This window comes from Luteibacter sahnii (assembly GCF_034063545.1).
In the GTDB taxonomy this organism is placed as follows: Bacteria; Pseudomonadota; Gammaproteobacteria; order Xanthomonadales; family Rhodanobacteraceae; genus Luteibacter; species Luteibacter sahnii.
In genome coordinates this window covers 1-89,776 of sequence record NZ_JAQLOK010000010.1, presented here as the reverse complement: position 1 = coordinate 89,776, position 89,776 = coordinate 1, and the positions used below count along the sequence as shown (strand labels likewise).

Here is an 89,776-nt window from a genome sequence, read left to right as displayed (position 1 = left end):
AGCGGTAGTTCAGTCGGTTAGAATGCTGGCCTGTCACGCCGGAGGTCGCGGGTTCGAGTCCCGTCCGCTCCGCCATTGCTTCTCGAGAAAAAGAATCCGCCTCTGGGGCGGATTTTTTTTGCGTCGCCGCCGGAGGCGAATCAGGACTCGACGCGTTCCAGCGTACCGATGGAATGGCCCTGCTCCGCCAGGAATTCGAGCCATCGGCTCAGGAAGCCGTTCATCCGCAGGCGATGCTGGAAGACCGTGTGCGCCGGCGGGAACGGCCCCAACACCTGCCACAGCTTGCGGCCCGGGTGGCAGTGCATGGCCTCGGCCATGTGGGCGTCGGTGTACATGCGCAGCTGGGCCGAGGGCGATGGCTGGCCGGTGGTCTCGTCGACGAACGCGTAGGTCAGTTCGAGTTCGAGCGTGTAGGGGTGTTTCTCCTGGACGTCGAGCTGCACCTTCAGGCCATCGTCCACGTCGGAGAGGTAACGCCCGGGCGCCAGCCGCTGCGGCGCGAACAGGCGCGCCAGGCGGTGGTAATTCTCCGAGTAGAGTCCCATGAGGAACTCGAAGCGTCCCGGGATAAGCGCGGTGGGGCGTTCGATGACGGAGGTCATGGCGCGGGGTGGGTCTCCTGGTCGGTCAGTACATGTGTCGCTCGATGCCGAGGTACTCGAAGATCTTGCTCGAGATTTCCTCGATCGAGGTGTGCGTGGTGTTGAGGACGGGGATGTTCTCCCGGCGCATCAGCCGGTCGGCCTGTTCGAGCTCCCACCGGCACTGCTTGAGCGTGGCATAACGACTGCCGGGGCGGCGCTGCTCGCGGATCTGGGCCAGCCGGACCGGGTCGATCGTCAAGCCGAACAGGCGGCTGCGGAACGGTCTCAGCCGCGGCGGCAACTCCAGCTTGTCCAGGTCGTCGTCCGTGAGCGGGTAATTGGCGGCGCACACGCCGTAATGCAAGGCCATGTAAAGGCAGGTCGGGGTCTTGCCCGAGCGCGAGACCCCGACGAGCACCACGTCGGACTGGTTGTAGTCCACGTCCAGGCCGTCATCGTGGGCCAGCGCGTAGTTGGTGGCTTCGATGCGGGCTTCGTAGCGCTCGAAGTCGACCATGCCGTGGGAGCGGTTCACCGCGCCCGACTGCTTCACCCCGAGTTCGATTTCCAGCGGCTCGATGAAGGGCGCGAACACGTCGAGCATCAGCGCCCCGCTTCCGGCCACGATGTCGCACAGGGCGCGGGAGGTCATCGTGTTGACGACGATGGGCCGCTGGCCGTCCTGGGCGTATTTGGTCTTGATCCGCAGGCAGGCCGCCTCGGCCTTGGCCGGGTTGTCGATGAACGGCAGGCGGTGGGTATCGAACTGCACCCCATCGAACTGGGTCAGCATGCTGTTGCCGATCGTCTCCGCGGTGATGCCGGTGGAGTCGGAGATGAAGAACACGGTTCGACGCATGAAGCGATTCCTTGGCGAAGGGTCCGGCATGACTCCCACCTTAAGACCAATACGCCCTTCTCACCAGCTACCCCGCATCATGACGGGCCGTTTGTGCATTGCCGCTTGTATGTCGGCAATACCACTACGACAATGCGCCGATTTTTCCAGCGCGGCCCGCCGCCCAACCGATGTGAGGATCTTCCTTTGAGCGACCTGGTACTTTGGCTCGACGCGCTACGCATGACCGACCTTGGCAAGGTGGGCGGCAAGAACGCCTCCCTGGGCGAAATGATCGGCAACCTGGCCAAACTCGGCGTTTCGGTCCCCGGCGGTTTCGCCACCACGGCGGATGCCTTCCAGACCTACCTCGAGAAAAGCGGCCTGGCCAAGCGCATCCAGGCGCGCCTGGCCACGCTCGACGTGGATGACGTGGACGAACTCACCCGCGGCGGCAAGGAAATCCGCGGCTGGATCGTCGACACCGCCCTGCCCGCCGACCTGGAACAGGCCATCCGCGAGGCCTACGCCAAGCTCTGCAAGGACGCCGGCGCCGGCGACATCGCCGTGGCCGTGCGCTCCTCCGCCACCGCCGAGGATCTCCCGGACGCCTCGTTCGCCGGCCAGCAGGAAACCTTCCTCAACGTGGTCGGCATCGACGACGTGCTGCACAAGGTGAAGGAGGTCTTCGCCTCCCTCTATAACGACCGCGCCATCGCCTACCGCGTGCACCAGGGGTTCAAGCACGAGGACGTCTTCCTCTCCGCCGGCGTGCAGCTCATGGTGCGCTCGGACGTGGGCGCGTCCGGCGTGCTGTTCACCCTCGACACCGAATCGGGTTTCCGCGACGTGGTCTTCGTCACCGGTTCGTACGGCCTGGGCGAAATGGTGGTCCAGGGCGCCGTCAATCCCGACGAGTTCTACGTGTTCAAGCCGACGCTGAAGGACGGCAAGCCAGCCGTGCTGCGTCGCAGCCTCGGCGCCAAGCAGCAGCGCATGGTCTATTCGAGCCAGCCCGGTGAACGCGTGCGCATCGAGGAGACTCCGGTCGACGATCGCCACCGCTTCTGCATCACCGATGCCGACGTGGAAGAACTCGCGCGCCAGGCGCTGATCATCGAGACGCACTACGGGCGTCCGATGGACGTCGAATGGGCGAAGGACGGCCACACCGGCAAGCTCTACATCGTGCAGGCCCGCCCGGAGACGGTGAAATCGCGCTCGCACGCCACCACCCTCGAGCGATTCCAGCTCAACGAGAAGGGCAAGGTGCTCACCGAGGGTCGCGCCATCGGCCAGAAGATCGGCTCGGGCAACGCCCGCGTGATCCGCTCGCTGGCCGACATGAACAAAGTGCAGCCGGGCGACGTCCTCGTCGCCGACATGACCGATCCCGATTGGGAGCCGGTGATGAAGCGCGCCGCGGCCATCGTCACCAACCGCGGCGGCCGTACCTGCCACGCGGCGATCATCGCCCGGGAACTGGGCGTGCCCGCCGTCGTCGGTTGCGGCAACGCGCTGGACACGATCCCCGATGGCGCGGAGGTCACGGTATCGTGCGCCGAAGGCGACACCGGCACGATCTACGAAGGCATGCTGAAGTTCGACCGCATCACCGCAGACCTCGGCGCGATGCCGGAGGCGCCGCTGAAGATCATGATGAACGTGGCCAACCCTGAGCGTGCGTTCGATTTCGGCATGCTGCCGAACGCCGGCATCGGCCTGGCCCGCCTGGAAATGATCATCGCCAGCCACATCGGCGTGCATCCGAAGGCTCTGCTCGAGTACGCCCGGCAGGACGCCGAGACAAAGGCCCGCATCGACGCGCGCATCGCCGGTTACAAGGACCCCGTATCGTTTTACGTCGATCGCCTCGGCGAAGGCATCGCCACCATCGCCGCCTCGGTGTATCCAAAGCCGGTGATCGTGCGTCTGTCCGACTTCAAGTCGAACGAGTACGCCGGCCTGCTTGGCGGCTCGCGTTATGAGCCGCACGAAGAAAACCCGATGATCGGCTACCGCGGCGCCAGCCGTTACGTGTCGCCGGATTTCGCCGAGTCGTTCGCGCTGGAATGCCAGGCGGTCAAGCACGTGCGCGAGACCATGGGCCTGTCCAACGTGTGGGTGATGATCCCGTTCGTGCGCACGCTCGACGAGGGCCGCAAGGTGATCGAGGTGCTGCGCAAGAATGGTCTCGTGCAGGGCGAACACGACCTCAAGGTCATCATGATGTGCGAGGTGCCGTCCAACGCGCTGCTGGCCGACGAATTCCTCGACATCTTCGACGGCTTCTCGATCGGCTCCAACGATCTCACCCAGCTCACGCTGGGCCTGGATCGCGATTCGAGCATCGTGGCCAACCTCTTCGACGAGCGCGACCCGGCGGTGAAGAAACTGCTCGCCCTCGCCATCAAGACGGCGCGCGAGAAAGGCAAGTACGTGGGCATCTGCGGCCAGGGCCCGTCCGATCACCCGGACCTGGCTGAATGGCTGATGGAACAGGGCATCGAGTCGGTATCGCTCAACCCCGATACCGTGGTCGATACCTGGCTGCGGCTGGCGAAGAAGAAGCAGGCGTCCTGAGGATCCTGCGGCGGCCCGTGCGCGGCCCCGTCGAGGGTCGCGCACGGGCCGCGTTGTTACCGGTGGACGGCGACGCCCGCGTTTCGATAGGCCGCCATCGCGGCATCGCTGGTGTCGGCAGACACGACCAGGTGCGTGATGGCCCCGATCGACGCGGTATGGTGCGTCGCCGAGGCGACGAGCTTGTCCGGCGTGGCGATCGCCACCGTCTCGCCGCTGGCCTCAATGATGACCTGTTTGAAGACCGTTTCTTCCGCATCGACTGTCCACAGGCCGCTGGCCGCGTCGATGGCGCACACGCCGGGAAAACACAGGTCAGCCCGGATGTCCTGCGCCTGGCGCACCGTGCGTGAGCCGATGGCACCGCCAATGTGGGGGTCGAGGCGGCCACCAAGCATAAGCACGTCGAAGCCGGGTCGACCCAGCACGGCCATGGCCACGTCAGGCGCGTTGGTCACCACGGTCAACCCGCGACGCTCGGGCAAGGCATGCGCCAGCGCGGTGTTGGTCGATCCCGCGTCGATGAACAGGATCTGCTTCTCACCCACCAGCGAAGCGGCCACCCCGGCCAGCGCGCGCTTGAGTTCGGCGCGTTCGTGGTGACGCTCGCCCAGCGGCGCCACCGGCTGCGCCAGCAAGGCGCCTCCATAGACGCGACGGCACAGTCCCTGGGCAGCCAGGTCACGCAGGTCGCGGCGAATCGAATCGTCGGACACCCGAAACGCCTGGGCGAGATCGGTGGCCACCACGCGACCGTCGCGTCGCAACCGGTCCAGTATCCACTGCTGCCGCTCACGCGGCAGACTGCCGTCGACCGCGTTCATGCCGGCAGGAAACCCAGCGCCACCAGCTCGGCGCGCAACTGTGCGGGCGACTGGAAATGGATGCCATGGATGCCCAGGCGCTCGGCGGCCTCGACGTTGACCGCGTTGTCGTCGATGAAGACGGCGGTGGCCGGATCGATGTCGTAGCGTTCCAGGAGCGTCTGATAAAGCTTCGGATCGGGCTTGATCGTGCCCTCCTCGCCCGATACCACGATGCCGTCGAACCAGCCGAAGAACGGATACCGCTCACGGGCGAACGGAAACGTCTCGTGCGACCAGTTGGTAAGGCCGTACAGCGGATGCCCCGCCTGCTTGAGGTCGTGCAGGATCACGATGCTGTCGTCGATCGGCCCCTTGAGGGTTTCCGGCCAGCGATCGTGATAGGCGGCGATCAGTTCGGCGTGTTGCGGATACTCCGCCGTGAGCAGGCTCACCGCTTCGCGCCAGGGCCGCCCCGCGTCCTGCTGGAGGTTCCAGGCGTTGGTGGTCACTTCGGCGAGAAACCGCTCCATCCCCTCTTCGTCGTCGCCGAACAGCTTGCGATAGAGATGTCGGGGATTCCAGTCGACGAGCACGCCGCCGAAATCGAAAATAATGACCTCGCGATGGGTATGCATCTGCGGTACTCCGGTCAGCGGCGCGCGATCGACGCGCAAAGGGAAACGATCACCAGCAGGCCGGCCACGCCGGTCAGGGCCAGCGGCAGGCTGCTCAGGCGGGCGGCGAAACCGATGCCGGCGGGACCGGCGAGCATGCCGGCGTAGCCCAGCGCGGTGACGATGGCGATGCCGACGCCCGGCGACGCCCCACCGAGGCGGCCCGCGGCGCTGAACAGCACCGGCACGATGTTGGACGCGCCGATGCCGACGAGCACGAAGCCGAACAAGGCGGCCGGCCCCCAAGGGAGGGTCGTGGCCGCGAGGAAGCCGGCGGCGGCGATGAGGCTGCCCGCGCGCACGATGGCGACCGGCCCCACGCGTGCGGTGATCCGGTCACCCATCAGGCGACACACCGCCATCGCCACCGAGAACGCCGCGTAGCCCAGGCCGGCCGAGGAGGCATCGAAACCGCGAGAGAAACGCAGGAACACCGCGCTCCAGTCGAGCATCGACCCTTCGGCCAGGAACACCACCATGCAGAGGAACCCGAGCAGGAACACCGCACCGCCCGGCATGCGGAACGGCGCGCGCGTATCGGCGTGGGCCTCATCGTGGCGCACGAGGAAGTGCCGCCACTGGGTCAGCACGATGGCCAGCAGCGCCAGCGAAACAGCAACGGCGCTGCCCGTGAGCGGCGCGCCGGCTTTCAGCAAGGCGGCCATGCCGGCGGACCCCACGAGGCCACCCACGCTGAAGAGCCCATGGAAGCCGGACATCATCGGCCGGGCCTCGCGCTTTTCGACGTCCACCGCGTGCGCGTTCATCGCCACGTCGACGAGTCCCAGGGCCGCGCCGAAGAACAGCAGCGCCACGCCCAGCCACCCGGCGCTCGGCGCCAGGGTGAGCAACGGGAGCGCGAGGCAGACCAGCAACCCGGACACGCCGATCACGTCACGGTTGCCGAAGCGGTGGGTCAGGAAGCCTGCCAGGGGCATGGCGCCCGCCGCGCCGCAGCCCATGCACAGCAACACCAGGCCGAGCATGCCGTCGTCCAGGTCAAGCCGGGCCTTGGCGTACGGCACCATGGGTGCCCAACTCGCCATGCCGATGCCGGAAAGAAGAAAGATCAGACGGGTGGCGCGTACAGGATTCATGAGCAGGCCATCACGTAATCAGGCATCAATGTAATCAAACATGCAACAACGTGCAAACGCAATGCACGTTTGCGTGACATCTCACGCCGCGCTTGCAAGCGCGTACGCGCCTGTGTACAAATGTACGCATGCCGAATCCACCGCTTACCGAGCGCCAGCAGCGCACCCTGACCTTCCTGCGGGACTACCTGCAGGCCCAGGGATTGCCGCCCACTTTGCGCGAGATCGCCGACGCCCTGGGCTTTCCCAGCCACAGCTCGGCCCAGGCCTGCGTGGAATCCCTAGTGCGCAAGGGCATGCTCGAGCGTTCGCCCCAGCACCGCGGCCTGCGTCTCTCCGGCGACCACGGGCGGGTCACGCGCGCCGCGGCCCTCGCCGCCCTGCCGCTGATCGGTCGCGTCGCCGCCGGCTCGCCCATCCTCGCCGAAGAAAACATCGAAGCCCAGCTCGAGGTCGAACCGGCGCTGTTCCATCCGCGTGCCGATTACCTCCTGCGCGTCGTGGGCCTGAGCATGCGCGATGCCGGCATCCTCGACGGCGACTTGCTCGCCGTCCACCGCACCCATACCGCGACCGACGGCCAGATCGTCGTGGCGCGTCTCGACGACGAGGTGACGGTCAAACGCCTGAAGCACGAGCGCGACCGCCTCCTGCTGCTTCCCGAAAACCCCGACTTCGATCCCATCGAGGTCGATCCACGCCGGCACGAGTTCGCCATCGAAGGGCGTTACGTCGGCATCATCCGCAGGGCCTGACCATGAACGCCATCGCCACGCCGTCCCTTGCCCAGGTGCTGGACCATCCCGGTATCTGGCGCCGCTCCGCCGACCGCCAGCCGCGTATGCGCGCGCTGTCCACGGGCTGGACCTCGCTCGACGCGAAGCTCCCGGGCGGTGGCTGGCCCCAGGGTGCGCTCAGCGAAATCCTCTTCGAACACCAGGGCCTGGGTGAACTCGACCTGGTCATGCCCGCCCTCGCCGCCCTCACCCAGGAACACCGCCGGGTCATCTTCGTCGCGCCGCCGCATGTGCCCTATGCCCCCGCGCTGGCCGCGGCGGGCGTCGACCTGCGCTTCCTGCACGAGATCCAGGCCGGCGCCAGCGAGGCCGCCTGGAGCATGGAGCAATGCCTTCGCTCGGGATGCTGCGGCGCCGTGGTGGGCTGGCTGGCTCCCGACATCGATTACCGCAGCCTGCGTCGGCTGCAGTTGGCCGCCGAAAGCGGCGACGCCTGCGCCCTGATTTTCCGCGATGCGTCCTATGCCGGGCAGAACAGTCCGGCCGCCCTGCGCATCAAGGTCAGCAACAGCGACGAAGCCACCTACGTGGATGTGCTCAAGTCGCGTGGCCTGCTGACCACCACCGCTCCGCTGCTGCGCATGCGGGCCTGAGGTTTGTCCGGCATGGCGATGTCCCTCATCCATCGTCATGCCGGGCACCTCGTTTCCGCCGCCTGGTCGCAGCCATGCTTTGGGCCTGTCTCCGTTTCCCCGGCCTGGCGTTCTCCGCCGCCTTCGCCGCGGCACCGGAGGCAGGCCCCTCCGCCTTGGTCGACCAGCAGGCTCGCCAGCGCCTGATCGCCCTGCCGAACGCGGAGGCCGCTATCCAAGGCGTGCGTCGCGGGCAAAGCCTGGCCGCCGCGCGGGCTCTTTGCCCGGCCCTGGTCGTTCGCCTTCGCGATCGCGATGCTGAAGCGAGCCTGCTCGCCGAACTGGCCGCGTGGTGTTACCAGTTCAGCGGGCACGTCAGTCTCGTACCGCCCCAGGCCATCCTCATGGAAGTCGGCGCGAGCCTGCGGCTTTTCGACGGCTGGCCCCGACTCGTGGAGCAGCTTCGGGAGGGGCTCTCGGCCCAGGGCCACACCCACACGATCGCGGCCACCCCGTTTCCCGCCGCCGCCTGGGTATTCGCCGCCAGCGCAGACGGGTTGGCGTTGCATGACATCGATGGCGTGCGTCGTCTGCTCGGCAGCTTGCCGCTCACCCAGAGCGGCCTGCCCACTGCGGCGATCAAGGGGCTTCAAGCCATGGGGTTCCGTCGGCTCGATGAGGTGTTTCACCTGCCTCGACCGGAACTCACCCGACGCATCGGCAGGCAGGCCCTGGGCTGGCTCGACCGTCTGCGCGGCGAAGCACCCACGGCCCTTCCCGCCTGGCAACCGCCCGCCGACTTCCGTCAGCGGATCGAATTCGACGCCGAACTCGACGGCAGCCAACCCCTGCTGTTCCCGCTACGCCGCCTGACGCGCGCGCTGGCCAACCAACTCGCCGCCCGCGACGGCGGAGTGCAACGGTTCACGCTCACGCTGGAACACGCCCGCGGGGAAAGCACCCGTGTCGTCGTGGCCATGGCGGCGCCGCAACGCGATGCCGAACGGCTTTTCGAACTGGCCCGTACACGACTGGAACGCACCACGCTGGACTCGCCCGCGCGCGCGCTCGAACTGCACGCCGACGAGTTGCCGACCTTCCGTCCGCCCGTCCGCGACCTCTTCGAACCCATCAAGGGCGATGGCCTGGACTGGGCCACGCTGGACGAACGCCTCCGCGCCCGGCTCGGCGATGCGGCGCTGAAGCAGATCGAGCAGGTCGCCGACCATCGGCCGGAACGCGCCTGGCGCTATGCCGCGCCCCATGCCCCCGTGTCGCCACCGATGCAGCGCCGGCCACTGTGGCTGCTGCGCCGGCCGGAACCCCTGGGCACCGATCCGGTCTTGCTGGCCGGTCCCGAACGCATCGAAAGCGGCTGGTGGGACGACGGGGACGTGCGGCGCGATTACTACATCGTCCGCACACCCCAGGGCCAACAGGCCTGGGCCTATCGCCCCGCCGGCTCGCGCGACGGCGAATGGATGCTTCACGGCTGGTTTGCCTGAGGCAGGATGCGCATGGCATGGACCCTGCCGCAACAGGCGGCCAACGACGACGACCCGACGCCACCGCCCTACGCCGAGTTGCATGCGCTCAGCGATTTCAGCTTCCAGCGTGGCGCATCCAGCGCGCGCGAACTCTTCACCCGCGCGCGGGAGCTCGGTTACACGGCGCTGGCGATCACCGACGAATGCTCCCTGTCCGGTATCGTGCGTGCCCTCGAAGCCGCTCGCGACGCCGCCCTCCCCCTGATCGTCGGCAGCGAGTTCCGGCTCGACGACGGCACGGTGCTCGTGCTGCTGGTCGAAAACCAGCCAGGCTATGCCGAACTCTGCCGCCTCATCACGCTAGGTCGCCGTCGCGCGGCCAAGGGCACCTACACCCTCACCCGCGCCGATATGGCCTCGTTGGGCGACGGTCTTTGCGTGCTCTGGGCACCCGGTCCACTGGCGGCGGCCGCGGCGTCGGTGCACGAGGAGCGCGCGGCCTGGGTCGGCGCGCACTTCGCCGGACGCGCCTGGCTGGCCGTCGAACTGCATCGCGGACAGGATGACGAACGCGACCTGGCCCGGCTGCGTGACCTCGGCCAAAGACACGTCCTGCCCTGCGTCGCCACCGGCGACGTGCACATGCACGTGCGTGCGAGGCGTCGCCTCCAGGATGTCATGACCGCCATCCGCCTCAACACGACCATCGGCGAGGCGGGCCGGGCCTTGTTTCCCAACGGCGAGCGCCACCTGCGTACACGGCAGGCGCTCGCCCACGTCTACCCGCACGACCTCATCGAGCAGACGCTGGTGGTCGCGGCCCGCTGCACCGGCTTCGACATCAGCCGGAACAACTACGTCTATCCGCGCGAACTCGTCCCCGACGGGCTGACGCAGAGCGAACACCTGCGTCACCTGACGTACGAAGGCGCCGAGCGTCGCTGGCCCGAACCGGCCCAGCGCGAAAAACATGTCGCCCGTATCGAGAAAGAACTCGCGCTGATCGCGGCGAAAGCCTATGAAGCGTTCTTCCTGACCGTCGAAGACATCGTGCGCTTCGCTCGCGGCAAGGGCATCCTCTGCCAGGGGCGCGGGTCGGCGGCCAATTCCATCGTCTGTTTCTGTCTGGGCATCACCGAGGCGAATCCCGAACAGATTTCCACCCTGTTCGAGCGATTCATCTCGTCCGAACGCAACGAACCACCGGACATCGACGTCGACTTCGAACACGAACGCCGTGAAGAAGTGCTGCAATACGTGTTCGACAAATACGGCCGCGATCGCGCCGCCCTCGCCGCCACGGTCATCAGCTACCGCCCGAAAAGCGCGGCGCGCGACGTGGGTCGCGCGCTGGGCCTGTCCGAAGACCAGCTCGACCAGCTCAGCCGCGCCTACTCGCACGCGCACGGCGAGGTTCCTATCCGTCAGCGGCTGGAAGAGCGCGGCTTCGATACCGAAAGCGACACCCTGCGCCTGCTCATGCGTCTCGTGTACGAACTGCAGGGCATGCCCCGTCACCTGTCCCAGCATGTCGGCGGCTTCGTCATTTCCGACACGCCGTTGCACCATCTCGTACCCGTCGAGAACGCCTCGATGGATGGCCGCACGGTGATTCAGTGGGACAAGGACGACCTGGAAACCATGAAGCTCCTCAAGGTCGATTGCCTCGCCCTGGGCATGCTCACCTGCATGCGCAAGGCGTTCGACCTGTTACGCGAACACGCAGGCCTCGACTACCGCTGCATCGCCGACATCGACCACGACGACAAACCGACCTACGCGATGATCCAGAGGGCCGACACCGTCGGCGTCTTCCAGATCGAATCGCGTGCGCAGATGTCGATGCTTCCGCGCCTGAAACCGGCGACGTACTACGACCTGGTGGTGCAGGTCGCCATCGTGCGCCCCGGTCCCATCCAGGGCGGCATGGTGCATCCGTACCTCGAAAGGCGTCGGATGGATCCCAAGGACATCGTCTACGAAAAGGAGGTCGAATCGGTGCTGGGACGCACGCTCGGCGTACCGATCTTCCAGGAACAGGTCATGGCGCTTCTCCAGAAGGTGGCCGATTTCAGCGCGGACCGGGCCGATGAATTGCGTCGGTCCATGGCCGCCTGGAAGCGTCGCGGCGGGCTGGACCATTTCGAGCCGGATATCCGCTCAGCCATGACCGGCCACGGCTATTCGCCCGAATTCATCCAGCAGATCCTCGACCAGATCAAAGGTTTCGGCAGCTACGGTTTTCCCGAGTCCCACGCCGCGGGTTTCGCGCTCATCGCCTATGCCTCCTCGTGGCTGAAATGCCACCACCCCGAGGTATTCACCTGTGCCTTGCTCAATAGCCAGCCCATGGGTTTCTACGCGCCGGCGCAACTGGTCGCCGATCTGCGCCAGCACGGCGGCGAGGTGCGCCCTCCCGACGTCACCGCCAGCCATTGGGACTGCACGCTCGAACCCACCGCCGACGGTCGTCACGCCCTGCGCCTGGGTCTTCGGCTGATACAGGGACTCTCCGAAACCCTGGCCATCCGCATCGTCCAGGCACGCGAACACGACGCCTTCCGCGACCTCGCCGATCTGGCCGCGCGCACCGGCATGAACCGCTTCGAGCGCGAACGCCTCGCCGATGCGGGCGCGCTGCGCGCGCTGAGTGGCCATCGGCACCGCGCGCGATGGGAAAGCTCCGGCATCGAGCGCACCCTGCCCCTGTTCGGCACGGTAGGCGAGCGACGCACCAGCCTGCGTTCCCCCAGCGTGGCCGACGACGTCATGGCGGATTACGCGACCCATGGCCTTTCGCTCACCGCGCATCCGCTCTCGCTCATTCGCAAGAATTTGCTGTCGCGCCGCGTGCGGCCCGCCTCGGCATTGCACGCCATGCGTGACGGCACATGGGTGCGCCATGCCGGCCTGGTCACGGTGCGTCAACGCCCCCAGACCGCCAGTGGCATCACCTTCGTTTCGCTGGAAGACGAAACCGGTCACGTCAACGTCGTCGTGCGTCCCAAGGTGGCCCAGGCCTGCCGCCACGCCTTGCTCGATGCCGTGCTGCTCGCGGTGGACGGACGCTGGCAGTCGATCGACGGCGTGCATCATCTGGTGGCCGCGAAACTTTTCGACTTCAGCGACCTGCTTCCCTCGTTGAGCTCCGTGTCGCGCGATTTCCACTGACGCGGTTCCGGCAAGACTAATTTTCTCCTGAACGAATTTCACGCGACGAAAGCTTTGTCAGTATTCCGTTCATGTGAAAAGCGATAGCGTTTGCACCAACACGCAGCTCCGGATCATCCGGTAACGCGATGCCTCGCGCCGAGCATCGCCACGACCCCCAGGCGCTTTCGATCCAAGGAGATCTCCGCCATGCGTAAGACGAAACTGCTCCTCACGATGCTGGTTGGCTGCACCGTCCTCAGCGGCGCCGCGTTCGCGCAGGACGCCTCGCAGAAGGCCGATCCCACGCCCGCGTCCACCGCCGGCTCGATGACCCACACCAGCGAAGCCAAGAAGGGCACCGAAAACGGTTCGATGACCTCCACCCACAAGAAGCATCACAAGGCCAAGAAGACCGGCGCCGCCAGCACCGAGCCGGCGAAGTCGTCCAGCGCGGGCATGTAATCGCCCCCGCTGAAACAAAAAACCGGCGCTTCGGCGCCGGTTTTTTTTTGTTCTTCCCGGAAGTCCGGGGTCAGGAATAAAACATCTCTTCCCAGATTATCGGGGGGTTATCCCCCGCTATCGAACCGACTGACGATCCGGCGGATGGTTCGACCAGGTGAGTCGTGGGAATGTTGCGGCGGCGCTTAAAGCGGCCGGTCCGCGACGAAATCCGTCGGCACGTGCACGCCGCGACGCGCGATCTTCTCGGTCATGATGGTGTGCCGCATCATCAGGCCCGACACCAGATAGGCCGTGGTACATGCTGCCAGCAAGGGCAGCAACGCGTGTGGCTGCAACGTTGTTTCGAAGACGAACACCGCCGATGTCATGAGGGCGCGCGACGCCCCGGCAAACAAGGCGGCCATGCCGATCAGCGCCGCCATCCGTGGATCCACGTGAAGCCACGCCGCCTGCGCCAGCCACATCCCCGCGACGCCACCGATCGCGCCGCCGATGGTAAACAGCGGTGCCAACGTGCCTCCCGACGTGCCGCTACCCAACGCAATCGACCACGACGCCAGCTTGCTCACGGCCAGCCAGGCCATGGCGGCCAGGCTGAGCTGGCCGGAGATCACGGCGGTGATGTTGTCGTAACCCACACCCAGGGTCCTGGGCGCCACGTAACCGACCGCACCGACCGCCAGTCCGCCCAGCGCGGGCCACCACATCCAGTGGATCGGCAGTTTTTCGAATGCGTCCTCGATGCCGTAGGTCAAACGGGTTACGACCACGCCGGCCACGCCCATGAGCAAACCCAGCGCGGCGTAGACGACCAGGGCCGTGGGCGCGACCGGCGACAACGTGGGCATCGGGAATACCGGCCCGGCGCCTTCGAGCACGAACCGCATGCCGGTGCCCGCTGCCGCGGCGAGTGCCACCGGCAACAGGGAACGGGCGCGGCGTTCGAAGAGGAGGAGCTCGATGCTCAGCAGCACCGCCGACACCGGCGCGCTGAAGACGGCGGCCATACCGGCCGCCGCACCGGCCGCGAGAAGCGTCTTTCGTTCATCGGCGCTCACGGGCATGTACTGACCGAGCAGGGAGCCGACCGCACCGCCCGTGGCGATGATCGGGCCCTCGGCGCCGAACGGCCCACCGGTGCCGATCGCGATGGCCGAGGACAAGGGCTTGAGCCATGTCATGCGCGCGGGAATACGGCTCTCGTTCGTCAACACCTGCTCCATGGCCTCCGGAATGCCGTGCCCTCGAATGGCCCGCGCGCCCCAGCGCGCCATGGCACCGACCACGATGCCACCCGCCGCGGGCACCAGGATCACCCACGCCCCCAGGTGGTGCCCGGCCGGGCTGGTGAACGCCGTATCCAGCCGTCCGTAGAAGACCAGGTTGGTGACGAGTCCGATCAGCACGGTCAGCGCCCTGGCGATGCATCCGACGCCCAGGCCCAGCACGATGGCGATCGCGCACAGGCGCACGACGCGGCGATCCACCACCGGCAGACGCGTCGGCATGTGGGCATCGGCAAGCGACGGGTCCAAGGACGGGGCGAGCGGAATCGCCGCACGGTGGTGCGGTGAATGAAGGGGATCGGTCATGGAGGCTTCGCGGGGAGTAGCGGCGCGACAAAGGCTACAGAGAACGGCGCCGCGTAGCTGGCTGGAAAATGAACGACCGAAAAAACGCCTGGCGAACGCTCACAGGGGGAGCGGCGCCGCGGCTTTCACGGGCGCATACGGCCGACTGAGCGCAGACAACGTCGCCGTGCCGCCGACGACCTCAAGCACGCCCGGCGAACCGAAGGGCAATGTCCACTTGTCGGGCCCGTGGCCGAACACCAGGCCACGCAGCATGGGCACGCCGCACACCCGGCGGAATCGTTCCAGCGCGTGGTCGATGTCGTAGCCGTTGTCGTATTCGCTGACCCGCTGCCCGCCCATGCCACCGACCAATATGGCGCGCTGGCCGTCGAGCACGCCGCTGAGCTTCAACTCGTACAGCATGCGCTCGATCTTGTACGCCTGCTCGCCGGTCTCTTCGATGTAGAGCAGGCCGTCGTGGATGCGTGGGAGGTAGGGCGTGCCGAGGAGACTGCACAATGACGACAGGTTGCCGCCCCAGAGCGTGCCTTCGACGAGGAGGTCGGGCTGGGGTTCCAGGCAGGCCCAGCTCATGTCAATGCGCGGGTCGTCCAGGGTCTGCCAGAACTGCCGCCAGGTGCGTTCGCGCAGGTAGGTTCCGCCGAAATCCTGCACGAGCATCGGGCCGTGCAACGATGCGATGCCCGCCTTCGCGTAGAGCGCGCACTGGATGGCGGTGAAGTCGCCATGGCCGACGAACCGGCATGCCGCGTCATGGAAGCGCGCCGCCAGGCCGGCATAGTCGATATCGCCCAGCAATACGTTCGCTCCGAATCCCCCGCAGATCGCCATGGCCACGTCGGGCAACGGCTGGGCGGGATCGGCCAGCCGGTTGATGTCGTCCAGTCGCTCGGCGTCGGTGCCCGCGAAACGCAGGTGCACGCGCTCGACGACGTCCAGTCCATGCAGGGTGTGGCCGGCCGCCTGAAGTCGCTCGATGCCGCGCAGACAGGCTGCGCGATCGCTGACGTATCCGGAGGGGGCGATGAGCCTGATGTCGAGACGTTTGGGCATGATGGCTGCGGGTGGGCGAAGGCCTACCAATACCGCCATGACCGCGTAAAGGCAACCTGAGGTTGACCCGCGCCTAGGACGCGCCCGGCGGACGCACCCTTTCCGCGAGATCGCGGCGCGCGACGCGCGCCGGCTCCGTTACCAGCCTTCGTAATCACCCGCGGCGGTGAGGTCTTCCGCCGCGACACTACGGGTGAGGGTTTCGCGCGGTTGCTCACCGAAGACGCTGCGGTATTTCTCGGCGAAACGGGACAGATCCCACATACCGCAACTCAGGGCGACCGACTTGACCGAGCGGCGCCCCGCCTCGGCGGTGATGAGGCTGCGATGCGCGGTGCACAGTCGAAGCATGGCCAGATAGCGGTTGGGCGGGATGCCAAGCAGGTCGTCGAAGGCATACCGCAGGCCGCGTTCGCTGGCACCCGCCGCCTGGCAGAGTTCCTGCGAATAGATGTCGCGGCGAAGGTTGGCGCGCATGAAGCGCTCGGCCCGTCGCATCACCTGGTAATGCGCGCGGCGACCACGCGAAGCCACAGGACGCTCTTCCGACGACGACGCCAGCGCGACGCGGATGTGTTCGTCGAGCAGGTCTTCGACCGGACCGAACGCAACGTCGTCGGCTTCCTTGACGCGGTCGCGAATCTGCCGATAAGCGCGCTTGAGGTGTTCGGAGTGGACCGAAAACAGTCGGAGGCGCTGGGCGGCCATGTCGACGTCGGCATGATCGGACGCCATGAAGCGCGTGCGGAACCGCGCGTAGGGCGCGATGACCAGGGTCAACCGGGTGCCACGCTCGAACATGAAGTCGGTCGGCGTCCCCCTGAGCAGGGTGACCGCCATGTCCGACTCCACGCTCACGCCCTGGCACCAGCTGCGCTCGCCGGCTTCGTGCAGGTAAACGAGCATGCAGGCGTCGTCCGGCACGGTGAGCGAACCGCGCACGTCGAAGTCGATGTGCGCGCTCAGGTAGGTGACACCATCGTGCGTCTTCGTCGCGATCGCGGCCCGCGGGCGCGCCGGACTCAGGGTGAGCAGGTCGATCTCGCAGACGCCCAACGTAGCGCCCAGCGTGACGAGGTCGTAGTCCTCAAGTCCCGAGTTGTCGGTGGGCAGGTTCATGGACGCCCCCCCGTGGCGGATGCGCCGCCGTGCGTGACCGTGTGTGCTTCCTGGTCGTCACGTCGGGCCGTACCCTGATGATCGCCTGTCCAGAACCGAACGCCCCAACTTTCCATACATAACCCCCGCAACGTCCCCGAGCCGTCCTGCCGGCGTCAACTGACTGTTCCTGTAAGCGCCCGATCCGCAAGATTCTGATGCGTCGCGCCAGTGCGTATAACTAACGGTCCCAGCGAGGAAAAGCCAGCGTTTTTTGAATATGCCGAATTCGCATATAGCGTGAATGACCACGGGTGCCTGTTTGGCAAAGACGCTGCTTGGCTATCCATTTTCGACGGATAATCCATGACCCGACATCGATACGGCGATTCATAACGCGCATTAGATCGAGATAATGCACGTGACGAAACACGGGGCCGCCCCCAAGTTCAGCGGATGGCTGCCCAGGCGCTTCCAGCTACACTTCCAGGTCGATCCACACCAAGGGAACGCCCGCCGATGCGACGTCTCGCGCTCGCCAGCCTCGCCGCCCTCACCCTGGCCGCCTGCCAATCCCACGACGACGGCAAGGCCCAGACGGCCACCTCGCCCGCGCCCGCCCGGGCCATCACCTCGCCACCCCCGCCGCTTCCGGCCGTGGCCAACGAGCCGCATACCTTCACGCCAGAGATCACCGCCGCCGACTTCGCCGCCCATCTTAGGGTGCTCTCGTCGGACGAATACGACGGTCGCAAGCCGGGCACGCTCGGAGAGCGCCTTACTACGAATTACCTCATCGAACAGTTCAAGCAGATGGGGCTGGAGCCCGGGAACAAGGGCGAGTGGGTACAGAGCGTGCCTGCCGTTTCCACCGAACTCACCGGTCAGGGTGACTTGAAGCTCGATGTCGCCGAAGGCGGCGGCCAGGAGGCCTTCGCGTTTGGCAAGGACATGGTCGTCGGCACGTTACGGGCGGAGTCCGAGGTAACGCTGAAAGACTCGGACATGGTTTTCGCCGGCTACGGCGTCGACGCGCCCGAGGCCCAATGGAACGATTTCGATGGCTTGGACGTGAAAGGCAAGACCCTGGTCGTGCTGGTCAACGACCCAGGCTGGAACGGCAACGACGCCAGCCTGTTCAAGGGCCGCGAGATGACCTACTACGGCCGCTGGACCTACAAGTTCGAGGAAGCCGCGCGCCAGGGCGCCGCGGCCGTCTTCATCGTGCACCAGACCCAGCCGGCCGGTTACGGCTGGAACGTGGTCGAGAGCAGTTGGACCATGCCCCGGCTCGCGCTTCCCCAGAGCGAAGATCCCTCGCCACGGGTACCGGTGGCCGGCTGGCTGACGCATGAAGCGGCGGAACGGTTGTTTGCGAAAGCGGGCAAATCGTTCGACGACCTGGAGAAACAGGCAGGCGTACGGGGATTCAAGGCCGTGCCGCTCGACGCCAAGGCCAGCATCACGTTGCACAGCACGATCAGCCACTCGCTCAGCAACAACGTCATCGCGATGGTCAAGGGCAGCGAGCAACCCGACGAGGCGGTGGTCTACACCGCCCACTGGGACCATCTGGGCCACGATCCCTCGCTCAAGGGCCACGCCATCTACAACGGCGCTATCGATAACGGCACCGGCGTCGCCGCCTTGCTGGAGATCGCCGGCAAGTTCGCCCAGGAAAAGCCTAAACGTTCGGTGGTGTTTGCCGCGGTGACGATGGAGGAAGCCGGCCTGCTCGGCTCGCAGTATTACGTGGCCCATCCGCCCTTCCCGCTCGCCAGGACGGTCGCCGACATCAACATGGATGCCCTGCCGATCACGGCGCCCACCCGCGACATGAGCGTCACCGGCACCGGCCAGAACGACCTGGAGGACACGCTCGCCACCGTGCTCAAGGAGGACGGGCGCGTGGTGAGCGGCGACGACTCACCCGAGAAGGGCCACTATTTCCGCTCCGATCACTTCAACTTCGCCAAGGCCGGCGTACCGGCGCTCGCAGCGGGCGGCGGCGTGGACATGGTCGACGGCGGCAAGGCCGCCGGCGAGGCGGCCGCACAGGACTACGTGAAAAACCGCTATCACCAAGTCACCGATGTCTATGACCTGCGGTGGGATTTCACCGGCGTGATGCAGAACGTCGTGGCGTTCTACAAGCTCGGCGAAACGTTGGCCGACAGCGACACCTGGCCGGCGTGGAAGCCGGGCAGCGAGTTCAAGGCCGCCCGTGACGCTTCGCTCGCCGCCGACGCGAAGCACAAAAAGTGACGGACCGCCGCGCCGTGGATGCACGGCGCGGCACCTACTCAGTAGTTCACCTGCAACTGCACGCGCAGCAACCGGCCGTCGATGCGACGATACGGGGCCGCGCCGACGTCCGTTCGGCGCATGTTGGCGAACGCCACGGCCAGCTCCACGGCGTTCGACGGCTGCCATTCGACGCCAGCCTCGAATTCGTCGACACGCATGGCCGGTGCATTGGTGTCGAACTTCGACCCGCCCCGATACGTCTGCCACTTCGCGTAGGGAATGACGATGCCCTGCTCGCCCTCGAAGCGGTACATCAGCTGGGCGTAGCCGCCACGGAGCGAGCGCGTGCGAACGAGGCGGCGGCCCACGTCGAGCTGCGGCCCCTTGCCCACCGTCCACTCCGCCTGGAAACCGAACGGTTGCGGGTAATAGACCACGTGCGCCGCCACGCGCCGGTCCGTCGAACCCGCCTCGGAGGCGTCCACGCCTGGCGTGAAGGTGCGGCCGCCGAGGGTGACCGACGCCGTGGACACCTTGAAACGCCCCGTGTAAGCGTCCGCCCCGACTTCCAGGTATTGCCCGTTCGCGAGCTTGAACGGATACGAAAAGTGCACGACCGAATGCAACTGGTCGTTGCGATCGGGTCGGTTGGCGCCCTGCCCGTTGTAGACGCCGATGCCGACCATGCCGTAATCGCCCGAGCCCTTGAGCCCGGACTTCTGCAGGTAGGCGAAGCGCTCCTTGACGTCCTTGGGCGACCAGTAAAGGAAGACACCCAGGTCGCGCTCGTCGCGCACGGCCGAATTCAGGGCATCGGCGCGGTCCAGCGCGATGCGGTTCTGGCTCGATTGGAGGTCTTCCCAACCGAACGGAATCTTCGACTGGCCCGCCCGGATGCGCCAGGTCTTTCCGGCGTCCAGCCACACGTCGGCGTAAGCGTCACGCAACTGGGCGAAGTTGCCCGTGGTCGAGCCTGACGGCGTGCTGGCGAGATCGGGCTGGATATAGATCGACATCCGGTCGGTGACGTCGCCGCTGATGACCACCCGGGCGCGGCGGATGCCGAACCCCTGGTCCCGCCCGATATACCGGTCGCCCGGCGATTTGAGGTCTTTCGCATCGCCACCGAGTTCGTGGTTGTAGCGCATCTGCACGTAGCCGCGGATACCGATGCGGTCGTACCAGTGCCTGACCGATGGCGTCGAGACCGTCGTGGTGGCCGCGACGGCGCGCTCAGAGGTGACCGGCGCCGGCGCCACGGCGGGCGCCGGCGCATCGCTGGCCTGTACGAACCGGCCAAGCCGCTGACGCCCAGGCCCCGGCTCGGCGTAGATCTGGCGCGTGGCCGTGTCCACGTAAAGCTCGATGGCGGCCTGGGGGGCACCTTCGGCGGCGGCCGCTCCGCACATCGTCCAGAAGGCGGCGGCCAGGGGAACGTGTTTCATGGAACCGTGCTCCGAAAGAATTGAGAAAATACTCAAACGTCGGCGATAAGTCGGCTTAAATGCAGCAACGTGTCGCCATATGTTTTCGACGCCGGCACGGTATCCACGATCGGTTGCAGTTCCATGACAGGGTCCGTGACGGCGCCAGGCCAGCCGAAACGCGACGGCAGCCCTTTCGTCATCCGCTCGTCACAAGGGATAATGCGCCCCGTGCGCGCGTCGCCTGGGGACGGTTCTCCGTGAACGGCGACGCAGCTCTCTCCCATCCCAGCTGTTCAGGCGGAATCCAAAACATGCCCTTCGCAAGCTCGCGCGGCACGCCGCGACGTCTCGTCATTGCCCTGTCCATCGCCACGGCCCTGCTCGGCGGCACGGCCATCGCCCAGGACGCAACGTCCGATACGCCGTCGTCGGCGCCCGGCAAGACCGCCACGCTTCAGACGGTGACCGTCACGGCCGAAAAGCGCACCGAAGACCTTCAGAAGGTGCCGATCTCCATGACCGTCGTCACGAGCGAAAAGCTCGAGGCCTTCGGCCAGGCAGGCGACGGCGTGCTCCAGCTCGCCTCGCGCGCGCCGAGCGTCTACGCGGAGACCTCCTACGGGCGTGAGTTCCCGCGCTTCTACATCCGCGGCCTGGGCAACAGCGACTTCGATCTCAACGCGTCGCAGCCGGTGTCGATGGTCTACGACGACATCGTGCAGGAGAACCCGATTCTCAAAGGCTTCCCCCTGTTCGACCTCGAACAGGTCGAAGTGCTGCGCGGTCCGCAGGGCACGCTGTTCGGCCGTAATTCGCCGGCCGGCGTGATCAAGTTCGAATCGCGCAAGCCCACACAGGACACCGAAGGCTACGCCCGCGTCTCCTACGGATCCTACGGCACCGCCAACGCCGAAGCCGCCCTGGGCGGCAAGCTCGGCGGCAACTGGGCGGGCCGCGTGTCCGCCCTCGCCCAGCACCGCGACGGCTGGATCGATAACGAATTCACCGGCAAGAACGATGCCCTCGGCGGCTATAACGATCGCGCCGTGCGCCTGCAGGCGCTGTACAAGGCGTCCGACGACTTCGACGCGCTCATCAACGTGCACGGTCGCTGGCTCGACGGCAGCGCCATGGTAAACCGTGCCAACGCCATTACCCTGGGCAGCGACCAGTTCGTGCCGGGCTTCCAGCGCGACAAAGTCGCCCAGGATGGCCGCAACGACCAACACCTGTTCACCTGGGGCAGCAACCTGCACCTTAACTGGCATTTCGGCGACCTCCACTTCGCCTCGATCACCGGCCTGGAACGCGCCACTACCTACAGCCTCGGCGACGTCGACGGCGGCTATGACGCGTCGCTGACGCCGGCCACCCCGGGCCTGGGCAATCGCTACGTCACGCCGTTCTACTCCGAGACGGCCGACGCCCTGCCGAAGGATCGCCAGATCACGCAGGAATTCCGCCTGTCCAATGACAATGCCGATCGCCTGAAATGGCAGGTGGGCACGTATTACTTCGACGAAGACATCGCCATCGCGAACTTCTCGTACGACACGCTCAACAACCACGCCCTCAACGGCTGGGTCGACCAGAGCCAGCGTACGAAGGCCTGGGCGCTCTTCGGTTCGGCCGACTACAACTTCACCGATACCTTCGACGTGCGCGCCGGTGCCCGCTGGTCGCACGACAAGCGTGACTTCAAGGCGCAGCGCTTCCTCGGCTTCACCGGTCCGGCGGGCCCGCTCACCTCCGACCCGACCGACTCGCGCTGGAGCGGCGACCTGACCGCCACCTGGCAGTTCTCCGATCGCGCCAACGTCTACGCCCGCGTGGCCAATGGCTTCCGCGCGCCAAGCGTGCAGGGTCGTATCAACTTCGCCAATGCGATCTCCACGGCGAAGCCGGAAACGATCACCTCGTACGAACTGGGCCTGAAGTCGACGTCGGACAACAACAAGCTGCGCTTCAACGCCGACGTCTACAAGTACACCATGCACAACCAGCAGCTGACGGCGGTGGGCGGTGCCACCAACGTCACGCAGCTGATCAACGCGAAGAAGACCGAGGGCTACGGTGCCGAGTTCGATCTCGAAGCCTATGTCACGCCGAACTTCTACATGACCGCCGGCGGCAGCTACAACCACACCGAACTGAAGGACCGCAACCTCGCCGTGGCCCCCTGCGGTGGCGGCTGCACCGTGCTCGATCCGCTCAACGACGTCGGCAACGCGCTGATCGACGGCAACACGCTGCCCAACGCGCCGAAATGGATCGGCACCTGGACCGCGCGTTACGGCATCCCGTACGGCGAAAGCGGCGAGTTCTTCGTCTACACCGACTGGAACTACCGTAGCGAGGTCAACTTCTTCCTGTACGACTCGGCCGAGTTCCGCAGCAAGCCGTTCCTCGAAGGTGGCCTGCGAGTGGGCTACAACTGGGACTTCGGCAAGCGCGAAGTGGCGCTCTACGGTCGCAATATCACCAACAAGCAGGTCATCACCGGCGGCATCGACTTCAACAACCGCACCGCGTTCGTGAACGACCCGCGCATCATCGGCGTGGAGTTCCGCGCGGAGCTGTAAGCACGCGTCACGCCAGACCGCGATACCCCAAACCGGCCCCGCAAGGGGCCGGTTTTTTTCGGGCCCGCGCGTCGGGCTTCCTGACGCTCGCTCGCTCGCTCGCGCGGCAGCGGTCGCCGGATCGCCGACGCGATCGGCCCACCCCTCGAATAGCCGGGCTACCCGGCCGTCGGCACGGCGGCATGTAAACCTTTGGCGAGGGCGGCGCATCCCATGCTTGCCCGGCGCGCTACCCCACTCCGACACCCCAGCACCCGGGATAGGCCATGAGTCACGAGGGAATCCACACGATTCCCCTTGACGACCAAAAATCTGGTGTTATAGTTCACTACAACACCGGTCACCCAGTTCACTACAGGAGAAGCACCATGAAACACCTCAACTACGTCGCCGCCGTCGCCTCCCTCGCCATGACCGTGGTCACCCTCTCGGTGTTCAGCAGCACGAGCACCGCCAGCGCGCCGCTCACGGTCATCAACGGCACGCATGTCACCGACCTGGCGCCGATCGTCGTCTACGCCCACGCCGACGATAGCGTCGCCGCCCTCTGACCCCCACCCCGCACGTCATCGGAGTCGACACCCATGAAAGCGCCGAACCTCATCGCACTGACCGCATCCCTACTGATCGCCGGCACGAGCGTGTTCGCCCTGCGCTCCTTCGATGACCGTGCCGCCGCCCTGTCGGCCGCACCGCACGTCGTCAACGGCATCCGGGTCGTCGACCTGGCCACCGTGACGGTGAGGCCGACCGACGCGGACGTGCGCCAGGCCCTGCCGGCGGGCGAAGCCGTGATCGACTCGGCCGCCGCCGCCCTCAAGCGCAGCGCCGAAGACCGCGCCGCCGCGCTCATCGGCGCACAGCTGAGCATGCCCTACTATTCGTTCGGTACCGCATTGCGCCCATCGGCGAAGGATTGAATACATGTCCATCACCTGGAACGACAGCGTCCCGATCTACCGCCAGCTGCGCGAGCGCGTGGTGGCGATGATCCTGGACGGCGCCTTGAATGAAGGCGATCCGCTGCCGTCGGTCCGCCAGGTCGCGGGGGATTTCCAGATCAACCCGCTGACCGTGTCCAAGGCGTACCAGGAGCTGGTCGACGAACAACTGGTTGAGAAACGGAGGGGTCTTGGCATGTTCGTAATCGACGGAGCGCGCGAAGCGTTGCTCAAGAGTGAAAGGGAGCGCTTCCTGCGCGAGGAATGGCCGGCACTCTACGCCCGCCTCCAGCGCATGGGCCTCGATCTGAAAACCCTGATGCGTGAGGCCGATGGCCCCACAAAGGATCTGTCATGACCTCGGTCGTCACCGCCAAGGGCCTCAGCAAGCGCTACCGGTCGCAGCCCGCGCTCGACGGCGCCTCGTTCACGATCGGGCCCGGGCGCATCGTCGGTCTCATCGGTCCGAACGGCGCAGGCAAGACCACGGCGCTCAAGGCCATTCTCGGCCTCACCACGTTCGACGGCCACCTGGAGGTGCTCGGCCTCGACCCACGCAAGGATCGCAACACCCTGATGGAGCAGGTCTGCTTCATCGCCGACGTGGCGGTGCTGCCGCGCTGGTTGAAAGTGGCCGACGCGGTCGATTTCGTGGCCAACACCCACCCCCGCTTCGACCGTGCGAAGTGCGAGGCCTTCCTGGCACGCACCAAGCTGCAGCCGAAGCAGAAGGTGCGCCAGCTCTCCAAGGGCATGATCGTGCAGTTGCACCTGGCCCTGGTCATGTCCATCGACGCGAAGCTGCTGGTGCTCGACGAACCCACGCTCGGCCTGGACATCCTCTATCGCAAGCAGTTCTACCAGAGCCTGCTGGAAGACTACTTCGACGAGGAAAAAACCATCCTGGTCACGACCCACCAGGTCGAGGAGATCGAGCACATCCTCACCGACCTGATGTTCATCCGCGATGGCCGCATCGTGCTCGACGCCGACATGGATACCATCGGCGAACGCTTCAGCGAAGTACTGGTGGGTCCGGAGCTGGCCAACGCGGCACGCCAGCTCAACCCCCTGGACGAGCGCCAGGTGTTCGGCAAGAGCATTTTCCTTTTCGACAACGTCAGCCGATCCGAGCTGGAACGCCTGGGTGAGGTTCGACGCCCATCGATCGGCGACCTCTTCGTCGCCACCATGAAGGGCACCTACGCATGAAAACCTTCTTCTGGCTGGTCAAGCGCGAGTTCTGGGAGCACAAGGGCGGCTTCGTCACCGCGCCCCTCGTGGCCGGTGCCATCGGCTTCCTGCTCAACGCCATGCTTATCGCGTTCGGCGAGGGCCACTACGCCGGGGCCAATTTCCACACCAACTTCTCGGCGGCGTACGACAGCGCCGACCTCGCCAAGGCGGGTGTGGTCGTCGACGGCCTGCTCTACGGCGTGACGCTGATGATCCTGATCGTCACCGCCATCGTCGTGTTCTTCTACTGCCTGGGCTCGCTCTACGACGATCGCCGCGACCGCAGCGTGCTGTTCTGGAAATCGCTGCCGCTGTCGGACACCACGACGGTGCTGTCGAAGCTGGCCAGCGCGGTGATCTTCGCCCCGGCGATCGCGGTGGTCGTCGGTGTGGTCGTGGGCCTGGCGCTGACGATCATGTTCGTCGGCGTCGCGAGCTTGCATGGCCTGTCGGCATGGCCGCTGCTGATGCAAGCGCACCCGTTCAAGGTCACGCTGAACCTGATTCTGCTGATCCCGCTCTACGCGCTCTGGGCGCTTCCCACCGCCGGCTGGCTGATGCTCTGCTCCGCCTTCGCGCGCAGCAAGCCGTTCCTGTGGGCCATCGCCCTCCCCGTCGGCACCGGTGTGCTCGTGAGCTGGTGGGGGCTGATGATCGGCGACAGTGGGTTCAGCCGCTGGTTCTGGCCGAACGTGGTGGGCCGCATGCTCGGTGGCCTGATACCCGCGGGCTGGGTCAACAGCACCTCGCGGGTGGTCCACTCCAGCGACATCGACCTGGCGCTCCACCACGGCGATCCGGCCGCGGCGATGGACCAGATCGGCCTGGCCTTCCACTACAGCGCGGTGACCAACCCCTCGCTCTACGTCGGCGTGCTGGCCGGGGCCGCGATGATCGCCGGCGCCATCTGGTTCCGGCGGTGGCGGGACGACAGCTGACCGCGCGGCCATCGCACAAACGAAAAACGGCCCCGCGGGGGCCGTTTTTCTTGGTTCTCCACGGAAGTCCGGGGACCCTCCCAGCGATCGACCTTATGGCCCGGTGGGTGGTTTGATTCGGCGAGTCGTGGGGTTGTGGCGACCTTGTAGCGTCCGAACGCGTTGCACTTGGACGGTGTCGCAGGGAGACCTTGGTGTCCACCCTCGCTGCTCGGGCAGTCCTCCGCGTTCGACAGGGATGGCCGCTGACGCGGCCCATGGTCTTGATTGGCCTGCGGCCGCTCCCTTGTGCGGAACTCGCCTCGAGGGTGGACACCAAGGTCTCTTGCGGACGGTGAGGTCGGGTGCTGGGAAAGCGCGGGTCGTTCTATGGCTGATTTGCGTGAGCGCTGCGTGAGCTGTGAAACGGCAGCCCGACGACGGGTATCCGACGTCGCGACGGGCTGACCGGCGCTGCCGGGCGGGGCGACGTGAAGCTCACGGGCTCGCTGCGGTGGCCGCTGGGCCGTACGGGCTCTCACAACACGCCACCTCAGTCATAGGGGGAGTCTTCGGTATCCGCCCTCGAGGCGAGTTCCGCACAAGAAAGCGGCCGAAGGCCACTTAGGGGCACGGGCCGCGCCAGCGGCCCTTCCCTGTCGAACGCGGAGGACTGTCCGAGCAGCGAGGGTGGGCATCGAAGGCTCTGGCCTTACCGTCCGAGCGGACGGCAAGGCCTGCCGCATCCCCGCACTTCCGCGAAGAGCCTTTTTCTTTAGGTTGGTGGGCGCCGATCAGGCCATGTCGCCCAGGATGCGCCGGGCGGTATCTTTCTGGACCTGGGTGCCTTCGGCCATCACCTCGTCGAGCATGAGGCGGGCCCCTTCGGCGTCGCCCATGTCGAGATAGGCGCGGGCCAGGTCGAGCTTGGTGTCCACCGGATCGTCACTGAAGGCCTCCGGTGATGCGTCGAGCGTCAGCGGCTCCTCCTCCGGGAAGTGAGGCTCGTCAAAGCGCGGGGGTTCGTCGAAACGAGGCGCGTCGAGGTGGTGGTCCGTGGCGATCGGCTGCACCGGCGCGTCCGGCACCTCATCGAACGACCAGGTCTGGCGATCTTCCGGCAGCCGGGTCTCTTCGGCGAGCACGTCCTCGAAACTGCGTTCGTGGGTGTCGTGCGTGCCGTGATCGGCAGGCAGGTGGGGCGGCTCGGCGTAGGGTGACGCGGGCGCGTCCACGTCGAACACGTCGGGCGCGTTGGGACGCACCTCATCCTCGGCGCGATGCATCGGGGTGAGGTCGAAGTTGAAGTGATATTCGCTGTGCTTCTGCGGCGTGTGGGCGGGCTGGGTATCGTCGTCCGGACTGGTCACGTAATGGCCCAGGTCGAACTCCTCGAGCGCGGCGGCTTCGTGGGCGGCGAGCGGCGTCGACGCCACGTAGGTATCGGACGCCAACGCGTCGTCATCGACCGCATGCGAGGGCGCGCCGCCGAACAGCGGGTGCGTCGGGTCGAGCTCCTGCCCCATGGCCACCACGTCGCGCCATTCGGGCTGCTCCGGATCGGAGACGTGCGCATACATCGCTTCGGCGGCGGCTTCGAAATGATCGACGTCGCCACGGCCGTAATACAGGCTCACCAGTTCAAGGTGGAGGCCGATGTCGTCCGGATGCTCGGCCAAGGCATCGAGGATCTCGCGCTGATCGGGATCGATGCCATCGAGGTTGTCCAGGCGGAGCTCGTCGCCGAAGCGATCGGCCAGCGAAGGCGTCGCGGCGACCGGCGCCACCGGCGTGGCTTTCTTACGCCGGGCGACCAGCGCCAGCAGAAGCAACAGCACCACCACGCCGCCCGCCCCCCAGGCCCAGGGTTCCATGAACCAGGGAGTTTCCTCGGTGGGAGACGGCGCGACCGGCGGCGCGGCCACCGGTGCCGCCGGCTTCGCCGCCTGGGCAGGCGTCGCGGCCGGTTCGTGCAGAGGGGTCGTCACGACCGTGGCGCCTGGCTTGACGGACGCGGACGTGGCCGGTTGCGGTGCACTGGCCACCGCGGGCGGCGGGATGGCCGCCGACACGGGCCCCGCCGGAGCCGGGGCTGCGGGAGCGGATGGCGTGGTGGACGCGGGCGCCGCCGGTGCCTTGCCCGCCTCGGCCAGCTTGCGCTGAAGCTCGGCGATCTCGGCATCCTTAAGGCTGATGAGGCGGTCGTTCTTCGATTTGATGGCTTCGAGGTCGGCCACGCGGGACTTCAGTTCGTCGCTCTGCTGGCGGAGCGAGGCGACCGATTCCTGCGATGTGGCCAATTCCTGCTTCAGGCCTGCGATCTGGGTGTCGCCGCTGCCGTTCTTCGAGCCGGCACGCGTCGAGGCCGCGTCACCGCCCTCCTTCGCTGGCACGAGTGCAAGGCGATCGCCGCCGGCGGCGGCGCGCGCCTTCCCCTGCGCGGCGCCCGTCGACGCCGCGTCGGCCACCGCGGTCGGCGTGCGGGCCGCACCGGCACGCCAGGCCTCGTTCTGCCGGCGCACTTCGGTAAGGGCGGCCGCGGCCGACTGGGCTTTCACGTCGTCGGCGGACGGAATGCGCAGCACCGCGCCGGTCTTCAACGCATTGATGTTGTCGCGGTAGAACGCGTCGGGGTTGGCCTTCTGCAAAGCCACGAGCATCTGGTTGATGTCGGCACCGTCCGCGTGGTCGCGGGCGATCGCCGATAAGGTTTCGCCCCGTTTCACCGGACCGATCTGGTCGGTGGAGGCCCCGCGCGGGCGCGGCGAGGGCGCCGGCGTCGCATTCGCGCGAGGCGCGGGCGACGCCGTACGCACCGGCGGCGGCACCGGTGTGGCGGGCATCGGACTTTCCGCGCGGGATGGCTGGGTATCGGGCGACACACGTGCCGGCACCTCGGAGGTGCGCGAGGGCCGCGGGCCGGGGGCCACGCTCGCACCGGGCGTGGATGGCGTGCTACCCGGCGGATCGAGCAGCATGGTGACCTCGCGGACCACCGTGTTGCCGCCGCTGCTCACTTCCACGAGAAAATCGAGGTAGGTGTCCCGAATCGGCTCGCTGCTGGTGACGCGCACCATCGGCTGGCCGCCCGCGCCCTTGACCACGGTGAAATTCAGCGCCACCGGCAAGCCGTCACGATTGAGTCCGGCTCGGGAGAAGGCTTCGGGCGACGCGAGCGTGACGTGCACGTCGCCGGCGCGTCCGGTGAGGCCCGTGACGGGGATGTCCGCCACCAGCGGCTGGTCGATGGTCGACCGCACCTGCGCGGGACCGAGGTTCTGCGCCATGGCGTGACTGCCGCCCGCGGCGAGCGCCAGCATGATGGACAGCTTGAGTGTGCGGTTCATTGGTCGCTTCCCCCGAACGTAAATCCGTGCTGACGGCACGCCTTCTTCGGGCGAATCGCCGTAAAGGCGCCACTGTAGTGCACCCCAGCAACAACTAACAATAGCGGCCACGGGCAGTTACGGAACAACGTTGAGGCCAGGCTCACGTCGCCCCGGGGCCCGTAAGCGCCCCCTGTGCATCCCGTCGTCATACGACGGCGTCTACGGCTTTTGCCGGGCATCCAGCTGGCGCTGGAGCTCGGCGATCTTGCGGTCCCGCTCGTCGAGCGACTGACTGGCCGAGGAGGACTCGGCCTCCAGGGCGTCGACGCGCGCTTTGAGCGTCTTGACCTGCTGTCCTTCGGACTGGACCTGCCCGCGCGACGCGTTCAGCTTTGCACGCGTGACCTTGGCGCCCTCGGCGTGCGTCGCCTCCGCCTGCCGCGCCAGCACCGGCGAGGCCAGGGCGAGCAGAAGGCACCCGGCGAAGGCGGCGCGACCGGTCATCAGAGGTAGTCCCGAACGAGGATTTCAGCGATCTGCACGGCGTTGAGCGCGGCACCCTTGCGGATGTTGTCGGCGACCACCCATAGGTCGAGGCCGCGATCGTGGGAGATGTCCTCGCGAATACGGCCCACGAAGACCGGATCTTTACCCGCCGCGTCGCCCACCGGCGTGGGGTAGCCGCCCGGCACGCGATCGTCCATCACCACGACGCCCTCGGCCTGCTCAAGCAGCTCGCGGGCACGTTCGACCGTGATCTTGTCACGCGTTTCGATGTGCACCGCCTCGGCATGGCCGTAGAACACGGGCACGCGCACGGCGGTGGGGTTTACCTGGATCGACGGGTCTTCGAGGATTTTCCGGGTCTCCCAGACCATCTTCATTTCTTCCTTGGTGTAGCCGTTGGCCTGGAAGTCATCGATGTGCGGGATCACGTTGAAGGCGATCTGCTTGGGAAACTTGGCCGTCTCCACCTCCTGGAAGTTGAGCATCTGGGCGGTCTGCCGGCCCAGTTCTTCCAGGCCGCTGCGGCCGGCGCCCGATACCGACTGGTAGGTGGCGACGTTGATCCGTTCGATGCCCGCCTCGTGGTGCAGGGGCGCCAGCGCCACCAGCATCTGCATGGTCGAGCAGTTGGGATTGGCGATGATGCCGCGCACGGTGTAATCGGCGATGGCGTGCGGATTGACCTCCGACACCACCAGGGGGATGTCGTCCTGATAACGGTATTCGGACGTGTTGTCGATCACCACCGCCCCCGCGGCCGCCGCCCGGGGGGCGTGTTCCCGGCTGACCGATCCGCCGGCCGAGAAGAAGGCGATGTCCACGCCGTCGAAGTCGAAGGTGGCGAGGTCTTTGACGACGCAAGGTTTTCCGGCGAAATCGACCGTACCGCCCGCCGAGCGCTCGCTCGCAAGGGGAATCAGTTCGCTCACGGGGAAGTCCCGCTCGGCGAGGATCGACAGGAGGGTTTCGCCGACCGCGCCGGTCGCGCCCACCATGGCCACCTTGTAACTCGTCTTCTTGCTCATCTAAGGCTCGTGTTGGCGTGGGTCGAGGGTCCGCCGGCGTCGGCCAGCACACCCGGGTTGAGAATCGTGGGTGGCCGGCCGGCGTGAGGGCCCTGCCCGAACGCCGCCAGCACATTGTCCACAGCCAGCGACGCCATATCGCGACGTGTGTCGCGACTTGCGCTGGCGATGTGTGGGCTGAGCACCACATTGGGAAGCGCCATCAGCGCGGGATGCACTTGCGGCTCCCCCTCGAAGACGTCCAGTCCCGCGGCGGCGATGGTGCCGTCGGCCAAGGCTCGGGCCAGCGCCGCGTCGTCGACGATGCCGCCCCGGGCGATGTTCGTGAGCGTCGCGGTGGGTTTCATCGCCTTCAACTCGGCCTCGCCGATGACATGCCGGTTGGCCGGCGTGAAGGGCAACACCAGCACCAGATGGTCGGCCCGCGCCAGCAAGGTGGCCTTGTCGACGTAGGAAGCCCCGCATTCGTGCTCGATCGCCGGATCGAGCCGCGAGCGGTTGTGGTAGATCACCGGCGAACGAAAGCCCGCCGCGCGGCGAGCGATGGCCTGTCCGATACGACCCATGCCCAGGATGCCGAGGGTCTTGCCGTGCACGTCGGCGCCCAGCCAGCCTTCGAAACGCGAGCCCTTCCACTGGCCGTCGCGGACCCAGCGCTCGGCCTCGCCCATACGGCGGGCGGCCGCGAGCATCAGCGCCCACGCGTAGTCGGCCACGGTTTCGTTAAGTACGTCGGGCGTGTTGGAAGCCCCCACCCCGGCGGCGGTCAGCGCGTCGAGGTCGAGGTTGTTGTAGCCCACGCCGAGGTTGGCCACGAACCGCAATCGCCGGGCGCCGGCCAGTGCGGCGGCGTCGATGCGTTCGGCCAGGCCCACGATGGCCGCGTCGGCATCGGCCAGGCGCGTGGCGATCTCATCGGACGAATATCGCCGTTCTTCAGTCTCCGCGTGCACATCGAACACGTCGCGCAAACGGTCGACGATGTCGGGAAAGACCGGTCGGGACACCCAGACGCGTGGCTTGCTCATCGGATCAGCCCTGTACGGAACCGGGAACGCGCGGCGGCACCTCGCCCACGTCGCCGCACTGGGCGCGATGGCGCAGGGCCTGGTCCATCAGCACGAGGGCGAGCATCGCCTCGACGATGGGCACGGCACGGATGCCGACACAGGGATCGTGACGACCCTTGGTCACCACGTCGGTTGGCTGGCCGGCGCGGTCGATGCTGCGGCCCGGGACGAGGATGCTCGAGGTGGGTTTGAACGCCACCGAGACCACGACCGGCTGGCCCGTCGCGATGCCCCCGAGGATCCCGCCGGCGTGGTTGGAGAGGAAGCCGCCGGCGGTGATCTCGTCACGATGGGTCGTGCCCTTCTGGGCCACGGCCGCGAAACCGTCGCCGATCTCGACGCCCTTGACCGCGTTGATCGACATCATCGCGCTCGCGATGTCGCCATCGAGCTTGCCGTAGATCGGCTCGCCCCACCCCGCCGGCACATGGTCGGCCTGCACGGTGACGCGTGCGCCGACCGAGTCGCCCGACTTGCGCAGGGCGTCCATGTAGGCCTCGAGGTCAGGGATCTGCTCGGCGCAGGGCCAGAAGAACGGGTTGCCCTCGACGGCGTCGGGGTCGAAGCCGCGTGGCACCTGATCGCCGATTTGCGCGACGTGGCCACGCACCGTCACGCCATGGCGCTGGGCGAGCCATCGCTTCGCGATCACGCCGGCGGCCACGCGCATCGTGGTCTCGCGCGCCGACGAGCGGCCGCCACCGCGCGGATCGCGGATGCCGTATTTCTGCCAGTAGGTGTAGTCGGCGTGGCCCGGGCGGAACGTGTCGAGGATGTTGCCGTAATCCTTTGAGCGGGCGTCGGTATTGCGGATCAGCAGCGCGATGGGCGTGCCCGTGGTCACGCCCTCGTAGACACCCGAGAGGATCTCGATCTCATCGGTCTCGCGGCGCTGCGAGGTGTGCCGTGAGCGACCGGTGGCGCGGCGCTCGAGATCGGTGCGGAACAGGTCGGCGCTCAGCGCCAGGCCGGGAGGACAACCGTCCACCACGCACCCGATCGCCGGGCCATGGCTTTCGCCGAACGTGGTGACGGAAAGGAGCTTGCCGAACGTATTGGAGGACACGGTACTTCCGTAGCGGGTATCAGGTTCTGGCGGCCCGGACGGCCGAGATCTCGGCGGCGTGGGCCACGAGGTCGCGGCGTTCCAGAGCGAAGATGCCCATCTGGCCCACCTTGAACTCCAGCCAGACGAACGGCACGCGCGGCAGGAGGTTGACCAGCGCGTGTTCGCTGTCGCCGACCTCGACGATCAGGAGGCCGTCGTCGGACAGGTGCCCCGCCGCCTCGTCGAGGATGCGCAAGGTGATATCCAGTCCATCATCGCCGGATGTCAGGCCGAGGACCGGTTCATGGCTGTATTCGGCCGGCATCGCCGCGTATTCGTCATGGGTGACGTAGGGCGGGTTGGACACGATCAGGTCGTAGACCTCACCCTTGACGCCTTCAAAGAGGTCGGACCGGATCGCCCGGACGCGATCTTCCACATGCTGGAAGACGATGTTTTCGTTGGCCAGCGACAAGGCATCGTCGCTCACGTCGATCAGGTCGACCTGCCAATCGGGGTTGTATTCGGCCATGGCGATGCCGATGCAGCCCGAGCCCGTGCACAGGTCGAGCGCGCGGACGACGTGCCGATCGTCCAGCCAGGGGGTGAAGCGGCCCTCGATCAATTCGGCGATGGGCGAGCGCGGCACGAGGGCGCGACGGTCGCTCTTGAACTTCAGGCCGGCGAACCAGGTTTCACCCACGAGGTAGGCCACCGGCACGCGTTCGGCGATGCGTTTCTCGATGAGCCCCAGGACATGCGCCTTCTCGTCCGCCACGAGGCGGCCGGCACCGTAGGCCGGCGGCAGGTCGGGGGGAAGGTGCAGCGCCGCCAGCACCAGGTGCGTGGCCTCGTCGATCGGATTGTCGTGGCTGTGCCCGAAGGTCAGGCCGGCGGCCGAAAAGCGACTGGCGCCGTAGCGGATGAAATCGATGATGGAAGAGAGTTCGCTGGTCACGTGGTGGCGGCTTTCTGAGGCTGACAGGGGAGTATAGCCGTCCGGGAGCCGGGTTTGCCCTACGCGCCCGGACCCGGATCGCTCGTGGCCGCCCGGCCATCTTCGTGATGGCCGGCGAACCGGCGCAGGTAACGCGGTGACGCGGACAGGATGACCGACACGTCGTACCAGCCCGCACTGCGGCCGAGGTCGACCCGGATCGTCCGGGCGTCCCGCCCGGGCACGGTCGCCTGCCACCGGTCTACGTCGGTGCTCCCGATATGGCATGCCAACGCCATGTTATCGGCCCTGAAGGCGCCCGTCGGGCGGATACCGACGACGACTGGCTACCGGTGGACTCGTGCGCCACACGTTTGCAAACATATCCAAAAATGCGACCCCCATGGCGCTGGGCGCGGCGACGCGCGAGGCGGCCATTCCCTCATCGACCCTCTTAAGGACGACGACGATGCGTAGCCTGATCAGGCTTGGCGCGTTCGCGCTTGCCGCCGCCGTATTCACGCCGTCCGCCGCGTCGGACGATCGTGCTCCGCAGCAGGCGTTTCCCTCTGAGATCCCCGCGCAGTTCCAGGCGAGCGACGCGGGCTTCGACTATGTCCGCCGCACGGTCGAGATACCCATGCGCGACGGGGTCACGCTGCACACGGTGATCGTCGTGCCCAGGAACGCCCATCGTACGGGCATCCTCCTCACGCGCACGCCCTATGGCGCGGACGGCATGGGCCATCGCAACGACAGCCCGCATCTGGCCATGATGCTGCGCGGCTACGACAACCCGGCCGACCTCATCGCGCAGGACGGCTATATCCGCGTCATTCAGGACATACGCGGCAAGCACGGCTCCGGCGGCGATTTCGTGATGAACCGCCCTCCGATCGGTCACGGCAACCCCACCGACATCGACGAGTCGACCGATATCTACGACACCATCGACTGGCTCGTGAAGCATGTGCCCGAGTCGAACGGCAAGGTCGGCATCATCGGCATCTCGTACGACGGGTTCGAAGCGATGATCGCCACGATCCGGCCGCATCCCGCGCTGAAAGTCGCCGTGCCGGTCAACCCGATGATCGATGGCTGGATGGGCGACGACTGGTTCCATCGCGGTGCCTTCCGCCAGCAGATGATTCCCTACATCTATGACATGGTGAGCTCGCGCGGCAGCGACATCCCCTGGGTGACCGGCTACCGCGACGACTACGATGCCTACCTCAAGGGCGGCTCCGCGGGCGACATCGGTCGTGCACATGGCATGGAGGCCCTGGGCTTCTGGCAAAAGCTGGTCGCGCATCCCGCCTACGACCGGTTCTGGTCCGACCAGGCACTCGACCGTATCGTGGCCACCCAACCCATGACGGTACCCACCCTGCTCGTGCACAGCCTTTGGGACCAGGAAGACAACTACGGGGACATGGCCGTCTACCGTGCGCTCGCACCGCGCGACCCGGCGCACCGTAAGCTCTGGCTCGTGCTCGGCCCGTGGCGTCATGCGAAAACGTGGGAAAGCGCCAGCCGCATCGGCGCCATCGACCTGGGCAGCGACACCGGCAAGACGTTCCGCCAGGACATCCTTCGCCCGTTCCTGGCGCACTACCTGAAGGACGATGCACCCAAGGCGGATATCGCACCGGTCAACGCCTTCGTGACCGGCGCGAATATCTGGCGCCGCCTCGATCACTGGCCGTCGTCGTGTGCCCATGGTTGCGATCCGGTGATGCAACGCTGGTATGTGCAGGCCAACGGCGGGTTAGGCCCGAAGGCGCCATCCTCGGGCGAAGACGATTACGTGTCCGATCCGGCCAAGCCGGTGCCCTACCGGGTACGCCCGATCCAGTCGTGGTCGCACGGGGTCGCCGACCGGGATGACACCTGGCCGGAATGGCTGGTGGACGACCAGCGACAGTTCGCGACGCGTACCGACGTGCTGACCTACGTGTCACCCGTGCTGGAACAGCCGTTGGGCGTGGCGGGCGAGCCACTTGTCCACCTGCTCGCGGCGACCACCGGCACCGACAGCGACTGGGTGGTAAAACTCATCGACGTCTACCCCGACGAGGTCGACGCCGAACCGGCGATGGGCGGCTATGCGTTGCCCGTCGCCATGGAGATCTTTCGCGGCCGCTATCGCGAGGGCTACGACACGCCCAGGCCGTTGATCGCGGACAAGCCGCTGGATTATCGATTCCCCCTGCCCACGGTCAACCATGTGTTCGCGCCGGGGCACCGGGTGATGGTGCAGATCCAGTCGAGCTGGTTTCCCCTTTACGACCGCAACCCGCAGACGTTCGTGCCAAACATTTTCAACGCGACGCCCGGCGATTACCGCAAGGCGACGCAACGTATCGTGCGAAACGGCGGGGATGGCACATGGATCGAGCTTCCAGTCACGCACTGAGGCAAACGTAAGGACGTCGTGCCGACCACGCGGCACGACGTCCCAACCACGGCGCGGGCGATACCCGCCGCGTCATGCCATCAGCGACCGCCCCCCGCGGCGCCCGTCGCATCATTCAGCAGGATGTTGTCCAGGCGCATGGTGCCCACGGTGTCGGCACTGCGGGCGACGACGTAGATCGAGCCGATGCTTGCGCCAGAAGGCGCCTCGTAATCGAAATGGCCCGTCGTCGCGCCCAGGTCGATCGAACCCGCGGAGATGCCATCGAGGTTGATGAAGACGCTGGCGGACACTCCCGGCGTCTTCGCGTAGTCGAATGCCACTCGCGTCGTGCGCTTGTACGGGCTGTGGAACGACATGGCGCGCAGCGGACCAGGCGCCACCTCGAAGGCCACGTGACGGCCAGCGACCGGGCAAGCGTCTTCGCCCTGGCCGTCTTCGACGGTAAACGTCTTGCCGACCGCCTCGCCAATGATGATCTTTCCGGGCACGTACAGCGAACGGTAGGTGCCGGTCGCCACATCGTCGAAGGTATAGGCGCCAGACAGCGGCGGTTCGCAGGCGACCGCCGCGTGGCTGGTCATGGCAGCGACGAGAACGAAAACAAGCTTTTTCATGAAGACTCCTTTGTGGGTACTCGCGTCACCCGCTTGGCGACGCGGCCCCACGGTGAACGCGCCCTACCGGCCGCTCAAGGCGTCCGTGTCGCAAGCGCATCCCAGGCGATCGGCCACCAAGCAAAAAAGCCTTGCACGACATGGTGTATCTCTGTCGATCCGGGATCGTCTGTCGACAAACTATCCAAGGCAGATGTGCGCTTCACCTATAGGCATCCGTCGCCGCACGACAGCACGGATAAGACGTTACTCAATCATCGGCGCAAGCCGCGCGCTCATGGCGATCCGACGGCACGGGCGCGCGCAAGGGGAGCCGATCGCGTGGTCGGCACGATATCCGCCGACATGAAGTGACGACGCGTGGCATACGCGGCCTCGAGGTAGCTGCTTCCCGTACCCCGTTGCGTCGTTGAGGGGTCGCGGACACGGTCCACTCCTACCCTCGCGTCGCAAGCAATCGATCGCCCTTGCATCAGCGGGTTACGTAGCGATTGCCCATAACGCTTCGCGATCACGATTGCGATCGGTCTGGCGTCGGTGCAGCGTCGAACGGGGAGCACCGGAACGCCCCCGAACGCATGCCATTCCAGGGAGAGACAGATGAAACGGATATATCTTGGCGCAGCCTTGCTGCTGCTATCTGCGTGCGCAACGCAGCGCGTACCCGACCACACGGCCGCATCACCCGCCCTGTCGCCTGCCGACATCGCACCGCGGGACGCGGCTGCCGTGCAGGGATCGCCGCCGGCACCGGTATCGACAGCATCGGCACGGTCGCTCGTCGGCGACGGCGTCGTGGCCCAGATCAGACAGTGGTACAACGACCTACGCGATGACTGCGGCAGCGCGACGGCTCCCGCCTTCGTCTGCACGGGCGTCATGCTTCGCGCCACGGAAACCAACGCGGCGTTCCTGCCATGGAATCCCAACCCATCGTCCACCGGCGTGTCGTTTTCCTGGATACGCAAGGACACCAACTTCAGTAACCTTGTCTATACCTACGGCAACGGGTTCATTTTCTATCCCAAGGCCCTGGGCATCGCCGGCTCCCCTGTCATCGACGTGCGCTGCGCGTTTCCCCATGACGGCGGCACGAACGATCGACCGACGCTTTCCGGATGCGGCCCATCCACGCCTTATCCCCAGGCCAGTGCGCCGTGCGACGGACAATCCATACGCACGGCTAGCGCATGGATCGCGCATTTCAACAAACAAGCCAACAAATACACCGGACAATGCGGTTGGAGCATGGTTTCGGCGTCTTCGGCCGACCGATTCAAGCAGTTCATCCTCGCCCGGCAGAGCATGAGCGCCTCAACCTGGGCCGTGCAGAACGAATTGCGCATGGCCAAATGGGCGCAGAACGCCGCCGTCCCGATCAGTGCCTTTTTTTACATGCCCAGCAAACAGGGCGCGCTCGCCAACGCCCGCAACGATCAACAGCGCTACAAGAAGACATTCGGCAAGTTCGTGCCCGTCGTCAGCCTGACCCTTCCATCGTCCGCCCAGGGCACGGCCTCGTTCGCCTATAACGAAAGCGACCAGGCGGTGCCCGATCCAGGCGATACGGGAGAGACCGGGTGTTCGGGGCGGCCCGGCGCGGTCACGTTCGATGCGATCAGACCCATCGACGAGGACTGGTTCTATCTCACGCCCGAGCTACCGGAGGTTAAGTCTTATGCCAGCCGAGCAGCTGGCGAACCATACGCGGTAAAGAAAACGACCGACCCGGGCGATTGCCCTCTGAGTGGTAGCTACGTGGAATATCCGGCCGATTTTTTACTCCTGAACACGAGGCCATACGTTGGCGCCACGACCGTGTCATTCGACTACTCAGCGACAACCGACGGCAACGTTCAGATTTATAATGTCAATGTACCCCTGCCGGCGAGTCGTCACCACTTCGAACAGATCGTCGATGGTCGCTTGATCAGAGACATATTGATAACTGGCAGCGGCCGAATCAAGATCGATAACCTCTACATCGGGCCATGACCCGTCCGGCCGCAACACGATGCCGCCCTGTCCAGGGCGGCATCTGCCCGAAACAGCCACATCGGTCTTGACCTATACTCCGCCCGATGAAGCCCAACGTCCTGCTGCAGTACATCCTCCCGCATCGTTTCCTTTCGCGCATCGTCTACCAGGCGACGCGCTGGGCGTGGGCGCCCTGGAAGAATTTTCTCATCCGGGAGATCGTGCAGCGTTACGACGTCGACATGAGCCAGGCGGCCCAGCCCGATCCACTGGCCTACCCGCACTTCAACGCCTTCTTTACCCGTAAGCTCAAGGCCGGCGAACGGACGGCGGCGGACGGCGATCCGGATACCCTGCTCTGCCCCGCCGACGGCCGGATCAGCCAGGCGGGACGTATCCGCGACGGGCGGATCTTCCAGGCCAAGGGCCAGGAATTCACGGCTGCCGAACTGCTTGGCGACGAGGCCGCCGCTGCGCCGTTCCGCAACGGCAGCTTCGTCACCATCTATCTTTCGCCGCGCGACTATCACCGGGTGCATATGCCCCTGGACGGCGACCTGGAAGGCACCACTCACGTACCGGGCCGCATCTTCAGCGTGGCGCCCTTCGCGGTCGAGGCCATCCCACGCCTGTTCGCCCGCAACGAACGCCTTGTCTGCCGGTTTACCGGCGCGCACGGGCCGTTCGTCTCGGTGATGGTGGGCGCGATCCTGGTGTCCAGCGTCGCCACCGTGTGGGACGGCCTAGCCATCCCGCCTTATGCCTCGGACATCATCCGCACCGACTGCCGCGATCGGCACGTCCGCCTGGAGCGGTTCGCGGAAATGGCCCGCTTCAACATGGGTTCCACCGTGATCCTCCTCCTGCCGGAGGGTTATGCGCTGGACGACCTTGCCCCACAGCAGCAGGTGCAGGTAGGTCAACGGCTTGGGCGGTGGGTGCGTTCATCGATGTGACGACCGTCGTCACATTGTGACGAAAACGTCTTACATTCGACGCATCCCCGGCGTATGCTGCGCACATTCGGCATTCCGTTAGGGGACGGGGCGCCGGAGAGCACCGAGAAACACCGTTAGGGGAAGTCGTCCATGCGCCTGGTTACCCATCTCATCGCGTTGAACCGCGAGATTCGTCTACGCCGCCAGCTTGCCGATATCGAGCGCGTCGTGCTGGACCTGCCGGTGCGTACGCACGCCGAACTCCAGCAACTCGTGCGCCGCGAGATGGAACAAGCCGCCGCCTGCGACTTCCCCCACCTCTACGGCACGCCGCCCGAAGAGCGTTACAGCACCTATGGGCATGGCCCGGACATCGGCCTTGCCAAAGCCCGCTCGGAAAACCCGCTGATCGCCACGCGCGGCGTCGCGCTCTGGCTCGCCGCGGTCTACCACGAAACCCTCGACGCCCGCCGCCCCGGCGCGGAAGAACTGCACCGGCAGATCCTTCGCCTGATGCGGCAGATCAAGGAGCTGTCTGTGTCCGATCGCCGCGACGCGCATTCGGACTGGATGCCCTCGCGCGCCGCGATCTGACGGCCGGCCCTCAGCGGCAGACGGGAATCCGCAGCGACTGCCCCACCTGGAGCTGGTGGCCCCTTAGTCCGTTCATTTTCGCGATGTCCTCGACGTCGGCGCAGCTGGTCTTGCGGGCGATGCTGACCAGCGTGTCGCCCCGACGCACCGTGTAGCTACGCGACGCGCTCGACGAGGGGCGCGAGCCGACGCTCGGAGTCGACCCGTTGGCCAGGGCGGCCGAGGTCGCCGCCGGCGGCGGTGGCGCGATGATCTTCACCGCGTTGTGCAGATCGCTGGCGAGGATCGGCCACGGACCGTCCGCACAGGCCGAGGCGTAGGCCTTCTCCAGTTGCCGCGGCACCTCCAGGCGCGTGCCCATCGGCAGACTCACCTGCGGGTCGAGCCGGGGGTTGAGGTTGCGCAGCGTGCGGAACCAGCCATCGCGCATGCCCTCGGACGAGCCCAGGCAAATGGTGAGTTCAGACAACGAGGCAGGCCGTTTGAGCACGATCTGACCCGGCGCGCCGTCGATCTTCGGCCAGGTCAGGTGGTAGCTGTCCGGATGAAGGAACAGCCATGCCGCCGCCAGCACCATCGGAACATAGTCGCGGGTTTCGGCCGACATCTGGCCGTAGATCGCCGGATCGTAGAACCCCGCGCCCGGATTGGAGGCGGCGATGCGGCGCATGCGGCCCTCGCCACCGTTGTAGGCAGCCAGGGTCATCTCAAGATTGTTATTGAAGGCGGCCAACTGCTCGTCGATGTATTCGGCGTTCGCCTGGGCCGCCATGGTCGGATCGAAGCGCTCGTCGAAGCCGTTCTCGCTCGACAGGCCAAAGCGCAGGCCGGTGGCGTACATGAACTGCAAGGGGCCGGACGCGCCCGACCGCGACACGGCATGCACCTTGCCCCCCGATTCCTTGGCCATGATGCCGAACAGCAGCGCTTCGGGAAGATCGGCCTTCTGGTAGGCGGGCCACATCTTGTAGCGCATCATCTGATAGTTGACGTAGGCGTCCATCAGGTTGGGACGCAGTTGGGTCAACCACATCTCCAGCGCCGCCTTCACCGGGCCGTTCATGACCATCATGTCGGCGAACTTCTGCCCCTTCAGCAGGGTGACGCTGCGCTGGGCCTGCGGCAGGGCATTGACCGCCACCGAACCGGCCGCATCGCCCGGCTGCGCGCCCACCTCCGCCCCTTGCTCGGTGTCGTCGGCGTCTTCGCCCTCGATGAAGCTGCCGTCCTTCAGGCGCAGGAGACGATCGAACACGGCGGCGAAGCGTTGCGGATCGCAACCCGGGGTAAGACCGCAGCGTGCCGAGGCGTCCTTGAGCTGGTCGAGGGCCTGCTTGCGCGTCTGTGCCGCCTGGGGGGTGTCACCGCGACGAGCCTGCTCGATCGACGCCTCGTAGCCCTTGCTCGCCTGGTTCATCCGGTCGTACAACGCGTTGACCTGGGGTGTCGCCGCGCCGTGGCGGGTGCCGCCGCCGGATGCGCAACCGGCCAGAATGGCCACAGGCAGGAGAAGGGCACAACGGGAAACGCGGAAAGGCATGGGGGCTCGGCGAGGTCGGACAATGGCCGCCACGTTAATCCTCGCTCCCCCGCAACTCAAGCGTTACGCGACGGGATTTCTCCGTACCGGCGCATCCTTGCGTAAACTTGTTCAGGCCATTCATAAGGAGCCGCCGCATGCCCGGCATACTCATCGGACGCGACGACCACACCGCCGTCGAACTGGACTCGCGTTACGGCAACCGCCACGGCATGATCGCCGGCGCGACCGGCACCGGCAAATCCGTGTCGCTGATGCTTCTGGCCGAAGGGTTCTCGCGCCTGGGGGTGCCCTGCTTTCTCGCCGATGCCAAGGGCGACCTCGCCGGACTGTCGCAGCCGGCGGGCGCTCCGTCGGAAAAACTCCAGGCCCGTCTGGCCCGGCTCGGTCTCACGGGATGGGCCCCCCAGGCCAACCCGGTCGTGTTCTGGGACCTCGAAGGCACGCTCGGCCATCCGGTCCGCAGCACGGTGTCGGAAATGGGCCCGACCTTGCTCGCCCGCGTGCTCGAACTCAACGATACCCAGCAGGGCGTGCTCGAGGTGGTGTTCCGCGTGGCCGACGACGAAGGACTGCTGCTGCTCGACCTCGGCGACCTGCGCGCGATGCTCGGCTTCGTCGCCGAACAGGCCAAGGTCGTATCGTCGCGTTACGGACTGGTCAGCGCCCAGAGCATCGCGGCGATCCAGCGCGCCCTGCTCAGGCTCGAACAGGACGGCGGCGACGCCTTCTTCGGCGAACCCGCCCTGGAACTGACCGACCTCATGCGCCAGGACATGAGCGGCCGCGGCGTCATCAACGTGCTGGCCGCCGAGCGCCTCATCCTCAAGCCGCGGCTGTATGCCACGTTCCTGCTTTGGATGCTTTCCGAACTGTTCGAGCAACTGCCGGAGGTCGGCGACCTGGACATGCCGAAGCTGGTGTTTTTCTTCGACGAGGCGCACCTGCTCTTCGACGACGCGCCGGCGTCGCTTCGCCAGCGCGTGGAACAGGTGGTGCGCCTCATCCGCAGCAAGGGCGTAGGCGTGTATTTCTGCTCGCAGAATCCCGATGACGTGCCTGGCGACGTCCTCGGTCAGCTCGGCAACCGGGTACAGCACGCGTTGCGCGCGTTCACGCCGCGCGACCAGAAGGCCGTGAAGGCGGCGGCCGAAACGTTCGCGCGCAACCCGGCACTGAACGTCGCCGAGGTTATCGGCGCGCTGGGCACCGGCGAGGCGCTGGTCTCGACGCTCGGCGAGGGTGGCGTGCCCTCTCCCGTGCGCAGGGTGCTGGTGTCCACGCCGACATGCCGCATCGGTGCCATCACGCCCGACGAACGAGCGACCGTGCGCTCACGTTCGCCGGTCGGGGGCAAGTACGACACGCCCGTCAACCGCGAATCGGCGGAAGAACGCCTGGCCGCGCGTGCGCGCGACAAACTCGATCCCGCGGCGCCACCGGTGACGCGCGAGGGCAAGAAAGACGCTGGCGGGCCCCCCTGGTCCGACGCGTTGCGCGACGCCGTGCTAGGCACCTCGCGCCGCCAGGGCATGCTCGAAACCGCGGCCAAGTCGATGGTTCGCGCCGCCGGCACACGGGCCGGACAGCAGATCGTGCGCGGGATCCTCGGCAGCCTTTTCGGGGGAAAGCGCTGACGATGGGCGTCATCCTGGCCGACCCGGATACCCCCTTCGCCGAACGTATCCGCACCGGCTTCCGCTACCCGTTGCACGGGTCGGCGCCGGTGACCGTGCTGGCGATAACGCTATTCGAAGCGATCGCGTTCTTTCCCGGCGCGCGACTCATCATCACCGCCATCGGCTGGATCGCCATCTACGCCTACGCGTTCGCCTGCCTGCGCCGCAGCGCGGACGGTTACGCCGAGCCGCCGGAACTCGCACTCGAACCCGGCGACCGTGCGGGCCTGGCCCTGGTGCTGGTGCAGCTCACGGGGACGGCGCTAGGCGTGCTCGCCACGCTGTGGCTGGGGATACCGGGGTTCCTGGTTGCCATCGCCCTGGCGTTCGTGTTGCCGGCGATCACGATGTCGATGGCGTTCGACGGCGTGCTGACCGCGCTCAACCCGCTGACATGGTTCGCCATCATCGGACGGCTCGGCGGGCAGTACGTCGCGCTGTTCGCGGTGGTCGTCGTCACCAGCTTGCTGCAGAGCGGCGCGCAGGCGGCCATGGACGACCACGGACCCCGGTTTTTCGGCATGCTCGCCTATTTCGCGGTCGCCAATTACCTCACGGTCTACAACTTCCACCTGATGGGCGCGCTCATCCATCATCGCCACGCGGACCTGGGCTACCGCCCGGAAGCCGAAGCGCTGCACCACGCGCTGCATACCGACGACGATGCGCTGCTGCTGCGGCAGGTGAACCACCTGGCCGTCGACGATATCCAGGCGGCGACCGGCCTGCTCACCGAACGCCTTCGCGACGGCCTGGCCCCGGCGCCCCTGCACCAGCGGTACCGCGAACTGCTGCGCGCCCAGGGACGCACCGCCGAACTGCTCGTGCACGCGCAGATCTGGATCGCGGAGCTCGTCGTCCAGCGTGAGACGCGACGCGCGCTGGGCGTGGTGAGCGACGCGATGCAGGTCGATCCGTCGTTTCTTCCCGATGCCCCGGACACCTGCGGACCGCTGGCGGACACGGCCGCCCATGGCGGCATGGCGCGCCTGGCCCTCCACCTTGCGACCGGGTACCTGCGCACCTGGCCCCACGACGCGGGCGCCCCGCATTACGGGCTTCTCGCCGTGCGCACGTGGATAGGGCTCGGCGAGCCGGCGCGCGCGGCGGAACTCGCCCGAGCGCTGCGGCGCGACTACGCGGACCATCCCATCATCAACGACCTGGAAACCATGCTCCACCTACTCGACCAGTCTCCGGGAGCCGCCTCGTGAGCCGTTGGCGCCCTCCTTCGCCGTCGTCTACCGCGATCATCACCCGCGACGGCTTCGAACGGCTCAAGGCCGAACTCGACCACCTGTGGCACACCGTCCGGCCCGAGGTGGTGAAGGCCCTCGCGGCCGCCGCCGCCGAGGGCGACCGGTCGGAAAACGCCGAATACATCTATCGCAAGAAGCAGCTCGGCGAGATCGACCGTCGCGCACGTTACCTGAGCAAGCGGATTCCCCAGTTGAAGGTGGTGGAGGCGGCGCCGGCCCAACGCGATGCCGTGTTCTTCGGGGCCACGATGGCACTGGAAAACATCGACACCGGCGACATCGTGCGTTACCGCATCGTGGGCCCGGACGAGACCGACGCCCGGCTGGGATGGATCAGCATCGATTCCCCGCTGGCGCGCGCGGTGCTGAAAAAGAAGGTCGATGACGCGTTCGAAGCGGAACTGCCCGGTGGGCGCACCCGCTTCGCGGTCATCGCGGTGGACTACGCCTGACGCAGGGCTAGGTCGGCGACGTCAGCCGATCCGCGAAGCGGGACAACCCCTCGGCGAACACACCGACCGCGTCGGCGAACGCGCGGGCCTCCATGACGTCGAGCGGCTGCCCGTCGCGCAGGGCGCGCTCCAGGCGTTCGCCGCGCGTGCCCACGTCGGAGACGCCAAAGATATTCACCCCGCCCAGCACGTGATGGACCCAGCCGGCGACCTCGTTGGGCTCGGCCCGCTCCAGCACGTAGGGCACACGTGCCAGGGCCTCCCGCGTGGTCGCCACCCCCGCGCGAATCACGCTGACCACGTTGTCGTCGGAGCCGAAGGCTCGCCGCATGCGCGGCATGTCGATGGTGGGCAGCGGCGCCTCATCGCGGTGCAGCCAGCGCGCCACCGCGGCGTGGAACGCCTCAAGGCGGATCGGCTTGCCGAGCAGGTCGTCCATGCCGGCCGCCAGGCAGACGTCGCGTTGGTCGAGTCGGGCGTCGGCGGTCATCGCGATGATGGGCATCCGGCGGGTGCCATCCGCTTCCCGCCGGCGCACTTCGCGGGCTACCGCGTAGCCGTCCATCCGCGGCATGTGGCAATCCACCAGCAGAAGGTCATAGCGCTGCCGGTCCAGGGCCTCCAACGCGGCGACGCCATCGTCGACCACGTCGCAGTCGTAGCCGCGAAGGCGCAGTTGCACGCGGACGAGTTCCTGGTTGACCGGGTGGTCTTCCGCGAGCAGGATCCGCGCGTCCGCGCGCGGCTCGGCATAGGCGACGGGCACCGTGGGCGTCGGCAGGGCCGCGTCGGGCGCGTCGGTCACTGTCAGTTCGAGGGTGACCGACACCCGCGTACCCCGCCCCGGCTCGCTGTCGATGGCGATGTGTCCGCCCATGCGCTCGACGAGCCGGCGCGAGATCGCCAGCCCCAGGCCGGTGCCGCCGAACCGGCGGGTGGTGGTGGACTCGGCCTGGCTGAACGGCGCGAAGACGTGGCGCAGCTTGGCCGCATGAATGCCGATGCCCGTGTCGCTCACGGCGATCGAGAGCCGCTGCCGCGTGCCCAGGTGTTCGTCGACCTGCACGGCCACGCTCACGCCGCCCTTGGCCGTGAACTTGATCGCGTTGCCAAGCAGGTTGAGCAACACCTGGCGCAGACGCCCGTCGTCGATCAGCAAGGCCGGCGCGACCGCCGGATCGATCCGAGTGTCCAGTTGCAGGCCCTTCACCTGCGCCTGCCCGGCCATGATCGCCACGGCGCCCTCGACGATGGCGCGCAGGTCGGCCGGGCGCGGGTCAAGCGTCAGGTGACCGGCCTCGATCTTCGAGAAATCGAGCACGTCGTCGAGGATGTGCAGCAGCGCCTCGGCGGAGTGCTCGATGGTGGCGACCATGCGTCGTTGTTCGTCGTCCAGTGGCGTGCGCTCGAGCACGTCGAGCAACCCGATCACCCCGTTCATGGGTGTGCGGATTTCATGACTGATGGTGGCCAGGAAATCGCTCTTGGCGCGCGTGGCGGCTTCGGCCTCGTCCCTGGCATGGGCGAGGCCGCGGGAGGCCAACTCCTGCGCGGTGACGTCCACCCAGTAGCCGTTCCAATGCACCGTGCCGTCCGCGGCGGCGAGTACGACCGCGTCGGAACTGAGGTATCGGGTGCGGCCGCCGATCTGGGCCCGCACGGTGACGTGCAGCGGGGTCAGCTCGCGCGCCGAGCGCTCGAACGCGTCGCGCATGCGCGCGCGTTCGTCGGCCGGCACGGGGGCGAGCATCGCCTCGCCGTCGGTCAGCAGTTGGCCGGGCTCGAGTCCAAGGATGCCCATCGGATCGCCGCCGACGCAGGTCATCGTGTAGCGGCCATCGGGGCGGCGCACCGCTTCGTAAACCACCGCGGGCACATGGGCGGTGACGTCGGCGAGGCGACGCTCGGTGCGCTCGCGGCGACGGGTCTCGCGACGCAGGTTGAGGTAGGCGTAGCTGATCGCGATGAGCGAGATCAGCAGCAGAGCCACGAACGGCGCCACGCGCCCGGCGACCTCGCGCCAGGTGGGGCCCACGACGTAATGCGATGCGAACCACGTGTTGCGGATCTCCTGCTGCCGGTGGGTCGACAGGTTCATCAGCACGCGGTTGACCAAGGGCAGCAGCTGCGGCGCGAGCCCCTTGCGCACGCCGATGGCGATGGCTTCGCTCTCGCCCGTGGGAGCGGCGACCTTGAGCCGCCCCAGGTAGTGGCCCCGGATGAGGTAATCGATCGACGCGAGGTTGCCGACGAAGGCGTCACCCTCCCCCGCCGCCAGCCGGCTGAGTCCATCGGACTCGGTGGAGACGCCGACGATGCGCGCGCCGGGGATGCGCTCGAGCAGGCGCCGGATCGGCGCGCGCGAGGTATTGCCGAACACGGTCTTGCCGGCGAGGTCGTCGCTGCCCGCCAGCGTGGGCGCACCTTCGCGGGTGACGATCATGATCGGGAAATCGAGATAAGGCACGCTGGCCTCGAGATCGGGCGCGACCGTGCTCTGCGGGTTGATCGCACCCACGAGGTCGACCTCGTCACGCTTGACGCGTGCGACCGTGCCCGCCCAGTCGTCGCTCGGTACCTGCACTACGCGCACGCCCAGTTCGGCGGCGATCTCGCGGACGTAGTCCAGCGCCAGGCCCTCGGCCTCACCCTGGCCGGTGAAAAGGCTGAAAGGTACGTAGCTGGGGTCGACGCCGAGCCGGAGCGGTGGCAGGTCATGCAGCCAGGCTTTTTCCTTCTCGCTGAGCGGAATGCCGCCGACACGGGGCCGTGGCGCGATCTCGCGCCCTACCCAGCGGGCCCTCAGCCGCCCGTGGTCGGCGGCGGTCAGCTCGCCGAGGGCGTGGTCGATCGCCCGGCCGATCGGCGCCCGTGCGTCTGGGACGGCGAAGGCCAGGGCGCTGATCGGTAGCGCCAGCGGCGCGCCGACGGCGAGCTCGTCGCCCAGCCCGAGGCGGGAAACGAACTCGCGCGCCGAATACGGGTTGTCGAGATACGCGGCAACGTCCCCTGACCGCACCCGTTCGAGGGCATCCACGGTGGAACCGGTCTCAACTAGGGTGGTATCGGGCAGTTCGCGCCGCAACGCCTGCATGTCGAAATACCCCGCGTGGACCGCCAGCCGCTTGCCGCGCAGGTCGCCGGGCCGGTGGATAGGCGGGCCATCGTGACGCTCGGTCAGCGCCGGGAGCGATTCGAAGTAAGTCGCCCCAACACGGATGCCGGGCATCCCCTGCTCCAGGGGTGTGACCGTGGTGGCGACATCGACCTCGCCCCGGGCGAGGGCCTTGAGCAGCGACGGCCAGTCGGGATACGACCGCGTCTGGAGCGTGACGCCGAGCTGCTTCGCGACCTCGTTGAGATAATTCGGACCTAAGCCCTCCAGTTCGCCACCGCGCAGGTCCTCGAACGGGGGGTAGCCCTCACGGTAGGTGCCGACCGTCCAGACGGGATGTTTCTTCAGCCATTCGGTGTCTTCGGCCGACAGCGGCCCCTCCGCCAGGGCCCAGACGAGCCGCGGCAGGGCCAGAAGAATCAACAGCAGCACGGATCGCAGCACGGCAACTTCGTCAGTGGGAGCCCTGGCAGGCATAATCGGTCGGAATCACGACACGCCGCAAACGCAAGGAGAACGCAGGCATGCCACTCAATGTCATTCTGGCAGACGATCACCCGCTCGTTCTCGTCGGGGGAGCCCTGGCGCTAAGGACGGCGCACATCAACCTGGTCGGCGAAGCGAAAAACGCGGAAGAGCTGCTCGAACTGCTGAAGACCACGCCGTGCGACGTGGTAATTACGGATTTTCTCATGCCGAGCGAGCGCGAGGACGACGGCCTCGCCCTCATCGACAACCTCGTCAAGCATCACCCCGACGTCGCCGTGGTGGTGCTGACGATGATCAATCGCCCTGCCGCCCTCAACTCGATGCTGAAAAAGGGCGCCCGGGGCATCGTCGACAAACGTGCATCGATGGACGAACTGGCCCTGGCTGCCAAGGCCGTGCACGAGGGCGAAACCTACCTGAGCGAAACCCTGCTGGACATCCTCAACGACGCGGACGAGAAGTCGGTAGCGATGCCCGGCACGCCGCTGTCCCAGCGCGAGACGGAGGTGGTACGCGCCTTCGTCAGCGGCATGTCGCTGCAACAGATCGCCGACCGTGAAGGCAAATCGGTAAAAACCATCAGCCGGCAGAAGCGCGACGCCATGCGTAAGCTCGGCGTCGACCATGACAGCCTGCTCGGCGACACCGCCCGCGACCTCGGCCTGATCTGAAACCGCCCGCGATGGCGAAGGCGCTTGCCCCCGTCCCCGCGGGATCAACCGCCTCGTAGCGCCGGCGGGTAGACCCGACCCTCGCGCAACGGCTGGAAGCACGGCGCGAGGGTATAAAACGACGCATCGGTGCTGCGCGGATGCCATCCCGGCACCCCCGACACCGGCAGGGGTCGCAACTCCTGCGGATCGTTGAGGATCGCGCCCGACGCGATGGCCTCGGCGCAGACGCCCACCGCGTCGTCGCCACCCAGCACCACCAGGGCCTTGCCGACCAGCAGCTTGTCGGGCGTGAGCGCGTGTAAGAGCAACGCGTGGCCGAACACCTCGACCCGCGCCTCGCCGCTGGACCACGCCTGCCGATGGGTCCAGAACAAGCCAAGCCAGTCATGTCGGTTCCAGGCGTCGAGCATGGCCGTATCGGCCAGGCGCACCACGATGCCCGCTTCGTCGAAATGGGTCAGCGCACACTGCGGGCGCGACCGCTCGCGCGGCCCCATGCGTTGGATCTCGGTCATCTGGCGCGCGTTGAGCGCGCGCTTGAGGGCGTCGTAGCGCATCCAGATCAGGGCGTTGAACAGGTCGTGCCAGTTGGCCGGCCGCGTAGCGATGAGTCCGCGGCAGGCGATGCGTTCTTCGTAGTGGGCGCCGTCGTTGAGCAGGTCACGATCCTGCAGGACGAAGCGCCTGGCCGCCCCTTCAGGCAGCCAGGCGTTGAGCTCGTCCACTCCCGGCCAGGCGTCGCCCTGCAACAACGGGGCGAAAGCCGACCAGTGGGATAACGGGGGCGTCGCCCACACGCGAGCCTCCAGCGCATCGCGAGCGGGTGCCACGTAACGCATGACGTCAGGCCAGACGGCCGTAGAGATCGTGCGCGTCGGCCTCTTCCACCACCACGTCCACGAACTGACCCGGCTTGAGCAGCTGCCCGTCGTCGATGCGCACCGCGCCGTCGATTTCCGGCGCATCCGCGCTCGAACGTCCCCACGCGCCGTCCGCGTCAATCTCGTCGACGAGCACCTTGATGGTCCGGCCGACCTTGCGCTGGAGCTTGGCGGCGGAAATCTCCGCCTGCACCGCCATGAACTGTTCCAGGCGATCTTCCTTGAGTTCTTCGTCGATCTGGCCCGGGAGCTCGTTGGCCTTGGCGCCGTCGACCGGCGAATAGGCGAAGGCGCCGACGCGATCGAGTTCGGCTTCGCGCAGGAAGTCGAGCAGTTCGTTGAACTCCGCGTCGGTTTCGCCCGGGAAGCCGACGATGAAGGTGCTGCGCAACGTGAGGTCGGGCACCTCTCGGCGCCAGTTCTGGATGCGTTCCAGGGTTTTGTCGACGTTGCCGGGACGCTTCATCAGCTTAAGGATGCGCGGGCTGGCGTGCTGGAACGGGATATCGAGATAAGGAAGGATTTTCCCCTGTGCCATCAGCGGCATCACTTCGTCGACGTGCGGATACGGGTAGACGTAGTGCAGGCGCGTCCACGCACCGAGTTCGGCCAGGCCCTCGCACAGTTCGGTCATCCGCGTGCGGTAGGCCTTGCCGCGCCATTCGCGCTCGGCGTAACGGACGTCGACGCCATAGGCGCTGGTGTCCTGCGAGATGACGAGCAATTCCTTGACGCCGCCCTTGACCAGCTTTTCGGCCTCGAGCAGCACCTGGTCGACCGGCCGGCTGACGAGGTCGCCGCGCATCGACGGGATGATGCAGAAGCTGCAGCGGTGGTTGCAGCCTTCGGAAATCTTCAGGTAGGCATAGTGCTTGGGCGTGAGCTTCACGCCGGTGTCGGGCACCAGGTCGAGAAACTTGTTACGCGCGGGCGGCAGCGCCGCGTGTACCGCGCTCATCACCGAGGCGTAATCCTGCGGGCCGGTAATGGCCAGCACGTCCGGGTAGCTTTCGCGGATGAGTTCCTGGCGCTTGCCCAGGCAGCCCGTGACGATGACCTTGCCGTTCTCATGCAGCGCCTCACCGATGGCGTCGAGGGACTCCTGCACCGCCGAATCGATGAAGCCGCAGGTGTTCACCACCACCGCATCAGCCGCGTCATAGCTGGGCACGATCTCGTAACCCTCGACCTTGAGCTGGGTGAGGATGCGTTCGGAATCGACGAGGGCCTTGGGGCAGCCAAGCGAAATGAACCCCACCTTGGGTGCAGAATTCTCGCTAGATGTTGAATTTACTATGTTTTTCACTAAATCACCTGGCTTCGCTTGGGCATGAACGCCTTGGCTAACCCGTTATTCTACTCCGCGGCGGGCTAAGCGTGGAGAAGCCACCATGGGCTGGTCCCGTCGCGAATGGCGGCTTATCTCATTACTCACGGGCGCAATCGCCGCTAGCGCAACGCGTAACTCCGAACTCGCCGAAAATGAGTAGCAGCGACAAGCAATGCGATTGGAATCAGCGAAAATACAGCGAACGATGCATTCATGGCGGCGAACGTTTCGTTCTTAAGGACAGGCGGAAATAAAAACATGATCGCAGCGACCACTGCCGTTGCCACGCGACTCGGGAAGAACGCCCACAGAACCACGATCACGCTGGCGGCGATGAGGAAACCGACATCTAGGAAATGAGCGTCTTCGTTTACGAGATACCAACCGTATCGCATCTTGAGCGACGCGTAGCTTGTCCCTAGCCCAAGGCATGCGAAAGTCCAGAAAAGAGCGATTTTCAAGGGCCTACTCCGTGAGCTGTTGACTGTCGACGATATCGCGCTGGTTCTTTTGCCACGTCTGCTCGACTTGGGGCTCCCAGATACTTTGCAACATCGGATTCTGGTGCCAGTTGTTTCCTTCACCATAACTGCGAAGCGTCGTCGTACCGTCGCTGTTTTTTTCGCCGAAGCGCATGACGTAGCCTTCAGCCAGTTTATGCTCCCCTGCGATCGTGTAATTCACGACAACGTCGGAGTACTTCGCTGGGTCGGGCGATGCGACCACGAACGAGCGCACGAAGTTATCGCCGTTCAAAATGGGGATGTTGCCAACGTTATTTTTTGTGCCACCCGGCGAAGCCGGGCGATCCTGACCCGGAGTGGGGTTGTACATCAATCCGTCACGCGCCTGGGTCAAAGACAACGTACTTGAAGTGCGAACGTCATATGTATGAAATGAGAAATCAGATGGACCGAATCCCACAGCACCCACGTTATTTGGAATGGGCCCGATGGCCGGTGCGGCGCCGTTTTCGGGCCGAATGAATATCTGCCGTTGGCGACCACAGAACGACGACCATCGGGATCAATGTTCACGACGGGGTTGTTGTTAGCGTAGGTATACCTAGCGAACTGCGCGGGGTCGCCCGGTTGCGTTGGCTTCGGATCGGTGCTTAGGAAGCGTCCATTACTAGGGTCGTAGTACCGCGCTTGCATGTAAACTAGCTCGGAATCGGGATCATCGACGTGGCCCGCATAGCCTGGCCCAGGCTGCGGAGAACCCAAGGCCTGCTGACCGAAGGGACGACGATCAGTCGTCGTCAGGACATTTCTCTGTTCGTCGGCTGTAGCCAACACCGTACCCTGCGGATCGGTGTAGTAGTAGGTAACTTTCTCGGCGTGAGCCGCCCCACACGTCAGTGTCCATAAGCTGGCGATCTGCCAACCCACGCGATGAAGTCGCTGCATCCCCCCCCTTTTGCCGTTATTGGCTATCCGCAGTGTGCGTTACAAACCTATCAGCGTCTGTAGGGGAATTCCTACAATCGCGAGACACACGAACAAAAGCGCGTGATCGAGCTTCCGTCGATCCACCGCCTTAAGTAGAGTGCTCGATATGGTCAGAGGTTTTCATAGCACCGTTCCCTCATCGGTAGCCGTATTCTGCCAGCGCGCTTAACTGGCGCATCAATCCGATGCCTCGCACTCGAATCGCGACCAAGAGTAGGATATAGATCAACTACCTTTCGGGCAGCCTAGGCTGACGAAGCCGATCTTCTGGGATTATTCGGCCTAGGACATTGCCGTGGGTAACGGGGGTGCGAAACCGAGCGTTACACGACGGCTTAATTTTACCCTAATTTAATTCTTTCCGCTCACGACATCGCTCGCTAACGGACTGCAAAGGGGCACGTTGCGTGGGACTCAGAGGTGCATGGTTCGCTTTCCGGATAAGCGCGGCGAACATATAGCCCGAACGAAAGAAATCCGGCCTGAGTTCGAGGAAACAGAACGCTGGCGACGAGGCGGTCGAGCACCCCGGCGACTCGATCAAGGGATGAATGAGGACTCCCCGCATTTGACCATGGATCGTATCCGACACCCGCTCAATCAGGGATCAACCGCAGCACGAGACGATGTCGGGTTGTCGGATTTCTTACCGGGTTTGCAACGCAGCGCGTTCTTCTCTATCAGATGCCAGGAGGCGGCCGCCAAGGCCAGCGTCACAGGCACGGTGACGGCCAGCAGTTCGAAATAAGGCGTTTGCCGCCCCATGTAGGCGACACCCATTTGTTGCACGGGCCATGCATAGATATAGACGCCGTAGGAAAGATCGCCGATGGCTGAGATGTCGCGCAGGCCAGGCCACGACTGGCTACCCATCACGATCGTGAGCGGCGGGACCATGAAAGCGAGTCCAAGCGTGGTCTGATCGCCGTGGATGAGCGCGCAACCTATCGTCAGGGTCACCAGGATAGCAAGCGGCTTGAGGCCAATGGGAAACGCTCGCAACAGGCTACCCGCGGCGAAGAACACGCCGAAGTACGCCAGGAAATTCGTTTCTGAGCGCATCTCCGCAAATACCAGATAGCCGAAGCTCGCAACCGCCAACGCGATGGAGGGACGTCGTGTTGCGACGCCGGCCACGAGAAGGCCTGCGTAGCAGTAGACCTCGTAAGGAACCGTCCACAGCGATCCGTTGGTGAGATGCCTGGGGTTGTCGGGAAACCCTGTCATGCCAAACGACGCGATCACCGCAAGGGTCAGCGGCATCGACACGCAGAGCGCCGGCGCCATGCGGAGAACGCGGCGTGCCACGAAGCGAAGCACGTGGGGATCTTTCAGCCAGCTGGACGTGACGAGGTAGCCGCTGATCGAAAAGAAGATGAGCACGCCGAGATGGCCGAACGAATCCTCCCCCACGAAGCGTGGCTCCGGACGCCCGGACAGCGCGAACTGATGACTGACCAGCACCAGGAGGGCGGCGATCATTCTCATCGCGTCGAACTGGTTGGGCTGTCGGCGCGATGTAGGGATGGCGTGGACGATGTCTATCCCCGATGGCTGAAGGGCACGGTCGCTCGAATACGGGCACCGACATCGTAGGCGAGGGTTTCTGACCGTACGCGGCCGCTACGGAGGCCAATGAGTGGCTATACAGGCAATGACCGTCGACGCGGAACGACCCACGTGGCCGGCTTGTGCGCGAACGTCACGAACAGGATAAGCGCGACGTCGAACGGCACTTCGTGACCATCGCCTCTTGAGCTCGCCGAGCATGGACGGCACGAGCGCAAGTTAATGCGATCATTCTCGGCGCCTCACGGCCCAGTGCATCGCCCAGACACCTTGCGCGCCAAGGGGTGAACCGACGGGTCGGAAAAGGCATCATGGTGGTCTGAACGCACGGAACCGCCCGTCTTGCACGGCGGTTTCACGGCGCGACGTTAGCCTTCCCCGATCTTTCCCCTCACGGAGACGCACCATGGGCCAGACTGTGATCCTCGATACCACCCGCCCCAGCGAAAGCATCGATGCCTATCTTGCCGAGCCGACTGGCACGCCCAAGGGCGGCATCGTGGTGATCCAGGAAATCTTCGGCGTGAACGCCCACATCCGCAGCGTGGCCGACCGCTACGCCGCCGAAGGCTACGTGGCCATCGCGCCGTCGCTGTTCGATCCGGTGGAAAAACACGTGGAGCTGGGCTACGACCAGGACGGCATGACCCAGGGCGTGAAGTACATCGCCGAACTGGGCCTGCTACGACCGACCCAGGACGTGGGCATCGCCGCAGCGCTGCTCGCCGACCGTTACGGCGTCAAGGTCGGCACGGTGGGCTATTGCTGGGGCGGCACGGTCGCGCTGCTCGCGGCGCTGCGCCTGGGCCTGCCCTCCTCCAGCTATTACGGCGCGCGCAACGTGCCCTTCCTCACCGAGCCGGCCAAGGCCAACGTGATCTTCCACTTCGGCGAGCGTGACCACAGCATTCCGCCGGAGATGGTCGAAAAGCACCACGCGCTGAAGCCTGAGATGGACACCTGGGTCTACCCGGCCGATCACGGCTTCAACTGCGACGTACGCGGGAGCTACGACGAGCCGAGCGCGAAGCTCGCCTGGGAACGCTCGCTGGCCTTCTTCGCCCGCGAACTGGCGTGACTGCGGCCTTTGAACTCGATCCGCGGCTGGCCGCCGACACCGTGGTCGTCGGCGACCTCCCGCTCTGCCGGGTGCTGCTCATGCGCGACAGCCGATTCGCCTGGCTCGTGCTCGTGCCGCGACAGGCGGGCCGGTCGGAAGTGACCGACCTTGCCGCCCCGGACCGCGCCGCGTTGTGGCGCGAAGTGGATCAAGCGGGCGCGGCCCTGCGCGCGGTGGCGCCGTGCGACAAGCTCAACATCGGCGCCCTGGGCAATATCGTGCGCCAGCTCCATGTGCACGTCGTCGCCCGGGTCGAGGGCGATGCGGCGTGGCCCGGCCCCGTGTGGGGGTCGGGGAAGGCCGAAGGTTATCCGAGCGACCACCTAGAGGCCCGCGTGACCGCCCTGCGGGCGGCCCTCGCCCGGTCTTGAAACCCGTCGCGCGCTGACAACAGGTCAAAAAAAACATCGCCAGCCCTGGGGCTGGCGATGTTGATGGTGCGAGCCGGCTTACTGCTGGCCGTTCTGGACGTCGTAGGCGCCGCTGGACGCCTCCTTGCCCTGCATGCGGTCAGGCAAGCTGCCCTTCTGCGGGGTGTCTTCCAACTGGCGGGCGTCCTTCTCGACGGCGTTCAGGCGAACGAGCTCGCCCTTCTTGTCGTAGTACACGGCAAAGCCGTAATCCAGCGCCATGCGAGCCATGAATCCCAGGTGGGCATCGCGCACCTTGGAATCGTCGCTGGGCAGGAGCAGCACGGTCTTGGGCAGCTTGCCCTGGTCTTTCAGGTAAGCAAAGTGGCTGCCGGTGTCCGCGGCGGACAGCACGGCGCCGTCGACCAAGAACTGACCGCTCTTGTAGGCTTTCAGCGTGTAGTCGAACTGGCCCTGCTCGGTGGCGACGTGGTCGTTCTTCGAGACGCCACGGTGGCAACCGGCCAGCACCAGCATGCTGGCGAGGAGGATCGCCGCGGCGGCGCGGGTCATCAGGGTGGAAGCTCGGATCATGCGGTGTCTCCGTGAATCGGGTAGGGCCTGGAAAAAGCCGAGTCTACCGCGCGCGGATGTCGGGCGCGGCTGCGACGGAAAAGGTGTTCAGGTGCTCGGAAGGGTGACGCCGCGCTGGCCCTGGTATTTGCCGCCACGGTCGGCGTAGGACACGTCGCAGACTTCGTCCGACTCCAGGAACAGCATCTGCGCCACGCCCTCGTTGGCGTAGATTTTCGCGGGCAGCGGCGTGGTGTTGGAGAACTCCAGCGTCACGTGACCCTCCCACTCCGGCTCCAGCGGCGTCACGTTGACGATGATGCCGCAGCGCGCGTAAGTGCTCTTGCCCAGGCAGATGGTGAGCACGGTGCGCGGAATGCGGAAATATTCCACGGTGCGGGCCAGGGCGAACGAATTGGGCGGGATGATGCATACGTCGGATTTCACGTCGACGAAGCTTCGCTCGTCGAACGCCTTCGGGTCGACGATGGTGGAGTTGATGTTGGTGAACACCTTGAACTCGTCGGCGCAGCGCACGTCGTAGCCGTAGCTCGAGGTGCCGTAGGAGACGAGGCGGTGGCCGTCGCGTTCCTTGACCTGGCCGGGGGCGAACGGCTCGATCATGCCGTGCTGCTCGGCCATGCGGCGAATCCACTTGTCGGACTTGATGCTCACTTACGATCTCCCTCGCTGAAGCGGGAAAGGTATCGGAACGCCCTCGAACACGCCACTTCAGGTGTTCTGGATGACGATCTTCGGGAAGGAAATGGCCTTGTTGCGGGCCTCCAGGGACAACCTGGCCGCCGTGGCCCTGGCGATCGCCCGGTAGCGCGCCGTCAGGTCGGCATCGGGCATCGCCGCCACCGTGGGGCGGCCGCCATCGGCCTGCTCGCGGATACGGATGTCCAGCGGCAGGTCGCCAAGGAAGGCGATGCCCGCTTCGGCCGCCATGCGCGCGCCGCCGCCCTGCCCGAAGATGTGCTCCTCGTGGCCGCAGTTCGAGCAGACGTGGGTGGCCATGTTTTCCACCACGCCGAGCACCGGCACCTCCACCTTGCGGAACATGCCCAGCGCCTTGCGGGCGTCGAGCAGGGCGATGTCCTGGGGGGTGGTGACGATGACCGCCCCGGAGACAGGCACTTTCTGCGAGAGGGTCAGCTGGATGTCGCCGGTGCCGGGCGGCAGGTCGATCACCAGGTAGTCGAGCCCGTCCCAGCGGGTGTCGGTGAGCAGTTGCATGAGGGCCTGGGTGACCATTGGGCCACGCCAGATCATCGGGGTGTCGTCGTCGATGAGCACGCCGATCGACATCGCCTGGAGGCCATGGGCTCGCATCGGCTCGATGCTCTTGCCGTCGGGCGAGACCGGCTTGCCGCTGAGGCCGAGCATACGCGGCTGGCTCGGTCCGTAGATGTCGGCGTCGAGGATACCCACGGTGGCGCCTTCGGCGACCAGCGCCAGCGCCAGGTTGACCGACACCGTGGACTTGCCCACCCCGCCCTTGCCCGAGGCGACGGCGATGATGTTCTTCACGCCCGGCAGGGGTGCCAACTGGCCCTGCACCTTGTGAGCGTGCACCCGCCAACCGACCGACACGGCGGCGGCGGCGATGCCGGGCTCGGCCTCCAGGGCCGCCCGCGCCTCCGCCGCCGCCTGCTCGACGTAGCCGGCGGCCGGGTAACCGAGCTGGATGTCCACCGACACGCGGTCGCCGTCCACGCCGACGGCGCGCACCGACGCGCCGAGCGGCTGACCGGAATGGGGATCGGGTACGCGGTCGAGGACACCGCGCACCAGGGTTTCGCTGGCCTGGCTCATGGGGAGGTACTACGGAAAATCGAAGATCGCCCATTATGCCAGCCCCCGCTTCGTACCGCCGGCCGAGGGGCCCTGAACGGCGTGGCGCGATGCAGCTTGACGGTTCGTGCCCGGCTTCGTCAGGCTCCGGCCATACCTGACCGTACGGGGAGACCGCACATCCATGAAGACCCTGATCCGCACCACGCTCGCTCTCGCGCTCACCGTCGGCGCCTTCCCCGCTTTCGCCGCCATGGACACCCCGGTGGGCAAGTGGAAGACCATCGACGACGAGACCCACGAGGTGAAGTCGATCGTGGAGATCACGGACAACGGCGGCGTGCTGGAGGGCAAGGTGCTCCAGGTGCTCAAGTCCGACCACGGCCCGCACCCGACCTGCGAAAAGTGCGACGGCGAACGCAAGGGCAAGCCCATCGAGGGCATGACCATCATGTGGGGTCTGAAGAAGGACGGCGACGAGTGGTCCGGCGGCCAGATCCTCGACCCGTCGAAGGGCAAGATCTACAAGGTCACCCTCAAGCTCGAAGACGGGGGCAAGACGCTCGACGTGCACGGCTACATCGGCTTTTCGCTGATCGGCCGCAGCCAGGAGTGGGTGCGCGCCGAATAACGCGTCACGCGCGCGGGGGCGCGATCGCCCTCCCGCCCACCCGAGCCGTCTGTCGGTGGCCGGTCGTCCTTCGGCGCGGCCGCGCTCCCATGCCATAATCCCCGGTCCCATAGCCGACCGTGTGAATCATGGCCCGCCGCATCCTCGTCACCAACGCCCTCCCCTACGCCAACGGCCCGCTGCATCTGGGCCACATGCTCGGCTACATCGAGGCCGACATCTGGGCTCGGGCGCAGCGCATGCAGGGCAACGAGGTCTGGTACGTGGCCGGGGAAGACGCCCATGGCACGCCGATCATGCTCGCGGCCGAGAAGGCCGGGAAGACGTCCGAGCAGTACATCGACGACATCCGCGCCGGTCACGAGGCGGACTTCACCGACTTCCACTTCAGCTACGACCAGTACCACACCACGCACTCGCCGGAAAACCGCGAACTGGCGACGGCCATCTACCTGCGCCTGCGCGAGGGTGGCTACATCGCCCGCCGCGACATCCAGCAGCTCTATGATCCGGACCGGGACATGTTCCTGCCGGATCGCTACATCAAGGGCACCTGTCCCAACTGCGGCACGCCCGACCAGTACGGCGACAACTGCGAGAACTGCGGCGCCACCTACGCCCCCACCGACCTGCTGCATCCGTATTCGGTGATGTCCGGTGCCACGCCGGTGCTGCGCGATTCAGAGCATTACTTCTTCGAACTGGGCAAGTTCGAATCACTGCTGCGCGACTGGTTCGCAGGCCGCTTCACCGACGGCAAGCCCACGGCGGACGGTAGCGTGGTGGCCAAACTCGCCGAGTGGATCGATGGGGGCCTACGCGACTGGGACATCTCGCGCGACGCCCCGTATTTCGGCTTCCCCATCCCGGACGCGCCAGGCAAATTCTTCTATGTATGGCTCGACGCGCCGGTGGGCTACCTCGCGTCGTTCAGGGCACTGTGCGAGCGAAAGGGCCTGGCGTTCGATGACTTCCTCGGCGTGGACAGCACCGCCGAAATGCACCATTTCATCGGCAAGGACATCATCAACTTCCACGGCCTGTTCTGGCCGGCCATGCTGCACGGCGCAGGCATGCGCGTCCCGACCGCCCTGCACGTCAACGGCTATCTCACGGTAAATGGCGCGAAGATGTCCAAGTCGCGCGGCACGTTCATCCAGGCGCGCACCTACCTCGATGTGGGACTGGACCCCGAGGCGCTGCGCTATTACTTCGCCACGATGCTCGGTCCGACGCCGGTCGACGTCGACCTCGACCTCAAGTCGTTCGAAGAGCGGGTGAACTCGCACCTCGTCGGCAAGTGGGCGAATATCGCCAGCCGCACGGCGGGTTTCCTGCACACGCATTTCGAGGGCCGGCTGTCGGCCTGCTTCGACGACGAGGCAGCGGTGCTGTGGACCGAGCTTCTCGCGCAGTACGAGGGCATCGAAACGCTTTACGAGTCCGATGAATACGCCGAAGTCACCCGCCGCTTCGTGGCCATGGCCGACGCGGTAAACGGCTACATCGCCGCCAAGGCGCCGTGGGTGATCGCCAGGGACGACGCCCGCCGCGATGAATTGCAGCAGGTCTGCACCTTCGCCATCACCGCGTTCCGACTGCTGTCCGGCCTGCTCAAGCCGATTCTCCCCGTCACCGTCGCGGCGGCGGAGGCATTCCTCGGTGCACCGATCACGCACTTCGCCGACGCGCGCCGAGAGCTGTTCGGCCACACCGTCAATGCCTTCTCGCCGCTGTTCGGCCGCCTCGATCCGAAGAAGATCCAGGCCATGGTCGAGGCGTCCAAGGCATCGCTCTCGCCTGCCGAGCAGGCCCGAGAAGCCGCCGCGGCAGACGCCAAACCCTCCAGGAAACCCAAGGAAACTCCCCGCGCCATGACCGAAAACACCGCGCCCATCGCCTCCATCTCCATCGACGACTTCGCCAAGCTCGACCTGCGCGTCGGCAAGGTGCTGGTCTGCGAATTCGTCGAGGGGTCGGACAAGCTCCTCCGCTTCGAACTCGACGCCGGCACTCTCGGGAAGCGCCAGATCTTCTCTGGCATCCGCGCCGCCTACGGTGAGCCGGAGGCCCTGGTTGGCCGCAACGTGGTGTTCATCGCGAACCTCGAGCCGCGCAAGATGCGCTTTGGCGTGTCCGAAGGCATGATCCTCTCCGCCGGCGACGGCGGGTCGGACCTGTTCCTGCTCGACGCCGACCAGGGCGCGGCCGCGGGCGCGACCGTTCGCTGATCGGCGACACCGGCACCACGCCTGCCATGACGTCCACGCTCGCCGATCGCATCGACGACCTGCTCCCACAGACCCAGTGCGAGCAGTGCGGCTTCCATGGCTGCCGCCCCTACGCCGACGCGATCGCCGCTGGCGACGCCGAGATCAACCGCTGCCCTCCCGGAGGCGCGGTCGGCATCGAACGCCTGGCGGCGTTGCTCAACCGCCCGGCGATACCGCTGGACACCACTCGCGGCATCGAAAAGCCCCGCACGCTCGCGCGCATCGTCGAGGCCGACTGCATAGGCTGCACCAAGTGCATCCAGGCCTGTCCGGTCGATGCCATCCTCGGAGCTGCCAAGCTCATGCACACCGTGGTGAGCGATCTGTGCACCGGCTGCGAACTCTGCGTGCCGGCGTGTCCTGTGGATTGCATCGTGCTCGACCCCATGCCTCCCGCCCAGGCAAACGATTGCGCCCACGCCGGTGCCGCCCGTCGTCATTTCCGTCGTCGCGAGGAGCGCCTGGCCGTGGAGCGCGCCGCGCGCGAGCGACAGCTTGCCGCCAGCAAGCGCGAGGTCGGCGCGCCCGCCGCGCGTCATGCCGTGCTCGAAGCCCTCGCCCGGGCCAAGGCAAAGAAGGACAGTCCGTGAAAAAAACCGACGTGGTGGAGATGTTCAGCCGCTTGCGTGAGCTGAATCCGCATCCGAAAACGGAGCTGGAATACACCACGCCATTCGAACTGCTCGCGGCCGTGGCGTTGTCCGCGCAGTCGACCGATGTCGGCGTCAACAAAGCCACTCGCAAGCTGTTTCCGGTGGCAAACACGCCAGAGAAGATCCTCAAGCTTGGGCTCGAAAAGCTCAAGAGCCACATCAGCACGATCGGTCTCTATAACAACAAGGCGAAGAACCTCATCGCCATGAGCCAGATCCTCGTCGATCGCTATGACGGCGAGGTGCCGCAGACCCGCGAGGCCCTGGAAGAACTACCGGGCGTGGGCCGGAAGACGGCCAACGTGGTGCTCAACACGGCCTTCGGCCAACCTACTATCGCGGTGGACACGCATATCTTTCGCGTAGCGAACCGTACCGGACTGGCGCCCGGCCCGGACGTGCGGAAGGTCGAAGACAAGCTCGAAAAGGTCATTCCGAAAGACTTCATCCAAGACGCGCATCACTGGCTGATCCTGCATGGACGCTACGTGTGCAAGGCGCGCAAGCCGGCGTGCCCGGAGTGCGTGATCGCCGACCTCTGTGCCTATAAGCACAAAACCGTGTAGAAGCGCGCCCTGCGTGCGACCGGCGGAGGTGAAGGCCCCCGGGTCGCGCGCAGGGCGCGCTCCTAAAGGTGCCTACGCGGGTTGGCGGGAGCCCTCCACGCGTCGCCCCAGCTCTTGCCAGTCGACGATGAGCTCGCATCCTCGCTTGGACGCATTTCGGCCCCACTCGCGCAGGAGTTCGAGCGAAGCCTGGTCCACATGGTGCAGGCGGTCCATCACCACGCTCAGGCGGGTGTTCGGCGGCACGGCCTCCAAGGTACGCGCCATGCTCGGCACCTTCAGGAACGTGGCGGAGCCTTCCAGGTGAAGCGTGGCGTGGCCCGGCTCGTCGTGGTGCAACACATCCATCTTCAGACGGGACGACAGCAGCGCCAGGCGGAGCAGCGACATCGCGAAACCGACGATGACACCGGTCAGGAGGTCGGTGGCGACGATGGCCACCGTGGTCGCCACGTAGACCGCCGCGGTGCCTTTGCCGTAGGCGGCGAGGTCCTTGATCTGCTTGGGGTTGACCATCTTTACGCCGGTAAACACGAGGATGCCCGCCAGGCACGACACGGGCGTCATGCGCATGAGCCACGGCAGCAGCATCACGAACGCGAGCAGCCATGCGCCATGCATGATCGTGGCCATGCGGGTGGCCGACCCGGCCTGCACGTTGGCGGCGCTGCGTACGATCACGCCGGTCATCGGCAGCGCGCCAAGGAAACCGCAAATCAGGTTACCCACGCCTTGGGCGGTCAATTCGCGGTCGAAGTTCGTCCGCACGCCGTCGTGCATGCGATCCACCGCGGCCGCTGACAGCAGGGTCTCTGCGCTGGCGATGAAGGCGAAGGTGAAGGCCGCGATCAGCAGGGTCGCGTCGAACAGGCCGAAGAGACTGCCCATGCTCGGCAGGCTCACCGCCGAGAACAGGTTGGCCGGCACATCCACGCGCTTGACGTCGAGGGCGCCGAACTGCGCCAGCGCCGTCATCGCCACCACCGCCAACAGCGCGCCGGGGACGAAGCGAAGCCTCGCGGGACGCAGCTTCTCCCAGCCCAACATGATGGCAATGGTGCCCAGTCCGATCATCATCGCCACGGGCGCCTGACCTTCGGCGAAGCCCGTGACCGATTCCCACGCCGCCGCCGGGAGCGCGGCGAAGTTTTCCAGGCCGCGCGCCTTGGGCATCGCATCGAGCAGCACATGGGACTGCGAAGCGACGATGAGGATGCCGATGCCCGACAACATGCCGGCCACCACGGCCGGCGACGTCATGCGAAACCACACTCCCACCCGGCACAGGCCCGCGACGAGCTGGATCAGGCCCGCCAGCAGCACGACGGGGCCGAGCGCGGCGACGCCGTGCTCACGAACCAGCTCGAAGACGAGCACCGCCAGGCCCGCCGCCGGTCCGCTGACCTGCAACGGTGAACCGGCGATGGCACCCACGACCACCCCGCCCACGATGCCGGTGATGAGGCCGGCACTGGGAGGCATGCCCGAGGCGATGGCGATGCCCATGCACAACGGCAGGGCGACGAGAAAAACGACCACCGATCCCAGGAGGTCGCGGCCAAAAAGGCCTTGGGAGAAATAGGCACGCATGACAGCTTCCTCAGGCCGCGCTGGCGACCGTGGGGCGCGCGGCGAAACGCGCGTGCGGAGTGGCGTCCGGAGCCAGGGCGATGTCGGCGCCCAGCGGACGGAAGCGGCCCTCCAGCGGATCGAAGGCGGTGATCTCCGTCTTCGCGATGTCGTAAATCCAGCCATGGATGCGCAGGCTACCGTTGGCCATGGCCGCCGCGACGGCGGGCAGGGTCCGCAGGTGCTCGAGCTGGCCGACCACGTTTTCTTCGGTCAGGTAACGCAGGCCTTCTTCCCCATGGATCGTCGGGCGATTTTCGGCGACGACGTAACGGGCGACATCCGCATGCTTGAGCCACTGCTCCACTGACGGCTTGCCCTTGAGCGCAGCCGGGTTCTGCAGGGCCTTCATGGCACCGCAGTCGGAATGCCCGCAGATCACGATGTGCTGCACCTTCAGCGCGGTCACCGCGTATTCGATGGCGGCGACGACGCCGCTGACGTGCTGCGCATAGGGGGGGACAATGTTGCCGACGTTGCGATAGACGAACAGTTCGCCGGGCTGCGCCGAGAACATCAGCTCGGGCATCACGCGGGAATCGGCGCAGGTGATGAACATGGTGTGCGGTGTCTGCCCCGAGGCGAGGCGGGCGAACAGCTGACGCTGCTCGTCGGTCATGTCACGGCGAAACTGGTCGAAACCCTTGATGAGTCGTTCCATGGTCATGCTCTCTTTGATAGCGAATAGGGGATGGGGTACGGGCATGTCCGCCCGTGGCGTGATCAGCGTGGAGCCGTCACGGTGTGCTCGGAGCAAGCGAGATACGACGCCTGGATGCGTCGCGGGATCAGGCGATTGGAGGGCGCAGGTCGAGATGGACCCGCTTCGCCAGCGCACCCGGCACGAAGCCGGAGGGCCGCGACGGCGCGGCGCGAAGCAACGTCACGATGTGCTGGGGGGGCACGTCGAAGGTGTCGTCGAGGTTGGTGTTGTCCTCGATCGACGGCACGGACGCGGTGGCGGCATCGTCACCGTCGTCGTGATCGGCGACCTGCGTGACAGCCGGGCCGGCATCGTACGCATCGCACGGCATCGCGGAGGCGCCCGCGCAGGTGGCGAACAGCGCGAAGATCACGAGGATCGTGATCGTGAGGCGGCGCTGGACGCTGGCGAGGAAGCGATGCATGCGACGGAACCTACGCAGCGCACGGCGGGGTTGCAAGAGGTGATAGACGATCGGTTCACCTTTCGACGGCATCGCTGCAAGAAAACGTGACGCACCAACGCGTTTCGTGCCGCGATAAGCGGAACATCCGACGCGTTCGTTCAGGCATGGCCGTCCAAACGTCCGTCCGGAATATTGAGACAATTCCTAAAAAGCGCGCCGACGTACCCAAAAGAGCGCACGACCCCTGTCACGTGCGTTCTGCGCAGACGCGTGGCGGCGGCCAAGGGATCGCGGTATCCGTGCCCTCGCCCGGTCAGGCCGGCCGTGGCAGGCGGCAACGCCGCCGGCGAAGGGGCCCGTCGTGCTGCCGTTCAGCCGCCCCACGCTGGTATCCTTGGCGCCATGGATACGACGAGCAACAGTACCGCCACCACCATGGCAGCGCGGTTCCGGGGGTTTCTGCCCGTGATCGTGGACGTGGAAACCGGAGGTTTCGACGCCGAGCGCGATGCCCTTCTCGAGATCGCCGTGGTCTCGATCCGCATGGAGCCCTCGGGCCTGCTCGTGCCCGAACCCCCGGTCTCGGCCAATGTCGAGCCCTTTCCCGGGGCCAACATCGACCCACGCTCCCTCGAGATCACCGGCATCGACCCCGATCATCCCTTCCGGGGCGCCCTGCCCGAGCGCCAGGCGCTCGATCACGTCTTCAACGCCGTGCGGGAGGCCGTGAAGCGCTCGGAGTGCCAGCGCGCCGTGCTCGTGGGCCATAACGCCGCCTTCGACCTCGCTTTCCTCAACGCGGCCGTACGGCGCGTGGGACACAAGCGCAACCCCTTCCATCCGTTCAGCTGCTTCGACACGGCCACCCTGGGTGGCCTGGCCTACGGACAGACTGTGCTGAGCAAGGCGGCGATCGCCGCCGGTGTCCCGTTCGACACCCGGGAAGCCCATTCGGCGATCTACGACGCCGAGCGAACGGCGGAGCTTTTCTGCGAAATCGTCAACCGATGGCGGCGACTGGAGCTGGCGGAGGGCGATATGCGGACCTCCGTCACGGTTTGAGGTATTTCGTAACTTCCTGAATATGACAGCAAAAAGGCGAATGTCATATTCGTGAAACATTCAACACATTTCATTGCAACACGGCAGGGCTGCAATACGCCCCGGGCGGATGCCGCCTGACCATCTTCCATCGAGGATCACCCCGTGTTTACACGCAAACTCCGTATCGCCGCACTGGTGGCCGTTTCGCTGTTCGGTATGGGCGCCGCCCAGGCAACCGACATCACCGGCGCCGGTTCGAGCTTCGTCTACCCCGTGCTGTCGAAGTGGTCGGCGAAGTACAGCGAATCGACCGGTAACAAGATCAACTACCAGTCCGTCGGTTCGGGTGCGGGTATCGCCCAGATCAAGGAAGGCACCATCGACTTCGGCGCGTCCGACGCCCCGATGAGCAGCGAAGACCTGACCAAGTTCGGTCTGGGCCAGTTCCCGAGCGTGGTGGGCGGTATCGTCCCGGTCGTGAACCTGCAGGGCGTCAAGGCCGGCGAACTCAAGCTCACGGGCCCGCTGCTGGCCGACATCTTCCTGGGCAAGATCGCCCGCTGGAACGATCCCGCCATCGCCGCGGCGAACCCGGGCCTCAAGCTGCCGGACGTCAAGGTCACCGTCGTGCATCGCTCGGACGGTTCGGGCACCTCGTTCAACTTCACCAACTACCTTGCCAAGGTGAGCCCGGAGTGGGCCTCGAAGGTGAAGTTCGGCACGGCCGTCGAATGGCCGGCCGGCGTGGGCGGCAAGGGTAACGAAGGCGTCTCGCAGTACGTGCGCCAGATCCCGGGCTCGATCGGCTACGTCGAATACGCCTACGCGAAGAAGAACAGCATCGCCTTCGCGCAGATGCAGAACGCCGCCGGCCAGTGGGTGCAGCCCAGCGCGGAGAGCTTCGGCGCCGCCGCCGACACGGCCGACTGGTCGTCCGCCAAGGACTTCAACGTCATCATGACCAATGCCCCGGGCGCCAAGGCGTGGCCGATCACGGCGACCACCTGGATCATCATGTACAAGAAGTCGAAGAACCCGTCGCACACCAAGGTGGCGTTCGACTTCTTCAAGTACGCCTTCGACAAGGGCCAGGCCGACGCCGCCTCGCTCGACTACGTGGCCCTGCCGACCTCGCTGACCCAGAAGATCCAGGCCTACTGGGGCTCCGATTTCAAGTAATCCGTGACGATCGATGGTCCGGTTGAAACATGACCGGTCCAGAGTATCGATATAGGGGGCCGCCGTTCCCGCGAGGAACGGCGGCCCATGGTTTGCCAAGGCCCGGGAAACAGCGCTCATCATGCATGCCACCGCCAGCAACGCCGCGACGGGCGCCGATCGCGCCGACGAATCGGCCCGCACCGCGACGGACTCGCGCAACGACCTGCTCTTCGGCTGGGCACTCAAAGCCTGCGCTCTGCTCGTCCTGCTCGCCCTCGTGGGCGCCGCGGCCTCCACGCTGTGGCTGGGCATGGATGCGTTCCACACCTTCGGCTGGGGCTTCCTGACCAGCGCCGCCTGGGATCCGAGCAACGATCAATACGGCGCCCTGGTGCCCGTCATGGGCACGATCGGCACCGCCCTGATCGCCCTCGTGGTCGCCGTGCCGATCAGCTTCGGCATCGCCCTTTTCCTCACCGAGATCGCGCCGCAATGGCTGCGCGGCCCCGTCGCGTCGGCGATCGAACTGCTCGCCGGCATCCCCTCCATCATTTATGGCATGTGGGGCCTCTTCATCTTCGCCCCCTTCGTCGCGGCGCACATCAAGCCCTGGCTGATGAACCAGTTCAGCGCCGACCCGCCCGACGGCAAGGTGTCCTGGCTCGTGCAGCACGTGCCGGGCCTCGCCAGGTTCTTCTCCAGCGAATACCCCTTCTTCGGCGCCGGCGTGCTCACCGCCGGCCTGGTGCTGGCGGTGATGATCATCCCGTTCATCTCCTCGGTGATGCGCGAAGTCTTCCAGACCGTCCCCACCCGCCTCAAGGAATCGGCTTACGCGCTGGGATCCAGCACCTGGGAAGTGGTGTGGGACATCGTGGTCCCCTACACCCGCACCGCCGTGATCGGCGGCGTGTTCCTCGGCCTGGGCCGCGCGCTCGGCGAGACCATGGCCGTGGCTTTCGTGCTGGGCAATACCTTCAAGTTTTCCTGGTCGATGCTGGAGACGGGCAGTTCCATCGCCTCGACCATCGCCAACCAGTTCGGCGAAGCCCAGGGCCTGCAGCGCTCGGCGCTGATGGCCCTGGCGTTCCTGCTCTTCGTGGTGACCTTCATCGTGTTGCTCATCGCCCGCCTCATGCTCCGCCGCCTGGCCACCAAGGAGGGTCGCTGATGTCCACGTCGCTCTACACGACGCGCCGGGTGAAGAACATCCTCGCGATGGCCTTCAGCATCCTGGCCACCGCGATCGGCCTGTTCTTCCTGGTGTGGATTCTCTGGGAGACCCTCAGCCAGGGCCTGGCCGGGCTGAAGCCGCAACTGTTCACCAAGATCACCGCCTACCGCGAGGAAGGCGGCCTGGCCAACGCGATGGTCGGCAGCCTGATCCTGAACGTGCTGGGCATCCTCATCGCGACGCCAATCGGCGTCGCGGCGGGCACCTGGTTGGCCGAGTATTCCCGCCGTTCGCGCCTGGGCCCGACTATCCGCTTCCTCAACGACATCCTGTTGTCCGCGCCCTCGATCGTGCTGGGCCTGTTCGTCTACACCATCGTGGTGCTGCCCTCGAAATACCTCACCAACGGCGACGTGACCTTTTCCGGGCTCGCCGGCGGCATCGCCCTTGCCCTGATCGCCCTGCCCGTCATCGTGCGCACCACCGACGAGATGCTGCGCCTGGTGCCCGGCACCCTGCGCGAAGCGGCCCTCTCTCTCGGCGTGCCCCAGTGGAAGCTGACGATGCAGATCCTCGTGCGCTCGGCGCGCTCGGGCATCGTCACGGGCGTGCTGCTCGCCCTGGCCCGCATCAGCGGTGAAACCGCCCCGCTGCTGTTCACGGCTTTCGGCAACAACTTCATGACCTTCAATCCGCTCGACAAGATGCCGAGCCTGCCGCAGATCATCTACGAATACACGAAGGACCCCAGCCCGGACATCAACACCCTGGCCTGGGCCGGCGCCTTCGTGCTGACCATGTTCGTGCTGGCGCTCAGCCTGATCGCCCGCTTCGCCTTCTCGCGCTCCAAGGTGTCCCATGACTAAGATGAACGAAGTCGCCTCCCAGCCGGGCTTCGGCACCTCGCCGCATGCCGCCGCGGCCGACCTCGGTCAGGTGCCGGCCAAGATGACCGTGCGCGACCTGAATTTTTACTACGGCGACTTCCACGCGCTCAAGCACATCGCCATGGACGTGCCGGAGAAGAAGGTCACGGCTATCATCGGCCCGTCGGGCTGCGGCAAGTCGACCCTGCTTCGCATCTTCAACCGCATCTACGCCATCTACCCGAACCTGCGCGCCGAAGGCGAGATCGTGCTCGACGGGGAGAACATCCTCGACCCGAAATACTCGCTCAACCGGCTGCGCAGCAAGGTCGGCATGGTGTTCCAGAAACCCGTGCCGTTTCCCATGACCATCTTCGAAAACGTGGCCTACGGCATCCGTCACCACGAAAAGCTCAACCGCTCGCAGATGGACGAGCGCGTCGAGCAGGCCTTGCGCGGCGCCGCACTGTGGGATGAGGTGAAGGACAAGCTCAAGCAAAGCGCGCTCGGCCTTTCCGGCGGCCAGCAGCAGCGCCTGTGCATCGCCCGTGGCATCGCCCTCAAGCCCGAGGTGCTTCTGCTGGACGAACCCACCTCGGCGCTCGATCCGATCGCCACCAGCCGCATCGAGCAGCTGGTGGAAGAGCTCAAGAAAGATTTCACGATCGTCATCGTGACGCACAACATGCAGCAGGCGGCACGCTGCTCGGACATGACCGCTTTCATGTACATGGGCGAGCTGATCGAATTCGACCGGACCGAGAAGATCTTCACGAAGCCGGACAAGAAGCAGACCGAAGATTACATCACCGGCCGTTTCGGCTGAGTTCCCTATTTGCGAGGCATGCGATGAACAACCCGCACCAGCACATCATCAAGAGCTACGACGACGAGCTCAAGCGACTCACCGGCGAAATCGTCCGCATGGGCGAACTGGCCGTGGCCCAGCTCGAGGCCGCCATCGACGTGGTGGAGCGCCGCGACGAGCGCGCCGCGCAGCGCGTGGTCGACAACGACGACGCCATCGACACGCTCGAGCACGACATCAGCCAGGACGTGGTGCGCTTGCTTGCCCTGCGCGCGCCGATCGCGGGCGACCTGCGCAACGTATTCGCCGCCCTGCGCATCGCGGCCGACATCGAGCGTATCGGCGATTACGCCGCCAACGTAGCGAAGCGCTCGATTCCGCTCAGTCGCGTCGCACCAATCACGGCTGCCGGCGGGCTCGCCAACCTCGCCGAACTGGCGGCCGAACAGCTGCGTCGCGTACTCAAGGCCTACCACGAGCAGGATGCCGAGGCGGCCTACGAGGTGTGGAAATCCGATGCCGAGCTCGACGAGGCGTACACCGTCGTGTTCCGCGCCCTGCTCACCTACATGATGGAAGACCCGCGCAACATCACGCCGTGCACGCACCTGCTGTTCATGGCGAAGAACATCGAGCGCATCGGCGACCACGCGACCAACATCGCGGAAAACGTGTGGTTCGTCGTACACGGCGAACCGCTGGCCGCCCCTCGCGTGAAGCGCGACGACACCTCCAGCGCCGACTTCAACCGGTAAGACGCCCGCCCGACGCTTCGGCGGCTCAGGCCGCCGTGAGCTTCAGGCCGACGATGCCGGCCACGATCAGGCCGACGCATAGCAGCCGCAACGGCTGCGCCGACTCGCCGAACAACACGATGCCAAGCGTCACGGCGCCCACGGCGCCGATACCGGTCCAGACCGCATAGGCCGTGCCCAGCGGGAGTTTCTTCGCCGCGGCGGCGAGCAGCACGATGCTGACCAGCATCGCCACCCCGGTCAGCAGGCTCGGCACGAGCCGGGTAAAACCCTCGGTGTATTTCAGGCCAACGGCCCACGCGACCTCGAACAGGCCGGCGACGAGAAGGATGAGCCAATACATGGTTCGCTCCGCCAGGGCGGGGTCGTCCCCGCGAATGACGTGCGCCACGGGGCCGTCCCCGTGGGCGGACGAGCATTGCGCCCATCCGCCTTTCATCTTACGTAGGGAGGCTGAGCGGGACGTAACCCCGCCGCCCCGGTTCGACTCGACGTGTCAGGGAACGATCTGGGCCGCCCGTCGCGTCTTCACGCCGCGCGCGATGCCGTACACGCTGATGAGGAACCAGGCCATCTCCTGAAGGAACGCGGAGAGGTTGAACATGCCGAAGACCAGCGACAGCAGGATGCCGAAGGCACCCACCAGGTTCATCACCTGGTAGGCGTAACCCTGCCCCGACAACTTGTGCGCCTGGAGTAGAAAAAATGCCACCAGCACCAGCGCCACGCCGATGAGGCCCGCCCAGTCGTGCCAGAACATGTTGCTCATGCCTTACCTCGCTGTCTCAATGCCTCGAACAGAACCACACCGGTGGCGACGGAAACGTTAAGGCTCTCCATGTTGCCCGGCATGGGGATCTTCGCGACGAAATCGCAGGTTTCCCGGGTGAGGTGACGCATGCCGTCGCCCTCGCTGCCCAGCACGAGCGCCACCGGTCCCTTCAGGTCGATGTCGTAAAGCGCGCTGTCCGTGTCGCCGGCCAGGCCGGTAATCCACACGCCGGCGTCCTTCATGGCACGCAGGGCACGCGCCAGGTTGGTCACCGCCAGCATCGGCACGAGATCGGCACCGCCGGCCGATGCGCGGCGCACGGTGGGCGTGATGCCCACCGCGCGATCCTTAGGCACGATCACCGCGGTGACCTTGGCCGCCGCGGCGCTGCGCAGGCACGCGCCGAGGTTGTGCGGGTCGGTCACGCCGTCGAGCACGAGCACCAGCGCCTCGGCACCCGCGGCCTCGAGAAGCGCCGGAAGATCGTTCTCGTTACGCAGCGGGGGCGTTTCGTACCGCGCGATGACGCCCTGGTGTCGCGCTTCGCCGCCGATGCGCTCGAGCTGGTCCTTGCCCACCGACTTCACCTGGATGCCACGCTTGCGCGCCTGCCCGGCGATCTCGTTCACGCGGGCGTTTTTCGAGTTCTGCTCGATGACGACTTCACGGATTCGTTCCGGGTCGTTGGCGAGCGCGCCTTCGACCGGATTGATACCGACGATCCACGTTTCGCTCATGACTTACGACGTGCTCCTGGGTTTGCGTGACGCGGGCTTCTTCGCCGCGGGGGCTTTCTTCGCGGCCGCCTTTTTCATGGCAGGCGCCTTCTTGGCGGCAGCTTTCGCCGGGGCCGACCTCGTCGTCTGAGGCGCGGAGACAGGCCTCTTCGCGACGGCTTTTTTCGCCGCGGGCTTGCGGGCAGGCGCCGCCGGCTCGACGCGGGAACGCGTCGCGCGCCGGGGTGCCGCATCGACCGGCGACGGCGAAGGCCGCGCATCATCGCTAACGGCATCGACGGGCACAACCCCTGCGGCAGGCTTGCGCGTGACACCGAGCTTGCGGGCCATCTTCTTCACGGCCCGGCCGATGGCCTTGCCGGCCTCGGCCATGGCGCCACCCTTCGGCGCTTCCACCGCCACCGGCCTGGGTGCCGGCACAGGCTTGGGCAGCGATTGCAGACGGGCCACGAGACGGAAGTCGATCTTGCGGTCTTCCAGGCTCGCGCGCAGCACCTGCACGCTCACGTAATCCCCCAGGCGGTAGCTTGCGCCGGTGCGCTCGCCGGCCAGCAGGTGTCGGGTGGGGTCGAACTTGTAGTAGTCGTTGGGCAGCTGCGACACGTGCACCAGGCCCGACACCCGCGACGCCGCCAATTCCACGAACAGGCCGAACGAGGTCACGCCGGTGATCGTGCCGGCGAATTCCTCGCCGACATGTTTCTCCATCCATGCGCACTTGAAGCGCTCGTCCACATCGCGCTCGGCCTCCTCGGCGCGGCGTTCGCGCTGCGAGCAATGCACCGCCATCGCGGCCATCTGCGCCTCGCTATAGACGTAATCGGACGGTTTGCCCTTGGTCAGCGCGTAGCGGATCGCACGGTGCACCAGCAGGTCGGGATACCGACGGATCGGTGAGGTGAAATGGGCATAGGCGTCGAGCGCCAGGCCGAAATGGCCCTGGTTCTCGGGGTGGTACACCGCCATGCTCTGCGCGCGCAGCAGCACCGACTGGATCAGCTCCGCTTCGGGGCGATCCTGCACCTTCTTCAGCAGAGCGGAGAAGTCCGCCGGGGTGACCTCGTCGGCCGGCGGCAGCTTCAGCTTGAACTCACGCAGGAACTGCAGCAAGTCGTCGTACTTCTCGGCCGGCGGCGGCGCGTGCACGCGATAGAGCGCGGGAACGCGTCGGCGGGAGAGGAACTTCGCCGCCTGCACGTTGGCCGCGATCATGCACTCTTCGATGAGCTTGTGCGCGTCGTTGCGATCGGACGCGCCCATCGACACCACGTCGCCCGACGGCGCGAGGCGGAACTTGACCTCGGGCGTCTCGAAGTCGATGGCGCCGCGACGCTTGCGCGCCTTGGCCATGGCCTTGTAGAGACGATGGAGGTTTTCCACCTGTGGCAGCACGTCGGCGATCTCGCGGCGCACGTCGGCGTTACGCTCGCCCACCGCCTGCCAGACCTTGTTGTAGGTCAGCCGGGCGTGCGAATACATCACGGCGTCGTAGAACTTCGCCTGCTGCACGTCGCCCTGCTCGTCCACCTCCATGTCGCAGACCATGCACAGGCGATCGACGCGCGGGTTGAGCGAGCAGATGCCGTTGGACAGCGTCTCTGGCAGCATCGGCACGACGAAGCCCGGGAAATAGGTCGACGTGCTGCGCTCGTAGGCCTCGACGTCGAGCGGCGTGCCGATCGGCACGTAGTGCGATACGTCGGCGATGGCGACGATGAGGCGGAAGCCGCCCCCCTTCAGCGGCTCGGCGTACACGGCGTCGTCGAAATCGCGCGCGTCTTCGCCGTCGATGGTGACCAGCGGGAGGTCGCGCAGGTCGACGCGGCCCTTGCGCTCGGCGCCCGTGACCTTGGGCTCCACGTCCTCAGCCTGGCGCACGACCTGAGCCGGCCACTCGTGCGGCAGGTCATGGCTGGCGATCGCCATCTCCACCACCAACGAGGGCTCGAGACGCTGGCCGAGCACCGCACGGATGGTGCCCAGCGGCCCACGGTGCGGCGTCGGCGGATCGGTGATCTCGGCCACCACGATCTCGCCCGACCGGGCCCCGGCGTCGCGACCGGCGGGAATCATGATGTTCTGGTGCAGGCGGCGATCGTCCGGCTCGACCAGGGTTACGCCGTTCTCCACCACGATGCGGCCCACCAGGCGCGGCGAGCGGCGCTCGAGCACCTCGACGATGGCGCCCTGGCGGCGTCCTCGGCGGTCGATGCCGACCACGCTGGCCAGCACGCGGTCGCCGTGCAACACACTGCGCATCTGCGACGGGGAGAGGTAGAGGTCGTCGCCCCCCTCGTCGGGCCGGAGGAAACCGTAGCCTTCGGCGTTGGCGATGACGCGACCGGGGATGAGGTTGAGCTTCTGCGCCGGGGCGTATCCGCCGCGCCGATTACGCAGGAGCTGGCCGTCGCGGATCATCGCGCCAAGGCGCTTGCCCAGGGCGTTGATCTCGTAATCGGTGAACAGGCGAAGCGCCCGGGCGATGTCCTCGGCGGAGACCAGCTCGCCACGCTCTTCCAACAGGGCGAGGATGGCCTCGCGGCTGGGGATGGGTTGATCGTAGCGCTGCGCTTCGCGCTCGGCGTGCGGATCGTTCACCGCCGGCGGCAGCCGGTCGCGGTACTTCGCCAGCGCCTTGCCCGGGCGCGAGGCCTTGGCCTTGCGAGGGCCTTTGGCATCGCCGGAACCTTTCTTTTTCTTTGTCACGTAAAGACCTTGCAGGGGGTCGCCCTTGTTTTCGGCGACCGTTGTGAAAAAACGTTGACAAGCTTACCCGACCTGCCTAATCTACGCGGCTCACGGGGCAGCGACGCTGCATCCGGGACACCTGCCCAGGTGGCGGAATTGGTAGACGCACTAGTTTCAGGTACTAGCGGGTAAAACCGTGGAGGTTCGAGTCCTCTCCTGGGCACCAATTATAAGACAAAGCCCCGCAGCGATGCGGGGCTTTGTTTTTTCCGCGATAGGTACGCCGCATGAACACGCCGCCGCGCGAGTCGACCAACCTCTCCGCCGACGCCCAGGTCTGCCTGTCGCGAGCCGCCCTGGCGCATACCGCGATGGAGCACGCCGCCCAGAACGTCACGCTCGCCGCCGATGCGCTGCGTCGCTACGCGAAGTTCTCCCGGCCCGGGCAACCTTCGGCGCACATTGTCCAACTGCGGCAGAACCAGGCCGCGGCGCGCATGGCGTCGGTGCAGGCTCGGCAGGCGTTCGCGGTCGCCGCCCAAGCGTTTTTCCGCGCGAGCGGTTCAACGCTTCCGCCAGGCGTGACGCTGGAGTCGTTCGTGCGGATGTGGATACATCACGCCAGCTGACGACGGGCCTCCCGCGGGTGGCCACGTGCGCGTATGATCCGCGTCACCGCCATGCGAGGCCCTTGAGGATGACCGCTCGCTTTTCCTACCGTTTGCGGGCCGCGCGCGCAGGCGCATTCCTCGGCATCCTGGCCACCTTTGGCGTGGTTGTGCTCCTGCCGATTGGCCTCGACAGGCTGGTCGGTCTGCACATCGCGAAAGCGTGGGGACTCGGCGACTTGGCGGCCCCGCTGTGCCTCATCGGCGCGTTGCCGGGGGGATGGCTCGCGATGTCGATGGCGCGGAAGAACGCAACACCATCGCCTCGATAGCGTCCGCATGAATGACGACACGCGACTTCTGCTTTGGGAAGCCCTCTCCGAACTCTTCCTCGATACCGAAGTGACTGACACCACCGTGCGCTGTATCGCGCAGGTGGTCGCCCAGTCCGGCGTGCCGGTGCCAGAGGTCGAGGCGGTGCTATGGAATGACGTCTTTCCCGTGCTCTATCCCAATCTGTTGTCCGTCGCGGGTGAGTGGGCGGGCTGGCCGCGGGAATGGCTCAGGGAACACCTCCAGCCCGCTCGGGGTCCTGCCCGGCGCAAGGGGCCGAGGATACTGGTGCGTGACATTGAGGCCCAGTGGAACCGCGTGCTCGCGCAATGCAACACCACGCGATGATGGGACCGAGATCGCCGATCTTGCCATCGGCGATCTCGGGCGCTTACAGACCCGCCCGCAGTACGATCGGTGTCCAGCGCTGTTCGGCCCCGACCGGGCCGTAGCGTCCCGCCCATTCCGCCGGAACGAATCCGGCTTGCGTGCCGAACGGCGCCGGGACGAGTTCGCCCGGCAAGGGGGCCTGGGGGTAGCCCGCCCACGGCTTCAGGGCAGCGGCATGCGGATTGACGGGGATGGTATCGAAACGTGCGGACCCGGCGAAGAAACGCAGGTTGCCGTTCTCCACGTAGAGCCGGTGCGAGCGGTCGCCGTAGCCGCTGTGGATACGATCCGCACGCCATTCCCACGACTGATCGTTCGAAAGCGAGCAGCGCGCCGTGGTCAGGCTGCGCTGGGCGATGTCGGCACGCAGGCATTGACCGTTGCCCCGGTTGACGTAACGCCCTTCGCTATCGAGGCCCCACATCTGTCCGCGGTTGGTCGGATCGCATGACGCCATGCGAACGGTGTCGCCGTCCTGGGCGATACAGCCGCCGACGCCATCGTTGGAACGCAACAGCACCGTGATCTCACGGGTCAGAAACGGGTGGGAAAGATCGAGTTCGTACGACAGCGCGCGGGACACGGGCATCGTGCGATCGGTGTGACGCCACCGCGCGCCCTCCCACCACCAGGTCTTCTCGTTGCGGTCGTAACCCATGTCGATGCGTACGCTTGCGATGCCCTCGTAGTCGCCCGGCAGCCTCCAGCCTGACCAGGCGGCCATGGTGGCGCTGCGCATCATCGGCGTCATGCGCTTTTCGGTCAGCTTCACGCTGTCGGCGTACACGCGCTCCACGAGCGAATGTTTCAGCGACGGCGCTATCGGTGCCTCCCACAACACACGCGTGCCCCGATCGACCGGACGCGCCACCAGCGAGTAGTCGTTGAAACGGAAGCGAAGCTCCTCACGGGTGGTGTAGGCGTAATTGAACGAAAGATTGAAAGGGATCTTCGCGGCCAGCAGGGAATCCGCCTTTCCGTCGGTCGATAGAGAGTCGCCGGACGTGCCGCCGATACCGACGGTCCGCTCTTTGCTTTCGGCATAGTCGAATTCCGTGCGTCCGTCACTCAACGGGAGGTAATCGACCATCAACGGCGTTGCGCCCACCGCCGTGACGGCATGGCTCACGCGATAGGTCCACGGCAGGTAGGCGGCGGTCAGGTTGACGCCTTGCCTGTGCCCCTCGTGGATACCTGCCGCCGTGGGCGTGATCGATGGCCAGGTGTGGACATGGATCTCCTTATCGTCGCCCGTGCGCGTCGCGCTGCGGATCACGTCGATCGACAAACGGCCGGTGATTTCCTGGGTACCGGTGTCAAGCACGCCTTCGTGGATGCGCAGCATGGGCACCGGCGCCGTGTCGTTGCTTGCCAGCAAACGACCCTTCGGGCCGACGTCGTCGGCGTCCTTCTGGAAATCGGCCAGTCCGGCCATCAGCGCCTGGGTCCAACGAGCATCCCACCGGGCGTCGGTCGAGCCGACGCCGATCATATCGACGTCGCCGTCCGCTTCGCGCACGAAGAGCGTGTCGCCCCCGGTCGGGGCCACGCCGAAGAAGCGCGCCACCACCTGCCGCTCGGCGCCGTCCATGCAGACGAACACAGGCACGCCAGCATGGAACAGTTGCCAGAGCATGCCGCGGCGATCGCCCAGCGTATCCAGCGCGTCGGCGGCGACCACCGCCATAGCGCCGGCGTCCGGCGAAGACAGCGCCTCGACATCGGCTTGCGACAGTTGCGCCGCCGGCGTCACCCGGGCACCCGCGCCGTCGATCAGGTGAAGCACGTGACCCTGCGGGGCGCCGAACGTCACCAGGGGACCTTGGGGGCGCTCTTGCGCCCCAGCCTGCGGTGCCAACGTTGAGAGACCGAAGCAGAGGGTGAAACCGATGGCGCGTGTCAGCGAACGACGAGAGGGAAATGCGGACTTCATAACGTCTCCTTGTTGTGTCCGCCGTCAACGTTACCGGGCTGAATCGCCGTGTCGATGCGGAAACGGCTCAGGTTCAAGGGTGCAGCAAGCCATTCACGCGACAAGGGCGTCGCGCGACCGTCTCTGATTTCAATGACCTGCGCCAATCCGTCGCGTTACCGGCTAGGTCCTGGCATCCGTTCGCGTAAGCGGTTTCCTACGTCGCGCGCGGGCGAGCGCCTGCAAGCGTCAACGGCATAGTGGAGATGACGATGTCGCGTTCCGTGGCTTCGCCGCTGCGAGAAGATAACTCCGGCACATCGTCGGCAATTCCGTGCGCAGCACGTCGATGTTCTCCGGCGATGCCGCGTTTTCCAGCACGGCTCGCACCGTGCCGTTGAGCATCGTGCGCAACGCATAGCTGACACGGTGAAGATCGTCGAAGCGGGCGTCGAAGGCCTGGCCCAGGAGGCCGGCAATGATGCGGTCGGTACGTTGCGTGATGTCATGGACGAGCGGCGCCGTTTCCAGTTCCGCCGCAACGACATACAGCGCCCGGGACCCGGGCATGCCGCGAAGCTTGGCGTCCAGGTAGGCCCGGCCCAGCCCGTCGGCCATCTCGGCGAGCGGTGCGTGGAACAAGCGAGCTGCCGCGTCTTCCAGCGACTGGATGACGTCTTCCAGGTAGGCCTCAAGCACCGCATAGAGCAGCGCCTGGCGGTGCGGAAAATACTGGTACATCGTGCCGACCGACACCCCGGCGCGTTGTGCCACCTGGGTCGTCGTCAGGCCCGCGTAGCCCTCGGTCAGCAAAACCTGAATGGTCGCCTCGAAAATGGCCGCGACAGTGGCCGCCGAGCGCGCCTGGCGTGGCGTTTTTCGCGGCCTGAGGCCATCGGACGGGGTCACGGGCATATGCGAATGTCAATCGCCGGAAGGAGCTACCAGCTTACTGGGGTGGCGAACCGCCACCTAGTCCGGAGACCCTTCATGACCGATCGCATCACCCTCATTACCGGTGCCAACAAAGGCATCGGCCTGGAAACCGCCCGCCAGCTAGGCATCGCCGGACATCGCATCCTCCTGGGCGCGCGGGACGCGGGCCGAGCACGCGACGCACTCGACCGGTTGCACGCCGACGGCGTGACCGCCCGCTTCGTGGCGATCGACCTCGACGACCCGGCGTCGATCGCGGCGGCCGCTGATGACATCAAACGCCACGAGGGTCGGATCGACATCCTGATCAACAACGCGGCCATCGGCGATCCGCTGGACGGACCGGTCGGCACGGCCGACCTCGCGGCCGTGCGCCGCATCTTCGACACCAACTTCTTCGGTACCGTCGCGGTCACACAGGCGTTTCTGCCGTTGCTGGGCAGGTCCGGCACCGGCCGCGTCATCAACGTGTCCAGCAGCCTCGGCTCGATCTCGCTGAACGCCGATCCTTCCTGGGACTACGCGAGCGTGAAACTGCTCGGCTACAACGGCTCGAAGGCGGCGCTGAACATGTTCACGGCGATCCTCGCCGCTGAACTGAACGGCCGGGGCATCGCCGTCAACGCCGTGAACCCCGGCTACACCGCCACCGACCTCAACGGCCATAACGGTCACCAGAGCCTGGCCGAGGGCGCGCAGGAGATCGTGCGCCTGGCACGGTCGGACGACGCCGCCACCGCCACGTTCACAAGCAAGGACGGTCCGGAGCCCTGGTGAGGCCGGTCGTGGCAGGACGGGCGATCCCCGCCCTGCCACCCGCCGCCGGGCGCTGTATAATCGCGGCCTTCACCGCACGGTGGGAGAAGCGGACGGACCCGCTGCCGAAGGCGCAACGCCCGTAATCGCTCAGGCTCCCATACCACCGCGCGGCACATCACTCTGGAGAGACCGGTTCGATCCGGCGCCGAAGGTGCAAGGGGTGTCCACCCCCAAACTCTCAGGCAAAAGGACAGAGGGGCGCCCCACGTGCCGGCACGGCGCGTACCTACGGATGCCTCCAACGCCATGAGCCAGACCTCTTCCCCCTCGCTGCGCGACCTCGAGAACCAAGGCGCGTTCATCGACCGCCACATCGGTCCGAATGATGCCGAGATCGCCGCCATGCTGTCCGTGGTGGGCCACGGCTCGCTCGACGCCCTGACCGACGCCATCGTGCCGGGAACCATCAAGTCGCCCGACCCGCTCGCCCTGCCCGACGCGGTCACCGAGGAAGACGCCCTGGCGAAGATCCGCGCCGTGGCCGACCGCAACCAGGTGTTCCGCAGCTTCATCGGCCAGGGTTACTACGGCACGCTCACGCCCAACGTCATCCTCCGCAACGTGCTGGAAAACCCGGCGTGGTACACCGCCTACACGCCCTACCAGGCCGAGATCTCGCAGGGCCGCATGGAAGCCCTGATCAACTTCCAGACCATGGTCGCCGATCTCACCGGCATGGACATCTCCAACGCCTCGCTGCTCGACGAGGGGACGGCGGCCGCCGAGGCGATGACCCTGGCCAAGCGCTCGGCCAAGTCCAAGTCCAACCTGTTCTTCGTATCCAACGGCGTGCATCCGCAGACGCTTGAAGTCGTGCGCACGCGCGCCGAGGGCCTGGGCATCGAACTTCACGTGGGCGACGACGCCGACGCCGCGAGCGTCGACAGCTTCGGCGTGCTGCTGCAATACCCGGACACGTTCGGCGCCATCCACGACTACAAAGCGCTGGCGGAAGCGACCCACGCCCGCGGCGCCATCGTTTGCGTGGCCACCGACCTGCTCGCGCTCACCCTCATCGCGTCGCCGGGTAGCTGGGGTGCGGATATCGTCGTGGGCAACACCCAGCGCTTCGGCGTGCCATACGGTTTCGGCGGTCCCCACGCCGCCTATATGGCCTGCCGCGACGCGTACAAGCGGTCGATGCCGGGCCGCCTGATCGGCGTGTCGATCGACGCGGAAGGCAAGCCCGCCTACCGCCTCACCCTGCAGACCCGCGAGCAGCACATCCGCCGCGAGAAGGCCACGTCCAACATCTGCACCGCCCAGGTGCTGCTGGCCGTGATGGCGAGCATGTATGCCGTGTACCACGGGCCGGAAGGCCTGATCCGCATCGCCCGCCGCACGCATCGCTTCGCGGGCATCCTCGCGACCGCGCTGCGCGACGCCGGCGTGGCCGTGGGTGGCGACTTCTTCGACACGCTGCACGTCAGCGGCGTGGATGCCAAGGCCCTGCACGCCAAGGCGGCCGCGGCGCGCATCAATCTTCGCGCCATCGACGACGCGCGCGTCGGCATCAGCCTGGACGAAACCACGACCCGGGCCGACGTCGTGGCGTTGGCCGGTCTGTTCGGCGCGTCGGCCGATGTGGACGCGCTCGATGCCCGGGCGCAGGACGCCCTGCCGCCCGCACTGCGCCGCACGACAGACTTCCTGCAGCACCCGGTGTTCAACACGCACCACAGCGAACACGAGCTGCTGCGCTACCTGCGTGGCCTCGCCGACAAGGATCTCGCCCTCGACCGCACGATGATCCCGCTGGGCTCGTGCACCATGAAGCTCAATGCCACCGCCGAGATGATCCCGGTGACCTGGCCCGAGTTCGCCAACATCCACCCGCTGGCACCGGCCGACCAGACCCGGGGCTATCGCCAGCTCATCGACGAACTCGAGGCGATGCTGGTGGAATGCACCGGCTACGACGCCGTCAGCCTGCAGCCCAATTCGGGTGCGCAAGGCGAATACGCCGGCCTGCTGGCGATTCGCGCCTATCACCGCTCGCGTGGCGAAGGCCACCGCGATATCTGCCTGATCCCCGAATCCGCGCATGGTACGAACCCGGCGTCGGCGCAATTGGTGGGCATGCAGGTCGTGGTCACCCGTTGCGACGCCAACGGCAACGTCGACGTGGAAGACATCCGCGCCAAGGCCGAGAAATACGCCGATCGCCTTGCCGCGATCATGATCACCTACCCTTCCACGCACGGCGTGTTCGAGGAAGACGTGGTCGCGATCTGCGACATCGTCCACCAGCACGGCGGCCAGGTGTACACCGACGGCGCCAACATGAACGCGCTGGTCGGCGTGGCCAAGCCGGGCAAGTGGGGCTCGGACGTCTCCCATCTCAACCTGCACAAGACCTTCTGCATCCCGCACGGCGGCGGCGGCCCCGGCGTAGGCCCGTGTGCGGTCCGTTCACACCTGGCGCCGTTCCTTCCGCGCGCGTTCGGCGGTGAGGGAGACGTGGGCATGGTGAGCGCGGCCACGTTCGGCTCGGCGTCGATCCTGCCGATCTCGTGGATGTACATCACCCTCATGGGCTCGGCCGGCCTGCGCCGTGCCACCCAGGTGGCGCTGCTCAACGCCAACTACATCGCCAAACGCCTCGCCCCGCACTACAAGACGCTCTACACCGGCCGCAACGGCCTGGTGGCCCACGAGTGCATTCTCGACCTGCGGCCGCTGAAGGACGCCACCGGCATCGGTGCGGAAGACGTGGCCAAGCGGCTCATCGATTTCGGGTTCCACGCCCCGACGTTGTCCTTCCCCGTGGCGGGCACGCTCATGGTGGAGCCCACCGAGAGCGAGTCGCAGCACGAACTGGACCGCTTCATCGACGCGATGATCCAGATCCGCGACGAGATCCGCGCCGTGGAGGACGGGCGTCTCGACCGCGACGACAACCCGCTGCGCCACGCCCCGCACACCGCCACCATGGTGACGGGCAGCGAATGGACCCACGCCTACCCGCGCGAGCTGGCCGCCTTCCCGCTGCCCTCGCTGAAGCTGGCGAAGTACTGGCCTCCGGTGTCGCGCGTGGACAACGTCTATGGCGACAAGAACGTCATGTGCGCTTGCATCCCGGTGGATGCCTACAAGGAAGACGTCGAGGCCTGAGCCCCGACCTTGAACGCCCCGGTGAACCGAACCTTTAGGCTCGGTTCACCGGGGGCGCGCAGGTCGCGCTCCTGCGGGTACACTGCGGCCCCCGACTTCCAAGGTGAGCGCATGACCCAGGAAATCTCCCGCGACCCGAGCCTGCTTGGCCTTCTCAAGGGCGTCGAAGGCTTCAGCAAGCACGTCTTCCCGGAAAGCCAGCAGCTCTTCAGCGAACTGGCCGAGGGCCAGAGCCCCCATACCCTCTTCATCACCTGCGCCGACTCGCGCGTGGTGCCGGAGATGATCACCCAGACCCAGCCGGGCGAGCTCTTCGTCTGCCGCAACATCGGCAACATCGTGCCGGGCTACGGCGAGATGCTCGGCGGCGTATCCGCCGTGGTCGAGTTCGCGGTGGCCGTGCTCCGGGTGCGCAACGTGGTGGTCTGCGGCCACACCGACTGCGGTGCCATGAAAGGCCTGCTGAACCCGGAATCCACCCGCGACCTGCCTACGGTCGAGGCCTGGCTGCGCAACGCGCAGGCCGCCCGCAGCGCGGTGTTCGCCCGCAAGCTCGAAGGTGCCGAGGCGCTGACGGCGGTCACGCAGGAGAACATCCGTCTCCAGCTGGCCCACCTCGCCACGCACCCGGCCGTGGCCGCCGCGCGCGCCAACAACGCCCTCAGCCTGCAGGGCTGGGTCTACGACATTGGCGACGGCAAGGTCTCCGTGCTCGACGAGGCCAGCGAGCAGTTCATTCCGCTCAACGAAGCCATCCAGCGCGAACGCGGCGCATGATCCTCCCCGGCCGCGCTCACATCGGCCATATCCTGCGTTACGTCGGCCGCCCGCTGTTCTGGCTGCTGGCGTGGGATGTGGTCGTCACCGGGATCTGGTGCGTTGTGAACACGGCCTGGGCGGAGTTCCCCGCCCTGCCGCTCACCCTGCTCGGCTCGGCCGTGGCGGTGTATCTCAGCTTCCGCAACACCACCGCGTACGCGCGGTGGTGGGAAGCCCGCACCCTCTGGGGCGCGATGGTCAACACCTCGCGCACCCTGGCGCGCGAGGCAGCCACCCTGCTGACCGACCGGGATACGGCGGTCACCGTCGCGCACCGGCAGATCGCCTACGTGCAGGCGCTACGCCTCCACCTGCGCCGCCAGCCCCTGTGGGACGAACTGGCCGACCGCCTGCCGGCGGACGAAATCGAGCGGTTGCGTCACGTGGCCAACGTGCCTAACGCGATCCATGCGCGCACGGCGGCGATCATCGCCCAGGCACGCCCCGATCCGATCCTGCACAGCGTGCTCGCACGGACCATGAGCGACATCAGCAACGCCCAGGGTGGCATGGAGCGCATCAAGAACACGCCGCTGCCGCAGCAGTACGCCACCTACCCCACGGTCTTCACCCACGGATTCTGCATCCTGCTGCCGCTGGGCCTGGTGGAAACGCTCGGTCTCTACACGCCGCTGGGTTCCACGGTGGCGGGGTTCCTGTTCCTGGCCCTTCTTCAGATCGGTAACGACATCCAGAACCCCTTCGAAAACCTCGAAGACGACGTTCCCCTGACGACCCTCACCCGCGCCATCGAGATCGACCTGCGCGATGGCCTGGGGGAAGCGCATGGCCTGGAACCGGTCAAACCGGTCAACGGCATCCTCTGGTAGAGCCAGGCCCCCTGGCACGCGACACCGCGTGCCAGGGCATACGCATGTCGGCCCAGTCGCCCATACGGTCCGCTCCCACCCTTCGGTAGCGACCATGCCAACGGGCGGCCGCCGCCGGATCGCGGGTACCCGCCCGCTCCTCTGATGCCGATATACCGCCCCAACGCTCTTCTGTAGAAGCCTGTCCCGCGGGCGATCCCCCACGGGCGACACCGGCGCTACCGGCGGCTGGAAGCCGATCGCCCCGGCGGTTCACGCCGAGGCGGCGCGCAACCTCAACGCATTGCCCACCACTGACACCGAACTCAGGCTCATCGCCAGGGCCGCCACCATCGGCGACAACGTGACGCCCCACAGCGGATACAACGCCCCCGCCGCCAACGGCACGCCCACGGCGTTATAGGCAAACGCAAAGAACAGGTTCTGCCGGATGTTGCGTACCGTCGCTTCCGATAGGGCCCGCGCGCGCACGATGCTGGCCAGATCGCCCTTGAGCAGGGTGACCGACGCGCTCTCGATGGCGATGTCGCTGCCGTTGCCCATGCCGATACCGACATCGGCTGCGGCCAGCGCAGGCGCGTCGTTAATGCCGTCGCCCGCCATCGCCACCCGCGCGCCACCCGCCTTCAGCGCACGCACGAGGCGGGCCTTGTCCTCCGGCGAGGCACCGGCGTGCACGTCATCGATCGGCAGCGATGCCGCCACGGCCTTCGCTGTCGCTTCGCTATCACCGGTCAGCATCACCAGGCGAACACCGACCTCGCGCAGGGCCGCCAGCGCCGGGCGCGTGGAGGATTTCAGGGCATCGGCCAGCGCGAACGCCGCCGCCAGCCGCCCATCGACGGCGAGGTAAACGACGGTCGCGCCCTTCGTCCGTGCCACGTCGGCGAAGTCGTGGGCGCCACCCACGTCCACCCGGGCATCCGCCATCCGCCGCGCATTGCCCAGCACCACGTCATGGCCCTCGACACGGCCGCCCACGCCACGCCCGACGCTGGCTTCAAACCCGGATACCACCGGTATCGACACGCCCTCCTCTGCCGCAACCCTGACGATGGCCTCGGCCAGCGGATGCTCGCTCGATCGCTCCACGGCGGCCGCCAGGGCCAACGCCTCGGCACGCGCGCACCCAAAGAGGCGAACCTCCACCAACGTCGGACGACCCTCGGTCAGCGTTCCCGTCTTGTCGAAGACCAGCGTGTCCACCTCGCGCAACCGCTCGATCGCCGCCGCGTCGCGAAAAAGCACACCCGCCTGGGCCCCTCGACCACTGGCGACCATGATCGACATCGGCGTGGCCAGGCCCAGCGCACAAGGACAGGCGATGATGAGCACGGACACCGCGGCGACCAGCGCGTGTGCAAGGCGCGGCTCGGGACCAAGCGCCCACCAGGCCACGAAAGCCAGGATGGCGATCGCCACCACCGCCGGCACGAACCACGCGGCCACGCGGTCGGCCACTCGCTGCAGCGGGGCGCGGGAGCGTTGCGCGTCGGCCACCATCGACACGATGCGCGACAGGACGGTCTCGCTGCCCACGTGATCCACGCGCATCGTGAGCGCACCATGGCGGTTCTGCGTGCCACCGGTCAGCCGGTCGTTCACTCGCCGGGCAACCGGCATCGGCTCGCCGGTGAGCATCGATTCATCGACATGGCTTTCGCCCTCGACCACCGTGCCATCCACGGGCACCTGCTCACCGGGACGCACGCGCACGCGATCGCCCACACGCAGGTCGCCCAGGGGGACATCGTGCTCCCCGTCGCCATCGATGCGGCGCGCCGTCTTTGGTACCAGGCCGAGCAGTCCGCGCAACGCGGCCCCGGTGCGTCGACGCGCCCGCGATTCGAGCGCATCGCCCAGCGTGACCAGGGTGACGATCACCGCGGCCGATTCGAAATAGACGTCCACCCGGTCATGCGGATCACGCATCGTGGCCGGAAATACGGACGGCCAGATGAAGGCGACGAGGCTATAGAGCCACGCCACGCCAGTGCCCAGGGCGATCAGCGTGTACATGTTCGGCGACCACGGTCGCAGCGAGCGCCAACCCCGCACGAAAAACGGTGCCCCACCCCACAGCACGACGATGCTTGCCAGCACGGCCTCGCCCCAGCCGGCGAGGGTATCCCACGGCGACGCCCACGCGTGGCCGGACAGATGCGGCACCATCGCTACCGCGAAGACCGGCAGCGTCAGGGCGACGAGCACGCCAAGCCGGCGGGCCGCCGAGCGGCTCTCACCGTCGTCGTCGTCCAGCGACGGCATCGCGGGTTCGAGGGCCATGCCGCACAGGGGGCAGGCGCCCGGGCCTTCATGACGCACCTCCGGGTGCATGGGACAGGTGTAGACGGTGCCGGCAGGCGCGGGCACCTCGGGGGTCTTCGGTCCCAGAAACGCTCGTGGGTCGGCGATAAAGCGCTCGCGGCAACGGGCACCGCAGAAGTGGTACGCGTGGTCGTCGTGCGTGGCGTGATGCGGCGTCTTTGCCGGATCCACCGCCATGCCGCAGACGGGATCGGTAGCCGTGGCGGAGCCGTGGGCCGCGCCGTGCGAACAGCAGGCATGGCTCATGGATTCACGTTGCCGAGCGCCTTGAGGATGGGGCAGTCGTCGGGTGATCCATGGCCCGGACAGGCCTCGACCAGCTCGGACAACCCGTCACGCACGCGCTGAAGCTCGGCGATGCGCTCGTCGATGGCCCTGAGCCGGGCTGCCGCCCGCTCCTTCACGCCTTCGACGCCGCCGTGCCGGTCCGCCGAGAGCGCCAGCAGCTCCCGGATCTCCTCCAGCGTGAAACCCAGGTCCTTCGCACGGCGGATGAAGCGCAGCCGCGACACGGCGGCCTGGTCGTATTCGCGATAACCGGAGGGTCGACGACGCGGCGGGGGCAACAGGCCCTCGCGCTCGTAGAACCGGATGGTGTCGATCGCGACGCCCGCGCTCTGCGCGATGCGGCCGATGGTAAGGGAGGCATGCGTGGTCATGTTGCATAGTCTAGACCCTTGATGTAACTCTAGGGTCAAGCGACAGGACGAACTCGACCTGTGTCGAAAGCCCCTAACCTTGGAACTGGCGCCTGCAACCTTGACACTGATGCGTCGACGTCTCGGACCGAGCACCAAGGCGACTCTCTTACCGGGCAGTTGACTAAACAATCACGCTGCCTCCGCCGGGAGTGAGTACGACCCAACGCAGCCAGGTGCATGACCCGCGTGGCGGTGATGCCAATGACGCCCAACAGCCCGCCGGAGCCTTAGGAGAACCGGGTGGTGAAAGAACCGACCGTCTTGGCAATGCCACGGGCCGACGCGTCGTAGGCATAGGTAGCCACCGTCGTGCTGATCCTGCAATCTCAGCCGATGCTTCGCACTGGCAAACAAGAATCAGCACTGCCAGCAGCGCGGCTACTTCGTTGCCGCCTCCAGCTCCTTGCATAGCGACTCCAAACCTGAACGGCATTCGTGCGCAGCATGCTGCCTGATAGTGCTCAGGACGTTCTCAGGGATCGTCTCATCTTCTAGATGTTTAATGATGAATGCCTTGAAGGCTGGGTGGGCAGAGACCAGTCTAGAAAGCTCACCGACGTCGTCCCAGTGATCAGCCAAGAGTGTCGCAATCACTTCGCTGTAGGCGCTCCATGCCTCGACCACGCTCTCACCGTTGCAGGAACGATTGTCACGAAAAGCCTTGTAGACGTGTGGCCAATCCTTAATCTGTGGGACGGCGGCCTCCACGCGGACAGACTCTTTGGGGGTACACAACGTTGCCTGCGCAACTTCCGATTCCGCACCTAATGCCGACAAGAGTAGAGCGCCAAGAATGAAATGCTCAGACCGCATTGCTTGTAACTCGCTTATCTATTTCATGTAAGCCATGACATTGACGATACATCCCGAGTTCCGGTCGATCCACACAGCCATTCCGCCGCCGCTCGCCGTCGGCTGCGAAGCATTTCCTTGAACGATCCATACGTTCCCGCGCCCCTGAATCACGGTTAGTGGAAGTTGCTTTTTTACCTGAGCCTCACCAAATCTTGCTTGCAGAACTGCAAGCCCTACCGCTTCAGCCGTCCTCTTATCAGGGACATAGTCGGGATGATTTGCACTTGTGGCATTCACACTGGCGGCTGCAATCAATAGCGCGATAAAAACCGAACATCGACGAACCATGGATAGACTGACCACCTCCCAAAACTTGAGCCGCCTTAAAGTGGAAAAATCGGCGTGTTTGGGTCGGCCCGAAAGGCCTCGGCGA

Annotated in this window: 81 protein-coding genes, 1 tRNA gene and 1 riboswitch; of the genes, 41 read left to right on the top strand and 41 right to left on the bottom strand. The window is 66.3% G+C overall.

All coding sequences use genetic code 11. From position 1 onward, the window contains the following. Positions 1-140: 140 nt before the first annotated feature. Positions 141-605: a DUF1249 domain-containing protein gene (locus PI246_RS17475; protein ID WP_320552603.1), complete on the bottom strand. Its 465-nt coding sequence runs from the start codon at positions 603-605 to the stop codon at positions 141-143. Between the two features lie 25 nt (positions 606-630). Next, positions 631-1,446: a posphoenolpyruvate synthetase regulatory kinase/phosphorylase PpsR gene (gene ppsR, locus PI246_RS17470; protein ID WP_320552602.1), complete on the bottom strand. Its 816-nt coding sequence runs from the start codon at positions 1,444-1,446 to the stop codon at positions 631-633. Positions 1,447-1,632: 186 nt separating this feature from the next. Here ppsR and ppsA point away from each other — a divergent pair, with 186 nt between their 5' ends. After that, the gene (gene ppsA / locus PI246_RS17465) at positions 1,633-4,008 is read left to right on the top strand and encodes a phosphoenolpyruvate synthase (protein WP_320552601.1); all 2,376 of its coding nucleotides are present in this window, start codon (positions 1,633-1,635) and stop codon (positions 4,006-4,008) included. Between the two features lie 56 nt (positions 4,009-4,064). Here ppsA and PI246_RS17460 read toward each other — a convergent pair whose 3' ends face one another. The 3 genes from PI246_RS17460 to PI246_RS17450 are packed head-to-tail and all read right to left on the bottom strand — an operon-like array spanning position 4,065 to position 6,585. Continuing rightward, positions 4,065-4,832, bottom strand: coding sequence for a DeoR/GlpR family DNA-binding transcription regulator (locus PI246_RS17460; RefSeq protein WP_320552600.1), 768 nt, complete (start codon positions 4,830-4,832; stop codon positions 4,065-4,067). Further along, positions 4,829-5,449 (bottom strand): HAD family hydrolase, encoded by a 621-nt coding sequence (locus PI246_RS17455; protein WP_320552599.1) that lies wholly within the window; start codon positions 5,447-5,449, stop codon positions 4,829-4,831. The genes PI246_RS17460 and PI246_RS17455 overlap by 4 nt, the downstream gene beginning before the upstream one ends. Positions 5,450-5,463: 14 nt before the next feature. Next, complete coding sequence (locus PI246_RS17450; RefSeq protein ID WP_320552598.1) at positions 5,464-6,585, bottom strand: MFS transporter; 1,122 nt, start codon at positions 6,583-6,585, stop codon at positions 5,464-5,466. 128 nt (positions 6,586-6,713) lie between these two features. Between PI246_RS17450 and lexA the strand changes: the two genes are divergently transcribed. The 5 genes from lexA to PI246_RS17425 all read left to right on the top strand — a co-directional run bounded on the left by lexA (position 6,714) and on the right by PI246_RS17425 (position 13,056). Continuing rightward, positions 6,714-7,340, top strand: a complete 627-nt coding sequence (gene lexA, locus PI246_RS17445) for a transcriptional repressor LexA (protein WP_320552597.1) — start codon at positions 6,714-6,716, stop codon at positions 7,338-7,340. 2 nt (positions 7,341-7,342) lie between these two features. Beyond that, positions 7,343-7,975 carry a translesion DNA synthesis-associated protein ImuA gene (imuA, locus tag PI246_RS17440; RefSeq protein WP_320552596.1) on the top strand — a complete coding sequence of 211 codons (633 nt, stop codon included), beginning with the start codon at positions 7,343-7,345 and terminating at the stop codon, positions 7,973-7,975. A 74-nt stretch (positions 7,976-8,049) separates the two neighbouring features. Next, entirely contained in the window at positions 8,050-9,459 is a 1,410-nt protein-coding gene (locus tag PI246_RS17435) for a Y-family DNA polymerase (RefSeq protein WP_320552595.1), read from the top strand. Between the two features lie 6 nt (positions 9,460-9,465). Then, on the top strand, positions 9,466-12,612 hold the full coding sequence (locus tag PI246_RS17430) for an error-prone DNA polymerase (RefSeq protein WP_407069833.1): 3,147 nt from the start codon (positions 9,466-9,468) through the stop codon (positions 12,610-12,612). A 189-nt stretch (positions 12,613-12,801) separates the two neighbouring features. Then, entirely contained in the window at positions 12,802-13,056 is a 255-nt protein-coding gene (locus tag PI246_RS17425; protein ID WP_320552593.1) for a hypothetical protein, read from the top strand. Positions 13,057-13,241: 185 nt separating this feature from the next. Here the strand turns inward: PI246_RS17425 and PI246_RS17420 are convergent, their stop codons facing one another. The 3 genes from PI246_RS17420 to PI246_RS17410 all read right to left on the bottom strand — a co-directional run bounded on the left by PI246_RS17420 (position 13,242) and on the right by PI246_RS17410 (position 16,826). After that, positions 13,242-14,651, bottom strand: a complete 1,410-nt coding sequence (locus PI246_RS17420) for a chloride channel protein (RefSeq protein WP_320552592.1) — start codon at positions 14,649-14,651, stop codon at positions 13,242-13,244. A 99-nt stretch (positions 14,652-14,750) separates the two neighbouring features. Continuing rightward, entirely contained in the window at positions 14,751-15,707 is a 957-nt protein-coding gene (locus PI246_RS17415; protein WP_320552591.1) for an LD-carboxypeptidase, read from the bottom strand. A gap of 138 nt (positions 15,708-15,845) precedes the next feature. Further along, complete coding sequence (locus tag PI246_RS17410) at positions 15,846-16,826, bottom strand: helix-turn-helix domain-containing protein (protein WP_320552590.1); 981 nt, start codon at positions 16,824-16,826, stop codon at positions 15,846-15,848. A 498-nt stretch (positions 16,827-17,324) separates the two neighbouring features. Here PI246_RS17410 and PI246_RS17405 point away from each other — a divergent pair, with 498 nt between their 5' ends. Further along, positions 17,325-19,070, top strand: coding sequence for a M28 family metallopeptidase (locus PI246_RS17405; RefSeq protein WP_320552589.1), 1,746 nt, complete (start codon positions 17,325-17,327; stop codon positions 19,068-19,070). 38 nt (positions 19,071-19,108) lie between these two features. On the opposite strand, the gene PI246_RS17400 is transcribed toward PI246_RS17405, so the two are convergent. After that, a complete protein-coding gene (locus tag PI246_RS17400) occupies positions 19,109-20,497 on the bottom strand; it encodes a porin (protein WP_320552588.1) in 1,389 nt (462 codons plus the stop codon). 293 nt (positions 20,498-20,790) lie between these two features. On the opposite strand from PI246_RS17400, the gene PI246_RS17395 reads away from it, so the two are divergent. The 6 genes from PI246_RS17395 to PI246_RS17370 all read left to right on the top strand — a co-directional run bounded on the left by PI246_RS17395 (position 20,791) and on the right by PI246_RS17370 (position 26,176). Further along, positions 20,791-23,061, top strand: a complete 2,271-nt coding sequence (locus PI246_RS17395; protein WP_320552587.1) for a TonB-dependent receptor — start codon at positions 20,791-20,793, stop codon at positions 23,059-23,061. Between the two features lie 368 nt (positions 23,062-23,429). Beyond that, complete coding sequence (locus PI246_RS17390) at positions 23,430-23,612, top strand: hypothetical protein (RefSeq protein WP_320552586.1); 183 nt, start codon at positions 23,430-23,432, stop codon at positions 23,610-23,612. A 33-nt stretch (positions 23,613-23,645) separates the two neighbouring features. Beyond that, positions 23,646-23,981: a hypothetical protein gene (locus PI246_RS17385; RefSeq protein ID WP_320552585.1), complete on the top strand. Its 336-nt coding sequence runs from the start codon at positions 23,646-23,648 to the stop codon at positions 23,979-23,981. Positions 23,982-23,985: 4 nt separating this feature from the next. Then, positions 23,986-24,360 (top strand): GntR family transcriptional regulator, encoded by a 375-nt coding sequence (locus PI246_RS17380; RefSeq protein WP_320552584.1) that lies wholly within the window; start codon positions 23,986-23,988, stop codon positions 24,358-24,360. Then, positions 24,357-25,214, top strand: a complete 858-nt coding sequence (locus PI246_RS17375; RefSeq protein WP_320552583.1) for an ABC transporter ATP-binding protein — start codon at positions 24,357-24,359, stop codon at positions 25,212-25,214. The genes PI246_RS17380 and PI246_RS17375 overlap by 4 nt, the downstream gene beginning before the upstream one ends. Then, on the top strand, positions 25,211-26,176 hold the full coding sequence (locus PI246_RS17370) for a hypothetical protein (protein WP_320552582.1): 966 nt from the start codon (positions 25,211-25,213) through the stop codon (positions 26,174-26,176). Before PI246_RS17375 ends, PI246_RS17370 begins: the two co-directional genes overlap by 4 nt. Positions 26,177-26,949: 773 nt before the next feature. Here PI246_RS17370 and PI246_RS17365 read toward each other — a convergent pair. The 7 genes from PI246_RS17365 to PI246_RS18515 all read right to left on the bottom strand — a co-directional run bounded on the left by PI246_RS17365 (position 26,950) and on the right by PI246_RS18515 (position 34,370). Next, positions 26,950-29,502, bottom strand: coding sequence for a FimV/HubP family polar landmark protein (locus PI246_RS17365; protein WP_320552581.1), 2,553 nt, complete (start codon positions 29,500-29,502; stop codon positions 26,950-26,952). A gap of 201 nt (positions 29,503-29,703) precedes the next feature. After that, positions 29,704-29,988 carry a DUF3450 domain-containing protein gene (locus tag PI246_RS17360; RefSeq protein WP_320552580.1) on the bottom strand — a complete coding sequence of 95 codons (285 nt, stop codon included), beginning with the start codon at positions 29,986-29,988 and terminating at the stop codon, positions 29,704-29,706. Beyond that, the gene (locus PI246_RS17355; protein WP_320552579.1) at positions 29,988-31,016 is read right to left on the bottom strand and encodes an aspartate-semialdehyde dehydrogenase; all 1,029 of its coding nucleotides are present in this window, start codon (positions 31,014-31,016) and stop codon (positions 29,988-29,990) included. The genes PI246_RS17360 and PI246_RS17355 overlap by 1 nt, the downstream gene beginning before the upstream one ends. Next, positions 31,013-32,044, bottom strand: coding sequence for a 2-hydroxyacid dehydrogenase (locus PI246_RS17350; RefSeq protein ID WP_320552578.1), 1,032 nt, complete (start codon positions 32,042-32,044; stop codon positions 31,013-31,015). Before PI246_RS17350 ends, PI246_RS17355 begins: the two co-directional genes overlap by 4 nt. Before the next feature lie 4 nt (positions 32,045-32,048). Beyond that, entirely contained in the window at positions 32,049-33,152 is a 1,104-nt protein-coding gene (aroC, locus tag PI246_RS17345; RefSeq protein WP_320552577.1) for a chorismate synthase, read from the bottom strand. Positions 33,153-33,171: 19 nt separating this feature from the next. Further along, positions 33,172-34,092, bottom strand: coding sequence for a 50S ribosomal protein L3 N(5)-glutamine methyltransferase (prmB, locus tag PI246_RS17340; protein WP_320552576.1), 921 nt, complete (start codon positions 34,090-34,092; stop codon positions 33,172-33,174). A 59-nt stretch (positions 34,093-34,151) separates the two neighbouring features. Then, positions 34,152-34,370, bottom strand: coding sequence for a phospholipase domain-containing protein (locus PI246_RS18515; RefSeq protein ID WP_369335414.1), 219 nt, complete (start codon positions 34,368-34,370; stop codon positions 34,152-34,154). A gap of 179 nt (positions 34,371-34,549) precedes the next feature. On the opposite strand from PI246_RS18515, the gene PI246_RS17335 reads away from it, so the two are divergent. Continuing rightward, positions 34,550-36,487 carry a CocE/NonD family hydrolase gene (locus tag PI246_RS17335; protein ID WP_407069834.1) on the top strand — a complete coding sequence of 646 codons (1,938 nt, stop codon included), beginning with the start codon at positions 34,550-34,552 and terminating at the stop codon, positions 36,485-36,487. A gap of 80 nt (positions 36,488-36,567) precedes the next feature. On the opposite strand, the gene PI246_RS17330 is transcribed toward PI246_RS17335, so the two are convergent. Beyond that, on the bottom strand, positions 36,568-37,104 hold the full coding sequence (locus PI246_RS17330) for a hypothetical protein (RefSeq protein WP_320552574.1): 537 nt from the start codon (positions 37,102-37,104) through the stop codon (positions 36,568-36,570). A gap of 600 nt (positions 37,105-37,704) precedes the next feature. Between PI246_RS17330 and PI246_RS17325 the strand changes: the two genes are divergently transcribed. The 3 genes from PI246_RS17325 to PI246_RS17315 all read left to right on the top strand — a co-directional run bounded on the left by PI246_RS17325 (position 37,705) and on the right by PI246_RS17315 (position 40,613). Continuing rightward, positions 37,705-39,099: a hypothetical protein gene (locus PI246_RS17325; RefSeq protein ID WP_320552573.1), complete on the top strand. Its 1,395-nt coding sequence runs from the start codon at positions 37,705-37,707 to the stop codon at positions 39,097-39,099. Positions 39,100-39,185: 86 nt separating this feature from the next. Then, positions 39,186-40,037: an archaetidylserine decarboxylase gene (asd, locus tag PI246_RS17320; protein WP_320552572.1), complete on the top strand. Its 852-nt coding sequence runs from the start codon at positions 39,186-39,188 to the stop codon at positions 40,035-40,037. 132 nt (positions 40,038-40,169) lie between these two features. Further along, positions 40,170-40,613, top strand: a complete 444-nt coding sequence (locus tag PI246_RS17315; protein ID WP_320552571.1) for a hypothetical protein — start codon at positions 40,170-40,172, stop codon at positions 40,611-40,613. A gap of 10 nt (positions 40,614-40,623) precedes the next feature. Here PI246_RS17315 and PI246_RS17310 read toward each other — a convergent pair whose 3' ends face one another. Beyond that, positions 40,624-42,153, bottom strand: coding sequence for a lytic transglycosylase (locus PI246_RS17310; protein WP_320552570.1), 1,530 nt, complete (start codon positions 42,151-42,153; stop codon positions 40,624-40,626). Positions 42,154-42,290: 137 nt separating this feature from the next. Between PI246_RS17310 and PI246_RS17305 the strand changes: the two genes are divergently transcribed. Genes PI246_RS17305 through greB form a run of 3 tightly spaced genes read left to right on the top strand, consistent with a single transcriptional unit; the run spans position 42,291 to position 45,543 of the window. Beyond that, the gene (locus PI246_RS17305; RefSeq protein WP_320552569.1) at positions 42,291-43,790 is read left to right on the top strand and encodes a helicase HerA-like domain-containing protein; all 1,500 of its coding nucleotides are present in this window, start codon (positions 42,291-42,293) and stop codon (positions 43,788-43,790) included. Positions 43,791-43,792: 2 nt separating this feature from the next. Further along, a complete protein-coding gene (locus PI246_RS17300) occupies positions 43,793-45,046 on the top strand; it encodes a DUF4013 domain-containing protein (RefSeq protein WP_320552568.1) in 1,254 nt (417 codons plus the stop codon). Continuing rightward, a complete protein-coding gene (gene greB, locus PI246_RS17295; RefSeq protein ID WP_320552567.1) occupies positions 45,043-45,543 on the top strand; it encodes a transcription elongation factor GreB in 501 nt (166 codons plus the stop codon). The genes PI246_RS17300 and greB overlap by 4 nt, the downstream gene beginning before the upstream one ends. Positions 45,544-45,550: 7 nt before the next feature. Here greB and PI246_RS17290 read toward each other — a convergent pair whose 3' ends face one another. Further along, positions 45,551-49,102 carry an ATP-binding protein gene (locus tag PI246_RS17290; RefSeq protein WP_320552566.1) on the bottom strand — a complete coding sequence of 1,184 codons (3,552 nt, stop codon included), beginning with the start codon at positions 49,100-49,102 and terminating at the stop codon, positions 45,551-45,553. Between the two features lie 80 nt (positions 49,103-49,182). Here PI246_RS17290 and PI246_RS17285 point away from each other — a divergent pair, with 80 nt between their 5' ends. Beyond that, positions 49,183-49,818 (top strand): response regulator transcription factor, encoded by a 636-nt coding sequence (locus PI246_RS17285; protein WP_320552565.1) that lies wholly within the window; start codon positions 49,183-49,185, stop codon positions 49,816-49,818. Positions 49,819-49,862: 44 nt separating this feature from the next. Here PI246_RS17285 and PI246_RS17280 read toward each other — a convergent pair whose 3' ends face one another. The 6 genes from PI246_RS17280 to PI246_RS17260 form a co-directional block, all read right to left on the bottom strand. After that, entirely contained in the window at positions 49,863-50,660 is a 798-nt protein-coding gene (locus PI246_RS17280) for a DUF3025 domain-containing protein (RefSeq protein WP_320552564.1), read from the bottom strand. A 4-nt stretch (positions 50,661-50,664) separates the two neighbouring features. Continuing rightward, the gene (rimO, locus tag PI246_RS17275) at positions 50,665-51,999 is read right to left on the bottom strand and encodes a 30S ribosomal protein S12 methylthiotransferase RimO (protein WP_320552607.1); all 1,335 of its coding nucleotides are present in this window, start codon (positions 51,997-51,999) and stop codon (positions 50,665-50,667) included. Positions 52,000-52,151: 152 nt separating this feature from the next. Beyond that, positions 52,152-52,493, bottom strand: coding sequence for a hypothetical protein (locus PI246_RS17270; protein WP_320552563.1), 342 nt, complete (start codon positions 52,491-52,493; stop codon positions 52,152-52,154). A gap of 4 nt (positions 52,494-52,497) precedes the next feature. Further along, positions 52,498-52,866: a hypothetical protein gene (locus PI246_RS17265; RefSeq protein ID WP_320552562.1), complete on the bottom strand. Its 369-nt coding sequence runs from the start codon at positions 52,864-52,866 to the stop codon at positions 52,498-52,500. 20 nt (positions 52,867-52,886) lie between these two features. Beyond that, entirely contained in the window at positions 52,887-53,441 is a 555-nt protein-coding gene (locus PI246_RS18510) for an RHS repeat-associated core domain-containing protein (protein ID WP_369335413.1), read from the bottom strand. Positions 53,442-54,083: 642 nt separating this feature from the next. Continuing rightward, entirely contained in the window at positions 54,084-54,971 is an 888-nt protein-coding gene (locus tag PI246_RS17260; protein WP_320552561.1) for an acyltransferase family protein, read from the bottom strand. Positions 54,972-55,458: 487 nt separating this feature from the next. Between PI246_RS17260 and PI246_RS17255 the strand changes: the two genes are divergently transcribed. Together PI246_RS17255 and PI246_RS17250 are read left to right on the top strand one after the other, a co-directional pair. Further along, a complete protein-coding gene (locus PI246_RS17255; RefSeq protein ID WP_320552560.1) occupies positions 55,459-56,130 on the top strand; it encodes a dienelactone hydrolase family protein in 672 nt (223 codons plus the stop codon). Next, positions 56,127-56,543, top strand: coding sequence for an HIT family protein (locus tag PI246_RS17250; protein ID WP_320552559.1), 417 nt, complete (start codon positions 56,127-56,129; stop codon positions 56,541-56,543). The genes PI246_RS17255 and PI246_RS17250 overlap by 4 nt, the downstream gene beginning before the upstream one ends. Positions 56,544-56,621: 78 nt before the next feature. Here PI246_RS17250 and PI246_RS17245 read toward each other — a convergent pair whose 3' ends face one another. The 3 genes from PI246_RS17245 to apbC all read right to left on the bottom strand — a co-directional run bounded on the left by PI246_RS17245 (position 56,622) and on the right by apbC (position 58,913). Then, entirely contained in the window at positions 56,622-57,116 is a 495-nt protein-coding gene (locus PI246_RS17245) for a hypothetical protein (protein ID WP_320552558.1), read from the bottom strand. 87 nt (positions 57,117-57,203) lie between these two features. After that, on the bottom strand, positions 57,204-57,770 hold the full coding sequence (dcd, locus tag PI246_RS17240; RefSeq protein ID WP_320552557.1) for a dCTP deaminase: 567 nt from the start codon (positions 57,768-57,770) through the stop codon (positions 57,204-57,206). A 57-nt stretch (positions 57,771-57,827) separates the two neighbouring features. Continuing rightward, complete coding sequence (gene apbC / locus PI246_RS17235; RefSeq protein WP_320552556.1) at positions 57,828-58,913, bottom strand: iron-sulfur cluster carrier protein ApbC; 1,086 nt, start codon at positions 58,911-58,913, stop codon at positions 57,828-57,830. A gap of 163 nt (positions 58,914-59,076) precedes the next feature. Between apbC and PI246_RS17230 the strand changes: the two genes are divergently transcribed. From PI246_RS17230 to nth, 4 genes are all read left to right on the top strand, one after another. Further along, positions 59,077-59,523: a DUF2147 domain-containing protein gene (locus tag PI246_RS17230; protein WP_320552555.1), complete on the top strand. Its 447-nt coding sequence runs from the start codon at positions 59,077-59,079 to the stop codon at positions 59,521-59,523. Between the two features lie 128 nt (positions 59,524-59,651). Continuing rightward, positions 59,652-61,754 carry a methionine--tRNA ligase gene (gene metG / locus PI246_RS17225; RefSeq protein WP_320552554.1) on the top strand — a complete coding sequence of 701 codons (2,103 nt, stop codon included), beginning with the start codon at positions 59,652-59,654 and terminating at the stop codon, positions 61,752-61,754. 26 nt (positions 61,755-61,780) lie between these two features. Beyond that, positions 61,781-62,386 carry an RnfABCDGE type electron transport complex subunit B gene (locus tag PI246_RS17220; protein WP_320552553.1) on the top strand — a complete coding sequence of 202 codons (606 nt, stop codon included), beginning with the start codon at positions 61,781-61,783 and terminating at the stop codon, positions 62,384-62,386. 20 nt (positions 62,387-62,406) lie between these two features. Next, positions 62,407-63,015: an endonuclease III gene (gene nth, locus PI246_RS17215; RefSeq protein WP_320552606.1), complete on the top strand. Its 609-nt coding sequence runs from the start codon at positions 62,407-62,409 to the stop codon at positions 63,013-63,015. Positions 63,016-63,087: 72 nt separating this feature from the next. On the opposite strand, the gene PI246_RS17210 is transcribed toward nth, so the two are convergent. The 3 genes from PI246_RS17210 to PI246_RS17200 all read right to left on the bottom strand — a co-directional run bounded on the left by PI246_RS17210 (position 63,088) and on the right by PI246_RS17200 (position 65,771). Next, the gene (locus PI246_RS17210) at positions 63,088-64,605 is read right to left on the bottom strand and encodes a SulP family inorganic anion transporter (protein WP_320552552.1); all 1,518 of its coding nucleotides are present in this window, start codon (positions 64,603-64,605) and stop codon (positions 63,088-63,090) included. A 10-nt stretch (positions 64,606-64,615) separates the two neighbouring features. Then, positions 64,616-65,305: a carbonic anhydrase gene (locus PI246_RS17205; protein WP_320552551.1), complete on the bottom strand. Its 690-nt coding sequence runs from the start codon at positions 65,303-65,305 to the stop codon at positions 64,616-64,618. A 127-nt stretch (positions 65,306-65,432) separates the two neighbouring features. After that, the gene (locus PI246_RS17200; protein WP_320552550.1) at positions 65,433-65,771 is read right to left on the bottom strand and encodes a hypothetical protein; all 339 of its coding nucleotides are present in this window, start codon (positions 65,769-65,771) and stop codon (positions 65,433-65,435) included. A gap of 384 nt (positions 65,772-66,155) precedes the next feature. Here PI246_RS17200 and rnt point away from each other — a divergent pair, with 384 nt between their 5' ends. The 6 genes from rnt to phoU all read left to right on the top strand — a co-directional run bounded on the left by rnt (position 66,156) and on the right by phoU (position 71,561). Next, positions 66,156-66,815 (top strand): ribonuclease T, encoded by a 660-nt coding sequence (gene rnt / locus PI246_RS17195; protein ID WP_320552549.1) that lies wholly within the window; start codon positions 66,156-66,158, stop codon positions 66,813-66,815. A gap of 144 nt (positions 66,816-66,959) precedes the next feature. After that, positions 66,960-67,976, top strand: a complete 1,017-nt coding sequence (gene pstS, locus PI246_RS17190; RefSeq protein ID WP_320552548.1) for a phosphate ABC transporter substrate-binding protein PstS — start codon at positions 66,960-66,962, stop codon at positions 67,974-67,976. A gap of 121 nt (positions 67,977-68,097) precedes the next feature. Beyond that, entirely contained in the window at positions 68,098-69,129 is a 1,032-nt protein-coding gene (gene pstC / locus PI246_RS17185; RefSeq protein ID WP_320552547.1) for a phosphate ABC transporter permease subunit PstC, read from the top strand. After that, complete coding sequence (gene pstA, locus PI246_RS17180) at positions 69,129-69,998, top strand: phosphate ABC transporter permease PstA (protein WP_320552546.1); 870 nt, start codon at positions 69,129-69,131, stop codon at positions 69,996-69,998. The genes pstC and pstA overlap by 1 nt, the downstream gene beginning before the upstream one ends. Before the next feature lie 82 nt (positions 69,999-70,080). Beyond that, entirely contained in the window at positions 70,081-70,824 is a 744-nt protein-coding gene (gene pstB / locus PI246_RS17175) for a phosphate ABC transporter ATP-binding protein PstB (RefSeq protein ID WP_320552605.1), read from the top strand. A gap of 23 nt (positions 70,825-70,847) precedes the next feature. Next, complete coding sequence (gene phoU / locus PI246_RS17170; RefSeq protein WP_320552545.1) at positions 70,848-71,561, top strand: phosphate signaling complex protein PhoU; 714 nt, start codon at positions 70,848-70,850, stop codon at positions 71,559-71,561. Between the two features lie 25 nt (positions 71,562-71,586). Here the strand turns inward: phoU and sugE are convergent, their stop codons facing one another. The 4 genes from sugE to rnr all read right to left on the bottom strand — a co-directional run bounded on the left by sugE (position 71,587) and on the right by rnr (position 75,776). Continuing rightward, complete coding sequence (gene sugE / locus PI246_RS17165) at positions 71,587-71,904, bottom strand: quaternary ammonium compound efflux SMR transporter SugE (protein WP_320552544.1); 318 nt, start codon at positions 71,902-71,904, stop codon at positions 71,587-71,589. 153 nt (positions 71,905-72,057) lie between these two features. Then, entirely contained in the window at positions 72,058-72,330 is a 273-nt protein-coding gene (locus PI246_RS17160; RefSeq protein ID WP_320552543.1) for a CBU_0592 family membrane protein, read from the bottom strand. Beyond that, a complete protein-coding gene (gene rlmB / locus PI246_RS17155) occupies positions 72,327-73,070 on the bottom strand; it encodes a 23S rRNA (guanosine(2251)-2'-O)-methyltransferase RlmB (protein ID WP_320552542.1) in 744 nt (247 codons plus the stop codon). The genes PI246_RS17160 and rlmB overlap by 4 nt, the downstream gene beginning before the upstream one ends. Positions 73,071-73,073: 3 nt before the next feature. Continuing rightward, on the bottom strand, positions 73,074-75,776 hold the full coding sequence (gene rnr / locus PI246_RS17150) for a ribonuclease R (protein ID WP_407069832.1): 2,703 nt from the start codon (positions 75,774-75,776) through the stop codon (positions 73,074-73,076). 123 nt (positions 75,777-75,899) lie between these two features. On the opposite strand from rnr, the gene PI246_RS17145 reads away from it, so the two are divergent. The 4 genes from PI246_RS17145 (at position 75,900) to PI246_RS17130 (ending at position 77,047) form a co-directional block, all read left to right on the top strand. Beyond that, positions 75,900-75,984, top strand: a tRNA-Leu gene (locus tag PI246_RS17145). A gap of 61 nt (positions 75,985-76,045) precedes the next feature. Then, a complete protein-coding gene (locus PI246_RS17140) occupies positions 76,046-76,387 on the top strand; it encodes a hypothetical protein (protein ID WP_320552541.1) in 342 nt (113 codons plus the stop codon). Positions 76,388-76,455: 68 nt separating this feature from the next. Further along, positions 76,456-76,698, top strand: coding sequence for a hypothetical protein (locus tag PI246_RS17135; protein ID WP_320552540.1), 243 nt, complete (start codon positions 76,456-76,458; stop codon positions 76,696-76,698). Between the two features lie 7 nt (positions 76,699-76,705). Next, on the top strand, positions 76,706-77,047 hold the full coding sequence (locus PI246_RS17130; RefSeq protein ID WP_320552539.1) for a DUF7079 family protein: 342 nt from the start codon (positions 76,706-76,708) through the stop codon (positions 77,045-77,047). Positions 77,048-77,090: 43 nt separating this feature from the next. Here the strand turns inward: PI246_RS17130 and PI246_RS17125 are convergent, their stop codons facing one another. Then, complete coding sequence (locus PI246_RS17125) at positions 77,091-79,022, bottom strand: RICIN domain-containing protein (protein ID WP_320552538.1); 1,932 nt, start codon at positions 79,020-79,022, stop codon at positions 77,091-77,093. A 228-nt stretch (positions 79,023-79,250) separates the two neighbouring features. Next, the gene (locus PI246_RS17120; RefSeq protein WP_320552537.1) at positions 79,251-79,910 is read right to left on the bottom strand and encodes a TetR/AcrR family transcriptional regulator; all 660 of its coding nucleotides are present in this window, start codon (positions 79,908-79,910) and stop codon (positions 79,251-79,253) included. A gap of 81 nt (positions 79,911-79,991) precedes the next feature. Here PI246_RS17120 and PI246_RS17115 point away from each other — a divergent pair, with 81 nt between their 5' ends. From PI246_RS17115 to PI246_RS17100, 4 genes are all read left to right on the top strand, one after another. Beyond that, positions 79,992-80,714, top strand: a complete 723-nt coding sequence (locus PI246_RS17115) for an SDR family NAD(P)-dependent oxidoreductase (protein WP_320552536.1) — start codon at positions 79,992-79,994, stop codon at positions 80,712-80,714. Positions 80,715-80,866: 152 nt separating this feature from the next. Further along, a riboswitch (glycine riboswitch) is annotated at positions 80,867-80,960 on the top strand. Between the two features lie 42 nt (positions 80,961-81,002). Continuing rightward, positions 81,003-83,870: an aminomethyl-transferring glycine dehydrogenase gene (gene gcvP / locus PI246_RS17110; protein WP_320552535.1), complete on the top strand. Its 2,868-nt coding sequence runs from the start codon at positions 81,003-81,005 to the stop codon at positions 83,868-83,870. 111 nt (positions 83,871-83,981) lie between these two features. Next, positions 83,982-84,647 (top strand): carbonic anhydrase, encoded by a 666-nt coding sequence (locus tag PI246_RS17105; RefSeq protein WP_320552534.1) that lies wholly within the window; start codon positions 83,982-83,984, stop codon positions 84,645-84,647. Then, the gene (locus tag PI246_RS17100; RefSeq protein WP_320552533.1) at positions 84,644-85,519 is read left to right on the top strand and encodes a bestrophin family protein; all 876 of its coding nucleotides are present in this window, start codon (positions 84,644-84,646) and stop codon (positions 85,517-85,519) included. The genes PI246_RS17105 and PI246_RS17100 overlap by 4 nt, the downstream gene beginning before the upstream one ends. Positions 85,520-85,771: 252 nt before the next feature. Here PI246_RS17100 and PI246_RS17095 read toward each other — a convergent pair whose 3' ends face one another. The 4 genes from PI246_RS17095 to PI246_RS17080 form a co-directional block, all read right to left on the bottom strand. Further along, the gene (locus PI246_RS17095; protein WP_320552532.1) at positions 85,772-88,093 is read right to left on the bottom strand and encodes a heavy metal translocating P-type ATPase; all 2,322 of its coding nucleotides are present in this window, start codon (positions 88,091-88,093) and stop codon (positions 85,772-85,774) included. Beyond that, positions 88,090-88,506, bottom strand: a complete 417-nt coding sequence (locus tag PI246_RS17090) for a heavy metal-responsive transcriptional regulator (RefSeq protein ID WP_320552531.1) — start codon at positions 88,504-88,506, stop codon at positions 88,090-88,092. The genes PI246_RS17095 and PI246_RS17090 overlap by 4 nt, the downstream gene beginning before the upstream one ends. Positions 88,507-88,926: 420 nt before the next feature. Further along, positions 88,927-89,256: a hypothetical protein gene (locus tag PI246_RS17085; RefSeq protein ID WP_320552530.1), complete on the bottom strand. Its 330-nt coding sequence runs from the start codon at positions 89,254-89,256 to the stop codon at positions 88,927-88,929. A gap of 123 nt (positions 89,257-89,379) precedes the next feature. Next, positions 89,380-89,776 (bottom strand): NTF2 fold immunity protein (locus PI246_RS17080; protein ID WP_320552529.1); only part of this gene is annotated, 397 nt, incomplete at its 5' end.

Coding starts and splice junctions, on each gene's coding strand:
- PI246_RS17475 (WP_320552603.1), bottom strand. CDS start 605: ATGACCTCCGTCATCGAACGCCCCACCGCGCTTATCCCGGGACGCTTC.
- ppsR (WP_320552602.1), bottom strand. CDS start 1,446: ATGCGTCGAACCGTGTTCTTCATCTCCGACTCCACCGGCATCACCGCG.
- PI246_RS17460 (WP_320552600.1), bottom strand. CDS start 4,832: ATGAACGCGGTCGACGGCAGTCTGCCGCGTGAGCGGCAGCAGTGGATA.
- PI246_RS17455 (WP_320552599.1), bottom strand. CDS start 5,449: ATGCATACCCATCGCGAGGTCATTATTTTCGATTTCGGCGGCGTGCTC.
- PI246_RS17450 (WP_320552598.1), bottom strand. CDS start 6,585: ATGAATCCTGTACGCGCCACCCGTCTGATCTTTCTTCTTTCCGGCATC.
- lexA (WP_320552597.1), top strand. CDS start 6,714: ATGCCGAATCCACCGCTTACCGAGCGCCAGCAGCGCACCCTGACCTTC.
- imuA (WP_320552596.1), top strand. CDS start 7,343: ATGAACGCCATCGCCACGCCGTCCCTTGCCCAGGTGCTGGACCATCCC.
- PI246_RS17435 (WP_320552595.1), top strand. CDS start 8,050: ATGCTTTGGGCCTGTCTCCGTTTCCCCGGCCTGGCGTTCTCCGCCGCC.
- PI246_RS17430 (WP_407069833.1), top strand. CDS start 9,466: ATGCGCATGGCATGGACCCTGCCGCAACAGGCGGCCAACGACGACGAC.
- PI246_RS17425 (WP_320552593.1), top strand. CDS start 12,802: ATGCGTAAGACGAAACTGCTCCTCACGATGCTGGTTGGCTGCACCGTC.
- PI246_RS17420 (WP_320552592.1), bottom strand. CDS start 14,651: ATGACCGATCCCCTTCATTCACCGCACCACCGTGCGGCGATTCCGCTC.
- PI246_RS17415 (WP_320552591.1), bottom strand. CDS start 15,707: ATGCCCAAACGTCTCGACATCAGGCTCATCGCCCCCTCCGGATACGTC.
- PI246_RS17410 (WP_320552590.1), bottom strand. CDS start 16,826: ATGAACCTGCCCACCGACAACTCGGGACTTGAGGACTACGACCTCGTC.
- PI246_RS17405 (WP_320552589.1), top strand. CDS start 17,325: ATGCGACGTCTCGCGCTCGCCAGCCTCGCCGCCCTCACCCTGGCCGCC.
- PI246_RS17400 (WP_320552588.1), bottom strand. CDS start 20,497: ATGAAACACGTTCCCCTGGCCGCCGCCTTCTGGACGATGTGCGGAGCG.
- PI246_RS17395 (WP_320552587.1), top strand. CDS start 20,791: ATGCCCTTCGCAAGCTCGCGCGGCACGCCGCGACGTCTCGTCATTGCC.
- PI246_RS17390 (WP_320552586.1), top strand. CDS start 23,430: ATGAAACACCTCAACTACGTCGCCGCCGTCGCCTCCCTCGCCATGACC.
- PI246_RS17385 (WP_320552585.1), top strand. CDS start 23,646: ATGAAAGCGCCGAACCTCATCGCACTGACCGCATCCCTACTGATCGCC.
- PI246_RS17380 (WP_320552584.1), top strand. CDS start 23,986: ATGTCCATCACCTGGAACGACAGCGTCCCGATCTACCGCCAGCTGCGC.
- PI246_RS17375 (WP_320552583.1), top strand. CDS start 24,357: ATGACCTCGGTCGTCACCGCCAAGGGCCTCAGCAAGCGCTACCGGTCG.
- PI246_RS17370 (WP_320552582.1), top strand. CDS start 25,211: ATGAAAACCTTCTTCTGGCTGGTCAAGCGCGAGTTCTGGGAGCACAAG.
- PI246_RS17365 (WP_320552581.1), bottom strand. CDS start 29,502: ATGAACCGCACACTCAAGCTGTCCATCATGCTGGCGCTCGCCGCGGGC.
- PI246_RS17360 (WP_320552580.1), bottom strand. CDS start 29,988: ATGACCGGTCGCGCCGCCTTCGCCGGGTGCCTTCTGCTCGCCCTGGCC.
- PI246_RS17355 (WP_320552579.1), bottom strand. CDS start 31,016: ATGAGCAAGAAGACGAGTTACAAGGTGGCCATGGTGGGCGCGACCGGC.
- PI246_RS17350 (WP_320552578.1), bottom strand. CDS start 32,044: ATGAGCAAGCCACGCGTCTGGGTGTCCCGACCGGTCTTTCCCGACATC.
- PI246_RS18515 (WP_369335414.1), bottom strand. CDS start 34,370: ATGGCGTTGGCATGCCATATCGGGAGCACCGACGTAGACCGGTGGCAG.
- PI246_RS17330 (WP_320552574.1), bottom strand. CDS start 37,104: ATGAAAAAGCTTGTTTTCGTTCTCGTCGCTGCCATGACCAGCCACGCG.
- PI246_RS17325 (WP_320552573.1), top strand. CDS start 37,705: ATGAAACGGATATATCTTGGCGCAGCCTTGCTGCTGCTATCTGCGTGC.
- asd (WP_320552572.1), top strand. CDS start 39,186: ATGAAGCCCAACGTCCTGCTGCAGTACATCCTCCCGCATCGTTTCCTT.
- PI246_RS17315 (WP_320552571.1), top strand. CDS start 40,170: ATGCGCCTGGTTACCCATCTCATCGCGTTGAACCGCGAGATTCGTCTA.
- PI246_RS17310 (WP_320552570.1), bottom strand. CDS start 42,153: ATGCCTTTCCGCGTTTCCCGTTGTGCCCTTCTCCTGCCTGTGGCCATT.
- PI246_RS17305 (WP_320552569.1), top strand. CDS start 42,291: ATGCCCGGCATACTCATCGGACGCGACGACCACACCGCCGTCGAACTG.
- PI246_RS17300 (WP_320552568.1), top strand. CDS start 43,793: ATGGGCGTCATCCTGGCCGACCCGGATACCCCCTTCGCCGAACGTATC.
- PI246_RS17285 (WP_320552565.1), top strand. CDS start 49,183: ATGCCACTCAATGTCATTCTGGCAGACGATCACCCGCTCGTTCTCGTC.
- PI246_RS17280 (WP_320552564.1), bottom strand. CDS start 50,660: ATGCGTTACGTGGCACCCGCTCGCGATGCGCTGGAGGCTCGCGTGTGG.
- PI246_RS17265 (WP_320552562.1), bottom strand. CDS start 52,866: ATGTACAACCCCACTCCGGGTCAGGATCGCCCGGCTTCGCCGGGTGGC.
- PI246_RS18510 (WP_369335413.1), bottom strand. CDS start 53,441: ATGCAGCGACTTCATCGCGTGGGTTGGCAGATCGCCAGCTTATGGACA.
- PI246_RS17260 (WP_320552561.1), bottom strand. CDS start 54,971: ATGAGAATGATCGCCGCCCTCCTGGTGCTGGTCAGTCATCAGTTCGCG.
- PI246_RS17255 (WP_320552560.1), top strand. CDS start 55,459: ATGGGCCAGACTGTGATCCTCGATACCACCCGCCCCAGCGAAAGCATC.
- PI246_RS17245 (WP_320552558.1), bottom strand. CDS start 57,116: ATGATCCGAGCTTCCACCCTGATGACCCGCGCCGCCGCGGCGATCCTC.
- apbC (WP_320552556.1), bottom strand. CDS start 58,913: ATGAGCCAGGCCAGCGAAACCCTGGTGCGCGGTGTCCTCGACCGCGTA.
- PI246_RS17230 (WP_320552555.1), top strand. CDS start 59,077: ATGAAGACCCTGATCCGCACCACGCTCGCTCTCGCGCTCACCGTCGGC.
- metG (WP_320552554.1), top strand. CDS start 59,652: ATGGCCCGCCGCATCCTCGTCACCAACGCCCTCCCCTACGCCAACGGC.
- PI246_RS17220 (WP_320552553.1), top strand. CDS start 61,781: ATGACGTCCACGCTCGCCGATCGCATCGACGACCTGCTCCCACAGACC.
- nth (WP_320552606.1), top strand. CDS start 62,407: ATGTTCAGCCGCTTGCGTGAGCTGAATCCGCATCCGAAAACGGAGCTG.
- PI246_RS17210 (WP_320552552.1), bottom strand. CDS start 64,605: ATGCGTGCCTATTTCTCCCAAGGCCTTTTTGGCCGCGACCTCCTGGGA.
- PI246_RS17205 (WP_320552551.1), bottom strand. CDS start 65,305: ATGGAACGACTCATCAAGGGTTTCGACCAGTTTCGCCGTGACATGACC.
- PI246_RS17200 (WP_320552550.1), bottom strand. CDS start 65,771: ATGCATCGCTTCCTCGCCAGCGTCCAGCGCCGCCTCACGATCACGATC.
- rnt (WP_320552549.1), top strand. CDS start 66,156: ATGGATACGACGAGCAACAGTACCGCCACCACCATGGCAGCGCGGTTC.
- pstC (WP_320552547.1), top strand. CDS start 68,098: ATGCATGCCACCGCCAGCAACGCCGCGACGGGCGCCGATCGCGCCGAC.
- pstA (WP_320552546.1), top strand. CDS start 69,129: ATGTCCACGTCGCTCTACACGACGCGCCGGGTGAAGAACATCCTCGCG.
- pstB (WP_320552605.1), top strand. CDS start 70,081: ATGACCGTGCGCGACCTGAATTTTTACTACGGCGACTTCCACGCGCTC.
- phoU (WP_320552545.1), top strand. CDS start 70,848: ATGAACAACCCGCACCAGCACATCATCAAGAGCTACGACGACGAGCTC.
- sugE (WP_320552544.1), bottom strand. CDS start 71,904: ATGTATTGGCTCATCCTTCTCGTCGCCGGCCTGTTCGAGGTCGCGTGG.
- PI246_RS17160 (WP_320552543.1), bottom strand. CDS start 72,330: ATGAGCAACATGTTCTGGCACGACTGGGCGGGCCTCATCGGCGTGGCG.
- rlmB (WP_320552542.1), bottom strand. CDS start 73,070: ATGAGCGAAACGTGGATCGTCGGTATCAATCCGGTCGAAGGCGCGCTC.
- PI246_RS17140 (WP_320552541.1), top strand. CDS start 76,046: ATGAACACGCCGCCGCGCGAGTCGACCAACCTCTCCGCCGACGCCCAG.
- PI246_RS17135 (WP_320552540.1), top strand. CDS start 76,456: ATGACCGCTCGCTTTTCCTACCGTTTGCGGGCCGCGCGCGCAGGCGCA.
- PI246_RS17130 (WP_320552539.1), top strand. CDS start 76,706: ATGAATGACGACACGCGACTTCTGCTTTGGGAAGCCCTCTCCGAACTC.
- PI246_RS17125 (WP_320552538.1), bottom strand. CDS start 79,022: ATGAAGTCCGCATTTCCCTCTCGTCGTTCGCTGACACGCGCCATCGGT.
- PI246_RS17115 (WP_320552536.1), top strand. CDS start 79,992: ATGACCGATCGCATCACCCTCATTACCGGTGCCAACAAAGGCATCGGC.
- gcvP (WP_320552535.1), top strand. CDS start 81,003: ATGAGCCAGACCTCTTCCCCCTCGCTGCGCGACCTCGAGAACCAAGGC.
- PI246_RS17105 (WP_320552534.1), top strand. CDS start 83,982: ATGACCCAGGAAATCTCCCGCGACCCGAGCCTGCTTGGCCTTCTCAAG.
- PI246_RS17100 (WP_320552533.1), top strand. CDS start 84,644: ATGATCCTCCCCGGCCGCGCTCACATCGGCCATATCCTGCGTTACGTC.
- PI246_RS17095 (WP_320552532.1), bottom strand. CDS start 88,093: ATGAGCCATGCCTGCTGTTCGCACGGCGCGGCCCACGGCTCCGCCACG.
- PI246_RS17090 (WP_320552531.1), bottom strand. CDS start 88,506: ATGACCACGCATGCCTCCCTTACCATCGGCCGCATCGCGCAGAGCGCG.